Annotated in this window: 99 protein-coding genes, 1 tRNA gene, 1 other RNA gene and 1 pseudogene (2 of these 102 running past the window's edge); 56 read left to right on the top strand and 46 right to left on the bottom strand. The window is 68.7% G+C overall.

The genetic code is table 11. From position 1 onward, the window contains the following. Window positions 1–24 carry the 3' end of a response regulator gene (locus ABL312_RS15480; protein WP_349358300.1) on the top strand. Its footprint begins 426 nt before the window's first position, so only the last 24 of its 450 coding nucleotides appear in the window; its start codon lies off the left edge, out of view; the stop codon is at window positions 22–24. A gap of 140 nt (window positions 25–164) precedes the next feature. On the opposite strand, the gene ABL312_RS15475 is transcribed toward ABL312_RS15480, so the two are convergent. After that, window positions 165–707 (bottom strand): response regulator, encoded by a 543-nt coding sequence (locus ABL312_RS15475; RefSeq protein WP_349358299.1) that lies wholly within the window; start codon window positions 705–707, stop codon window positions 165–167. Window positions 708–1,023: 316 nt separating this feature from the next. Here ABL312_RS15475 and hemH point away from each other — a divergent pair, with 316 nt between their 5' ends. From hemH to ABL312_RS15460, 3 genes are all read left to right on the top strand, one after another. Next, entirely contained in the window at window positions 1,024–2,055 is a 1,032-nt protein-coding gene (hemH, locus tag ABL312_RS15470; RefSeq protein ID WP_349361428.1) for a ferrochelatase, read from the top strand. A gap of 226 nt (window positions 2,056–2,281) precedes the next feature. Next, window positions 2,282–3,277: an SPFH domain-containing protein gene (locus ABL312_RS15465; RefSeq protein ID WP_349358297.1), complete on the top strand. Its 996-nt coding sequence runs from the start codon at window positions 2,282–2,284 to the stop codon at window positions 3,275–3,277. A gap of 5 nt (window positions 3,278–3,282) precedes the next feature. Continuing rightward, a complete protein-coding gene (locus ABL312_RS15460; RefSeq protein ID WP_349361427.1) occupies window positions 3,283–3,750 on the top strand; it encodes an NfeD family protein in 468 nt (155 codons plus the stop codon). Between the two features lie 80 nt (window positions 3,751–3,830). Here the strand turns inward: ABL312_RS15460 and ABL312_RS15455 are convergent, their stop codons facing one another. The 3 genes from ABL312_RS15455 to ABL312_RS15445 all read right to left on the bottom strand — a co-directional run bounded on the left by ABL312_RS15455 (window position 3,831) and on the right by ABL312_RS15445 (window position 6,666). Beyond that, the gene (locus tag ABL312_RS15455) at window positions 3,831–4,682 is read right to left on the bottom strand and encodes a flagellar motor protein MotB (RefSeq protein WP_349358296.1); all 852 of its coding nucleotides are present in this window, start codon (window positions 4,680–4,682) and stop codon (window positions 3,831–3,833) included. 58 nt (window positions 4,683–4,740) lie between these two features. Continuing rightward, the gene (locus tag ABL312_RS15450) at window positions 4,741–5,508 is read right to left on the bottom strand and encodes a MotA/TolQ/ExbB proton channel family protein (protein ID WP_349358295.1); all 768 of its coding nucleotides are present in this window, start codon (window positions 5,506–5,508) and stop codon (window positions 4,741–4,743) included. Window positions 5,509–5,664: 156 nt separating this feature from the next. Continuing rightward, the gene (locus ABL312_RS15445) at window positions 5,665–6,666 is read right to left on the bottom strand and encodes a KpsF/GutQ family sugar-phosphate isomerase (protein ID WP_349358294.1); all 1,002 of its coding nucleotides are present in this window, start codon (window positions 6,664–6,666) and stop codon (window positions 5,665–5,667) included. A gap of 220 nt (window positions 6,667–6,886) precedes the next feature. Between ABL312_RS15445 and ABL312_RS15440 the strand changes: the two genes are divergently transcribed. The 5 genes from ABL312_RS15440 to ABL312_RS15420 all read left to right on the top strand — a co-directional run bounded on the left by ABL312_RS15440 (window position 6,887) and on the right by ABL312_RS15420 (window position 13,877). Next, the gene (locus tag ABL312_RS15440) at window positions 6,887–8,341 is read left to right on the top strand and encodes an outer membrane beta-barrel protein (protein ID WP_349358293.1); all 1,455 of its coding nucleotides are present in this window, start codon (window positions 6,887–6,889) and stop codon (window positions 8,339–8,341) included. A gap of 84 nt (window positions 8,342–8,425) precedes the next feature. Beyond that, entirely contained in the window at window positions 8,426–9,712 is a 1,287-nt protein-coding gene (locus ABL312_RS15435) for a lytic murein transglycosylase (protein WP_349358292.1), read from the top strand. Between the two features lie 62 nt (window positions 9,713–9,774). Next, a complete protein-coding gene (locus ABL312_RS15430; RefSeq protein ID WP_349358291.1) occupies window positions 9,775–10,992 on the top strand; it encodes a DUF459 domain-containing protein in 1,218 nt (405 codons plus the stop codon). 392 nt (window positions 10,993–11,384) lie between these two features. Then, a complete protein-coding gene (locus ABL312_RS15425) occupies window positions 11,385–12,746 on the top strand; it encodes a methyl-accepting chemotaxis protein (protein WP_349358290.1) in 1,362 nt (453 codons plus the stop codon). Between the two features lie 135 nt (window positions 12,747–12,881). Beyond that, a complete protein-coding gene (locus tag ABL312_RS15420) occupies window positions 12,882–13,877 on the top strand; it encodes a hypothetical protein (RefSeq protein ID WP_349358289.1) in 996 nt (331 codons plus the stop codon). Between the two features lie 114 nt (window positions 13,878–13,991). Here ABL312_RS15420 and ABL312_RS15415 read toward each other — a convergent pair whose 3' ends face one another. Both ABL312_RS15415 and gltB read right to left on the bottom strand, forming a co-directional pair. After that, window positions 13,992–15,422, bottom strand: coding sequence for a glutamate synthase subunit beta (locus tag ABL312_RS15415; RefSeq protein WP_349358288.1), 1,431 nt, complete (start codon window positions 15,420–15,422; stop codon window positions 13,992–13,994). Window positions 15,423–15,437: 15 nt separating this feature from the next. After that, complete coding sequence (gene gltB, locus ABL312_RS15410; RefSeq protein ID WP_374730137.1) at window positions 15,438–20,156, bottom strand: glutamate synthase large subunit; 4,719 nt, start codon at window positions 20,154–20,156, stop codon at window positions 15,438–15,440. A 756-nt stretch (window positions 20,157–20,912) separates the two neighbouring features. On the opposite strand from gltB, the gene ABL312_RS15405 reads away from it, so the two are divergent. Next, window positions 20,913–21,938: a beta-eliminating lyase-related protein gene (locus ABL312_RS15405; protein WP_349358287.1), complete on the top strand. Its 1,026-nt coding sequence runs from the start codon at window positions 20,913–20,915 to the stop codon at window positions 21,936–21,938. 213 nt (window positions 21,939–22,151) lie between these two features. Here ABL312_RS15405 and ABL312_RS15400 read toward each other — a convergent pair whose 3' ends face one another. Next, window positions 22,152–22,601, bottom strand: a complete 450-nt coding sequence (locus ABL312_RS15400) for an Hsp20 family protein (RefSeq protein WP_349358286.1) — start codon at window positions 22,599–22,601, stop codon at window positions 22,152–22,154. Window positions 22,602–22,949: 348 nt separating this feature from the next. On the opposite strand from ABL312_RS15400, the gene ABL312_RS15395 reads away from it, so the two are divergent. After that, the gene (locus ABL312_RS15395; RefSeq protein WP_349358285.1) at window positions 22,950–23,396 is read left to right on the top strand and encodes a hypothetical protein; all 447 of its coding nucleotides are present in this window, start codon (window positions 22,950–22,952) and stop codon (window positions 23,394–23,396) included. Between the two features lie 216 nt (window positions 23,397–23,612). Next, entirely contained in the window at window positions 23,613–24,590 is a 978-nt protein-coding gene (locus ABL312_RS15390; protein WP_349358284.1) for an alpha/beta hydrolase, read from the top strand. Window positions 24,591–24,635: 45 nt separating this feature from the next. Here ABL312_RS15390 and hisN read toward each other — a convergent pair whose 3' ends face one another. Then, window positions 24,636–25,436: a histidinol-phosphatase gene (gene hisN / locus ABL312_RS15385; RefSeq protein ID WP_349358283.1), complete on the bottom strand. Its 801-nt coding sequence runs from the start codon at window positions 25,434–25,436 to the stop codon at window positions 24,636–24,638. A 480-nt stretch (window positions 25,437–25,916) separates the two neighbouring features. Beyond that, window positions 25,917–26,807, bottom strand: a complete 891-nt coding sequence (locus ABL312_RS15380; protein WP_349358282.1) for an N-formylglutamate amidohydrolase — start codon at window positions 26,805–26,807, stop codon at window positions 25,917–25,919. Between the two features lie 310 nt (window positions 26,808–27,117). Between ABL312_RS15380 and cpdR the strand changes: the two genes are divergently transcribed. The 5 genes from cpdR (at window position 27,118) to ABL312_RS15355 (ending at window position 30,271) form a co-directional block, all read left to right on the top strand. Next, window positions 27,118–27,477 carry a cell cycle two-component system response regulator CpdR gene (gene cpdR / locus ABL312_RS15375; protein WP_349358281.1) on the top strand — a complete coding sequence of 120 codons (360 nt, stop codon included), beginning with the start codon at window positions 27,118–27,120 and terminating at the stop codon, window positions 27,475–27,477. A gap of 282 nt (window positions 27,478–27,759) precedes the next feature. Further along, a tRNA-Val gene (locus ABL312_RS15370) sits at window positions 27,760–27,834 on the top strand. Window positions 27,835–28,131: 297 nt separating this feature from the next. Next, entirely contained in the window at window positions 28,132–28,257 is a 126-nt protein-coding gene (gene ykgO, locus ABL312_RS15365) for a type B 50S ribosomal protein L36 (RefSeq protein ID WP_029059454.1), read from the top strand. A 122-nt stretch (window positions 28,258–28,379) separates the two neighbouring features. Continuing rightward, on the top strand, window positions 28,380–29,030 hold the full coding sequence (locus ABL312_RS15360; protein ID WP_349358279.1) for a tetratricopeptide repeat protein: 651 nt from the start codon (window positions 28,380–28,382) through the stop codon (window positions 29,028–29,030). A gap of 197 nt (window positions 29,031–29,227) precedes the next feature. Further along, the gene (locus ABL312_RS15355; RefSeq protein WP_349358278.1) at window positions 29,228–30,271 is read left to right on the top strand and encodes an alpha/beta hydrolase; all 1,044 of its coding nucleotides are present in this window, start codon (window positions 29,228–29,230) and stop codon (window positions 30,269–30,271) included. A gap of 17 nt (window positions 30,272–30,288) precedes the next feature. Here the strand turns inward: ABL312_RS15355 and pyk are convergent, their stop codons facing one another. From pyk to ABL312_RS15340, 3 genes are all read right to left on the bottom strand, one after another. Continuing rightward, window positions 30,289–31,725: a pyruvate kinase gene (gene pyk, locus ABL312_RS15350; protein WP_349358277.1), complete on the bottom strand. Its 1,437-nt coding sequence runs from the start codon at window positions 31,723–31,725 to the stop codon at window positions 30,289–30,291. Then, complete coding sequence (locus ABL312_RS15345; RefSeq protein WP_349358276.1) at window positions 31,722–32,153, bottom strand: DUF1036 domain-containing protein; 432 nt, start codon at window positions 32,151–32,153, stop codon at window positions 31,722–31,724. Before ABL312_RS15345 ends, pyk begins: the two co-directional genes overlap by 4 nt. A gap of 102 nt (window positions 32,154–32,255) precedes the next feature. Continuing rightward, window positions 32,256–33,593 carry a glycerate kinase gene (locus ABL312_RS15340; RefSeq protein ID WP_374730212.1) on the bottom strand — a complete coding sequence of 446 codons (1,338 nt, stop codon included), beginning with the start codon at window positions 33,591–33,593 and terminating at the stop codon, window positions 32,256–32,258. Window positions 33,594–33,814: 221 nt separating this feature from the next. Here ABL312_RS15340 and ABL312_RS15335 point away from each other — a divergent pair, with 221 nt between their 5' ends. The 4 genes from ABL312_RS15335 (at window position 33,815) to ABL312_RS15320 (ending at window position 36,083) form a co-directional block, all read left to right on the top strand. Further along, window positions 33,815–34,630, top strand: coding sequence for an N-formylglutamate amidohydrolase (locus ABL312_RS15335; RefSeq protein ID WP_349358274.1), 816 nt, complete (start codon window positions 33,815–33,817; stop codon window positions 34,628–34,630). Window positions 34,631–34,692: 62 nt separating this feature from the next. Then, the gene (locus ABL312_RS15330; RefSeq protein WP_349358273.1) at window positions 34,693–34,998 is read left to right on the top strand and encodes a DUF1244 domain-containing protein; all 306 of its coding nucleotides are present in this window, start codon (window positions 34,693–34,695) and stop codon (window positions 34,996–34,998) included. A gap of 55 nt (window positions 34,999–35,053) precedes the next feature. Continuing rightward, window positions 35,054–35,668 (top strand): glutathione S-transferase family protein, encoded by a 615-nt coding sequence (locus ABL312_RS15325; protein ID WP_349358272.1) that lies wholly within the window; start codon window positions 35,054–35,056, stop codon window positions 35,666–35,668. Between the two features lie 151 nt (window positions 35,669–35,819). Beyond that, complete coding sequence (locus tag ABL312_RS15320) at window positions 35,820–36,083, top strand: DUF2312 domain-containing protein (protein ID WP_349358271.1); 264 nt, start codon at window positions 35,820–35,822, stop codon at window positions 36,081–36,083. A gap of 76 nt (window positions 36,084–36,159) precedes the next feature. On the opposite strand, the gene ABL312_RS15315 is transcribed toward ABL312_RS15320, so the two are convergent. The 8 genes from ABL312_RS15315 to ABL312_RS15280 all read right to left on the bottom strand — a co-directional run bounded on the left by ABL312_RS15315 (window position 36,160) and on the right by ABL312_RS15280 (window position 44,610). After that, a complete protein-coding gene (locus ABL312_RS15315; protein ID WP_349358270.1) occupies window positions 36,160–36,426 on the bottom strand; it encodes a calcium-binding protein in 267 nt (88 codons plus the stop codon). A 158-nt stretch (window positions 36,427–36,584) separates the two neighbouring features. Further along, window positions 36,585–37,982 (bottom strand): NAD(P)(+) transhydrogenase (Re/Si-specific) subunit beta, encoded by a 1,398-nt coding sequence (locus ABL312_RS15310; protein WP_349358269.1) that lies wholly within the window; start codon window positions 37,980–37,982, stop codon window positions 36,585–36,587. Between the two features lie 13 nt (window positions 37,983–37,995). Then, window positions 37,996–38,472 (bottom strand): proton-translocating transhydrogenase family protein, encoded by a 477-nt coding sequence (locus ABL312_RS15305; protein ID WP_349358268.1) that lies wholly within the window; start codon window positions 38,470–38,472, stop codon window positions 37,996–37,998. Window positions 38,473–38,482: 10 nt separating this feature from the next. Further along, a complete protein-coding gene (locus ABL312_RS15300; protein WP_349358267.1) occupies window positions 38,483–39,622 on the bottom strand; it encodes a Re/Si-specific NAD(P)(+) transhydrogenase subunit alpha in 1,140 nt (379 codons plus the stop codon). A gap of 91 nt (window positions 39,623–39,713) precedes the next feature. After that, the gene (locus ABL312_RS15295) at window positions 39,714–39,998 is read right to left on the bottom strand and encodes an aa3-type cytochrome c oxidase subunit IV (protein ID WP_349358266.1); all 285 of its coding nucleotides are present in this window, start codon (window positions 39,996–39,998) and stop codon (window positions 39,714–39,716) included. Between the two features lie 188 nt (window positions 39,999–40,186). After that, a complete protein-coding gene (locus ABL312_RS15290) occupies window positions 40,187–41,572 on the bottom strand; it encodes an AarF/ABC1/UbiB kinase family protein (protein ID WP_349358265.1) in 1,386 nt (461 codons plus the stop codon). A gap of 189 nt (window positions 41,573–41,761) precedes the next feature. After that, the gene (locus tag ABL312_RS15285; protein ID WP_349358264.1) at window positions 41,762–42,733 is read right to left on the bottom strand and encodes a DUF3445 domain-containing protein; all 972 of its coding nucleotides are present in this window, start codon (window positions 42,731–42,733) and stop codon (window positions 41,762–41,764) included. Between the two features lie 11 nt (window positions 42,734–42,744). After that, entirely contained in the window at window positions 42,745–44,610 is a 1,866-nt protein-coding gene (locus ABL312_RS15280; RefSeq protein WP_349358263.1) for a M3 family oligoendopeptidase, read from the bottom strand. A 223-nt stretch (window positions 44,611–44,833) separates the two neighbouring features. On the opposite strand from ABL312_RS15280, the gene ABL312_RS15275 reads away from it, so the two are divergent. The 3 genes from ABL312_RS15275 to ABL312_RS15265 all read left to right on the top strand — a co-directional run bounded on the left by ABL312_RS15275 (window position 44,834) and on the right by ABL312_RS15265 (window position 50,640). Continuing rightward, window positions 44,834–46,468 carry a sigma-54 dependent transcriptional regulator gene (locus ABL312_RS15275; protein ID WP_349358262.1) on the top strand — a complete coding sequence of 545 codons (1,635 nt, stop codon included), beginning with the start codon at window positions 44,834–44,836 and terminating at the stop codon, window positions 46,466–46,468. A gap of 126 nt (window positions 46,469–46,594) precedes the next feature. Continuing rightward, window positions 46,595–48,676: a L,D-transpeptidase family protein gene (locus ABL312_RS15270; protein ID WP_349358261.1), complete on the top strand. Its 2,082-nt coding sequence runs from the start codon at window positions 46,595–46,597 to the stop codon at window positions 48,674–48,676. Between the two features lie 32 nt (window positions 48,677–48,708). After that, complete coding sequence (locus ABL312_RS15265; protein WP_349358260.1) at window positions 48,709–50,640, top strand: DUF882 domain-containing protein; 1,932 nt, start codon at window positions 48,709–48,711, stop codon at window positions 50,638–50,640. Window positions 50,641–51,104: 464 nt separating this feature from the next. Here ABL312_RS15265 and ABL312_RS15260 read toward each other — a convergent pair whose 3' ends face one another. Next, a complete protein-coding gene (locus ABL312_RS15260) occupies window positions 51,105–51,992 on the bottom strand; it encodes a tetratricopeptide repeat protein (protein ID WP_349358259.1) in 888 nt (295 codons plus the stop codon). Between the two features lie 417 nt (window positions 51,993–52,409). Beyond that, complete coding sequence (rpsU, locus tag ABL312_RS15255) at window positions 52,410–52,637, bottom strand: 30S ribosomal protein S21 (protein WP_349358258.1); 228 nt, start codon at window positions 52,635–52,637, stop codon at window positions 52,410–52,412. 410 nt (window positions 52,638–53,047) lie between these two features. Between rpsU and ABL312_RS15250 the strand changes: the two genes are divergently transcribed. Beyond that, on the top strand, window positions 53,048–54,439 hold the full coding sequence (locus tag ABL312_RS15250) for an MATE family efflux transporter (protein ID WP_349358257.1): 1,392 nt from the start codon (window positions 53,048–53,050) through the stop codon (window positions 54,437–54,439). A 52-nt stretch (window positions 54,440–54,491) separates the two neighbouring features. Here ABL312_RS15250 and ABL312_RS15245 read toward each other — a convergent pair whose 3' ends face one another. The 3 genes from ABL312_RS15245 to ABL312_RS15235 all read right to left on the bottom strand — a co-directional run bounded on the left by ABL312_RS15245 (window position 54,492) and on the right by ABL312_RS15235 (window position 56,609). Beyond that, on the bottom strand, window positions 54,492–55,595 hold the full coding sequence (locus ABL312_RS15245; protein WP_349358256.1) for a 5-(carboxyamino)imidazole ribonucleotide synthase: 1,104 nt from the start codon (window positions 55,593–55,595) through the stop codon (window positions 54,492–54,494). Between the two features lie 114 nt (window positions 55,596–55,709). Further along, window positions 55,710–56,207, bottom strand: coding sequence for a 5-(carboxyamino)imidazole ribonucleotide mutase (gene purE, locus ABL312_RS15240; RefSeq protein ID WP_349358255.1), 498 nt, complete (start codon window positions 56,205–56,207; stop codon window positions 55,710–55,712). A 180-nt stretch (window positions 56,208–56,387) separates the two neighbouring features. Next, complete coding sequence (locus ABL312_RS15235) at window positions 56,388–56,609, bottom strand: DUF465 domain-containing protein (protein WP_349358254.1); 222 nt, start codon at window positions 56,607–56,609, stop codon at window positions 56,388–56,390. A gap of 278 nt (window positions 56,610–56,887) precedes the next feature. On the opposite strand from ABL312_RS15235, the gene ABL312_RS15230 reads away from it, so the two are divergent. Further along, a complete protein-coding gene (locus tag ABL312_RS15230) occupies window positions 56,888–57,067 on the top strand; it encodes a DUF465 domain-containing protein (RefSeq protein WP_349358253.1) in 180 nt (59 codons plus the stop codon). A 189-nt stretch (window positions 57,068–57,256) separates the two neighbouring features. On the opposite strand, the gene ABL312_RS15225 is transcribed toward ABL312_RS15230, so the two are convergent. Next, window positions 57,257–58,894, bottom strand: a complete 1,638-nt coding sequence (locus tag ABL312_RS15225; protein WP_349358252.1) for an acyl-CoA synthetase — start codon at window positions 58,892–58,894, stop codon at window positions 57,257–57,259. Between the two features lie 111 nt (window positions 58,895–59,005). Beyond that, window positions 59,006–59,770, bottom strand: a complete 765-nt coding sequence (locus ABL312_RS15220; protein WP_349358251.1) for a sulfite exporter TauE/SafE family protein — start codon at window positions 59,768–59,770, stop codon at window positions 59,006–59,008. 366 nt (window positions 59,771–60,136) lie between these two features. On the opposite strand from ABL312_RS15220, the gene ABL312_RS15215 reads away from it, so the two are divergent. After that, window positions 60,137–62,050, top strand: coding sequence for a propionyl-CoA synthetase (locus ABL312_RS15215; protein WP_349358250.1), 1,914 nt, complete (start codon window positions 60,137–60,139; stop codon window positions 62,048–62,050). Between the two features lie 90 nt (window positions 62,051–62,140). Here the strand turns inward: ABL312_RS15215 and ABL312_RS15210 are convergent, their stop codons facing one another. Next, a complete protein-coding gene (locus ABL312_RS15210; RefSeq protein ID WP_349361425.1) occupies window positions 62,141–63,151 on the bottom strand; it encodes a cytochrome d ubiquinol oxidase subunit II in 1,011 nt (336 codons plus the stop codon). Window positions 63,152–63,158: 7 nt separating this feature from the next. Beyond that, window positions 63,159–64,556, bottom strand: coding sequence for a cytochrome ubiquinol oxidase subunit I (locus tag ABL312_RS15205; protein WP_349358249.1), 1,398 nt, complete (start codon window positions 64,554–64,556; stop codon window positions 63,159–63,161). 386 nt (window positions 64,557–64,942) lie between these two features. Between ABL312_RS15205 and ABL312_RS15200 the strand changes: the two genes are divergently transcribed. Together ABL312_RS15200 and ABL312_RS15195 are read left to right on the top strand one after the other, a co-directional pair. Beyond that, complete coding sequence (locus tag ABL312_RS15200) at window positions 64,943–65,734, top strand: 3-oxoacyl-ACP reductase family protein (protein ID WP_349358248.1); 792 nt, start codon at window positions 64,943–64,945, stop codon at window positions 65,732–65,734. A gap of 64 nt (window positions 65,735–65,798) precedes the next feature. Continuing rightward, a complete protein-coding gene (locus tag ABL312_RS15195) occupies window positions 65,799–66,221 on the top strand; it encodes a GNAT family N-acetyltransferase (RefSeq protein WP_349358247.1) in 423 nt (140 codons plus the stop codon). A gap of 52 nt (window positions 66,222–66,273) precedes the next feature. Here the strand turns inward: ABL312_RS15195 and ABL312_RS15190 are convergent, their stop codons facing one another. Beyond that, on the bottom strand, window positions 66,274–68,103 hold the full coding sequence (locus tag ABL312_RS15190; RefSeq protein ID WP_349358246.1) for an ABC transporter transmembrane domain-containing protein: 1,830 nt from the start codon (window positions 68,101–68,103) through the stop codon (window positions 66,274–66,276). A gap of 453 nt (window positions 68,104–68,556) precedes the next feature. Here ABL312_RS15190 and rpmE point away from each other — a divergent pair, with 453 nt between their 5' ends. After that, on the top strand, window positions 68,557–68,781 hold the full coding sequence (gene rpmE / locus ABL312_RS15185) for a 50S ribosomal protein L31 (protein WP_349358245.1): 225 nt from the start codon (window positions 68,557–68,559) through the stop codon (window positions 68,779–68,781). Between the two features lie 207 nt (window positions 68,782–68,988). Here the strand turns inward: rpmE and ABL312_RS15180 are convergent, their stop codons facing one another. Both ABL312_RS15180 and ABL312_RS15175 read right to left on the bottom strand, forming a co-directional pair. After that, window positions 68,989–69,528 carry a DUF1465 family protein gene (locus ABL312_RS15180; protein WP_349358244.1) on the bottom strand — a complete coding sequence of 180 codons (540 nt, stop codon included), beginning with the start codon at window positions 69,526–69,528 and terminating at the stop codon, window positions 68,989–68,991. 402 nt (window positions 69,529–69,930) lie between these two features. After that, on the bottom strand, window positions 69,931–70,116 hold the full coding sequence (locus tag ABL312_RS15175) for a DUF1192 domain-containing protein (protein WP_349358243.1): 186 nt from the start codon (window positions 70,114–70,116) through the stop codon (window positions 69,931–69,933). 180 nt (window positions 70,117–70,296) lie between these two features. Between ABL312_RS15175 and ABL312_RS15170 the strand changes: the two genes are divergently transcribed. After that, window positions 70,297–71,307 carry an NAD(P)H-quinone oxidoreductase gene (locus ABL312_RS15170; RefSeq protein ID WP_349358242.1) on the top strand — a complete coding sequence of 337 codons (1,011 nt, stop codon included), beginning with the start codon at window positions 70,297–70,299 and terminating at the stop codon, window positions 71,305–71,307. A 132-nt stretch (window positions 71,308–71,439) separates the two neighbouring features. Further along, window positions 71,440–72,150: pseudogene (locus ABL312_RS15165) on the top strand (DUF1013 domain-containing protein); the annotation flags it as partial. Window positions 72,151–72,500: 350 nt separating this feature from the next. Here ABL312_RS15165 and ABL312_RS15160 read toward each other — a convergent pair. From ABL312_RS15160 to tkt, 10 genes are all read right to left on the bottom strand, one after another. Beyond that, entirely contained in the window at window positions 72,501–73,532 is a 1,032-nt protein-coding gene (locus tag ABL312_RS15160) for a peptidoglycan -binding protein (protein WP_349358241.1), read from the bottom strand. Between the two features lie 25 nt (window positions 73,533–73,557). Then, window positions 73,558–74,565 carry a flagellar motor protein MotA gene (locus ABL312_RS15155; RefSeq protein WP_349358240.1) on the bottom strand — a complete coding sequence of 336 codons (1,008 nt, stop codon included), beginning with the start codon at window positions 74,563–74,565 and terminating at the stop codon, window positions 73,558–73,560. 92 nt (window positions 74,566–74,657) lie between these two features. Further along, the gene (locus tag ABL312_RS15150) at window positions 74,658–75,452 is read right to left on the bottom strand and encodes an inositol monophosphatase family protein (RefSeq protein ID WP_349358239.1); all 795 of its coding nucleotides are present in this window, start codon (window positions 75,450–75,452) and stop codon (window positions 74,658–74,660) included. Window positions 75,453–75,531: 79 nt separating this feature from the next. Continuing rightward, entirely contained in the window at window positions 75,532–76,095 is a 564-nt protein-coding gene (gene efp, locus ABL312_RS15145; RefSeq protein ID WP_349358238.1) for an elongation factor P, read from the bottom strand. A gap of 204 nt (window positions 76,096–76,299) precedes the next feature. Further along, window positions 76,300–77,442 (bottom strand): tetratricopeptide repeat protein, encoded by a 1,143-nt coding sequence (locus tag ABL312_RS15140; RefSeq protein ID WP_349358237.1) that lies wholly within the window; start codon window positions 77,440–77,442, stop codon window positions 76,300–76,302. Further along, on the bottom strand, window positions 77,439–78,083 hold the full coding sequence (locus ABL312_RS15135) for a thiamine phosphate synthase (RefSeq protein WP_349358236.1): 645 nt from the start codon (window positions 78,081–78,083) through the stop codon (window positions 77,439–77,441). Before ABL312_RS15135 ends, ABL312_RS15140 begins: the two co-directional genes overlap by 4 nt. Window positions 78,084–78,292: 209 nt before the next feature. Next, complete coding sequence (locus tag ABL312_RS15130; RefSeq protein ID WP_349358235.1) at window positions 78,293–79,324, bottom strand: class I fructose-bisphosphate aldolase; 1,032 nt, start codon at window positions 79,322–79,324, stop codon at window positions 78,293–78,295. Window positions 79,325–79,429: 105 nt separating this feature from the next. Beyond that, a complete protein-coding gene (pgk, locus tag ABL312_RS15125) occupies window positions 79,430–80,623 on the bottom strand; it encodes a phosphoglycerate kinase (RefSeq protein WP_349358234.1) in 1,194 nt (397 codons plus the stop codon). A 100-nt stretch (window positions 80,624–80,723) separates the two neighbouring features. After that, the gene (gene gap / locus ABL312_RS15120; RefSeq protein ID WP_349358233.1) at window positions 80,724–81,731 is read right to left on the bottom strand and encodes a type I glyceraldehyde-3-phosphate dehydrogenase; all 1,008 of its coding nucleotides are present in this window, start codon (window positions 81,729–81,731) and stop codon (window positions 80,724–80,726) included. A 90-nt stretch (window positions 81,732–81,821) separates the two neighbouring features. After that, window positions 81,822–83,816, bottom strand: coding sequence for a transketolase (gene tkt / locus ABL312_RS15115; protein WP_349358232.1), 1,995 nt, complete (start codon window positions 83,814–83,816; stop codon window positions 81,822–81,824). Between the two features lie 469 nt (window positions 83,817–84,285). Between tkt and ABL312_RS15110 the strand changes: the two genes are divergently transcribed. The 8 genes from ABL312_RS15110 (at window position 84,286) to ABL312_RS15075 (ending at window position 91,347) form a co-directional block, all read left to right on the top strand. Continuing rightward, a complete protein-coding gene (locus ABL312_RS15110; protein WP_349358231.1) occupies window positions 84,286–84,594 on the top strand; it encodes a DUF4164 domain-containing protein in 309 nt (102 codons plus the stop codon). A gap of 8 nt (window positions 84,595–84,602) precedes the next feature. After that, window positions 84,603–84,980, top strand: coding sequence for a cell division protein ZapA (locus tag ABL312_RS15105; RefSeq protein WP_349358230.1), 378 nt, complete (start codon window positions 84,603–84,605; stop codon window positions 84,978–84,980). A 97-nt stretch (window positions 84,981–85,077) separates the two neighbouring features. Then, window positions 85,078–85,233: non-coding RNA, 6S RNA (gene ssrS / locus ABL312_RS15100), on the top strand. Between the two features lie 95 nt (window positions 85,234–85,328). After that, complete coding sequence (locus tag ABL312_RS15095) at window positions 85,329–85,958, top strand: 5-formyltetrahydrofolate cyclo-ligase (protein WP_349358229.1); 630 nt, start codon at window positions 85,329–85,331, stop codon at window positions 85,956–85,958. A 2-nt stretch (window positions 85,959–85,960) separates the two neighbouring features. Next, window positions 85,961–86,785 (top strand): TIGR00282 family metallophosphoesterase, encoded by an 825-nt coding sequence (locus ABL312_RS15090; protein WP_349358228.1) that lies wholly within the window; start codon window positions 85,961–85,963, stop codon window positions 86,783–86,785. A 369-nt stretch (window positions 86,786–87,154) separates the two neighbouring features. Then, window positions 87,155–87,904: a YebC/PmpR family DNA-binding transcriptional regulator gene (locus ABL312_RS15085; protein WP_349358227.1), complete on the top strand. Its 750-nt coding sequence runs from the start codon at window positions 87,155–87,157 to the stop codon at window positions 87,902–87,904. 359 nt (window positions 87,905–88,263) lie between these two features. Then, window positions 88,264–89,613: a globin-coupled sensor protein gene (locus ABL312_RS15080; protein ID WP_349358226.1), complete on the top strand. Its 1,350-nt coding sequence runs from the start codon at window positions 88,264–88,266 to the stop codon at window positions 89,611–89,613. A 384-nt stretch (window positions 89,614–89,997) separates the two neighbouring features. Further along, on the top strand, window positions 89,998–91,347 hold the full coding sequence (locus tag ABL312_RS15075) for a globin-coupled sensor protein (RefSeq protein ID WP_349358225.1): 1,350 nt from the start codon (window positions 89,998–90,000) through the stop codon (window positions 91,345–91,347). A 98-nt stretch (window positions 91,348–91,445) separates the two neighbouring features. Here the strand turns inward: ABL312_RS15075 and ABL312_RS15070 are convergent, their stop codons facing one another. Further along, entirely contained in the window at window positions 91,446–92,219 is a 774-nt protein-coding gene (locus tag ABL312_RS15070) for a sulfite exporter TauE/SafE family protein (protein ID WP_349358224.1), read from the bottom strand. Window positions 92,220–92,383: 164 nt separating this feature from the next. Between ABL312_RS15070 and ruvC the strand changes: the two genes are divergently transcribed. The 16 genes from ruvC to serA all read left to right on the top strand — a co-directional run bounded on the left by ruvC (window position 92,384) and on the right by serA (window position 110,239). Continuing rightward, window positions 92,384–92,905, top strand: a complete 522-nt coding sequence (gene ruvC, locus ABL312_RS15065) for a crossover junction endodeoxyribonuclease RuvC (protein WP_349358223.1) — start codon at window positions 92,384–92,386, stop codon at window positions 92,903–92,905. Then, window positions 92,902–93,516, top strand: coding sequence for a Holliday junction branch migration protein RuvA (gene ruvA, locus ABL312_RS15060; protein ID WP_349358222.1), 615 nt, complete (start codon window positions 92,902–92,904; stop codon window positions 93,514–93,516). The genes ruvC and ruvA overlap by 4 nt, the downstream gene beginning before the upstream one ends. Then, the gene (gene ruvB, locus ABL312_RS15055; protein WP_349358220.1) at window positions 93,513–94,562 is read left to right on the top strand and encodes a Holliday junction branch migration DNA helicase RuvB; all 1,050 of its coding nucleotides are present in this window, start codon (window positions 93,513–93,515) and stop codon (window positions 94,560–94,562) included. The genes ruvA and ruvB overlap by 4 nt, the downstream gene beginning before the upstream one ends. Continuing rightward, the gene (gene ybgC, locus ABL312_RS15050) at window positions 94,546–95,025 is read left to right on the top strand and encodes a tol-pal system-associated acyl-CoA thioesterase (protein ID WP_349358219.1); all 480 of its coding nucleotides are present in this window, start codon (window positions 94,546–94,548) and stop codon (window positions 95,023–95,025) included. The genes ruvB and ybgC overlap by 17 nt, the downstream gene beginning before the upstream one ends. Before the next feature lie 362 nt (window positions 95,026–95,387). After that, complete coding sequence (tolQ, locus tag ABL312_RS15045) at window positions 95,388–96,050, top strand: protein TolQ (RefSeq protein WP_349361424.1); 663 nt, start codon at window positions 95,388–95,390, stop codon at window positions 96,048–96,050. A 4-nt stretch (window positions 96,051–96,054) separates the two neighbouring features. Next, a complete protein-coding gene (gene tolR, locus ABL312_RS15040; RefSeq protein WP_349358218.1) occupies window positions 96,055–96,507 on the top strand; it encodes a protein TolR in 453 nt (150 codons plus the stop codon). 22 nt (window positions 96,508–96,529) lie between these two features. Further along, the gene (locus ABL312_RS15035; RefSeq protein ID WP_349358217.1) at window positions 96,530–97,471 is read left to right on the top strand and encodes a cell envelope integrity protein TolA; all 942 of its coding nucleotides are present in this window, start codon (window positions 96,530–96,532) and stop codon (window positions 97,469–97,471) included. 143 nt (window positions 97,472–97,614) lie between these two features. Beyond that, entirely contained in the window at window positions 97,615–98,901 is a 1,287-nt protein-coding gene (gene tolB / locus ABL312_RS15030; protein WP_349361423.1) for a Tol-Pal system beta propeller repeat protein TolB, read from the top strand. Between the two features lie 150 nt (window positions 98,902–99,051). Continuing rightward, the gene (gene pal / locus ABL312_RS15025) at window positions 99,052–99,537 is read left to right on the top strand and encodes a peptidoglycan-associated lipoprotein Pal (RefSeq protein ID WP_374730136.1); all 486 of its coding nucleotides are present in this window, start codon (window positions 99,052–99,054) and stop codon (window positions 99,535–99,537) included. A gap of 374 nt (window positions 99,538–99,911) precedes the next feature. Next, complete coding sequence (ybgF, locus tag ABL312_RS15020; RefSeq protein WP_349358216.1) at window positions 99,912–100,904, top strand: tol-pal system protein YbgF; 993 nt, start codon at window positions 99,912–99,914, stop codon at window positions 100,902–100,904. Next, window positions 100,891–102,246, top strand: a complete 1,356-nt coding sequence (tilS, locus tag ABL312_RS15015; RefSeq protein ID WP_349358215.1) for a tRNA lysidine(34) synthetase TilS — start codon at window positions 100,891–100,893, stop codon at window positions 102,244–102,246. The genes ybgF and tilS overlap by 14 nt, the downstream gene beginning before the upstream one ends. A gap of 129 nt (window positions 102,247–102,375) precedes the next feature. Beyond that, complete coding sequence (ftsH, locus tag ABL312_RS15010) at window positions 102,376–104,304, top strand: ATP-dependent zinc metalloprotease FtsH (RefSeq protein ID WP_349358214.1); 1,929 nt, start codon at window positions 102,376–102,378, stop codon at window positions 104,302–104,304. Window positions 104,305–104,606: 302 nt separating this feature from the next. Then, window positions 104,607–105,953 (top strand): phosphoglucosamine mutase, encoded by a 1,347-nt coding sequence (gene glmM / locus ABL312_RS15005; RefSeq protein ID WP_349358213.1) that lies wholly within the window; start codon window positions 104,607–104,609, stop codon window positions 105,951–105,953. Window positions 105,954–106,363: 410 nt separating this feature from the next. Next, window positions 106,364–107,161: an outer membrane protein gene (locus ABL312_RS15000; RefSeq protein ID WP_349358212.1), complete on the top strand. Its 798-nt coding sequence runs from the start codon at window positions 106,364–106,366 to the stop codon at window positions 107,159–107,161. A gap of 221 nt (window positions 107,162–107,382) precedes the next feature. Then, entirely contained in the window at window positions 107,383–108,558 is a 1,176-nt protein-coding gene (locus ABL312_RS14995; protein WP_349358211.1) for a phosphoserine transaminase, read from the top strand. A gap of 94 nt (window positions 108,559–108,652) precedes the next feature. Beyond that, a complete protein-coding gene (serA, locus tag ABL312_RS14990) occupies window positions 108,653–110,239 on the top strand; it encodes a phosphoglycerate dehydrogenase (RefSeq protein WP_349358210.1) in 1,587 nt (528 codons plus the stop codon). A gap of 259 nt (window positions 110,240–110,498) precedes the next feature. Here serA and ABL312_RS14985 read toward each other — a convergent pair whose 3' ends face one another. The 3 genes from ABL312_RS14985 to ABL312_RS14975 all read right to left on the bottom strand — a co-directional run. After that, window positions 110,499–112,280, bottom strand: a complete 1,782-nt coding sequence (locus ABL312_RS14985) for a hypothetical protein (RefSeq protein WP_349358209.1) — start codon at window positions 112,278–112,280, stop codon at window positions 110,499–110,501. Window positions 112,281–112,340: 60 nt separating this feature from the next. Then, window positions 112,341–113,633: an adenylosuccinate synthase gene (locus tag ABL312_RS14980; protein ID WP_349358208.1), complete on the bottom strand. Its 1,293-nt coding sequence runs from the start codon at window positions 113,631–113,633 to the stop codon at window positions 112,341–112,343. A 218-nt stretch (window positions 113,634–113,851) separates the two neighbouring features. Continuing rightward, window positions 113,852–114,724: the 3' portion of an MFS transporter gene (locus tag ABL312_RS14975; RefSeq protein WP_349358207.1), read on the bottom strand. The gene runs 483 nt beyond the window's last position; 873 of the gene's 1,356 nt are visible here — the last part of the coding sequence; the start codon falls outside the window, past its right edge — the gene reads right to left on this strand; the stop codon is at window positions 113,852–113,854.

Below are 114,724 nucleotides of genomic sequence, written 5' to 3'. Positions count from 1 at the left end.
GCGGAGCGCTACGGGCCGAACTGACGACGCCGCCCGGCGCGCGGTCAGCTCGGGGGTCGACCTGGAGCATTTCTCGGGAATGCTGACTCACTCGAAATGCTTAATGTCCTTGTCTTCAAGAAATTTCGCGAGCGCACGAGTCTCCGGCCTTTGCTGAAATTGCTCTAGAGGTAGACGATCTCCGTGTCGTCGAACTCGCCGGGCGCGGCGCGCGGATGCGCAGCGGGCTCAGCCTCCGGCTGCGCGGGCGAGGCGGCCGGAGCACGCCGCGCTTCCAGCAGCGGCGCCGCCTTGGCGTCCACCTGTCCGAGTGCGGCATCGACATGGGATTTCAGGATGCTGACGGAGAAGGGCTTGACGATGACCGAGCTTGCGTCGAGTTCCGCCGCCTGCTGCAGCAACGCGATATCCACATGGGCGGACATGATGATCACCGGCGTGACCGCGGTGCGCGGGGTGTCGGAGGCGCGCACCCGCGCCAGCACCTCCGCGCCGCCGCCTTGCGGCATGCGCCAGTCGAGCAGGATCACGTCGACCGGATGGGTCTTGAGAGAGCGCAGGGCGGCGCGCCCGCTCGGCGCCTCGGTGATGCGCGTGTAGCCGATGGAGCGGAGCATGCCGCGCACCAGCCGCCGGGTGAAGGCGCTGTCGTCGATCAGCAGGATCGAGGTGGGCAAACGGGACGGCGGGGCAAGCGGCGGCGCCATGTTCGAACTCCTCCCGATGGACGCGCGGACGCGGCGATCTTCGACCTCGTGAGTTCTGACAGGATCGCTTCAAGGATGCGTTAACGACGCCGCTTCGCGATCCTGTTTTGCCATGCCGTCGCGCTGTGTCAGCTTGTCGCGGTGGAAACAAAACTTTTCCGCCCGTGCCTGCGTATGACAGCATGAGTGTGGACAAACGCCCGTGGCCGCCTTAAGTGCCGCGCGGGAGCAAGACAACGCGATCGGGAGCCCCATGGACAGCATGAGCGTCATCGACCAGGAACCTGCCCAGGATCAGACGGACCGCGCCAGGGAGATGCGCCGCATTCGCCTGCCGGCCGATCACCCGAAGGTGAAAGCCGGAAAGATCGGCGTGCTGCTGGTCAATCTGGGGACGCCCGACGGCACCGACTTCCGCAACATGCGCAAGTATCTCAAGCAGTTCCTGACCGACAAGCGCGTCATCGAATGGCCGAAGGCGCTGTGGTACCCGATCCTCTTCGGCATCGTGCTGAACACGCGCCCGACCAAGTCGGGCAAGGCCTATGAGGAGATCTGGAACAAGGAGCTCGACGAGTCGCCGCTGCGCACGATCACGCGCTCCCAGGCCGCGAAGCTCGCCGAGGCGATCGCTGATGACGATGGGCCGGTCGTGGTCGACTGGGCGATGCGCTACGGCAATCCGTCGATCCCCTCGCGACTGGAGTATCTGCGCGACCAGGGCTGCGAGCGGCTGCTCGTGTTTCCGCTCTACCCGCAGTATTCGGCCTCCACGACCGCGACCGTCAACGACGTGGTGTTCCAGGAACTGACCAAGCTGCGCTGGCAGCCGGCGCTCAGGACCGTGCCGCCCTATCACGACGATCCCGTCTATATCGACGCGCTGGCGACCTCCATCGAGACGAGCCTTGCCGGGCTCGACTTCGAGCCGGAACTCGTGGTCGCCTCCTATCACGGCATTCCGCAGTCCTACTTCAAGAAGGGCGATCCCTATCACTGCCATTGCCACAAGACGACGCGGCTGCTGCGCGAGCGGCTCGGCTGGCCGGAAGACAAGCTGAAGATCACCTTCCAGTCCCGCTTCGGGCCCGAGGAATGGCTGCAGCCCTACACCGACAAGACCGTGGAAAGCCTCGCCGAATCCGGCGTCAAGCGGCTGGCGATCGTCAACCCGGGCTTCGTCGCCGACTGTCTGGAAACGCTGGAGGAAATCGCCGGCGAGGCGGGCGAGATCTTCGAGGAACACGGCGGCGAACATTTCGCGCATATCCCCTGCCTGAACGACAGCGAACCGGGGATGGACGTCATCCGGACCATCGTGGAGCGGGAACTGTCGGGCTGGATCTGATCCGGTCCGAGCCTCCCGGCTCGGCTCCGCACGCCCCGGTCATGGCCGCGCGGCGGACGATGTTTGCGGTCTTTTCGGACGGACATTGAAACTCCAGCCTTGCGCCGGGCGCGCAAGCGCGTACATCTCTTGGCGCATCGCCGGGTGAGCGGCGCCGCGCGGGGCGGCGTGCCGGTCCGGCGCGACCGCGGAGCCTTTCGGGCGGCCGCGCACAGGGAGAGCGCTCATGCTGGAGGGAGTTGTCGGCTTCGACATCCTCGTCGTCGTCCTGTTCGTCCTGGCCGTTCTGGTCGTCTTCTCCGGGGTCAAGACTGTCCCGCAGGGCTTCGCCTTCACGGTCGAGCGCTTCGGCCGCTATCGCAAGACGCTGTCGCCCGGCCTCAATTTCATCGTCCCCTTCGTCGACCGCATCGGTCACCGCATCAACATGATGGAGCAGGTGCTCGACGTTCCCTCGCAGGAGGTGATCACCCGCGACAACGCCACGGTGATGGCCGACGGCGTGACCTTCTATCAGGTACTGGACGCCGCGCGCGCCGCCTATGAGGTCGCGGGTCTGGAGAACGCGATCCTCAACCTGACGATGACCAACATCCGTTCGGTCATGGGCTCGATGGATCTCGACGAACTCCTGTCCAACCGCGACGAGATCAACGCGCGCCTGCTCAGGGTCGTGGATGCCGCCGCCGCGCCCTGGGGCATCAAGATGACGCGCATCGAGATCAAGGACATCAACCCGCCGCGCGACCTCGTCGAGGCGATGGGCCGGCAGATGAAAGCGGAGCGCGACAAGCGCGCCGCCATCCTGGAGGCCGAGGGCAAGCGTCAGGCGGATATCCTGCAGGCGGAAGGCGAGAAGCAGTCGCTGATCCTGGAGGCGGAGGGGCGCCGCGAGGCCGCCTTCCGCGATGCCGAGGCGCGCGAACGCGCCGCCGAGGCCGAGGCCAATGCCACCCGCATGGTGAGCGAGGCGATCGACGCCGGTGACGTGCAGGCGATCAACTATTTCGTCGCCAACAAATATGTCGAGGCGCTGGGCCAGTTTGCCGGATCGCCGAACCAGAAGCTCCTGATCCTGCCGACCGAGACGACCGCCGTGCTGGGGTCGCTTTCCGGCATCGCGGAGATCGCCAGGGAAGCCTTCGGCGGCGAAACCCCGCAGCGCCGTCGCAAGCCGACCGTGCCGGAGACCGGCGCGCGGGAGGGCGGAGACGGCGCATGATGAGCATCGTGGAACGCATCATCCTCGAGCTCGGGCCCTGGACCTGGTGGATCGTCGGTCTTCTGCTGCTCGGGCTGGAGGTGATGGCGCCGGGAACCTTCTTCCTGTGGTTCGGCGTCTCCGCGCTGGTCGTCGGCACGCTCGCGCTCTTCGTGGACATCGCCTGGCAGGCGGAAATCGTGCTGTTCGGGGTGCTGTCGCTCGCCAGCCTGCTGGTCGGGCGCATGCTGATGCGTCAGCGCGCCGACAGCGAGGGCGATCCGTCCCTCAACCGGCGCGGCAGCCGTCTCGTCGGGCGGGTGTTCGTTCTGGACGAGCCGATCGCGCAGGGCGACGGACGCCTTCGCATCGACGACACCATCTGGCGGGTGACCGGTCCGGATTGTCCGGCCGGAACGCGGGTGCGGGTCGACGGACTGGACGGGCCGGTGCTCGTCGTCGCGCCGGATCCGAAAGCCCCCGCCGGGGGGTGATCGCATGACGCCGGTCCCCGGCGGGCCCGCCCGGTCGCACGCGTTGGCGCCGTGTCAGGCGGACGCCTCCGGGCACTGGTTCAGGGATTATGGCCGGCCGGCAGCGGCGGCGCCTCGTTCATCAGGAGGATGCCGATGCGGCGGTTGGCCGCCAGATAGGGGTCGTTGGGAAACAGCGGCTCGGTATCCGCCTTGCCGACGACGCCGTAGAACCGCTCCGGCGGGATCCCGTATTCCGACAGGATCTGGCGCGCGGCATTGGCCCGGTCGGCGGACAGTTCCCAGGCGGTGTAGCTCGGGTTGATCGCCGCGCCGCCGGATGTGGTATGGCCGGTGATCTCGATGCGGTTCGGCATGCGCGCGATCACCGGGGCCATCTTGGCCAGCAGCCGCCGGGTGATCTCATACGGGTACTTCGACCCTTCCGGGAACATCGAGCGTCCGTCCTGGTCGACGAGCGTGATGTTCAGACCCTCGTCGGTCTCTTCCAGAATGATGTTGTTGGACACTTCGGTGATGTCCGGCATCTCCTGCCAGGCTTGGCGCAGCGACGCGGCGGCGGTGGCGAACTGGCGCGGCTTTTCGATGTCGGCCTCGCGCGTGTCGTGCGTGTTGGCCTCCGGGCCCTGCTTGCGCCGCTTTTCGTGCCGTTCCTCGGAGAAGTCGGAATCCAGTTCCTCCGGCACCTGGGTGATGTCCTTCATGTAGTCGCGGATCGGGATGCCCTCGATCTCGATCACCCCGGTGCGGCGCGACTGTTCCTTCACGCCGAAGGCCTCGCGCATCGAGCCGGCCACGACCTGAAGCTTCTGCTTGTCCTGGATCGAGAAGGAGATGATCAGCACGAAGAAGCAGACGAGCAGCGACATCAGGTCCGCGAAGGTGACCAGCCACTCCGGGGCGCCGCCGCCAGCTTGCTTCTTCTTGGCCATGACGTTGGTGTCCTTTCGCCCTCTTCGTCCGGCGCGTGCCTGTCCGCCGCGTGCCCCGTCAGGCCGCTTCGGCGAGCTCCGCGCGCTGCTTTTCGGGCAGGTAGGCGACCAGCATGTCGCGGATCAGGGCCGGGCTCTTGTTCTCGCGGATCTGCATCACACCGTCGATGACGAGGGTCTGATTGACCTCCTCGACGTCGAACTTGGAATCGAGCTTGTCGACCAGCGGCAGGCAGACCACGTTGGAAATCAGCGCGCCATAGAGCGTCGTCAGCAGCGCGATGGCCATCGACGGGCCGATGGTGGAGGGATCGTCCATGGTGGCAAGCATCTGCACCAGACCGACCAGCGTGCCGATCATGCCGAAAGCCGGCGCGGAATCGCCGAGCGCCTTGAACACGCGCTTTCCTTCCGAAAGCCGCTCCAGGTAGAGATCGCGCTCGCGCTCCATCGTGTCCTTGATGAAACTGGCCTCGTAGCCGTCGGCGATATATTGCACGCCCTTGGCCAGGTTCGGGTCGCTGACCTCGACATTCTCCAGACCGAGCGGGCCGGACTTGCGCACCGTGTCCGCGAGGCTGGTGACTTCCTCGATCAGGTCGCGCGGGCTCACCTTCTTGTGGGTGAAGGCGACCTTGCTGCCGACCACGAAGGCGCTGCCGATGCCGGCCAGCGGAAAGCGCACGAGCGTTGCCGCGAAACCGCCGCCCAGCACGATCAGCATCGACGGGACGTCGATGAACTGCGTGATGTTGCCGCCGAGGAGGATGGCGATCACGACAACGGTGAAGGCGGCAATGATGCCGATGATAGAACTGAGATCCATGGTCCTGTCATGCTCCGGAGCTGGTCCTGACGACCGGGAACGGAGGCGATGATAGGGCGTGCCGGGCTAATCAATCCCTAAGCGCGGCGCGAACCCGGGGTCGGGCCCGGGTTAAAATTCGTTAAGGTAAACAGGGCGTTAACTATCCTGCACGTTTCACGCGACGCCGTGGCGCAGCAGATCGTGCAGGTGGATGATGCCGACCGGCCGGTCGTCCTCGACCACGAAGACCGAGGTGATCGACGAGCGGTTGATGAACTCCATCGCCGCCGCCAGCAGCAGGTCGCCCTGGATGCGGCGGGGATCGCGGGTCATCACCTGCTCCGCGGTCTTGTCGAGGAAATCGCTCGACAGATGACGGCGCAGGTCGCCGTCGGTGATGATGCCGATCAGCCGTCCGCCCTCGTCGACGATGCCGAGAACGCCGAAGCCCTTCTGGGTGATCAGCACGATGGCGTCGCGCATCAGCGTGCCCGCGGTCGCGAGCGGCAGTTTCTCGCCGGTGTGCATGATGTCGCGGGCGCGCAGCAGGCTCGCGCCGAGGCGCCCGCCGGGGTGGAACGTCCTGAAGTCCTGGGCGGTGAACCCGCGGGCTTCCAGCAGGGTGATCGCCAGCGCGTCGCCAAGCGCCATCTGCAGCAGCGTGGAGGTCGTGGGCGCAAGCCCGTGCGGGCAGGCTTCCTGGGCGCGCGGCAGGGCGAGCACGATGTCGGCCGCCGTCCCGAGCGCGCTGTCCGCGCGCGAGGTGAGGGCGACGAGGGGAACCTTGAAACGCCGCGTGTAGGCGATGGTGGCCGCCAGTTCCTGCGTTTCGCCGGACCAGGAGAGCGCAAGCACCACGTCCCGGTCGGTGATCATGCCGAGATCGCCGTGGTTCGCTTCGGTGGCGTGCACGAAGGAGGCCGGCGTGCCGGTGGAGGCGAGCGTCGCGGCGATCTTGGCGCCGACATGACCGCTCTTGCCCACGCCCGTGACGATCACCCGGCCGCTCGCCGCGGCGATCGTCTCGACCGCGCGCGCGAAAGGCTCCGACAGGCCGTTGGCCAGGGCATCGCGCAGGCTGCGCAGCCCGGCCACGCCGGTGTCGATCGTGCGCAGCGCCGACAGGCGTGGCGAAGACACCGCGGACCGGTCCGTCTCTGACGAAGGCGCACTCATTCTGCAATGCTCCGAGCGTGGAAATTCTGAAATCAAGCCGTCCTTTTAGACCCATTCCGACCGTGCGGCAACCCGGCCGAGCCTTGCGCTCCGGCGCTCCGACGGGTGCGGCCGGCGCGCAAAGGCGGTCGGCGGCGTCAACGCTCCATTAACCTTAACAAATCATGATCGCTTCGATTGCGGAGGCCCGTGCGCCGCCGCCCCTGACCGGTTGTCGTTCATGTCACGCTTGGCCGTCTTTCTTCTCGCTTCCGTGCTGGCTGTGCCTGTGGTTCAGGCGCAGGACGTCGACCTGCGCGGCGGGTTCGAGGCCGGCGGCGTGCGCGCGCCGCTCGATCCGCAGGACGCGGAGGACGCCGAGACCGCCGAGGGCCTGCGCGGCGCGGACACCGCCCGCGTTCCGGTCGGCGATGCCGGCGAGCGGATCGAGCCGCTGGCCGAGGTCGGTCGCGTCCGTCCGCTTCAGCCCTTTTCCGAACGCCTCCGGGCCGTGCAGCGGCGCGCGCCGAACGGCGGCGGCGGGACGCTCGATCTGGAGGTCTACGACGGCGAGACGCGCCGCGACGCGCCACAGGGCCTGCGCGCAGGCTCGTTCCTGCTCTACCCCGAACTCATCACGACGCTCGGCTGGAGCGACAATGTTGCGGGCTCGGCGGGCGGATCTTCGGGCTCGCTCTATCGCATCGCGCCGGCGCTCAGGCTGCAGTCCGACTGGTCGCGCCACAGTTTCGGCTTCAACTTCCGGGGCAGCTACACCGGCTATCCCGACAGCGATCTGGACGCTGATCCGACGATGAACGCCGATGCCCGGCTGCAATTCGATCTCAGCGAGCGGACCGAACTGGAAACGACCGCGCGCTACGCGCTGACGCTGGAGGATCGCGGGTCGGCGGAAGCGGTCAACGAGGGGCGGGACATTCACGAACTCGGCGGGTCTCTGGGCTTGCGCCGGTCGCTCGGCCTGGTCAGCGCGGAACTGCGCGGGCGGGTGGATTCCACGGTCTACTCGGGCGGCGATAACACGGGCACGAGCCGGGAGCGCGACAATGCGCTCTATACCGCGACGCTGCGTCTCGACGCCCAGACGGGGGCGAGCCTCCAGCCCTTCGCGGAAGGCAGCCTGTTCAAGCGCCACTACTTCGAGCAGTGCCGCGACCTGACGCTGTGCGCCGACCGCAACTCCAGCGGCTACGAGCTGCGCGCCGGCGTGGCCTTCGACAACGGCGGCAAGATCAGCGGCGACATCGGCCTGGGGTGGCGCAGCGAAACGCTCGACGACCGGCGTCTTGCGAAGCTCGAGGGTCTGACCGTCGACGGGTCGCTGGTGTGGTCGCCGACGCGGCTGACCACCGTCACCGGCACCCTGTCGACCGCGCTGGCGCCGTCGACACTCAACGGAACGCCCGGCTCGGTCATCTATTCCGGCGATCTGCGGCTGGCGCACGGGTTTTCCGATGCGCTCGCCGGCGAGCTCGGGATCGGGTACTCGCGCCGCGACTACACCGGCATCGTGCTGACCGAGGACGAGGCCAACGCCACCGCCGGGCTGACATGGGCGGTCACCCGCAATGTCGCCTTGACGGGGCGCTATACGTTCCGCCGGTTCCTGTCGTCGTCGCAGGGCGCGGGCTACAGCGAAAACCAGATCGAGGCCGGATTGCGGTTCCGGCATTGAACGCCATTTACGTTACGGGCGCCGGGGGGCGCGGGTCATGGATCGCAGGCGATCCGCTGACGAGGGAAAGCACCGGGAGTTGGGATGATTGTTTCGCGTTTTTCCAGCCTTAGCATGCAGCCCGCGCGGGCCGCGCGGGCGCGGTGGCGACCGGGTGCCGGCTTGCGCAAGCGCGTGGCCGCCTGGGGCGGGATCCTGGCGCTGGGCGCCACATTGACCGCCGCGCCGGGGGCGCCGGCCAGCGCCGATGCCGCCTTCGACCGCTGGGTCGACAATTTCTGGCCGGTGGCGCGCGATGCCGGCGTCGGCCGCGATACCTACCGCCGCGCCTTCGCCGGGGTGACCCCGGATCCCGACACGATCCGGCTGATGGACAGGCAGTCGGAATTCGTCAAGCCGATCTGGGAGTATCTCGACACAGCCGTGTCCGACACCCGCGTCGAGAAGGGGCGCGAGATGCTCGCGACCTATGCCCGCGAACTGGCCGAGATCGAACGGCGCTACGGCGTCGACCGCGAGGCGGTGGTGGCCATCTGGGGCATGGAGACCAACTACGGCTCCTTCATGGGCAAGCACTATGTGGTGCGCGCCCTCGCCACGCTCGCCTACGCGGCGCCTCGGCGGAAGGACTTCTGGAACCGCGAACTCGTGACGGCGCTCAAGATCCTGGATGCCGGACACGTGCAGCCCGACAGCATGGAAGGCTCCTGGGCCGGGGCCATGGGCCACACCCAGTTCATGCCTTCCAGCTGGAAGCAGTATTCCTCCGACTACGACGGCGACGGGCGTCACGACATCTGGACCAACATTCCCGACGCGCTCGCCTCGACCGCCAATTACCTGAAGCGGCACGGCTGGCGCACGGGCAAGACCTGGGGCTACGAGGTCCGGCTGCCGCGCGGCTTCGACTACGGCAATGTCGACGAGGAAATGACGCTGGCCGACTGGCGGCGGCTCGGCGTGACGCGCACCAACGATCGCGAGTTTCCGCGTCCCTCCGACGATGCGGTTCTGGTGCTGCCGGCCGGGGCCTCGGGGCCCGCGTTCCTGATGCTGCGCAATTTCTATGTGATCAAGCGCTACAACAACGCCACGGCCTATGCGCTCGCGGTCGGGCATCTGGCCGACCGGATCATCGGCGGCGGTCCCTTCGCGCAGCCCTGGCAGCGGGACGCGCTGCCGCTGAACCGGGCGCAGACGAAGGACCTGCAGGCGCTCCTGAACCGGCGCGGCTTCTCGGTCGGATCGGTCGACGGACGGGTCGGACCGGCGACCCGGCGGGGCATTCGCGCCTATCAGCGCGCGGCCGGCCTGATCCCCGACGGCTACGCCTCCGTCGCGCTGTTGCAGCACATCCGTTCGGGGCGCTGAGCGTGCGACGCGCCACCGTTGGGCCCTTGGACGCAAGGCGCGGAATTCGCTAAGGTCGGGGCATGATCACCATCGCCCCTTCCAGCGCTGACGATGCAACCGGTCCGGCGGGCACCCGTGGCCGGATCGCAGCGCTTGCATGCCGCTGGATGCGCTCGGGCGCGCGCTGTCTCGCCGCGCTCGGCCTCGGCCTCGCGGTCGGGCTGGCCGCGGTACCGGGCGATGTGGCGGCGCAAAGCCGCGGCCCGATCGTGCAGCCGGGCGACACGCCGAGCGGCGGCGGATTTCACCCGCTGTCGCCGCTCTTTCGCCTGTTCGGCGTCGAGCGCGACGATCGCCGCAGCCGCATGCGCGAGCAGCAGCCGCGCGAGCAGGTCCAGCCGCGCCGCGAGCCGGTGAAACCCGTGATCGTCGAGGTGCCCAAGGACGCGGATGCCCGCATTGTCCTGGTCGTCGGCGACGGGCTGGCCGACGAGCTGGCGGAAGGGCTCGAGGCGGCCTATGCGGAGGTGCCCTCCGTTCGGGTCGACCGGCTGCTGTTTCGCGACGAGGGCCTTGCCACCGAGTTTGGGCCGGAGATCGGCGACCGGATGCGCGCCGCCGTTCAGGGGCGGCGTGTTGGCGTCGTGGTGATGCTTCTTGGCAAGAACGACATTCGCGAGCTGGCCGTGCGGTCGCTGGGGCTGGCGGGCGAGCCGGCCGAATTCGGCACCGAGGCCTGGACGGCGGGCTACGCCGGCCGGGTCGACCGGGTGCTGTCGGCGGCCCGCGCGCAGCGCACGCCCGTGATCTGGGTCGGCCTGCCGCCGCCCAAGGGCCAGACCCGGCGCGCCAACTTCAATCTGGTGACGAGCCTGATCAAGGCGCGTGTCGAGGCGGCGAATGCCATCTATGTCGATGTGTGGGACGTCTTCCTGAGCGAGGAGGGCGGCTACACGTCCTTCGGCCCGGATGTGGAGGGGCGTCGCCGCCGCCTGCGCAGCGGAGACGGCATCGGTTTCACCTGGCCCGGCAAGCGAAAGCTCGCCTTCTTCGCCGACCGGGCGATCGCCCGCGTGCTCGGCTCCTCCGGAGCCTATGCCTTCGAAGGTGTCGAGGACGATCCCAATTTCGTCGTTCTCACCGGTCGGACGGGCTCGCCGGAAACGGAACTGGCCGGCGCGGAGGATGCCCGCAACGCGCCGGTGGTCGACACGCCTCAGTATCGCCTGATCGTGCAAGGCGCGGTGCTGCCGCCGACCGAGGGGCGGGTGGACGATTTCCGCCGGCCCGGCTCCTGAGCGCGTGGTTCGCGCGCGCGACTGGGCGCGCATCTCTCGATGTCCGACAAGCTGGTCTCGATCTTCGACAAGCTGGCGCCCGCCTCAGACCACACGCGGACAAGACGACATCCGGACAAGAGACCGTGCAGCGACCGGCTCCGGCCCCGGTTTCGAGCCCCGGCCGGGTGCCGGTTACCTGAGAGCCACAGACGAACGAAGCTCGGGCCCGATTCGGCCATGAAACGCGTCCTGGCGTTGCTTCGCCGTCGCTTGGCGTCGGGCTTCCTGGCGGGGGTGACCCTGCGGCCGGCGATCCGTCGTCGCGATTTTCGAACGCGGGCGCGTGTGGTTTTCTCTTTCTTCATCAATTGCGAGAAACCTGTCGGTGTATCGAATTCGGGAACATTCGCATGCACGCCACAGATCAGCGCCGCCGCACCCTGTCGGTTCTCGGCCGGTTTCTCCTCATGGTCGCGACGGCGGCCGTCATCATGCTCGCCGGCACCGGCTATGCCTTCTACACGTTTCGTGTCTCGCTGACCGCGGCGCTGGGCGATCCGGCGACGGCCGCCGATCTCGTGGGCGCGAAGGCCGCGTCGAAGCTCGATGCGCTGATCCTCGGGCAGATGGTCGAGATCGCGATCGTGTGCATGCCCGTCGGCATTGCCTTTCTGGCTCTGGCGTTCTGGCTGGCGCTCGGAATCCGTCGACCGCTGAAGGCCCTGCAGGGCGGCCTCGAGGCGCTGTCGGACGGGGATTTCGACGTGGAGATCGCCGGCGCCGAACGGGGCGACGAGATCGGGTCGATCGCGCGCTCCGTGGTCGCGTTCCGCACGCGGCTGGCGGAAAAGGCGCGGGAAGAGGCGCGTCAGGCGCTGGAGCGCGAAAGCAGCCTCGCGGCGGAGCGGGCGGAAACCCTGAAGCAGGTGGCCGGCGACTTCGAAAGCTCCGTGGTGGGCGTCGTGCAGCGGCTGACCACCGCGGCCGAACGGGTCGGCGGCCTGTCGCAGGAACTCGACGGCGCGGTCGACGAGGCCGCCCGGGCGGTGGAGACGGCGACGGAGTCCTCGGAGCAGGCGAGCACGTCGGTGTCGACGGCGGCCCAGGCGGCGGAAGACATGAGCGCCTCGATCCTCGCCATCGGACGGGAGATGGAGCAGGCCGCGCAAATGGCGCAGGCGGCCGTGGACGAATCGCGCGCGACCGACACCATCGTCGGCCGGCTGGCGGAGAGCGGGCGCGAGATCGGGGAGGTCGTCGACCTGATCAAGCAGATCGCCGACCAGACCAACCTTCTGGCGCTGAATGCCACCATCGAGGCGGCGCGGGCCGGCGAGATGGGGCGCGGCTTCGCCGTCGTCGCCAATGAGGTCAAGACGCTGGCCGGGCAGACGACGCGGGCGACGGAGGATATCTCGCGGCAGGTGGAGGCGGTGCAGCAGGTGTCGGATCAGGCCGTCGGCGCGATCCGCTCCATCGCCACGACGGTGGAGCGCATCCACACGATCTCCAATACGATCCTGAGCGCGGTTCAGGAGCAGATGGCGGCGACCGGCGAGATCACCCAGAGCGTCGGCTTCGCCACGCAGAACACCGAGAGCGTGGCCGCCAGCATGGGCGATCTGACCGCCGCCAGCGGCAGCACCCGCGCGGCCACCGACCAGATCCGCGCCGCGACCGGTGAACTGGCCGAACTGTCGGGCGCGCTGCACCGGCAGGTCGGCGGCTTCCTGGAGAACATCAGAAGCAGCGACGGCCGCGCGGCCGCGTGAGGCGGCGCGGCTGTCCCGGTCCTGCGCAACGCCTGTCCCGGCAGGTGTTGCGCCTGCGAGGGTTGGAGGATAGTGCGGGCCGGTCCCGGTGGTTGCTGGATTGCGACCGCCCCCGTCACGCAAAGGCTTTCGCACGTGCGCCCCTTCTTCCTGATTATCCTCTTTCTCCTTTCAGGCGGCGCTGTCGGTGCGACGAACGTCCCGGGCATGGTTGCCCTGTCGGTCGCAGGCTCCTCGGACGCGCGCGGGCTGTCGTTGACGGTGTGGTATCCGGCGCGCGGCGGAGCAGTGCAAAACCTGGCCGGCAACGCCGTCTTTCTCGGCCCTCAGGCCGTGCCCGGGGGCGCGGTCGCGGCGGGGCCGTTTCCTCTCGTTCTGCTTTCGCATGGCGGCGTCCGCTCACGTCCGGATTCGGGCGCCTGGCTCGCGGCCGGGCTCGCCCGTTCGGGGCATGTCGTGGTGGAGGTCAACGCGCCGAGGGTGAAAAGCCCGCGCGCGGGTGCGGAGGAGATCTGGCGCCGGCCCGAGCATCTCGCGCGCGCCCTTGCCGCTGTTCTCGGCGATCCCGAGTGGGCGCCGCGCATCGACCGGACCCGGATCTCGGCTGTCGGTTTCGCGCTTGGCGGCACGGCCGCTCTTGCCGTTGGCGGCTGGCGTTTTGACGCTGACGCTGTCCGGCGGTCGTGCGCGGACGGGGCCGGCCCCGACTGTGGCTGGTTGGCAGCCGGCGGCATCTTGCTGGAGTCGCTCGACCGCGCGCCGCTGGAGCGGTCGTACCGCCTGCCTGAAATATCCGCCGTGGTTGCGATCGCGCCGGAATATGCGGAGGCCGTCTTGGACGCGGGTGAGGACAATCCGGTCCCGTCCCTTGTGATCGCGCTCGGGGCGACCGGGGAGGGCGAGGCGCACTTTGCGCAGCCGGTCGGCGATGATGACACCGCCCGTCTTGTCACGCTTGCCGAAGCCGGGCCGCTCGACGCCTTCCCCTTGTGCACGCCGGCAGGCGCGAAGATCCTTTCCGAGGACGGCGGCGACCCGGCGTTGTGCGGGACGTCCGCACAGACGCGCGGTGACAGTCACAACGCCATGATCGAGCGGATCGGGGCTTTTCTAGCACAGGTGGAAAAGTGATCCGTCCGCACTGAGCCTGTCCTGTCGCCCGGGCTGCACCTGGCGTCGCAAGCACCAATAGACAAGGTCGCGCAGCCCGGTGGGCGCGCGGCCTTGTCGTGTCGTGCCAGCGTATCAGCGCGGAAGGTTGGTGCTGCCGGTCAGATGCAGGTCGATGGCGCGCGCCGCCTGACGGCCCTCGCGGATCGCCCAGACGACGAGCGACTGGCCGCGGCGCACGTCGCCGGCGGTGAAGATGCCGTCGATCGAGGTCTTGTAGTCCTCGGTGTTGGCGACCACGTTGCCGCGCGCGTCGCGGGCGAGGTCGTCGCCGAGTTCGGCCAGATAGGTGCCTTCCATCGGGCCGGAAAAGCCGATGGCGATCAGCACCAGTTCCGCGCGCAGCACGAATTCCGTGCCCTCGATGGGCTGGCGCTTTTCATCGACCCGGGCGCATTTCACGCCGGTGACATGTCCGTCCTCGCCGATGATCTCGAGCGTGGCGACCTGAAACTCGCGCTCCGCGCCCTCGGCCTGGGAGGAAGAGGTGCGCATCTTCGTCGCCCAATAGGGCCACACGGCAAGCTTGTCTTCCTTCTCCGGCGGACGCGGGCGGATGTCGAGCTGGGTGACCGACAGGGCGCCCTGGCGGAAGGAGGTGCCGATGCAGTCCGACGCGGTGTCGCCGCCGCCGATCACCACGACATGCTTGCCGCCCGCCCAATAGGGCGGCTCGTGCGACACGTCCTCGCCGCCGACGCGCCGGTTCTGCTGAACGAGGAACGGCATGGCGTACATGCAGCCCTGCAGGTCCATGCCCGGCAGGCCCGGATCGCGCGGCGTTTCGGCGCCGCAGGTCAGAAGCAGCGCGTCGTGGCGGTGCTTGAGCTCGTCCACCGTGGTGTCGACGCCGACGTTCACATTGTAATGGAAGACGACGCCCTCGGCCTCCATCTGTTCCACGCGGCGGTCGATGTAGTGCTTTTCCATCTTGAAGTCCGGAATGCCGTAGCGCATCAGGCCGCCGGCCCGGGGCTCGCGCTCATAGACATGCACCGTGTGTCCGGCGCGTGCGAGCTGCTGCGCGGCGGCCATGCCGGCGGGGCCGGAGCCGACGACGGCCACGGTCTTGCCGGTCTTCACGGCCGCCGGCTCGGGGCGGATCCAGCCTTCCTCGTAGGCCCGGTCGGCGATCGCCTGTTCCACCGACTTGATGGCGACCGGCACGTCCTCGAGATTGAGCGTGCAGGCCTCCTCGCACGGCGCGGGGCAGATGCGCCCGGTGAACTCCGGGAAGTTGTTGGTGGAGTGCAGGTTGCGCGCCGCTTCTTCCCAGTCGCCGTTGTAGACGAGGTCGTTCCAGTCCGGAATCTGGTTGTTGACCGGACAGCCGACGGGACCGTGGCAATAGGGTATGCCGCAGTCCATGCAGCGCGCGGCCTGCCGCTGGACTTCCTTGTCCTCCAGCGGCAGCGTGAACTCCTTGAAGTGGCGGATGCGGTCGGAGGCCGGCTGATACTTCTGGTCCTGCCGGTCGATCTCCAGGAACCCGGTGACTTTACCCATATCTGTCCGTCTCCCTTACTCGGCCGCGACCAGGCCGAGCCGCTTTTCTTCCATTTCCTTGAGCGCCCGGCGGTACTCGACCGGCATCACCTTGACGAACTTCGGACGGAAATCGTCCCACTCGTCGAGGATCTGCTGTGCCCAGGCCGAGCCGGTATGCGCGATGTGATTGGCGATGAGCTGGCGCAGCCGCTCGTCGTCGTGGCGGGTCATGTCGTCGGTGAGATCGACGCGCCCCTTGTGCTCGATGTCGCCGCCGTGGTGATGCAGCTTCTCCAGCAGGTCGTCTTCTTCCGGCACCGGCTCGATGTCCACCATGGCCAGGTTGCAGCGCGAGCGGAAGGAGCCGTCCTCGTCCAGCACATAGGCCACGCCACCCGACATGCCGGCCGCGAAGTTGCGCCCGGTCCAGCCGAGAACCACGACGACACCGCCGGTCATGTATTCGCAGCCGTGGTCGCCGACGCCCTCGACGACGGCGATGGCGCCGGAGTTGCGCACCGCGAAGCGCTCGCCGGCGATGCCGCGGATGTAGGCCTCGCCCTCGGTGGCGCCGTAGAGCACCGTGTTGCCGGCGATGATCGACTCATCCGGATTGGCGGCGCTCTTCGGGTTCGGCCGGATGACGAGCCGGCCGCCGGCCAGACCCTTGCCGACATAGTCGTTGGCGTCGCCCTCGAGCGTCATGGCAATGCCGCGGGCGAGGAAGGCACCGAAAGCCTGGCCGGCCGTGCCGGTGAGGCGGATGTCGATGGTGCCGTCCTTGAGCCCCTTGTGCCCGTAGCGGCGGGCGACCTCGCCCGACAGCATCGCGCCCGTCGAGCGGTCGACGTTGGCGATGGTCTCGGTGATCGTGACCGGCTCCTTGGTGTCGAGCGCGGGCGCGGCCGCCGCGATCAGGCGCCGGTCGAGGATGTCGTCGATCGGGTGCTTCTGCCGCTCGGTCCAGCGGCGGGCCTCCGGCGCGGCGTCGGGCATGTGGAACAGGCGCGACACGTCGAGCCCGCGCGCCTTCCAGTGCTCGACCATCCTGTCCTGGTCGAGCAGGTCGGTGCGCCCGACAAGCTCCTCGAAGCGGGCGATGCCCATTTCCGCCATCAGCGCGCGCACTTCCTCGGCGACGAAGAAGAAGTAGTTGACCACGTGCTCCGGCGTGCCCTTGAAGCGCTTGCGCAGCACCGGATCCTGGGTGGCGATGCCGACCGGACAGGTGTTGAGGTGGCACTTGCGCATCATGATGCAGCCGGCGGCGATCAGCGGCGCGGTGGAGAAGCCGAACTCGTCGGCGCCGAGCAGCGCGCCGATCAACACGTCGCGGCCGGTCTTCAGTCCGCCGTCGACCTGCAGCGCGACGCGCGAGCGCAGGCCGTTGAGCACCAGCGTCTGCTGGGTTTCGGCGAGACCCATCTCCCAGGGGCTGCCGGCATGCTTGATCGAGGTGAGCGGAGAGGCGCCCGTGCCGCCGTCGTAGCCGGAGATGGTGATGTGATCGGCGCGCGCCTTGGCGACGCCGGCCGCGACCGTGCCGACCCCCACTTCCGACACCAGCTTCACCGAAATATCGGCCGCCGGATTGACGTTCTTCAGATCGTAGATCAGCTGCGCCAGATCCTCGATCGAGTAGATGTCGTGGTGCGGCGGCGGCGAGATCAGGCCGACGCCCGGCGTGGAGTGGCGCACCTTGGCGATCACCGCGTCGACCTTGTGGCCGGGCAGCTGGCCGCCCTCGCCGGGCTTGGCGCCCTGGGCGACCTTGATCTGGATCATGTCGGAGTTGACCAGATACTCGGTGGTCACGCCGAAGCGGCCCGAGGCGACCTGCTTGATCGCCGAGCGCATCGGGTTGGTCGCCCCGTCGGGCAGCGGCAGATAGCGCTCGGGCTCCTCGCCGCCCTCGCCGGTGTTCGACTTGCCGCCGATCCGGTTCATCGCGACCGCGAGCGTGGAATGCGCCTCGCGCGAGATCGAGCCGAAGGACATCGCGCCGGTGGAGAAGCGCTTGACGATCTCCGCCGCCGGCTCGACCGCGTCCAGCGGGATCGCCCTGGTGCCGATCTCCTCCGCCGACTTGATGCGGAACATGCCGCGGATCGTGTAGCGGCCGTTCTCCTCGTTCGTCTCGCGGGCGAACTCGCGGTACTTCTCCGGCACGTTGCCGCGCACCGCGTGCTGCAGCGAGGCGACGTTGTTCGGGGTCCACATGTGGCGCTCGCCACGCGTGCGGTAGGCGTATTCGCCGCCGACCTCGAGCGCGCTGCGCAGCACCGGCACGTCGTCGAAGGCGAGGCGGTGGCGCCGCGCGGTCTCCTCGGCGACCTCGACGAGGCCGATGCCCTCGATCGTCGTGGCGGTGCCGAAGAAGAACTCGTCGACGAAATCCCTCGACAACCCGACGGCATCGAAGATCTGCGCGCCGCAATAGGACTGATAGGTCGAGATGCCCATCTTGGACATCACCTTCAGGATGCCCTTGTCGATCGACTTGATGTAGCGCTCGACCACCTCGGTCTCGTCCACTTCCTCGGGGAAGTCGAGATCGGCGTGCAGCGCCAGAAGCGTCTCGAAGGCGAGATAGGGGTTGATCGCCTCCGCGCCGTAGCCGGCGAGCACGCAGAAGTGATGCACCTCGCGCGCCTCGCCCGTCTCGACCACGAGGCCGACGGAGGTGCGCAGACCCTTGCGGATCAGGTGGTGGTGCACGGCGGCCGTCGCCAGCAGGGCCGGGATCGGAATGCGGCCGCGGCTCATCAGACGGTCGGACAGGATGATGATGTTGTAGCCGTTGGACACCGCGCGCTCGGCGGAGGCGCACAGGTTGGTCAGCGCCGCGCGCATGCCCTCCGCGCCGTGGGCCGCGTCATAGGTGATGTCCAGCGTCTTGGCCGAGAACTGGTTGTCGGACGTGTCGCCGATGGTGCGGATCTTTTCCAGGTCGTCGTTGGTGAGGATCGGCTGACGCACCTCCAGCCGCTTCACGCTCGACAGGCCCTTCAGGTCGAAGAGGTTCGGGCGCGGGCCGATGAAGGACACCAGGCTCATCACCAGTTCCTCGCGGATCGGGTCGATCGGCGGGTTGGTGACCTGGGCGAAGTTCTGCTTGAAATAGGTGTAGAGCAGCTTCGGCTTGTCGGAGAGCACGGAAATCGGCGTGTCCGTGCCCATCGAGCCGATGGCTTCCTGGCCGACGGTGGCCATCGGCTGCATCAAGAGCTTGATGTCCTCCTGGCTGTAGCCGAAGGCCTGCTGACGGTCGAGCAGGCTCTCGGCCGCCACCGGCGCGCGCCCGCGCACCGCCGGCATGTCCTCCAGCACGATCTGGGTGCGGTGCAGCCAGTCCTTGTAGGGGTTGGCGGTCGACAGGGTGCGCTTGATCTCGTCGTCGGAGATGATGCGCCCTTCCTCAAGGTCGATCAGCAGCATCTTGCCCGGCTGCAGGCGCCACTTGCGCACGATTTTTTCTTCCGGCACCGGCAGCACGCCGACCTCGGACGACAGGATCACGACGTCCTCGTCGGTCACGACGTAGCGTGCCGGACGCAGGCCGTTGCGGTCGAGCGTCGCGCCGATCTGGCGTCCGTCGGTGAAGGCGACCGCCGCCGGTCCGTCCCACGGCTCCATCAAGGCCGCGTGATACTCGTAGAAGGCCTTGAGGTTGTCGTCCATCAAGGTGTTGCCGGCCCAGGCCTCGGGGATCAGCATCATCGCCGCATGGGCGAGGGAATAGCCGCCGGAGACCAGGAACTCGAGCGCATTGTCGAAGCAGGCGGTGTCCGACTGGCCCTCGTAGGAAATCGGCCACAGCTTGGAGATGTCGTCGCCGAACAGCGGCGAGGACACGCTCGCCTGGCGCGCCGCCATCCAGTTGACGTTGCCGCGCAGCGTGTTGATCTCGCCGTTGTGCGCCACCATGCGATAGGGGTGCGCGAGGTCCCAGGAGGGGAAGGTGTTGGTCGAGAAGCGCTGGTGCACCAGGGCGAGCGCCGATTCGAAGCGCGGGTCCTTCAGGTCGGCGTAATAGGCGCCGAGCTGATAGGCGAGGAACATGCCCTTGTAGACGAGCGTGCGGCTCGACAGCGAGACGATGTAGAAGCCGTGTTCGACGGCGTCGGTCTCCGCGCGCACGGTGTTGGAGATCACCTTGCGCAGCACGAAGAGACGGCGCTCGAAATCGTTCGGCGTCTCGCAGTTGCGGCTGGCGATGAAGACCTGGCGCGACACCGGCTCGGTGGCGGCGATGTCCGGCGCCTTGGAGAGCGAGGAATTGTCGACCGGCACGTCGCGCCAGCCGAGGCACGCCTGCCCTTCGGCGGCGATCACCCGCTCCACGATCTCCTCGCAGGTGCGGCGCAGGTCGGGGTCGCGCGGCAGGAAGATGAAGCCGACGCCGTAATGGCCCTTTTCCGGCAGGTCGATGCCCAGGCTCTTCGCTTCCTCCACGAAGAAGGCGTGCGGGATCTGGACCAGCATGCCGGCGCCGTCGCCCATCAGCGGATCGGCGCCGACGGCGCCGCGATGGGTCAGGTTCTCCAGCACCTGCAGACCGTCGGCGACGATCTTGTGCGAGGCCTGGCCCTTGAGGTGGGCGACGAAGCCCACGCCGCAGGCGTCATGTTCCCTGGCCGGATGATACAGGCCCGCGCGTTCGGCGGCTGTGCGGCGCGCGCGCACGGTGTCGGCCGGTGTCCCGGCGGCGACGATCCCGTTCGCAGCAGTGGTCGCGTCGGTCTTCATCATCTCAGCCCTCTTTCTCACTCCGGCGTCGGGTCCGTCCTTCCCCGTTCGGGTCGCGTCTTTTCTCGAAAGACGCGGCTCGTTCGGCGAACAGGCACAAGCCCTGACGCTGACCAGTTGAAGCGGTCCTGCCATCGGCCCGCCCGGATCGGCGGGATGTCCTCCCGCGGGCGGCCCGCCTCTTTAAACCCCCAAAGCGGCGCGCTCGGCAAGCCTTCCGAAGGGGAACCCTCCGCGCCGGCGCTCGCCGTCGATACGCCGCGTGCCCCGGCCCGGATCGGCGACATGCGCCAGCGAGCAGGGGGCGTCGCGACTGCGCGCCCGGTGCGCCCCTCGCCCCCGCGGTGCCCCCGCGGTGCGCGGGAGGCCCAGGTCTTGCCCCGCTGTGCGCGGGCTCCGCAGTGCGCGGGAACCTAGGGCGCCTGCCACGTGAAACCAACCTGCCCGAAGAGCGCTCGATCGCGCCGGGCGGGCCGGCGTCCGGCGCTCGCAAACCAGATGGGACAGTATTCCTGTCCTATCTAGCGGCGCGCACCATGCCAGATTTCCCTCGGGTGAGCAAGACGCTTCCGCGCGGCGGATAATCTAGTTCTTTCGTCCGGCGCGGGCAATTTGTCACAATCGACTCGCGGGTGGCGGATTGCCGTAATTTTCTGTCGGGGCGTGCTTGTGGGCGGTGGCGAGGGGCGCGCCATGGAGGCAGGCGTGCGGTCCGCGAAAGGGCTTGCCACCGGGCGCGCGGCGCGCCTAGATCGCGTCATGATGTTCGCAAGCGACAACTGGAGCGGCGCGTCGGACGCGGTCATGGACGCGCTCGCCCGCCACAACGCCGGCTTCGCGCCGGCCTATGGCGCCGACCCGGTGACGGAGCGGGTGTCCGCCCGCTTCGCCGATCTCTTCGACACCGACGTCACCGTGCTCTACACGGCGACCGGAACCGCGGCCAATGCGCTCGCCATGGCGGCCTGCGCGCGGCCCGGCGGACTGATCTTCGCCAGCGACGTGGCGCATCTGCATTGCGATGAATGGGGCGCGGCGGAATTCTACACCCATGGCATGAAGATCGTGCCGGTCGCGGCAGAGGGCGGGCGGATGCGGCCCGAGGATCTGTCGGCCGCGCTCGCCCGCACCCCCGATGGCGGGCGCTTCGGAACGCCGACGGCGCTGAGCCTGACCCAGGCCACGGAATGCGGCACGCTCTACACGGTGGACGAGGTGCGCGCGCTCACCGACGTGGCGCGGGCCCGCGGGCTCGTCTGCCACATGGACGGCGCGCGTTTCGCCAATGCGCTGGCGACGCTCGATGTCGCGCCGGCCGACATCACCTGGAAGGCGGGCATCGACGTGCTGTCCTTCGGCGGCACCAAGAACGGCTGCTGGTGCGCGGAGGCGCTCGTCGTCTTCAGCGACGGGGCCTTGCGCGATCTCGCCACCCATCGCGCGCGGGCCGGGCATGTGTTTTCCAAGTCGCGCTTCGTCTCCGCCCAGTTCGAGGGCTATCTCGACGACGACCACTGGCTCGATCTGGCGCGCCATGCCAATGCAGCCGCGCAGCGTCTGGCGCAGGGGCTGACCGAGGCCGGGGTCCGGATCGCCTGGCCGGTGCAGGCGAACGAGGTCTTTCCGGTGTTGTCGCGCGGGCGCATCGACGCGCTCAAGGCCCACGGCGTGCTGTTTCACGAATGGTCGACGCAGGGCTGCGGGCCGGACGAGGCGATCGTGCGCCTGGTGACCAGTTTCCGCACGACCGGGGACGAGGTCGACGCATTTCTCGCCGCACTCTGACATTGACAGGGCGCTTGTGACGACCGGGGCGCAAACGCACGACGCCCCGCATCGCACGGGGACGCGACGCGGGGCGTTTCGGTCTATCGAGCGTGGTCGGACGTCGGACGCCGCTTGCGGGCGAGGTCAAGGCCCGGCGAGGTCCGTCGCGGCGCTCGGGTCATTTTTCCTGACGGGCCGTCGGGCGTGCCGACGGCCCCGATCCGGCCAGGGTCAGTTGACCGTGCTTTCGATCTGCGGCGTGCCGTCGGTTTTCGCCTTGATCTCGATCCGGCGCGGCTTCATCGCCTCGGGGATTTCCCGCGCGAGGTCGATGTGCAGGAGCCCGTTCTCCAGGCTTGCCCCCTTGACCTCGACGTAGTCGGCGAGCTGGAAGCGGCGCTCGAAGGCGCGCGCGGCGATGCCGCGATGCAGGATCTCGCCGGTTTCCCGGTCTTCCGGCCGGTCGCCCTTCACCGTCAGGACGTTTTCCTTGGCTTCGAGCGACAGGTCGTCCTCGCGGAAGCCGGCGACGGCCATGGTGATCCGATAGGTGGTCTCGCCGGTCCGCTCGATGTTGTAGGGCGGATAGCTCGGCGCGTCCTGCGCGGCGTCGAGCATCGAGAAGAGCCGGTCGAAACCGACGGTGGAGCGATAAAGCGGGCTGAAGTCCATGTGACGCATCTGTCTGTCCTCATGTTTGAGCAACATCGTTGGGAGCACCATCGTTGTGGGTGCCAACGCGATGTGTGTTTCCCTACCGCTTCCGCCGGGCGTCCGCCGAAGATGGCCGGAGCGCGCGTGGCCGGAACGGCCTGTCGGGAAACACGCCTGCAGGCCCGTTTTGGCGCCTGCGAGGCTAGAGGTGGGCGCTGTCGGAGGCGGATTCAAGAGGGTGGAGAATGCGGAAATCCGCCATTGCGGAGCGCATGAACGGTTTCTGAACGAGGCCTTCCGGTGGCGTTCAGGGCGCGGCGGTCAAGGTGGCGTCATCGAAGGGGCGCCACGGCGCCGAAGCGAAGGAGACCCGAGATGACAACCCGCAAGCTGATCCTGTCCGCCGCCCTTGCCCTCCTGATGTCCGCGCCGGTCGCGGTTGCGGCCCCCGGGGGCGCGGCCCCGGCCGCCGCCAAGCCGGCGGTCGCCGGCACGCTCGTCCAGGACGGTCAGGTCCATCTGGCCGGCAAGCGCTGGCGCGGCCATCGCGGCCAGCGTCTCGGTCCGCGCCGCATCGTGCGCAAGCTGCATCGTCGCGGTTTCACCAATATCCAGCGCATCCGTCCGCGCGGCGATGTCTACATCGTGCGGGCGAACGGTCGGCGCGGAGCGCCGCTGCGCCTGGTGGTCGACGCCTACTCCGGCCAGATCGTGGGCCGCACCGTGGTGCGCGGGCCCTGGCAGCGCCCGCACCGGGGCGGCCAGTGGGGGCACCACTGGGGCGGCAACGGCGTCGGCTTCGGCGTCTGGGGCCGCTGGTGAGGCGCTTCGGTTGTGTGAGAGCCGGGCCGTCGCGGTTGAGCGTCCGGTCCGGCTCCTGTATGAAAAAGATGCGCGTTTGAAGGAGGATGTCGGAGCCCGGCGTCTTCCATGGAGGGTCACGCCCGTGACCGCACCACAGCGTCGCGACACTGCGCCTGGAGCATGGGGCCAGGATCGGCAAGCCCAGGATCGGCAAGCGGAGTAGACCGGCCCGCCATGGATCTCTTCGACCATCCCGACAATCCGGTGCCGGAGGGCGGCGTGTCCGCCATGGTCGAGACCGTCGACCGGGTGCGGCTGCGCACCGCGCGCTGGATGCCGACGCAAGGGCCCCTGCGCGGCACGGTGACCCTGCTCCAGGGACGGGCCGAGTTCATCGAGAAATACTTCGAGACCATCGTGGATCTGCGTGCCCGCGGTTTCGCCGTCGTCGCCTTCGACTGGCGGGGGCAGGGCGGATCGGACCGCCTGCTGCGCAATCGCCGGCGCGGCCATGTCGACGACTTCGCCGATTTCGTCGTCGATCTGGAAACCGTGCTGCAACGCATCAGCCTCGCCAAGCTGCCGGGTCCGCATACCGCGCTGGCACATTCCACCGGCTGTCTGGTGCTGCTTCTGGCCGCGCGCCGGCTGCGTACGCAGATCGACCGCGCGGTGCTCGCCGCGCCGCTGCTCGGCCTCGGCGAAGTGGGCCTGCCGCAGCGCTTCGTCTGCCCGCTCGCGGCCACGCTGTCGGCCATCGGCTTCGGCGCGGCCTTCGTGCCGGGGCAGGCCGGCAAGGTCCACATGCCCTTCGAGAACAACCCGCTGACCTCCGATCCGCTGCGCTTCCAGCGAAGCGAAACGGTGATGGCCGCCTGCGACCGGCTCGAGATCGGCGCGCCCACCGTCGACTGGCTGGCCGCCGCCTGCCGCGCCATGCGCCAGGTGTTCGATCCGCGCTTCGGCGCGACGATGCCGCTGCCGGTTCAGATCGTGGCGGCGGGGCAGGACCGGATCGTGTCGACGCGCGCGGCGGAGGCCTTCGCGCGGCAGACGCGGTCGGCCCGCTATCTCGAGATTCCGGGCGCGCGGCACGAGCTGATGATGGAGGACGACCTCTATCGCGATCAGTTCCTGGCGGCCTTCGATGCCTTCGTCGACGACTCCGCGCTCGACGATGGCGCGCGCACGCGCGGACGCGCGGTCGGCTAGGCCGCGCGACGCAGGGCCCGAAGTGCAGGGCCGGGATGCCGCGCCTCAGGTGCCGATGCGGGCGAGACGGGTCAGCATCGCGTCATGCAGGCGCGGGTCGCCGCTGGCGATGATATCCCCGCCGTCGTCCGGCGCGCCGCCGGTCCAGGTGGTGACCACGCCGCCGGCGCCTTCCACGATCGGCACCAGCGCGACGATGTCATAGGCCTGCAGGCCCGGCTCGATCACCAGATCGACGTGACCGGCCGCCAGCATGCAATAGCCGTAGCAATCCGTCCCGAAGCGCGCGGTGCGCACCGTCGCCTCGATCTCCTCGTAGACCGGGCATTGCGCGCCGGTGAAAAGGCGGGGATGGGTGGTGCAGAAAATCGCGTCCTCGAGCCGGTCGCAGGCGCGCGTGCGCAGGGCCGTCTCCCGGCCGTCGTACGTCCGCCAGGCGCGGGCCCCGTCGCCGTAGAAGCGCTCGCGCACGAAGGGCTGATCCATGACGCCGAGCACGGGCCGCCCGTTGCGCCGCAGCCCGATCAGCGTGCCCCAGGTCGGCAGGCCGCAGATGAAGGCGCGCGTGCCGTCGATGGGGTCGAGCACCCAGACATGCTCGGCGTCCAGCCGCGCCGGCCCGTGTTCCTCGCCGAGAATACCGTGGTCGGGCGCTTCCGCCTCGATGAGCGCGCGCATCGCCGCCTCGCCGGCGCGATCGCCGACAGTGACCGGATCGAACCCGTCGGCCAGCTTGTTGTCGACATCCAGATCCGCGCGAAAATGCGGCAGGATCGCCGCGCCGGCGGTATCGGCGAGACGGTCGGCGAAGGACAGGAGCGCGGCGGTATCGGTGTTGTCGGACATGCGTGAAATCCCATGAGGCGCGAAACGGACGTCGGGCGGGCGGTCGGGCGGACGGGAGGCGGACCAGAGGCTCGGACCTCCTTCTAGGCGGCAAGGGGGGAGGGCGTCGAGGCGAATGTGCCGGCCAGACGGCGCCCTCGGGCGATTTACCGAGCGGAACGAGCGACTTCAAGCCGTTGTTTTCCAGAGCGATATCGCCGAATGGGTGAAAAATCGACGCGTCGGAAGATCGGTTGTTATTGACTTTTGTGCGGTGCAATGCGATCTTTTGCATCGCGGCATGATCTTTCGTGTCGCACCGCCCTCCTTGGGCGTTTCCTCCCTAGACTCGGGCCGCCTCGCAAGAGTGCGGCCCTTTTTTCTGCGCTCCTGGTTTCTGCGCTTCTGGCGCTGCCGCCGGTCCCGGACCGACCTGCCGCCCGGGGCGATCCGGTGCGCGGGTTCGGGCCCGCGCCGGGGGGCGTCGTATCGGGCCTGTCCTTACTCGGCCGCGAGGGCGTCCGGGTAGAGCTCGGCGTCGGGGAGGGAGACGAGGGTTTCGGCGAAGCGGCGCAGATCCTCGCGCAGGGCGTCGAAGCCCGCATGACGTTCGGTGCGCGTTTCGTCCATGTAGAGCCCGCGGTTGATCTCCAGCTGGAGCGCGTGCAGGCCCTTGATCGGGCGGCCGTAATGCTCGGTGATGAAGCCGCCGGCATAGGGCTTGTTGCGGCTGACGCGATAGCCCATGCCGCGCAGCACCTCGGCGGCCGCATCGACCAGGGGGCCGGCGCAACTGGTGCCGTAGCGATCTCCGAGAATGAAATCCGGGCGCGGGCCGCCGTCGCTGCTGCGCACGGCCGAGGGCATGGAGTGACAGTCGACCAGCACCGCATAGCCGAAGCTGACGTGGGTTTCGGCCAGCAGCCGGCGCAGGGTCTGGTGATAGGGCTTGTAGATCGTTTCGATGCGGTCCAGTGCCTCGCGCACGCTCAGCCGGCCGCGATAGATCTCCTGGGCCTCGCCGACGACGCGGGCGATGGTGCCGAGACCGCCGGCGACCCGGATCGACCGGCTGTTGGCATAGGAGGGCAAGCGATCCTCGAACATCTTCGGGTCGAGTTCATAGGGCTCGCGGTTGACGTCGAGATAGGCGCGCGGGAAGCAGGCGCGCAGCAGCGGCGATCCCGTCGGCACGACGTGGGAGAACAATTCGTCGACAAAGGCGTCCTCGGAGCGGCGGATCGCGCCGCGATCGAGGCGGGAGGCGGCGAGGAACGTCTCGGGATAGTGCCGGCCGGAGTGCGGCGAATTGAACACGAAAGGCACGCGCTGCTCGGCCGGGCGCAGGACCTCGAACGCCTGCGTCTCCTCGAACCCGCTGACCACGTGCATGATGCGCACCCTCCGCCGAGATGCCGTTTGTTGTGTTTCACGCAGGCCACTCTGCCCCCGAATCGCGGTTAATGTCCACAATCGCCGTGGGAAAGACGAACGCGGGTCCTGGCACGGCGCGGTTTCACTGGATGTTTACGCCGGCCCGGCCTTATAAACAGCGAGGCAATGTGCCAAAACGGGACCGGCGCAGCGCCCTGAGCGGGCGCCCCGATCGGGTGCCCAGATCGGGTGTTGAGGGCGGGGACGCCCGGATCAGGCAGACCAGCCGCACGGCAAGATCGGGTGGCGAGCGGGACGGACGAGACGAATGACACGGATTCTACTTGCGGAAGACGACAACGACATGCGCCGCTTCCTGGCTAAGGCCCTGCAGAACGCGGGCTATGACGTCGTCTCCTTCGACAATGGCAAGAGCGCCTATGAACGCCTGCGCGAAGAGCCGTTTTCCCTGCTGCTGACCGATATCGTCATGCCGGAGATGGACGGCATCGAACTGGCGCGCCGCGCGACCCAGCTCGACCCGGATCTCAAGGTGATGTTCATCACCGGCTTCGCGGCGGTGGCGCTCAATCCGGATTCGCAGGCGCCGAAGGATGCCAAGGTGCTGTCCAAGCCCTTCCACCTGAAGGATCTCGTCAGCGAAGTGGAGCGGATGCTGGCCGCCTGATCCAGGCGCTTGGAAGCGAGATCGCGGGCAGCCGAGGCGCGGGCATCAAGCGACAGGCCCGTCTCGGTTTTCCACTGTCGGGCTCGCGCGGTGGCGGCGGGCGACAAAGTTTCAGAAGAGGGCTTGCGCCGGCCTGCGAGCTTCGGTATATCGCTTGCCACCGTCGCCGGCCACCCGGAACGGAACCGGACTTCCACCGCGATCCATGGTTGCGCGCAACCGAAGCATGAGATCGCGTCAGATCCGACAGGCAATACCGGCCACATCGGATCGTCAGGGTTCGGGCGTGTAGCTCAGCGGGAGAGCACTACGTTGACATCGTAGGGGTCACAGGTTCAATCCCTGTCACGCCCACCATTCCTTCCGTGCGCGGCCGATCAGAGCGCGCCGGAAGGAACGGCCCAAAGGCGCCTCGGCGCCGCCACGAAAATCGCAGCGGCCCAGTTGCCGCGACACTGACGCCCGCGATGCCCGGCATCGCAAAGACGATGCCCGCGGTGCCTTGCATCGCAAAGAAACGCCCGCGACGCCTGGCATCGCAAAGATGACGCCCGCGACGCCTGGCGTCGCAAAGAAACGCCCGCGATGCCTGGCATCGCAGAAAAACGAAAGGACGCCGCCGACAGCGTGGGTCCGTCGACGGAGACGAAGACGATGAAGATCAAGAATTCGCTGAAGGCGCTGATGGGCCGTCACCGCGACAACCGCATGGTGCGTCGCAAGGGCCGCGTCTACATCATCAACAAGAAGGCGCCGCGCTTCAAGGCGCGCCAGGGCTAAGCCGCGCAGCGCACCACGGCCTTCGGGTCGGCGGCGCGGCACCCGCGAACGCCTGCTTTTTCCGCCAGACCATTGACGACCGCGACCGGCGAGCCATACTCACCGGTATGCGGTCGTTTTTCGTGTTTGTCCTTCTGTGTCTCTCCGCTCCCGCCCTCGCCCAGGGCGGGCCGCCCGGCGTCATGCCGCCGGACGAGGGGCCGCCGGCGCTCGACGATCTTGGCGAGAGCGTGCTTCCCGAAGCCGATGGCCAAGAGGGCGCCCGCCCGGCGATCGCGCCCGAGGACGACGCGGCCAGCGAACTCGATGCCCTGTTCGAACGGCTGCGCACAGCCGAGGATCCGGCCGAGGCCAAGCCCGTGGTCGCCGACATCCAGCGCCGCTGGATGCGCTCGGGCAGCGCCACCGTCGATCTGCTGATGACGCGGGCCGGGACGGCGATGCAGGCGCGGGACCTGGGGCTTGCGCTCGACCTTCTCGACATGGTCACCCGTCTTGCGCCGGACTATCCCGAAGGCTGGAACCGCCGCGCCACGGTCCTCTACCTGAAAGAGGACTTCGGGCGCGCGCTGGTCGACATCGAGCGGGTGCTGGCGCTGGAGCCCCGACACTGGGGGGCGATGTCCGGGCTCGCGATCATCCTGCGCCGGGTCGGGCGCGACGAGGACGCCATCGCGACGTTCCATCAGATCCTGAAAATCCATCCAATGAGCGAGCACGCGCGTAAATCTCTCGAGACGCTTGCCGCCGAGTCGGCCGGCTCGCCCACGTGATAGCCGGACGCGCGTCCGTCGGTCCCGATGCTTGCCTCTGACGTTTGTGTCTGACGCTTGCCCCTGACGTTTGCAGGCGGGGCCGGGTCGCGTCATGCGACCGCAGTGACCGCAGTCCCCGCGTTGCAAGAGCGGCCGGCCGTGCGTCGGCGGCCCGCTGCATCACCCCACCGGAGAGGTTCGCCATTTCCCGCCCCATGACTGTCGTTCTCCTGTTCCTGGCCTTCACGGGCGTCGTTGTCGCCGCGCTGGCGGCCTACTCCCAGGTGCTGCGCGCGCGGGCCGAGGCGCAATTTCCGCCGGTCGGCGAAATGCGCGCGGTCGACGGCGTGCGTCTGCATTACGTCGATCACATCCCGCCGGGCTGGCAGGCCGGCGATCCGGTTCTCGTCTTCGTGCACGGTGCGAGCGGCAATCTGCGCGATCCGCGCATGGCGTTCTTCGATGCCCTGTCGCAGCGCCACCGGCTGATCTTCGTCGACCGGCCGGGACACGGCTATTCCGAACGCGGCGGTGGAGAGGCGCACAGTCCCGCGCGACAGGCGGATCTGATCCTCGGTCTCCTGCGGGCGCTCGACCTGCGCGACGCGGTTGCCGTGGGGCATTCCTGGGGCGGATCGGTGGTCGCGCAGATGGGGCTGAAGGCGCCGGACCTGGTGCGCGGGCTGGTGTTCGTGGCGCCGGCGACCCATCCCTGGCCAGGCGGGGTGAACTGGTACTACGACCTGGCGGCGCTTCCGGTGATCGGACCGCTGTTCACGCATACGCTGGCGCCGCCGGTGGCCGCTCTGGTCGCGCCGGCGGCGATCTCCAACGTGTTCCTGCCCGAGGCCGCGCCGGAGAATTACGACACGCGGATCGCGTTGCCCCTGCTGTTCCGGCCCGACAGCTTTCTCGCCAATGCGCGCGACGTGGCCCGTCTGAAGCCCGAAGTGGCGAAGGCCGCGCCGCGCTACGGCGAGATCCGCCAGCCGGCGGCGGTCATCACCGGCGACAAGGATACGGTGGTCTATCCCGACATCCACTCCGCCGGTCTCGTCCGGGACCTGCCCAATGCCTGGCGCGTGGATCTCGAGGGCGCGGGACACATGCCCCATCACACGCGCACCGGGCGGGTGGTTCGGGAGATCGAGGCGGTGATCGCGGCGACGCGGTCGCGTCGTCCGGGGCCGGAGGCGGTCGGAAGCACGACATCCGACGATGCGCCCGCAACCGGGACGCAGGGCGCGCGCGGCGGTTGACGCCGCGCGGGGGCGTTTCAGATACCGCCGCGCCCGTCGCTGCCGACGAAGGCGATCCGCAGCATGTTGGTCGCCCCCGGAGTGCCGAAGGGAACGCCCGCCGTGGTGATGATCCGCTGGCCCGGCCGCGCGAATTCCTCCTCGAAGGAAATCCGGCAGGCCCGGTTGACCATGTCGTTCTCGTCGCGGGCGTCGTCGCTGACCACGCAGTGAAGACCCCAGGCGAGCGCGAGGCGGCGTGCGGTGGCGATCACCGGCGAGATCACGATCACGGGCACGGCGGGGCGTTCGCGCGCCGCGCGCAGGCCGGTCGCGCCCGATGTGGTGTAGCAGACCACGGCGGCGAGGTTCAGCGTCTCGGCGATCTGGCGGGCGGCGGCGGCGATGGCGTCGGCGCCGGTGGGCTCCGGCTCCTGGCGCTGCGCCTGGATGATCGCCCGGTGGTTCGCGTCGCGTTCGACCTCGCCGGCGATGCGGTTCATGGTTTCCACCGCCTCGACCGGAAAGTCGCCGGCCGCCGATTCGGCGGAGAGCATGACCGCGTCCGCGCCCTCGAACACCGCGGTTGCGACGTCGGAGACCTCCGCGCGGGTCGGCACGGGGGAATGGATCATCGATTCCAGCATCTGGGTCGCGACGACGACCGGCTTGCCCGCCCGCCGGCAGGCGCGCACGATCTGCTTCTGCAGGCCCGGCACGCGCTCCAGCGGCATTTCGACGCCGAGATCGCCGCGCGCGATCATCAGCGCATCCGACAGGTCGATGATCTCGCCGAGCCGTTCGATGGCCTGCGGTTTTTCGATCTTGGCCAGGATGCCGGCGCGGCCCCGGGTGATCTTGCGCACCTCGGCGAGATCGTCCGGGCGCTGGATGAAGGACAGGGCGATCCAGTCGACGTTGGCGGCCAGAGCCGCGTCGAGGTCCTTGCGGTCCTTGGGCGTCAGGGCGCCGACCGGGATCTCGCTGTCGGGAACGCTGACGCCCTTGCGGTTCGACAGCCGTCCGCCGACCTCGACCCGCGTTTCGGCGTGGGTCGCGTCGCAGGCGACGACGCGCAGGCGGATCTTGCCGTCGTCGAGCAGCAGCCGGTGGCCGGGCTCCAGCGCTTCCAGGATCTCGCGATGCGGCAGGTGCACGCGCCGGGCGTTGCCCGGCGTCTCGTCGCTGTCGAGGGTGAAGGTTGCCCCGTTCTCCAGTTCGACCGCGCCGTCCTCGAAGGTGCCGACCCGCAGCTTCGGTCCTTGCAGATCGGCGAGGATGCCGATCGGGCGCCCGACCTTCAGCTCAAGGTCCCGGATCGCCGACACGAGCGTGTTCAGACGCGCATGGTCCGCATGGCTCATGTTGATGCGGAAGACGTCGGCGCCGGCGTTGAAGAGCTTTTCGATGGTGGAGGGGTCGGAAGAGGAGGGTCCCAAGGTTGCCAGTATCTTGACCCGCCTGTCTCGCTTCATCGTCCACCTGTTCCTGTTTGCACCGGTTCCGTGAGCTGGACCGTCCAGCTGCTCTGTTCGCCCGTGTCGATCTCGAAGAAGCCGGTGCGCTCGAAGCCGCGTGCGACGCAGTCCTCGATGCCCCGGATCGTGAATTCCTTTTCGCGGGTGCACATGAAGGCGCGACCGCCCCATTCCCCGAACTGGTCGTAGTCGACCGCATAAATGTAATAGTAGCGCGACACCAGATCGCCGGTGACCAGCGTCTCGCAGGAACTCGCGGGCAGGTTCCACCAGCCCTCGGTCACCCATTCGTCGCTGTCGCGATAGCCGATGGCAACGCCGACCTGACTTTCGGTCTTGTTGCACAAGCGGAGTTCGGCCTGCGCCGGCGAGGCGGAAAGAATGGAAAAGCCCACCGAGGGCACAATCGCCAGGGCGAGAAGCACCCCGGCACGTCGTAGCGATGCAGTCGCCAAAGTGCGCCCCTGCCTTGCGGCTTTCATCTTCATGCGATCACTCGTGCCACGCCCCTGCGCCGCACCTTATGGCTACACGTCTTCCGGCTTGTCAATGATGACAGCCCTGAAGTCGTTGACGTTGGTGTAGGTCGGGCCGGTTCGAAGCAGATCCCCGACGCCTTCGAAAAACCCCGTACTGTCGTTTCTCGCTAAAAATACGGCGGCATCATGACCCTGCGCCCGGCCCCGGCTAAGGGTCGTCGCGTCGACAAGCGCGCCGGCCGGATCGTCGGCGGCCCCCGTGCCGCCATCTGTTCCGTCGGTGTCGCCGGCAAGCCCCGCGATGCCCCGCTCTCCGTCGAGCGCAAGCGCGAGGGCCAGGGCGTATTCCTGGTTGGGGCCGCCGCGCCCGTCGCCGGTGAGGGTCACGGTCAGTTCTCCGCCCGAGAGAAGCACCGCGCGCCGGCCGGCGCGGGCCAGCGCGACGGCCTGCGCCGCGTGGTCGGCGGCCACCTCCCGGGCCTCGCCTTCCAGGCTGTCGCCGAGCAGGATCGGTTCGTAGCCGCGCTCCCGCGCGATCTCCGCCGCCGCCTCGAGCGAGGCCTGGGGGCGGGCGACGAGCCGGTAGGTGCAAGTCTCGAAGGCCGGATCGCCCGGCTTGGGCGTCTCGTTCGCCGGATCGTCGAGTGCCCGGCGCACGCTTTCCGGCGCCTGCGGAACGTGGCGCGCGAGGATCGCGCGGGCGTCGGCCAGCGTGGTCGGATCGGCAACCGTCGGCCCGGAGGCGATGGCGGCGGGATCGTCGTGCGGCACGTCGGAAATCGCCAGTGTCGTCATCGGAACCCGTCGGCCGTCTTCGGCGCGGCCGCGCGCGGCCGCGAGCCGGCCACCCTTGATGCGCGACAGGTGGCGGCGCAGCGTGTTGATCTCGTCGATCGTCGCGCCGGACTTCAGCAGCGCGCGGGTGACCGCCTGCTTGTCGGCCAGCGTCACGCCGTCGACCGGCGCGACCCAATTGGCCGAGGCGCCGCCCGACAGCAGCACAACGATGCGGTCCTGCGGCCGGGCCGAGGCCGCGAGCTCGAGAAGGCGCTGCGTGGCCGCGACCCCGGCCGCATCGGGCACCGGGTGTCCCGCTTCCACGACCTCCAGATGGCGCAGGGGCCGGGCGTAGCCGTGCCGGGTGATGCACAGCCCGGCAAGGCGCTCTGCCGGCAGGCCGATTCCGTCCAGATAAGCGGCTTCCGCGACCTGCATCATCGCGCCCCCGGCCTTGCCGCCGGCCAGCAGGAGAATGCGTCCCCCGGCGTCCGGTTCGGGAAGATGCGGGGGCAGGCAGATCTCGGGGCGCGCGGCGTCGACGGCGGCATCGAACATCCGGCGCAAATCGTCTCGGAGCGTCGGGGTGGCGGGAGGGGAGGCGGTGATCATCGAGAAAGGGAGTGCCCGGGCGGGGGTGACTGTGGGAACGCGGATCTGCGCGTCATGCTCGCAAGGCGAGAGCCTACGGGATCGCGGTCGTCATGTCTTGCCGCGCCGCAACAAATCGCGCCACCCCGGACGGACGCGGGTCGCGTGGCCCGCGCCGGGCCTGGAACGGGCGTCGAGCCCCTTGCGCTCCGGGGGCGCTCTGCCCCATATCCACGGCCATGATCACGTCGTCTTCCCTCCCGCCCGCGCTCTCGCCCGACGATACGCCGGTCGAGCGCATTTCCGGCGACCCGGCCTGCGGGTTGCTGATCCTGTGCGATCATGCGAGCAATGCGCTGCCTTCGGCCTATGGCACGCTCGGTCTGCCGCCGGGCGAACTCGACCGGCATATCGGTTACGACATCGGCGTGCGCGCGCTGACCCATGCGCTCGCCCGTGCCTTCGGCGCGCCGGCGGTGCTCAGCACCTATTCGCGGCTGCTGATCGACCCCAACCGGGGCGAGGACGATCCGACGCTGATCATGCGCCTGTCCGACGGCGCGGTGGTGCCGGGAAATGCCCGTCACGACGCGCGCGAGCGGGCCCATCGCCTGGCCACCTATCACGCGCCCTATCATGGTGCGATCGCGACGGCGATCGACGCAGCACTCGCCGCCGGGCGCCCGCCCGCGATCCTGTCGATCCACAGCTATACGCCGGTGTGGAAGGGCGTGCCGCGCCCCTGGCACGCCGGCATCCTGTGGGACCAGGACCCGCGTTTCGCCGTTCCTCTGCGCGAGGCGCTGGCCGCCGATCCGGGTCTGGTTGTCGGCGACAACGAGCCCTACGACGGGGCCTTGCGCAACGACTGCATGTACCGGCACGGTACGGCGCGGGGGCTCGCCCATGCGTTACTGGAGGTGCGTCAGGACCTGATCGGCGACGCGGCCGGCGTCGACGCCTGGGCCGCGCGGCTGACGCCGGTGATCCGGCAGGTGCTCGACGCGACGCCGGACCTGCATGCGATCCGTCATTTTGGATCGCGCACCGATTGACGGCCGGAGGGCCTGCCCGCCCGGCCGGCCACAGTTACACGACATCAGCAAGGAGCCAGACCATGAGCAACATCGACGATGCCACCCGGACCGAACTGGAGGCCGCCGCCTTTCGCCGCCTCGTGTCGCATCTGCGCAACCGCACGGACGTGCAGAACATCGACATGATGAATCTCGCCGGTTTCTGCCGCAATTGCCTGTCGAACTGGTACATGGACGCGGCCCGGGAGAAGGGCGTCGACCTCGACAAGGACGGCGCGCGCGAGATCGTCTACGGCATGCCCTACGCGGAGTGGAAGGCGACCTATCAGACCGAGGCGAGCGCCGAACAGCAGGCCGCCTTTGAAAAGGCCAGGCCGCACGACTGACCGGTCCGCGCGCCGGCGCCGGGAAACCTCTGGTCCAGGAAGAAGGAGCAGTTGAGTGGCCGATCTCGTTCTCTATGGTCATCCGGATTCCGGTCATGCCTGCAAGGTCGCGCTGGCGCTCTCTTTGGCGCGGCTCGCCCACACGCGCGTTTGGGTCGACATCTGGGCCGATCCCGCCACGCGCCCGGCGGCGTTTCTGGCGGCGAGCCCGCTTCGCGAGGTGCCGCTGCTCACCATCGACGGCGTTCCCCACACGCAATCCGGTGCCATTCTGCTCGAGATCGCGACCCGGTTCCGATGCCTGGGCGGCGAGGATCGCGCCGCGTTGCGCCGGGCGCGCGAATTGCTGATGTGGGAGGCGAACCGGATCGGCATGTGCCTTCCGCAACTGAAGGAAGCCCGGCGTGTGAAGGGGGAGGGGTTTGCGCCCGGTGTGGTCGACTGGTTGCGCAATCGCTATGCCACCGACGCGGAGAATTTCGGTGTACTGCTTGGGGATAAGCCTTTTTTTCACGGCGATGAACCGGGCATCGGGGACTGTGCGATCTGGGGCTATACCCAGTGGCTTGCCGAGGCCGGCGTTGCGCCCACCGACCAAATGCTTGGGTGGCTTGAGAGAATGCGGGCGCTCGACGCGATGAAGGCGCCCGACGCCTTCTTTCCCGGCTGATCCGACAGGTGTCTATCGACTTCTGCGTCGCTGTTCCGTTTTCGTTCTTGCGTCTTGAAAACGGAGCGGATTTGGCGCAAGACACAAGCCCTGTGCGCGTCCGCGCGGCGCTCCACATCCAGATTCTTCAGTGCATCAAGGAGATTTCGAAATGTCCGATCCAGGCGGCGTTGCCGGCGATCAGTTGCGCGCTTTCGTGGAGCGCATCGAGCGTCTCGAGGAAGAAAAGAAGGTCATCGCCGACGATATCAAGGACGTCTATGCCGAAGCCAAGGGCAACGGTTTCGACATCAAGATCCTGCGCAAGGTGATCTCGCTTCGCAAGAAGCAGCCGCATGAGCGCGAGGAGGAGGACGCGATCCTCGACCTCTACATGCACGCCCTCGGCATGACGGGCCCGGCGAACGACGCCTGAGGTTTCCGGCGATTGCTGGTTGACTGAGAAACCCGGCATGCGGTCCCGCGTGTCGGGTTTTTTCGTCCCGCCCGGGCTATCTGTTGCAGCCGATGTCCCTGAGGATCGCCTCGACCTGGCGGCGTGTCGAGCAGACGTTCTCGCAAGGGATGCCGTCACCGTCACCGTCCGCGCGGCCGTAGCCGGAACACCACAGGATCACCGCCGATCGGCAGTCGGGCATCTGCCTGCAGGTCAACCCGCGGCGCGCCTGCACCGCCATCGCCTGCGAATCGGCGAGCGGCGTGACCGGAGCGCCAGGTCCAAGCGCGCCCAACAGACATATCGTTGTCAGCACCGTCATTGTCGTCTCCCGCCCCATGGAACCTTGGTTCCGGCGGCGGTGCCACCAATCCGGTGCAACCGGGAATTGACGAGAGCACGAAGGCAAAACGAAAACGGCGCGCCCCGGGGCGCGCCGTTTGTGTTCGTGGCTGTATGACCTTGAAGGAGCGAGGCCGATCAGATCGACTTCACGATCTCCTCGGTCATCTTCTTGGCGTCGCCGAAGAGCATCATCGTCTTGTCCAGGAAGAACAGCTCGTTCTGGATGCCGGCATAGCCGGAGCCCATGCCGCGCTTGACGAAGAGCACCGTGCCGGCCTTGTCGACGTCGAGGATCGGCATGCCGTAGATCGGCGATTGCGGATCGTCGCGCGCCGCCGGGTTGGTCACGTCGTTGGCGCCGATGACATAGACCACGTCGGCCTGCGAGAACTCGGAGTTTATGTCCTCCAGCTCGAAGACCTCGTCATAGGGCACCTGCGCCTCGGCGAGCAGCACGTTCATGTGGCCCGGCATGCGCCCGGCGACCGGGTGGATGGCGTATTTGACCTCGACGCCCTCCTCCTTGAGCACGTCGGCCATCTCGCGCAGGGCATGCTGCGCCTGGGCGACCGCCATGCCGTAGCCCGGCACGATGATGACCTTGCCGGCGTTCTTCATGATGAAGGCCGCGTCCTCGGCCGAGCCCTGCTTGACCGGGCGTTCCTCGCCGTCGCCGCCGGCGGCCGTGACGGAGTCGCCGCCGAAGCCGCCCAGGATCACCGAGATGAACGAGCGGTTCATGCCCTTGCACATGATGTAGGACAGGATCGCGCCCGACGAGCCGACCAGCGCGCCGACGACGATCAGCGCCATGTTGCCGAGCGTGAAGCCGATGCCGGCCGCCGCCCACCCCGAGTAGGAGTTGAGCATCGACACGACGACGGGCATGTCGGCCCCACCGATGGGGATGATGATCAGGCCGCCGAAGATCAGCGACAGGATCACGATCATCCAGAACACCGTGTGGCTTTCGCTCTGCACGAAGACGAAGATCAGCAGCACGATGAGCGCCGCCAGACCGCCGTTGATGTAGTGGCGCATCGGCAGCATGATCGGCGCGCCGGACATGCGGCCGTCGAGCTTGGCGAAGGCGATGACCGAGCCGGTGAAGGTGATCGCGCCGATGGCGACGCCGATCGACATTTCGATCAGGCTGACGGCCTTGATCGCGCCGACCGTGCCGATGCCGAAGGCGCCCGGCGAATAGAGCGCGCCGGCCGCGACCATCACCGCGGCCATGCCGACGAGCGAGTGGAAGGCAGCGACGAGCTGCGGCATGGCGGTCATCGGCACGCGCTTGGCGATCACCGCGCCGACGCCGCCGCCGAGCGCGAGGCCGGCGATGATCATCAGCAGGCCGCCGGCGCCGGGGGCGGCGGTCAGCAGCGTGGTGCCGATGGCAATCGCCATGCCGACCATGCCGTAGGTGTTGCCCTGGCGCGAGGTTTCCGGGCTCGACAGCCCGCGCAGCGCCAGGATGAAGAGAACGGCCGAAATGACGTAAAGGACGGCCGTGACGTTGGCGGATAGCATGTGTCCGGCCTCCTTATTTCTGTTTCTTCTTGTACATGGCGAGCATCCGTTGGGTGACCAGGAAGCCACCGAAGATGTTCACCGATGCCATGATCAGCGCGAGGAAGCCGAAACCGCGGGCATAGCCCGCGCCCTCGGCCGCCAGGTCCACGCCGACGGCGAGCAGGGCGCCCACCACGATCACCGAGGAGATCGCGTTGGTCACCGACATCAGCGGGGTGTGCAGGGCCGGGGTCACCGACCACACCACGTAGTAGCCGACGAAGATCGCCAGCACGAAGATGGTGAACTGGAAGACGAACGGATCGATCGCCCCGCCGGTGGCGGCGGAGGCGGCGGCGGCGAGCGTGTCGCCCATGCCGCCGGCGAGCTGATCGGCATAGCCTTGCGCCGCGTCGGCCGCCGCCTGGGCGGCGTCGGCCGCCTCGCGGGCGGTTTCCGCGGCCGCCTGCGCGCGCTCGAGCGTTTCGGATGCGCTGAGTTCGGACATTGGGGCCCCCTTATTCGGTTTCCGGCGCGAAGGCCGGGTGCACCACCTGGCCGTCGCGGGTCAGGACGGTGGCCTTCACCAGCTCGTCGTCCCAGTTGACCTTGAGCGCCTTGGCCTCCTTGTCGACCATGGTCTCCAGGAAGGCCGCGAGGTTCTTGGCGTAGAGCAGCGACGCGGAGGCCGCGATGCGCCCGGAGACGTTGAGGTGACCGATGATCTTCACCTCGCCCGCCTTGGCGATCTTGCCGGGCTTGGCCCCCTCCACGTTGCCGCCGCGCTCGACCGCGAGATCGACGATCACCGAGCCCGGCTTCATCGAGGCGACCATGTCCTTGTTGATGAGCCTGGGCGCGGGGCGGCCGGGGATCAGCGCCGTTGTGATGACGATGTCCTGCTTGGCGATGTGGGACGCGACCAGTTCGGCCTGCTTCTTCTTGTACTCGTCCGACATTTCCTTGGCGTAGCCGCCGGCGGTTTCCGCCTGCTTGAACTCCTCGTCCTCCACCGCGATGAACTTGGCGCCGAGCGATTCGACCTGTTCCTTGGCGGCCGGACGCACGTCGGTGGCGGTGACGACCGCGCCGAGACGGCGCGCGGTGGCGATCGCCTGTAGGCCGGCGACGCCGGCGCCCATGACGAAGACGCGCGCGGCCGGAACCGTGCCGGCCGCCGTCATCATCATCGGCATGGCCCGGTCGTATTCCCCGGCCGCGTCGATCACCGCCTGATAGCCGGCGAGGTTCGCCTGGGAGGACAGGACGTCCATGACCTGGGCGCGGGTGATGCGCGGCATGAACTCCATCGCGAAGGCGGAGATGCCGGCCGCGCCCATGGCCTTGACCGCGTCCTCGTGGCCGTAAGGGTCCATGGATCCGATGACCAGCGCGCCCTTCTTGATCAGCTTGAGCTCATCGTCGTTGGGACGGCGCACCTTGAGCACGACATCGGCGTCGGCCATGGCGGTCTTGGCGTCGGCGGCGATCGTCGCGCCGGCGGCTTCGTAATCGGCGTCGAGCAGGCGCGAGAGCTGACCCGCCCCCTTTTCGACGGCGACGTCGAAACCGAGCGCCACGAATTTCTTGACGGTGTCGGGCGTGGCGGCGACACGCGATTCTCCTGCCTCGCTCTCGCGGGGCACTGCGAGTTTCATGAACTGTCTCCTCCCGGTCGGAATTCGCTGCGTCTTGCGCGGTTACATGCGCTGTCTCGGGGACGGGTGAAATCCGTCGCGATCGTCCGGATCAAGTGGCCGTCAGAATGGCGACGAGGCCGGCCAGCACGGTCACGCCGGTGGACGGGATCCAGCCGCGCTCGCCCATGAACAGGCCGATGCCGCCGACGAGGATGGTCAGGAACAGCAGCACCGCGCCGAAGAAACCGCCCGCTCCGCCGCCGAAGGCGAACAGGATAAGGCACAGCATCACGTTGATGGCGGCGACGATGCCGATCTTGGAAACATTGATGAAGCCGGCATAGGTGCGCTCGTGCTCGGCATAATCCATGCTCGGAAGTGACTGGTCAGACATGGCTCCCCCTCTACGGTGGCTCGGATACTCAGTTTCGCGTACTTATATCAGCTAAGCCCGTCTCGGCAACGCGCAGTTTCGCAGCGTTCGCGCCGACGGGAGGTGCGATTTGTCATGCCCGGCGATGACGCGCGGGCCGCGCGGCGCGCCCGCGGGCGAAGCGGCCCGTACCGCCCCCCGCGCCAGCCTCAGGCCGCCAGCCCCGCGGCACCCAGCACGTCCGACTGGCGGCGCGCGACCGTGCTCGTCTCGAAATTCTCGATCTGCTCGTTGAACAGGCGGTAGAAGTTCAACTCGGCGCGCAGATGCAGAAAGACGCCGCCAAGGCCGATCGCGGCGCGGTCCATGAACACGAATTCGCGCGGCACGGTGACCGGGCCCTTTTCCTTCAGCGCCTGATGCACGCGGAAGGCCTCGCGGCGCCCGTATTCGGCCGGTTTGACGCCGTCGGCGATGGAGCGCACCCGGTCGCTCAGGAGCGGGTCGTAGATGAAGCGCGCCCAGATGTTGAGGATCTCGATCAGCTCCTTCGTCAGCCCCTTGAAGCCCCAGCGCTCATAGGCCGAAACGATCAGCGCGTCGTCGTCGGAAAGCAGCCCGCGGTAGAGATCGACAACGCCTGCGACGAATTCCGGCGGGAAGACGCGGATGCAGCCGTAGTCGAGCAGATTGATCCCCGCCGGTGTCCCGCCGCGCGCGTCGCCGTCTTCCTCGAAGACCGTGTAATTGCCCAGATGCGGATCGCCGTGGATCATCCCGTAGTGGCTGAAAGGGTGCCACCAGGCGCGGAACATCACCTCCGCCAGCCGGTTGCGGTCCTCCAGCGGGTGCTCCTTGTAGCTCAGCAGCGGCGCGCCTTGCAGCCAGCCCATCGTCAAGAGCCGCCCGGTCGACAGGTCGTCGTGGACATGCGGCACGCGGATGCGCGGCTCGTCGGCGAAGATCGTGCGATAGGCGCAGGTGTGGCGCGCCTCCCGGGCGTAGTCGAGTTCCTCGCGCACGCGCTCGCCGATCTCCACCGCGATCTCCCGGGTGTCGATGGCCGGGCGCATCCGCCGATGCACGGAAAACAGCCAGGCGAGCTGTTTCAGATCCGCTTCCACGGCCGAGGCCATGTCCGGGTACTGCAGCTTGCAGGCGAGCGGCGCGCCCTCCAGCGAGGTGGCCCGATGCACCTGGCCGAGCGAGGCGGCGGCCGCGGGCGTCTTGTCGAAGTCCTGGAAGCGGGACTGCCAGTCGCGGCCGAGCTCCGCCGACATGCGCCGCTTGACGAAGGCCCAGCCCATGGGCGGCGCATCCGACTGCAATTGCGCCAGTTCGGCGGCATATTCCGGCGGGATGGCGTCGGGAATGGTGGACAGCAGCTGCGCCACCTTCATCAACGGTCCCTTGAGGCCGCCAAGGGCGGCGGCGAGCTCCGCCGCCTGCTTCTCGTTGTCGACCTCGAAGCCGAAGACGCGCGCGCCGGCGAGCTTGGCGGCGATGCCGCTCATGTTGGCGCCGACGCGGGCATAGCGCCCGAAGCGGGCGGAGGCCCGGTTCTTCTCGCGGTCGCGTGGCGGGGATGTCGACATGGCGGCGGGTCCTGTCTGAGGCGTGCGTCAAGGGCGTGGGGCGAACGGCGTGGGGTGTGCGGCAGGCGGGTCGCGCCCGCTCCGGTCGCCCCGTTTACGTCGGGACGACTATAGCGGATCGCCGCGCCGGGAGCAGGGGCGGCAGGGGTGACGCAGGGTCGCGGCGGTGCGTTCCGGGGCGCGGCGGGGTCATCCGGCCAGCGCGCCCAGAAGGGCCGCGACCCGGTCCCGCGCGCCGGTCAGCCCCTTGTAGGCGAGCTGATCGGCGTCGAGCGCGAGCAGCTGATCGCGCAGACCGGCGGCGAGCCGCGCGCCGTCGGGATGCGCCGCGAAGGCGGCGACCGGGTCGTGGTGGACCTTGATGGTGAAGAGGATATCGCCGCTCGCGGGCAGTCGGCGCAGGGTCTGGCGCTCCACCCGCACATGCAGGCCGCCGGTCGGATCGTTCGCCGTCTCCAGCGCGTCGGCGTTCACCCGGTGCGGGTCGGTGGCGGAGGCGTCGAGCGTCTTGGGGTGCGGGTGGTGCAGCTCGGCGTCGGAATAGAGCGACCAGTTGAGCCGCCAGGACGGGCGCTCGACGGCGAGATTGTCGAAGATGCGCGCGACCATCGGGCCCATGCGTCCGTCGTTGAAGCCGGGCACGGCGGTATGGATGTCGTGCATCGACCGGCCGAATTTCTCGGCGAGCGACCAGGACGAGGGAAAGCACAGCACCGCCGCCGCGATCCGGTAGCCGTCCGCGCCCTTTCGCATCAGGACGAGATCTTCCTGCACGAGGCGCGCGGCCAAGAGCAGCGGTGCATCCGCGATATCGCCGGCAGGGTAGCTGCGCCCCGTCGCGGTCAGCCGGATCGTGTCGCCATCGCGCACATAGAGATCGGGAAAGCGGTCCGGCAGATAGGCGAGGAGCATGTCCAGCACCTCGCGCTGGGCGTCTTGCGTGCCCTCTTCGGCGAGAAAGACCGGCACGTCGGTGCCGCCGGCGAGCAGCCGGTCCTTCTCGGCCATGTGCCGGGCGAAATGTGCGTCCGGTTCGATCCACTCCGCCGGATCGAGCGGGGCGAGACCGACCGTGAAGGGCCGCGCCGATCCGTCGTAGGGAGTGTGACGGAAGGGCGGGCCCTCGGCAGCGATGTCGATCCGGTCGCGCGTTTCGCTCATGCCCCGTCCCGTCAGCCGTCCATACGGTCGATCTCGTCGATGAAGCCGGAGATGACCGACAGGCCCTTGTGCCAGAAGGCGGGGTCCGTCGCGTCGAGCCCGAAGGGCGCCAGCAGCTCCGAATGGTGCTTGGTGCCGCCGGCCGCCAGCATGGCGAAATACTTGTCCTGGAAGCCCTCTTCCGCGTCCTCATAGACCGCGTAGAGCGAGTTCACCAGGCAATCGCCGAAGGCATAGGCATAGACGTAGAAGGGCGAATGGATGAAATGCGGAATGTAGGTCCAGAAGGTCTCGTAGCCCGGGCCGAAGCGCACCGCCGGGCCGAGGCTCTCGCCCTGCACCGACATCCACAGCTCGCACAGCTGGTCGGCGGTCAGTTCGCCCTCGCGCCGCGCGGCATGCACCTTGCGCTCGAAGGTGTAGAAGGCGATCTGGCGCACCACCGTGTTGAGCATGTCCTCGACCTTGCCGGCCAGCAGGATCTTGCGTTTCTCCGCCGTTTCGGCCTCCGCCAACAGCGTCTTGAAGGTCAGCATCTCGCCGAAGACGCTCGCGGTCTCGGCCAGCGTCAGCGGGGTCGGGGCCATCAGCGCGCCGTTCGGCGCGGCCAGCACCTGATGCACGCCGTGGCCGAGCTCATGCGCGAGCGTCATCACGTCGCGGGTGCGGCCCTGGTAGTTCACCAGCACGTAAGGGTGGGCGCTCGGCACCGTGGGATGGGCGAAGGCGCCCGGCGCCTTGCCCGGGCGGGCCGGGGCGTCGATCCAGTTCTTCGAAAAGAAGTCGCCGGCGATCTCGGCCATCTTCGGCGAGAAGCGACCATAGGCGCCGAGCACCAGATCGCGGGCCTCCGTCCAGGGGATCTTGCGCGTGTCGGCCAAGGGCAGCGGCGCGTTGCGGTCCCAGTAGTCGAGCGTATCGGAACCGAACCAGCGCGCCTTCATGCCATAGTAGCGGTGCGACAGCTTGGGATAGGCATCGCGCACGGCGGCGACCAGCGCGTCGACCACCTCGCGTTCCACCCGGTTGGCGAGGTGGCGGCTGTCGGCGATGTCCTCAAAGCCGCGCCAGCGGTCGGAGATCTCCTTGTCCTTGGCCAGCGTGTTGGTGATCAGCGTGAAGGTGGAGAGGTTCTCCTTGAAGGTCGCCCCCAGCGCTTCGGCCGCCTGCCTGCGGGTCGCGCCGTCCGCGTCCTGCAGCAAGGTCAGCGTCGGTTCGAGCGGCAGCCGCTCGCCCTTCACGTCGAAGCGAAGGCCGGCCATCGTCTCGTCGAACAGCCGGTTCCAGGCGGCGGCGCCGCTCACCGACTTTTCGTGAAAGAGCTGCTCGATGCGGTCCTCGAGCTGATAGGGGCGCGCCTTGCGGATGTCGTCGAGCCACGGGCGGTAGTGGCCGAGCGCCGGATCGTCGGCGGCGGCGTCGAGCACCGCGTCGTCGATGCGGTTCAGCTCCAGCGTGAAGAAGAGCAGATGCGTGCTGGCCGTCGTCAGCTTCTCGTTGATGTCGCCGTAGAACTTCTGCCGGACGGGGTCGGTGGTGTCCTCGGTGTAGAACAGGCCGGCGAAGGAGCCGATCCGTCCCATCAGGTCGTCGAGCGCCTCCATCTCGCGGATCGCTGCGGCCAGCTCCGCGCCGGAGCGTTTCGCCATTTCCTCCAGCTTGCCCTTGTAGCGCGTCTCGAAGGCCTCGGCCTCGCGGGCCGCGCGCGCCAGATCCTCGGCAAGCGCCGGCGCGTCATGGGCGGGATAGAGATCGGCGAGGTTCCATTCCGGCAGGGGGCCCAGATCGGTGTCCGGGGCCGCGCCCGCGGAGGCCGGGGCATGGGCCGGTCCGCGCGCGGCGATGTGGTGGGCGAGAGGGAGGCTTTGATACGTCATTCGGGCTCCGGCAATCGTGTGGACAATGTCCGTGGCGCAGGGAACGCGGCGCGCAAGGTCGGCGCGTGTGTCGTCGTGCTTCTATCTTGGACAGTGTGGCCCGTCCCGCAAGGGCCCTCGTGTCCGCCAGGCGGGCATCGGGACATGGACGGTTTGTTAACTGCCGCAAGGCTAGCGTGACCCGAATTGAAACAGGTCGAACGCCAAGAGGTCCCGACCCGGCATGATTCCCCCCAGCGGACGCATTCTCATCGCCGACGACGATCCGGTCCAGCGCCGGCTTCTGGAGGCGGCGGTCACCCGTTTCGGCTATCGCGCACGCACGGTCGAGAACGGCGCGGAGGCGGTGGCGCTGCTCTGCGGCCCCGACGGTGCGGAGATCGACCTGCTGATCCTCGATCTGGTCATGCCCGAACTCGACGGCATGGGCGTGATCGCCCGCCTGCGCGAAAAGAAATCCACGATCCCGATCATCGTCCAGACGGCGCATGCGGGCATCGATGCGGCGGTCAACGCGATCCGCGCCGGGGCACAGGACTTCGTGGTCAAGCCGGTGGCGCCCGAGCGCCTGGAAGTGGCGATCCGCACCTTCATGAAGATGTCGGCGCTGGAAGGCGAGATCTCGCGCATCCACAAGCAGACCAGCGGGACCTTCTCCTTCGACGACATCGTCACCCGCTCGGAGGCGATGGAGCGGGTGATCCGCATCGGCCGGCGGGCGGCCAATTCGCAGATCCCGATCCTCATCGAGGGCGAATCGGGGGTGGGCAAGGAACTGATCGCCCGCGCCATCCAGGGCACCAGCGAACGCCGGGCCAGGTCCTTCGTCACCGTCAATTGCGGCGCGATCCCCGAGCACCTGGTGGAATCGATCCTGTTCGGTCACGAGAAGGGCGCCTTCACCGGCGCCGTCGACAAGCACGTCGGCAAGTTTCAGGAAGCCCATGGCGGCACGCTGTTCCTCGACGAGGTGGGCGAGCTGTCGCCCGACATCCAGGTGAAGCTGCTGCGCGCCCTGCAGGAGGGGGAGATCGACCCGATCGGCGCCAAGCGCCCGGTGAAGACCGATTTCCGCCTGATCTCGGCGACCAACCGGCGGCTGATCGATCTGGTCAAGGACGGGCGCTTCCGCGAGGATCTCTACTACCGCCTCAACGTCTTCCCGATCTGGCTGCCCCCCTTGCGCGACCGGCGCGAGGACATTCCCGACCTCGTGCGCCATTTCCTGGCGCGTTTCGCGGCGGAGGAGGGGCGGCCGCACATTACCTCCGTCGCGCCGGACGCCATCGCGCTTCTGACGCGCTACGACTGGCCGGGCAACATCCGGCAGCTGGAAAACGCGGTGTTCCGCGCGGTGGTGCTGTGCGAGGGCGATCACCTGAGCGTCGACGATTTTCCGCAGGTTGTCGCCAGTCTCGGCGGCGCGGAGGCACGAGCGGGCTCGCGCGGTCCGCACAGCGCTCCTTCGCCCGGGATCCCGGGCCCGGCCGTCCCGGCACAGCCGCAAGCGGAGAGCGCGACGGTGCGGGAGCGCGACGAGGCCCCCGACGAGAGCCCTGACGAGAGCCCCGACGAGGCGTCTCTGTTCGACGACGCGGCGCGCGGGACGGATGCGTCCGCGCAGGATGACGACGCGGGCGATCCCGCGCCTTTCGGATTTCTGCGCTGTCTCGACGATCGCGGTCACATCCGTTCGCTGGAGGCGGTGGAGGCGGACATGATTCGTGCGGCCATCGAGCACTACGGCGGGCGCATGACGGAGGTGGCGCGCCGTCTGTCGATCGGCCGCTCCACGCTCTACCGCAAGCTGAAAGACTATGACCTCGATGCAACAGACGACCGCGAGGCGGCCGAATAGCGGGTCTTTCACCGGCGCGTGACTTGCAAAGCCGGCGCGCTCGGGTCTTGTTAACCATGAGCAGCTTAGCTTTCGACGGCGGCTCCGCGACGGGTGCGGGGCCCCGAACAACAGGATTCGTCGGTCATGCGCCTCTTCTCCGCTCCGTTCCGCCCGCATCGCGCCGGCCGCCGCTGCGCGCTGCTGTGCGCCGCCGCCCTGCTGGCCGCGACGAACGTGATGCCGGCGGCCCTCGCCGCGACGCAGGCCGACGCGGCGGAGACGGCGGCCGCCACGGCGCCGGCCGCGCCGCTGGAAAACACGGAGCTGCGCGCGCTCCTCACGCAAAGGACGGGCCGGGACGATCCGGATGCGGCACGCGGCACCCTCACGCCCGAACGTGTCGAGGCGCTTGCAAGTTTTTATGAAACGCGGGCCTTCGACCCGGTCTGGGTGCGTGACGGCGCGCCGACACTTGCCGCCTACCGCCTGATCGGGCGGCTCGAGCAGGCCGCGCGCGACGGTCTGAAGCCGCGGGACTATGCGCTGCCGGAGGATCTCGCGGGCATGGTCGGCCGGTTCGATGCGCGCAAGGCGGCGCGCTTCGAGCGAGCCCTTTCGGCGGCGCTGGTCGCCTATGCCGACCATGCGCAGGCCGGCCGCATCGCGCCGTCGAGCCTGTCGAAATACATCACCGCCAAGCCGGAGCGTCCCGACCCGGCGCAGGTTCTGGCGCGGCTTGCCGTGAGCGCGGACCCGGTCGCAGCGCTGGACGGTTTCAATCCGCCGCATGCCGGGTTTCAGGCGCTGAGGGCCAAGCTTGCGGAGCTGACCCGCCCCGGCGCGCAGGCGGACAAGCCGCCGGTGGTGCCGGGCGGCAAGATCCTGAAGGAGGGGGTGCGCGACGCGCGCGTCGCCATCCTGCGCGATCGGCTCGGCCTGACGCCGGACACGCCGGATCCGGTGAACGCGACGGACCCGGCGGATGGCTCGCCCCGGATCGCGGCTGCGGACGCCGATGCGGTCCACGCCGGCGAAACAGAGACCTCCGCCGCCGAAACACCGGCTGACGACGCGACGGCGGCAGAAGAGGCCGCCGAGGCAACTGCGGTCGAGGCGGCTGCGGACCCGGCTGCTGCCGACACGGCGGCCGGTCCTCAGGCGGACACGGTCGATCCGGAGTTGTTCGATGCCGCGCTCAAGGAGGCGGTGCTTGCCTTCCAGACGGAAAACGGGCTGCATGCCGACGGCATCGTCGGGCCGCGCACCCTGCTGGCGCTCAATGCGGTTGCCGATGACGGGATGGCGGTGTCGGACATCGTCGCCAACATGGAGCGCTGGCGCTGGCTGCCGCGCGACCTGGGCGCCTTCCACGTCAAGGTGAACATTCCCGAGTTCAAGGTGCGCATCCTGCGCGACGGGGAGGTGGTGCACGAAACGCGCGTGGTGGTGGGCAAGCCGTCCAACCAGACGCCGGTGTTCTCCGACGAGATCGACCATCTGATCGTCAATCCCTACTGGAACGTGCCCTATTCGATCGCCTCGCAGGAGCTGCTTCCCTCGATCCAGGCCAATCCAACCGGATATATGGCGCGGCGCAACTACGAGGTGCTGGCCGGCGGGCGCGTCGTCAGTCCGGCGTCGGTCGACTGGCAGTCGGTGAACCTGCGCTCGGTGCGCATCCGCCAGCGGCCCGGCGCCGGCAACGCGCTCGGCAAGATCAAGTTCATGTTCCCCAACCGCCACTCGGTCTATCTGCACGACACGCCGTCGAAGAGCCTGTTCGGCCGCTCGAGCCGTGCCTTTTCGCACGGCTGCGTGCGTGTGCAGGATCCGTTCGACTTCGCCGACGCGCTGCTGCAGCTCGACCCGCAGTGGGACAAGGCGGCGCTCCAGCGGCTGTTCGGTCCCAACGAGCGGCGGGTGAACCTGGAGCGTCCGGTGCCGGTGCATCTGACGTATTTCACCGCCCATGTGGATGCGGCCGGCAAGCTGCAGCGCCGGCCCGACATCTACGGGCACAACGCGCGGCTGACCAAGGCGCTGGAGATCGAGGGCTGGCAGGAGTGGCAGCGCTTTGCCGTGGCCGCGCCCGTCCAGCGCACGCGCAGCCCCGCGCGCCCGGCGGCAACGGCGGCGGCCGACACGCGCGAGGTGCTGAACGTGCGCGAGCAGCGGGCGCGAACCTTCCGCCTGCGGCAGCGCGGTTCCAACGATCTCTATCGCTGACGTTTCTGCCTTGCGTCGAATGTGGTCATGCCGTGTCCGCAAGGGCCGCGCCGGGCCGATCGATAAATTTTTTCAAAAGTGATGCGCATTTGCCACGATTTGCGCTCATTTCCGAATACGGTAAAGGCTTCTTAACTTCGGCCGCTTACACAAGCCCATTTGGGGGGCGGGTGTTCGGCGACCCCGCCGGCAAACTAGCGAGACTGAAATTGCCCGAGGCACCGATCTCCCGGCTGCAACGCCACGTCCGAGCGCTTGCACTGACCGTGCTTGCCGCCGTCGTTCTTGCCGTTGCCGCCGCGGCTCCGGCCCGTGCGGAAACGCGGACGCTGAAGCTCTACAACACGCACACGCACGAGCGCGTCGAGATCACGTTCAAGAAGAACGGCCGCTATCTCTCCTCGGGTCTGCGCGAGTTGAACCGCTTCCTGCGCGACTGGCGTCGCAACGAGATCACCAAGATGGACCCCGCCCTGTTCGACCTCGTCTGGGAGGTGTACCAGAAGGCGGGCACGAACAAGCCGATCCACGTCGTGTCGGGCTATCGCTCGCCGGCCACAAACAACATGCTGCGCCGCCGCTCGAGCGGGGTCGCCAAGTCGAGCATGCACACGCGCGGCCGCGCGATGGATTTCTACATTCCGGGTGTGAATGCCTCCGAGCTGCGTGCGCTGGGCCTGCGCAAGGAGGTCGGCGGCGTCGGCTACTATCCCAGTTCCCGCACGCCCTTCGTCCATCTCGACACCGGCCGCGTGCGCCACTGGCCGCGCATGACCCGTCGGCAGCTCGCCAAGGTTTTCCCGCGCGGCGACACGATCCATGTGCCGTCCGACGGCAAGAAGATGCCGCGGTACGCCGAGGCGCTCGCCCGGCAGAAGAGCGGCGGGTCGCGGCCCGCCACCACGCAGGTGGCAAGCGCGCCCTCCGCGTCGTCGCTGCCGCGCCGCAACTCAACCGACCTCGGCGATACCGGTCGGCGCATCGCCACGCCGCCCACGGCCGCTTCCGCCGGTACCTCCGATGGGCCGGGCCTGATCGCGCGGATCTTCACCGGAGGCGACGACGATGCGGCTGCGTCCGCGCCCACCCCGCCGGCACCGGTGCGCTCCGAGCCGGCCCGCGCCACCGCCACCGCGCAGACACCGCCGCCCGTCCCGCCGGCGGCGCCGGAGCCCGTCGCCGAGGAGCCCGCATCCGAGCCTGAGCAGGATCCGATCGTCGTCGCCCGCGTGGTTCCGCCGTCCAAGCCGGCCGGCTTTGCGGCCATCGTCGCGCGTGCGACGGATGGCGCCGTCGCGCCCGGCACGCTTGACGATCAGGCGCGGCGTCTGGCCGAAGGCCAGCCGGCCGTGCCGGTGCCGCCGGCGCCGGTCGGCGAGGCGCCCGTGGTTGTCGCCGCAGCGCCGCCTGCGCAAAAACCCCAGGAATTGCAGGCCAAACTCGCGCTCGCGGCCGCCGACGCCGTTCCGCGCGCCGCGCCGAATGACGGTGTATCGGCCATCGCCGCCGCCACCGGGGCAGGCCAGCCGCTGCGCAAGCCGCAGGAGCTGACGGCGGCGACGCTTGCCTATGCGCCGGCTGTCACCGCCTCCGTCGCCGGACCGGCGGACACGGTCGCGGTGCCCAAGCGCCGGGCCGCCGCGCCGGCCTCCGCACCGTCGTCTTCGGCGTCGGGGGCCTCCGTGGCGGGACGCTTGCCGCCGGCGGTCCTCGACGATCCGCTGGCCCGCTTCGCGGCCCTGCCGGATCGCTCCAACCCGGACCTGATTTCGGGACGCGTGACGACCCGGACGCGGCGCTTCGCCACACTTTCGCACCCCAATCAGCGTCAGCTCGAGTTCCTGCTGACCCCGCGCGGGCGCGTCTTCGCCAACCGCTTCGCGGATGACATGGCCGGCGCGCCGCGCGCCGACCGCTTCGAGGGCGCGGCCGTGGTGCTCCTGCCGGTGGTCGCCCTGCGCTGAGGCGGCCTCTGTCCCGTGGCACTTGCAGATGACGGGCGAAAGCCTGCGCGGTTCTCGGCGAACCCGCAACGGACCCTGAAACGCAGCCGCTGACCGGAGCCACGGGAGGGACCTCGTGCCGCCTTGTGCCGGTATCGGTCCGGTCCTCCCGCGCGGCCGACTGTCGTCTGTCGCGGCGGGATCCTGTGCGGCAAGGCGGCACCGGGCGTTTGCTCCGCTTGCGCACGCCCCGGCGGGCCTCGGTGGGCCGGGGCGCCGCGGGAACACGCTGCGCGGCGAGGCGAGACCGATCCCAGGCGGACGGCATGGGCCGACGCCGGCGCGAAACGCCGGGGAGCGCCCGCGGCCGGGCTGTGATTTCGGGACGGTTCGCGGGGAACGGCGTGAGGGACAGGGCGTGCCTGTTCAGCTGGAAGCCGTTCGATGGCGCGTGCGTGTCGTCGGATCGAGACGTGTTGCGCGCTTCAGCTCGGCGTCGTCATCGCCAGGCCGCCGTCGCCCCGGTCAAGCCGGCCGATCCCGTCGCGGGCGATGGCATTGGAGGCGTCGAGGCCGAGCGCGCGGTTGTAGGCGCGTCGGGCGTCGGACGTCTCGCCGAGGACCTCGAGCGCCAGGCCGCGATTGGCCCAGGCGACGGACGAGCGCTTGTCGCGCGTGATCGCGTCGGTGAAGTCGGACAGGGCAGCCTTCGGATCGTTGAGCGCGAGATAGGACAGGCCACGCGAGATGTAGGGCGCGGGGGCGTTGGGATCGAGGCCGATCGCGGTGGCGAAATCCTCGACCGCCGCCTCGTGCCGGCGCTGCTCCTGATGGATGAGGCCACGGCTGAAGAAGGCGCGCGCGTTGCTCGAATCGACCGCGATCGCACGGTCGAAATCCGCGAGCGCGGCGTCGTAGCGGCCGGTTTCCATATAGGCGTTGCCGCGCCCGACGAGGGCGGCGTCGTAGTCCGGCTGCAGACGGATGGCGTTGGTGTAGTCGGAGATCGCCGCCGTCAGATTGCCCTTGCGGCGCTGCACCAGCGCGCGGTTGGCATAGGCCTGATGGGAATCCGGAGCGAGTCGCAGAGCGGTATTGAAGTCCTCGATGGCCGCATCGAGGCGTCCGGCCTGTCCGTAGGCGACGCCGCGCGTGTTGTAGGCGCTCGCGTCGCGCGGATTGTTCTCGATCACCCTATTGAGCGAATCGATGTTGGCGGCGGTGCCGGGAGAGCGATCGACCGAAACTCCGGACACGCCGGCGGTCTGACAGGCACCGAGCATCAGGGACGAACTCAGCAGCAGGCCACTCAGCAAGCCGGCGGCCCGCCCCCGGTTGCGCCGGTCCTGACTGCGACGATCCGCATGGTGCATGGCCGTTTCCCGTCTGTTCGCGGTTCCCTCCGCCGACAGGCGGATGCCTGATGTCGCGGAACGCGTCCCCCGAACGCCGTCGACCGGACCCGTTCACGGCGGTCGCAGGGCGGTTGCGACTCACCTCCGGAAGATCTCACCCGCACTTTGCGGCAAAATCGGGTCGTTGCGCGTGCTCCCGGAGGACCCGGCCGGCGAGTTTCTGCCGGCATGTCCGCGCCGAGGTGTCCCGGGCGGACGGGTCGACAGCGACGCGGCTCCGTGGATGCGGCCCTCTGCGGGCAGTGCCCCGGCGGACGGCGCGCGGCCGGTGTTCGCGCCAATGGCCGTAGCCGACATGCGAAACCGGGAGGGCATCGGAGCCGGACCGGCACGTGTCGCGAAAGCCTAAGGTCCGGCGATGGCCGGACCGTAAGGTCAGCGACGTGCGGACTTGCCCGGCAGCAGGCCTTCGCGCTGGGCGCGCTTGCGGGCCAGCTTGCGCGCGCGGCGCACGGCTTCGGCCTTTTCGCGGGCCTTCTTCTCCGACGGCTTTTCGTAGTGACCGCGGAGCTTCATCTCGCGAAAGATGCCTTCGCGCTGCATTTTCTTCTTCAGCGCCTTGAGCGCCTGATCGACATTGTTGTCGCGGACCAAAACCTGCACGCGTTCTTTCCCATCGTTCTTGCGCCAAGGGGGTTTGCGCCCCTGTGCGCCGGATCCAAACCGGTATGACGTCGCTAGTCTGACTCGGGAGCGACAACGGATTTCGGCGGACCGTCCCGACAAGGGCGATCCACGAACGAACCCGAGAGCGAGCCTTGCACAAGACGCCTGGCCGCCGCTTTCACGTCGCTGATCAGGGCGTGGTGTTACCAGAGGTGCTGCGCCTTGTCCACTGATAGAATTACGGTGTGGCGCGCGAAAACCGGCGCGATCCGCAGCTCTTGCGCGCAAATTGCGGATCCGGTCTCTGGACAGGCGCATGGGGCGCGGCTACCAGTGACGGGCACCGGGTCGCGCGGATTGTTCCCCTCTCGCGTTCCTTGATTGTCCGGTGCAATCCGGAGCCCGACATGACCACGACGTCCGCCCGACCGCACGCGGATCAGACGCCCGCCGCCCCATGGCGCGCGGAGGTGGCGCAGAGCCTGCGCCTCGGCGTGCCCATCGCCGGCGCGCAGGTCGCGCAGATCGCCATCAACACCACCGACGTGTTGATGATCGGCTGGCTCGGTGCGGTGGAACTGGCGGCGGCCGTTCTGGCGTTCAACTTCTATATTCTGGTGTGGCTGTTCGGCGTGGGCGTGCTGCAGGCGGTGATCCCGCTCGCGGCGCGGGCGCGGGGCGAGCGGCGGCCGCGCGATCTGCGCCGGGCGGTGCGCATGGGCTTCTGGTTCGTGGCGCTTTACATGATCCCGACCTGGGGGCTGTTGTGGTTCACCGAGGCGATCCTGCTGGCGCTTGGCCAGGAGGCGGAGGTGGCGCGCCTTGCCGGCGGCTATGCGCGGGTGCTGATGTTCGCCGCGCTGCCCTCGCTGCTGATCATGGCCCTGCGCAACTTCATCACCGTGCTGGAAAAGGCGCAGGTCGTGCTGTGGGCGACCGTCGCCGGCGTGGTGCTCAATGTCATCGTCAACTATCTGCTGATCTTCGGCAATTTCGGCTTTCCGCGGCTCGAGCTGATCGGCGCCGGCGTTGCCTCGGTGGTGACCTCGACCTTCACGCTGCTGCTGCTGGTGATCTATGTGCTGCGGCAGCGTCAGCTGCGCCGCTATGCGGTCTTCGGGCGCATCTGGCGCAGCGACTGGCCGAAGTTCTTCGAGATCCTGCGGCTCGGCTGGCCGATCGCGGTGACGCTCCTGACCGAGGTGGCGCTGTTTTCCGGCTCGGCGGTGATGATGGGCTGGGTCGGCACCGTGCCGCTTGCCGCGCACGGGATTGCGACCCAGCTTGCCTCGATCACCTTCATGGTGCCGCTCGGGCTGGGGCAGGCGGGCATGATCCGCGTCGGACTGGCGGCGGGCCGGGGTGACCGGGCCGGCGTCGGGCGCGCCGGCTGGACGGCGATCGCTGTCTCGCTCGCCTTCATGGGCGCTTGCGCCATCGTTTTCTGGGTGTCGCCGGAGCCGCTGGTGCGCCTGTTCCTCGATCTCGACAATCCGCAGGCGGACGAGGTGCTGGCAATCGGCGTGACCTTCCTGTTCGTCGCGGCGCTGTTTCAGATCTTCGACGGGGCGCAGGTCGTGGGCGGCAGTCTGCTGCGCGGGCTCGCCGACACCAAGGTGCCGATGATCATCTGCGTGTTCGGCTACTGGGTCGTGGGGGCAGGCGGGGCCTACCTGTTGGCCTTCCCGCTCGGGCTCGGCGGTATCGGCATCTGGTGGGGACTGGCGATCGGGCTTGCCTTCGTCGCGGTGATCGCCATCTGGCGCTTCGCGTTGCGCGAGCGAATCGGGCTGATCTGATCTTGCCATTGGCCGGGTTGGCTACGGCGCAGGCAGTTCGGGCGCGCGAGGATCACGCGCGCAAGGGGCGGATCCGGTTGACGTGGCCCATCTTGCGGCCCGGGCGCGTCTCGGCCTTGCCGTAGAGATGCAACGCGGCGTCGGGGTCGGCGAGGATCTCGGCCCAACGCCCGGCCTCCGCACCGATCAGGTTTTCCATGACCACGTCGCAATGGCGCTCCGCGCTGCCGAGCGGCCAGCCGGCGACGGCGCGCATGTGCTGCTCGAATTGCGACACAAGGCAGGCGTCCTGGGTCCAGTGGCCGGAATTGTGCACCCGAGGCGCGATCTCGTTGACCAGCAGCCGGGTCTCCCCGCCTTCCGGCAACACGAACATTTCGACCCCGATCACCCCGACATAGTCGAGCCGGTCGGCGATGCGTTCGGCGAGCATACGGGCCTCAGCCGCCGTATCCGCGTCGAGGGTCGCCGGCACGGTGGAGGTCTTGAGGATGTGGTCGCGGTGGACATTCTCGGCCACGTCATAGGCGCGCAAGGTTCCGTCGACGCCGCGTGCGGCGATCACCGACACCTCGCGTTCGAAGGGCACGAAGGCTTCCAGGATCGCCGGCACGCCGCCCAGACGCGTGAAGGCCCCCTCCGCGTCGGCGACGGAGCGCAGCATCGTCTGCCCCTTGCCGTCGTAGCCCATGCGGCGCGTCTTCAGGACGCCCGCTCCGCCGAGATCGGCGAGCGCCGGCGCCAGGTCCGCCTCGGCGTCGATGCGCCGGAAGTCGGCGATCGGCACACCGGCCTCGCGCAGGAAGGTCTTTTCGTCGAGCCGATCCTGCGCGACGGCGAGCGCGCCCGGCCCGGGATGCACCGCGACCCGTTCGGCCAGATGGGCGGCGGTCGGACCGGGCACGTTCTCGAATTCGTAGGTAACCACATCGACGGCGGCCGCGAAGGCGTCGAGCGCGGCCGTGTCGTCGTAGGCCGCGACGGTGCGCGCGGCCGCGACCTCGAAGGCGGGGCTTGCCGGATCGGGGCAGAAGACATGCGTCTTGAGACCGAGCGGGGCGGCGGCGAGCGCCAGCATGCGGCCGAGCTGGCCGCCGCCGAGAATGCCGATCGTCTCGCCCGGAACGAGCGGGGTGAAGTCGCGGGAGCGGGTCATGCGGGTCTCGTGGCGGGTCTCGTGGCGGGTCTCGTGGCGGTCGTCTGGGGGCTGCTCGGGGGCTGCGGCGCCGGTCGCCTGCGCCGCGAAAGGTCTTGGCCGGGTCGCGGGCGGTCAGGCCTCGTCGACGGGGCGCTCGGCGACCGCCGCGCTCTGGCGCGCGCGCCAGGCGTCGAGCCGGTCGGCAAGGGCGGGATCGTTCAGCGCCAGAACGGCCGCCGCCATCAGCGCGGCGTTGACCGCCCCGGCCCGCCCGATGGCCAGCGTGCCGACGGGGATGCCGGCCGGCATCTGCACGATCGACAGCAGGCTGTCCTCGCCCTTGAGGGTGCGCGACTCGATCGGCACGCCGAAGACCGGCAGCGGCGTCATGGAGGCGGTCATGCCGGGCAGATGCGCCGCGCCGCCGGCGCCGGCGATCACCACCTTGACGCCCGCATCGCGCGCGCCCCTGGCGAAATCGTAGAGCCGCTCGGGCGTGCGATGCGCGGAGACGATGCGCGCCTCATGCGCGATCTCCAGCGCCGCCAGCGTGTCGGCAGCGTGTTTCATGGTGGGCCAGTCGGACTGACTGCCCATGATGATCGCCACAAGCGGCGTGTCGGTGGTCATGCGCCTCAGGGGTCCTTGCGCCTGGGAACGAGGGAAGCGGCCACCACGGGGTGGGCCGCCGGAAGGGGATGCACTATAGGCGGCCTGCCCGCCGGCGCAACCGCGGCGGCCGCTGTCCGGCGCGGATAGCGCACCATACTACCGGGTGATCCCGTCGGGCCATGGCGTCGGGCACAGGCGTCAGGCGATGATATCGGGAAGCAGCTTGTCCTCCAGCGTCGCGATCCGGTCCTTGAGCGCGAGCTTCTTCTTCTTGAGGCGCTGGATCTGCAAGGCGTCCGCGCGGCCGGACTCGCTCATGGCATCGATTGCGCTATCGAGATCGCGGTGCTCCTGGCGCAGCCGCGCCAGTTCCATGCGAACGGCTTTCTCGTCGTCGCCGCCGTTCAGTCCGGAATCCATTCCCTGCTCCTTATGCCGCGCCCGGGACGTACGGCCCCCGGTCCATCGCTGCCCGGCGAGGATACCGCGCGGGGCGGCGAAACGGTAGGGGGCAAGAGGCGACCGCCCGGGATCTCGTGCAGAGCGTGCAGGGCGCGCCCGGACACACCGTCGCATGGGGGTGTTTTCGCGGAAATCCGCCGGTTTCGGGCGGTCGATTCCGGTCGGAATCGTTCGACAGGCGGGGGGCTGTGTGTCACACTCCTGTTGTCGAAAGCGCATAGGCAAGGAGGTTATCCATGTCCCTTCAGTCGCATCTCGTCGAGTTGCAGAAACGCCACTCGGACCTGGAGCGCAAGCTGGAAGACGCCCGGCGTCACCCCAGCGCGGACTCGCTTGAAATCGCCTCCCTCAAGCGTCAGAAACTTCAGCTCAAGGACGAGATCGAACGGCTGAGAACGTCCGAAACCGTACACTGAGATCCGATTCTGCGGGATCCGGTATACGGAGCCCGGCGCGGATCGACACGGCCGTCAGCGACATGCGCGGCCCTGCCATGATCCGCACTGCTTGAGACGACAGTTCGACACGACAGTCGGAACCCGACACATGAAAGCCGCGGCCCCTGCCGCGGCTTTCGTCGTTTCATGCCCGCGCGCCTTGCGCGCTCACATCTCCCGGGCGCGCTCGCGCAGGACGAACTTCTGGATCTTCCCCGTGGAGGTCTTGGGCAGGTCGGTGAAGACCACATGGCGCGGGGCCTTGAAGTGGGCGAGGCGCTCGCGGCAGAAGGCGATCAGATCGTCCGCGCTCACCGCGGTGCCTGCCCGCGTCTCGACGAAGGCGCAGGGCGTTTCGCCCCACTTGTCGTCCGGCTTGGCGACGACGGCGGCGGCGATCACGTCCGGGTGCTTGAACAGCACATCCTCCACCTCGATGGAGGAGATGTTCTCGCCGCCGGAGATGATTATGTCCTTGGAGCGGTCCTTGAGCTGGATGTAGCCGTCGGGGTGCAGCACGCCGAGATCGCCGGAATGGAACCAGCCGCCGGCGAAGGCCTTGGCCGTCGCGTCCGGGTTCTTCAGATAGCCCTTCATCACCACGTTGCCGCGGAACATGACCTCGCCGAGCGTCTCCCCGTCGGCCGGCACCGGCGTCATGGTCTCGGGGTCCATCACGGTGAGCCCGTCGAGCGCCACATAGCGCACGCCCTGACGCGCCTTGAGGGCGGCCTGGTCGGCACCGGCCAGCCCGTCCCAGTCCGCCTTCCATTCGTTGACGACGGCGGGGCCATAGACCTCCGTCAGCCCGTAGAGATGGGTGACGTTGAAGCCCGCGTCCTTCATCGCGGCGAGCACCGCCTCGGGCGGCGGCGCGGCGGCGGTGAAGAACTCGACCGCGCGGCCCGCGAGGTCGCGCTTGTCGGCGTCGGGCGTGTTGAGGATCGTCGACATGACCACCGGCGCGCCGCACAGATGGGTGACGCCCTCGTCGGCGAGCGCGTCCCAGATCGGCTTCTGGCGCACCCAGCGCAGGCAGACATGGGTGCCCGCGACCACCGACAGCGACCAGGGAAAGCACCAGCCGTTGCAGTGGAACATCGGCAGCGTCCACAGATAGACGGGATGCTTGCCCATGGAGGCGGTGAGAATGTTGGCCTGCGCCAGCAGATAGGCGCCGCGATGGTGGTAGACCACGCCCTTGGGGTTTCCGGTGGTGCCCGAGGTGTAATTCAGCGAGATCGCGTCCCACTCGTCCTCCGGCAGGGCCCAGGCGAACTCCGGATCGCCCTCGGCCAGGAGGGCCTCGTAGTCGAGCGTGCCGAGCCGCGCGCCGTCCTGGGCAAACTCGGGATCGTCATAGTCGACGACGAGCGGATCGACGCTGGCCAGCGCCAGCGCTTCCTTCATGACGGAGGCATATTCGCGGTCGGTGATCACCACCTTGCTTTCGGCGTGGTCGAGCTGGAAGGCGATGATCGCCGCGTCGAGCCGTGTGTTGAGCGAATGCAGCACGGCGCCGGCCATGGGCACGCCGTAGTGGGCCTCGAGCATCGGCGGGGTGTTGGAGAGCATCACCGTCACCGTGTCGTTCTTGCCGATGCCGCGCTGGCGCAGCGCGGAGGCGAGTCGCCGGCTGCGGGCGTAGAAGTCCGCGTAGGAGGTGCGCTGGCGGCCGTGCACGATCGCCGTGTGTTCGGGAAAGACGCTCGCCGCCCGCGCCAGGAAGCTCAACGGCGACAGGGGCGTGTAGTTGGCCTGCGTCTTGTCCAGATCGCGCATGTAGGGGCTGCCGGTCTCGGCCATGAGGTCCTCCAGTGTCAACGGGTGCGCCGCGCGGCGGCGCACCATCAAAGCGGCAAAGCCGCAGGCGATCAATGCCCGGATCGCCCGGCGGCGCGGCGAACCGCGACCCGCTCACGCCAGGATGCCGGCGACCCCGTCCCACAGGAGTTTCAGCCCGATCAGCCCGACGGCGGCATAGGTGATCTTGTAGAAGACGGAGGCGTCGACGTGTTTCACCAGCCACACGCCGGCGAAGGTGGCGAGCGGGGCGAGCGGCAGCAGCACGGCGGAAGTGGCGAGGTTGCGCGTGTCGAACTGGCCGAGCGCGGTGTAGGGCACGAGTTTCACCGCGTTGACGGTGGTGAAAAAGACGACGGCCGTGCCGGCGAAACGTACCGGATCGAGCCGGAGCGGCAGCATGTAGAACTGGAACGGCGGCCCGCCGGCATGGCTGACGAAACTGGTGAAGCCGGATATCGCGCCCCAGAAGCGCCCGGCCCAGGGTCGGTGCGGGCGCGGCGCGCCGTGGAAGGCGCCGCCGAGGGCGGCGTTCGCCGCGAAGAGGATCGCGACCAGACCGACCAGCAGCCGCACATGGGCGTCCGACACCTGCGCGGCGGTGAGATAGCCGATCCCGATCCCCACCAGCGCGCCGGGCAGAAGGATCGCGAGGCTCTTCGTGTCGAAGCTCTTGCGATAGGCGGCAAGCCCGGCCATGTCCATCGCGATCAGGATCGGCAACATGATGGCGGCCGCCTGAACCGGGGGGATCACCAGCGCCATCAGCGGCACGCCGAGCAGCCCCAGAGGCCCCGCGAAACCGCCCTTGGCAAGGCCGACCACGAGCACGGCCGGAACGGCGAAGGCATAGAAGACCGGATCGGCGATCGGAAGCACGGCAGGGCTTTCTCTTGGCAAGAGGCGCGGGCGGTTGGCAAAGAGGTGTTGGCACGGCGGCGCGGGCGGGTGCGGCGGCACGATGCGCCGCATGGCTTTCTGTTTAGGGCCGTCGCGCGGCCGCGTCGAGCCCGCCTGCGGAGCGCGCGCCCGGGACGGCCTGCGCAGCCGCGGTTTCCCGCGAAGCCTCCCGACGATCTGCCTACGCAACTCCCCCATCCGCCGAATGTCTTACGCCGCCGATCTTGCCTTTCGCGCGTCGCTGGCGGCAGATACGCTGACCAAAAGCGACAGCGATCCGGGACGGTGCGCGAAAGGCCCGCAGGCTTCCCCGCGCCGCTCCGGCCGTCAGGGAGGAGCGTATCGATGGCAAGCCGCTACCATGAGGTCTACGAGGGCTGGAAACGCGATCCGGAAGGGTTCTGGGCCAGCGCGGCGGCCGAGATCGACTGGATCAAGCCCTGGGACACGGTGTTCGACGCTAGCCTTGGCGGCTACGGTCAATGGTTCGCCGGGGCGGAATGCAACACCTGTTACAATTGCCTCGACCGGCATGTGGAGCGCGGCCGCCCGGGTCAGCCGGCGATCATCTACGACAGCCCGATCACCGGCAAGAAGGCGACCTTCACCTATGAGGAGACGCTGGAGCGGGTGAACGCCATCGCCGCGGTGCTCGCCGACCAGGGCGTCGCGAAGGGCGACCGGGTGATCATCTACATGCCGATGATCCCGGAAGCGGTGATGGCGATGCTCGCCTGCGCCCGGCTCGGCGCGATCCATTCCGTCGTCTTCGGCGGTTTCGCCGCGCGCGAACTCGCCACCCGCATCGACGACGCCAGGCCCAAGGCCATCGTCGCCGCCTCCTGCGGCATCGAGCCGGGCCGGGTCGTGGCCTACAAGCCGCTGCTCGACGAAGCGATCGAGATCGCCACGCACAAGCCGGACAGCTGTTTCGTGCTGCAGCGCGAACAGGCGGACGCCACCCTGCGGCCGGGCCGCGATCACGATCTGGGCGCCCTGATGGACGCGGCGCTCGCGGCCGGGCGGACCGTGCCCTGCGTGCCCGTCAAGGCGACCGATCCCCTCTATATCCTCTATACCTCCGGCACGACGGGGCAGCCCAAGGGCGTGGTGCGCGACAACGGCGGCCACATGGTCGCGCTCAAGTGGTCGATGTCCAATCTCTACGGCATCCAGCCGGGCGAGGTGTTCTGGGCGGCCTCCGACGTCGGCTGGGTCGTCGGCCATTCCTACATTGTCTATGCGCCGCTGCTGCAAGGGGCGACGACGATCGTCTTCGAGGGCAAGCCGGTCGGCACGCCGGACGCCGGCGTCTTCTGGCGGGTGATCTCCGAGCACGGCGTGGCGAGCCTCTTCACCGCGCCGACCGCGTTTCGCGCGATCAAGAAGGAAGACCCGGACGGCAAGCTGATCGACGACTACGACCTCGCCAGCTTCCGCTCGCTGTTCCTGGCCGGCGAGCGCGCCGACCCGGACACGCTGCAATGGGCGGAGGACATGCTCGGCGTGCCGGTGATCGATCACTGGTGGCAGACGGAAACCGGCTGGGCCATCGTCGGCAATCCGCTGGGCTTGGGCGCCCTGCCGATCAAACACGGGTCGCCGACCGTGCCGATGCCGGGCTACGACGTGCAGGTGCTGGACGACGCCGGCCATCCCGTGCCGGCCGGCACGCTCGGCAATGTGGTGGTCAAGCTGCCGCTGCCGCCGGGCTGCCTGCCGACCCTGTGGAACGCGCCCGAGCGTTTTCACGCGAGCTATCTCGCGGAGTTCCCCGGCTACTACAAGACGGCGGACGCCGGCGTCATGGACGACGAGGGCTACCTCTTCATCATGGCGCGCACCGACGACATCATCAATGTGGCCGGCCACCGTCTGTCGACCGGCGCCATGGAAGAAGTGCTGGCGAGCCATCCGAATGTCGCCGAATGCGCGGTGATCGGGATCGTCGACACGCTGAAGGGCCAGGCGCCACTCGGCTTCGTCGTGCTGAAGGCCGGCGTCGACCGTCCGCACGCGGAGATCGAGGCGGAACTCGTCAAGCTGGTGCGCGAGAAGATCGGCCCCGTCGCCGCCTTCAAGCTGGCGATCACCGTCGACCGGCTGCCCAAGACGCGCTCGGGCAAGATCCTGCGCGCCACCATGCGCCAGATCGCCGATGGCGACGAGGTGAAGATGCCCGCGACCATCGACGACCCGGCGATCCTCGAGGAGATCGAGGAGGCGCTGAAGGCGCACGGTCTCGTCAAGTCGGGCTGACCGCGCCCTCTGTCGGGTGGTGTCGGGCCGCGGGCCAAACAGGCGCGCGGTCCGGGCGTTTCGGGTCGACTGTGCCGGCGAGGGCCGGCGTCAGTCGTAGCTGAGCGCGGTCGCCTTGCCACGAAACACGTAGTAGCTGAGCGCGCTGTAGCCGACGATCACCGGCAGCACGAAGAGTGTGCCGATGAGGATGATCATCAGGCTTTCCGGGGCGCTCGCCGCCGCGTAGATCGTCAGCGCATCGGGCACCACGTAGGGGTAGAAGGAATAGGCGAGCCCGGTGAAGGCCAGCACGAACAGACACGTCGTCGCCACGAAGGGCACCCAGTCGAAGGCGTGGTCGGCGCGCGGCTGGGCGCGCAGGGAAAGCCACAGCACCGCGAGACAGGCGAGCGAGCCGAGCGGCAGCGGGGCCAGCAGCAGGATCTCGGGCACCGACAGCCACTTGTCCAGAATGCGCGGGCTGACGGCCGGCGTCGCCAGCGAGACCGCCAGCAACCCGCCGGCCGCGCCCCAGATCCCGACGCGGGCCCAGCCGACCGCCTTGCGCTGCAGATCGTCCTGCGCCTTGAGGATCAGCCAGCAGGCACCGATCAGGCCGTAGGCAAGCGCCAGCGCCAGCGCCGTCAGCCCGGCGAAGGCGAGGCTTGCGGCGGTCCATTCCAGCCCCATGATGTAGAGCCCCAGCATGAAGCCCTGGCTGAGCGCGGTCGCCAGCGAGCCGAGATGAAAGGCCATGTTCCAGTGCGGTTTCCACCGCGCCGGCGCCTTGGCGCGAAACTCGAAGGCGACGCCGCGCAGCATCAGCCCGACGAGCATGAGCGCCACCGGCAGATAGAGCGCCGAGAGGATCTCGCCGTGGGCGGCGGGAAAGGCGACGAGCAGCAGGCCGATGGCGAGCACCAGCCAAGTCTCGTTCGCATCCCAGAAGGGGCCGATGGAGGCAACCATGCGGTCCTTTTCCGCATCGCTTGCGAAGGGAAACAGCAGGCCGACGCCCAGGTCGAACCCGTCGAGCACGACGTAGATCAGCACCGACAGGCCCATCAGGCCGGCGAAGGCCACCGGCAGCCAGATTTCGGGATCTCCGAACAGCGTCATCATGGCGTCACTCCGCGGGCATGAGGGCGGGGCCGGCGGCGCGTTCCGACCGGTCGGCGGGCGGGGTCGCGCCGCCGGCCGCCTTGTGGGCGAGATGCACCAGCGCGGCGATATAGGCGAGCAACAGCACGGCGTAGACCGTCAGATAGATTGCCAGCGTGGTGGCCACCATGCCGGAGCCGACGTCGCCGACGGCCGCTTGCGTGGTCAGCACGCCATCCACCAGCCAGGGCTGTCGGCCGATTTCGGTCGTGTACCAGCCGGCAAGCGTTGCCACCCAGCCGGAGAAGGTCATGGCGACCAGCCCCCACAGCAGCGGGCGCGGCAGGGCCTCGATCCGCCAGCGCGCGCCGTCGTGGCGGCGTGCCATCAGCGCCAGCGCGCCCCAGCTTGCAAGCAGCATGGCGAAGCCGACGCCGACCATGATGCGGAAGGCGAAGAAGACGGGCGCGACCGGCGGGTGCAGCGCCGTACCGTCCTCGGCGACGAAATCGTTCAATCCCGGCACGACGCCGTCGGGGTCGTGCTTGAGGATGAGCGACGCGCCATAGGGGATCTTCAGCTCGAAGCGGTTTTCGCGTGCCTCCTCGTCGGGCAGGGCGAACAGCAGAAGCGGAACCTGACCACGGGTCTCCCAGTTGCCCTCCATCGCCGCGACCTTCTGCGGTTGATGCTCCAGCGTGTTGAGCCCGTGCATGTCGCCGGCCAGGATCTGCGCGGGAATGAGGGCGGCGGCGAGCACCAGCGCGAAGCGCAGGCTCGCGCGCACCTCCGCGCCCCGGTCGCCGACCAGCCAGCGATAGGCCGACAGGCCGGCGATCAGGAACGCCACCGTCAGCCCCGAGGCCAGCAACATGTGAACCAGCCGATAGGGCATGGAGGGGTTGAAGACGATGGCCATCCAGTCGGTGGCATGGGCGGCGCCGTCGCGCATCTCGAAGCCGGCCGGCGTGTGCATCCAGCTGCTCAGCACCAGGATCCAGAAGGCCGACATCAAGGTGCCGAAGGCGACGAGAAAGGTCGCCAGCGTGTGCAGCCAGTTGGGCACCCGGCTCATGCCGAACAGCATGATCCCGAGAAACGCCGCTTCCAGGAAGAAGGCGGTGAGCACTTCATAGGCGAGCAGCGGCCCGGCGATGTTGCCGACCGTTTCCATGAAGCCGGGCCAGTTGGTCCCGAACTGGAAGGACATGACGATGCCCGACACCACGCCGAGACCGAACGACAGGGCGAAGACCTTCACCCAGAACCGATAGGCCTGTCGCCAGTGCTCGTGTCCCGTCGCATTGTAACGCAGCTTGAAGAACAGCAACGCCCAGGCAAGCGCGATGTTGATCGTCGGGAACAGGATGTGGAACGAGATATTCGCTCCGAATTGTATCCGGGACAGCATCAGGGCGTCCATCGCAGGCTCCATACTACAGAACACATCCGGATCGGGACCGGCTCGCCCCGTGAAGTAGGACGCCGATGCGGTGAGGGGATGCGGCGAACGGCAGCACCTTGTGGGGTCCCCGCGATGGCGCGTCTGTCCACAGGCGGAATCGGCGCGCAAGGCGGTTCTGCGACAGGGTGACACAGCGTCCGCGCGGCGTTCACGGGTGGCGCCATCGTGCGCCCGGGGCCGGCCCGGCGGCGCGCCTGCCGGGGCCATCGACAGGCCGGGGAAGCCGGCCTATGGTCTCGGCCGGGGTGCTCCCGCCCGGCGTGATGGCGCGTGGGGCGTGCATCGTCCCCTCCGCCTCGAGGCGAGGCGTACTTCCGAGATCTCACGACCAAAGCGAGGATCCCGTGTCCCTGGAAAACAAGGTAGCCATCGTCACCGGCGCGGCCGGCGGTATCGGTCTGGCCATCGCCCGCCGCTTCGTCGCGGACGGGGCGAAGGTCGTCATCGCCGACATGGACGAGACGCGCGGCGAAGCCGTGGAGGCCGAGCTCAAGGCGCTCGGCGAGGTGCTGTTCGTGCATTGCAACGTCGCCGAGAAGCTGGACGTGCGCAATCTCGTCGCCGCGACGCTGGACGCCTTCGGCGACATCGACATTCTCGTCAATAACGCCGGCATCGTCGTCGGCGCCGATTTCCTGGACCTTGAGGAAGCGGATTTCGACCGCGTGCTCGGCGTCAACCTGAAAGGCACCTTCCTGTGCAGCCAGGCGGTGGCGCGTCACATGGTGGAGAAGGTGAAGGGCGGCGGCGCGCCCGGCTGTATCATCAACATGTCCTCGGTGAACGCGGTCTTCGCGATCCCCAACCAGGTGCCTTACTCGGTCTCCAAGGGCGGCGTGAACCAGCTCACCAAGGTGATGGCGCTGGCGCTCGCGCCCCATGGCATTCGCGTCAATGGCATCGGCCCGGGCTCGATCATGACCGACATGCTGGCGGCGGTGAATGCGGACCCGGCGGCCAAGTCGCGTATCCTGTCGCGCACGCCGATGGGGCGGATCGGCGAGGCATCGGAGATCGCGGGCGTCGCGGCCTTCCTCGCCTCGCAGGACGCGAGCTACATCACCGGCCAGACGATCTATGCCGACGGCGGCCGGCTGCCGCTGAACTACACCGTTCCGGTGCCGGACGAGGACTGAGACGGACGCGGCCGCCGGCGATGGCCCGCGGCCGCGAGGCCGTGGCGCGCGCGGGCGCTTTGCGATGATCGAAATTCGGAGCCTGCGCGAACCCGTGGCCCCGGCGCAACAGCGCATCGGCGCGTTGCTGGAGGCGCATGCCGTCGCGCAGGGTCATGCCTTCAGCATGCGGGAGCTTGCGCTGGAAGCCTGGGACGGGGAGACCTATCTCGGCGGACTTACCGGCAAATTCATTGCCGACTGGGCGTATGTCGAACTGCTTGCCGTTTCGGACGCGGCGCGCGGGCGCGGGATCGGGCGGCGGTTGCTCGAGGCGCTGGAAAGCGAGGCGCGCGCCAGCGGGCTCATCGGCATCTGGCTTGATACCTTCGCCTTTCAGGCTCCGGACTTCTATCGCAAGCTCGGCTTCGCGGAATTCGGCCGCATCGCCGATCATCCGGCCGGCCAGGCGCGGATCTTCTTTCAAAAGCGCATCGACACGGCGTGACCCTCGCATCGCCTGAGGCGCCGTCTGCCTGCCCGGCCCCTGGCTTCGCGTGTCATTCCGCCGCCGAGCGGTCTCCCGTGGCGGCGGCGAAGGCCTGGGCGCCGGTCTCGAACTGCAGCTTGGCGAGCTTCGCGTAGAGCCCGCCCCGGGCGACGAGATCCTCGTGCCGGCCGGTCTCGACGATGCGTCCGCCCTCCATCACGACGATGCGGTCGCATTTGAGAACGGTCGCGAGCCGGTGGGCGATGACGAGCGTGGTGCGCCCCTCCATCAGCCGCTCCAGCGCCGCCTGGACAAGCGTTTCGCTCTCCGCGTCGAGCGCGCTGGTCGCCTCGTCGAGGAGCAGGATCGGGGCGTCCTTGAGGATCGCCCGGGCAATCGCGACACGCTGGCGCTGGCCGCCGGACAGCGTGACGCCGCGTTCGCCCACGGGCGTGTCGTAGCCCTCGGCCATCGCCTTGACGAATTCATCGGCCGAGGCCGCGACGGCGGCCGCCTCGATGTCGGCGCGCGAGGCCTCCGGCCGACCGAAGGCGATGTTCTCCGCGATGCTGGCGCCGAAAACGGTCGTGTCCTGCGGCACCAGCGCGATGTGACGGCGAATGTCGGTCGGATCGCAGTCCTTCAGATCGATGCCGTCGATGCGGATCGCGCCGGCGTCCGGATCGTAAAAGCGCATCAGGAGATGAAACAGCGTGGACTTGCCCGCGCCCGACGGGCCCACCACCGCGACCGTCTCGCCCGGTGCGATCTCGAGGTCGATGTCGTCGAGCACCGGCTGGCCGTTTCCCTGCGCATAAGCAAAGGTGACCCGGTCGAAGTGGACGGCCCCCTCCATGCGCTCGGGCAGGGCGACGGGGTCCTTCGGCGGGGCGATCTGCGGTTTGATCCTCAGCAGTTCGGACAGGCGTTCGGCGGCGCCGGCGGCCAGCGACACGTCGCCCCAGACCTGGCTCAGCTCGCCGAGCGCGCCGGCGGCGAAGATCGAATAGAGCAGGAACTGCCCCAGCTCGCCGGCGGTGATCCGCCCCTCGAAGACGTCGCTGGCGCCGACCCACAGCACGGTGACGACGCTGGAGGCGATGATGAAGATGGCGAAGGCGGTGAGCACGGAGCGCGCCAGGATGGCGGTGCGCGCGGCGCGATAGGCCTCGTCGACGGAGCCCGCGAAGCGCCTGCCGGCGAAGGTCTCGTTGGTGAAGGCCTGCAGCGTGCGGATCGCGCCGATCGCCTCGGAGGCATAGGCGGAGGCGTCGGCGAGCGTGTCCTGGGCGTGGCGCGAGCGCCGGCGCACGGCGCGGCCGAAGGCGATCAGCGGCAGCACGATGACCGGAATGGCGCCGAGCACGAAGAGCGACAGGCGCGGGCTCGTCACCACCATCATGCTGGAGGCGCCGAGGAACATCACCATGTTGCGCAGCGCGATCGAGGCGCTGAGACCCACCGCGGACTTGACCTGGGTGGCGTCGGCGGTCAGTCGCGACACCATCTCGCCCGACTTGGCGCTGTCGTAATAGGCGGGTGACAGATACATCAGGTGGGAGAAGACGTCGGCGCGCACGTCGGCGACGATGCGCTCGCCCAGCGAGGTCACGAGGAAGTAGCGCAGCGCCGAGAAGGTCGCGAGCGCGGCGGCGACCATGATCAGCACGGTGAAATAGTTGTTGACCAGAGACGGGTCGTCGGCGCCGAAGCCGTAGTCGATCATGCGCCGGATGGCGACCGGAAGCACCAGCGTCGTCGCCGAGGCGCCGAGCAGCGCCAGCGCGGCGAGAGCCGCGTGCAGCTTGTAGCGGGCCACATAGGGCAGAAGGGCCGCCAGCGGGCGAAGATCGCGCTTGCCGTCACCGGCGGGCGCGGACGAGGAACCGTACCTGGACACGCTGTGTTTCTTCTCTCCGTTGCCACGTGGCTGTCGTTATGTCGCCGTCACGCGGGTGAGCTTGCTCGGTGAGCCCGATCTGCGGGCCAGACGCGACTGGGGGGACCATAACCAGTTCCGCGCGTCAAGGCCAACGGTGCCGCACCCCGCCCGCGCTGCGGCCTGCAAGGGGATCTGCCGGGGCGGGCGTCTCGCCTGCGCCTGCGCGCCCGTGTCTTTGGATGCGCGCCCTTGTCTTCGCATGCGCGATCGGGTATACGCTCGCGACCAAGGTTTCGGGCCGGGCGCGTGCGTCTCCGACCCAGGCACGCCTTGCACCCTCCGACCGCGACAGGATCCGCGCCGTTTCACGGCGTCCTTCCCTCGTTGCGACAGGGGGGTGCGGCGATCACCGTTTCATCCCACGCCGGACCTCCCCGAAGGCCGGTGTTATCGCAGGCACGGGGACAGACGATGAAAAAAGACATTCATCCCGACTACCACACCGTCAAGGTCGTCATGACCGACGGCAGCGAGTTCTTCACCAAGTCCACCTATGGCTCGGAAGGCGACTCGCTGCAGCTCGATATCGATCCGCGCACGCATCCGGCCTGGACCGGCGGCGACCGTCAGCTGATGGACCGCGGCGGCCGCGTGTCGCGCTTCAAGAACAAATACGCCGGTTTCCTCGGCAACTGATCGCGCTGGCCGTCGCGCAACGCGCGCCGCGCCGGTTGCAAAGACCCGTTTCAGCGGGCGTCAAACGCGAAAACCCCGGCCTGTCGGCCGGGGTTTTTGTTTGTGGAGCTTTGCTTTGTGGGTGGAGCGTTGCCGGGATCGTCTGTCGTGGCTCCGATGGCCCGGACGCCCGCGCCCCTCGGGCGGGGCGCGCGGCGGAGCGGGGGATCAGGACGGCGTGCGGGACTGGCCGAAGGCCGCCGTGAGCACGTTGAGCTGCTGGGCGACCGGATTGTCGACGACCTCGGCGCGCGCGGTGCGGTCTTCGTGCAGCATGCGGTCGAGATGCTGGATGCGGCCCTGCAGGCGCACCGAGCGGTCGATCAGGTCGCGCAGGCTGTCGGGAAGCTCGTCCCAGCCGGGACCGCTCTGGCTGCTCGACAGATTGTCGAGGCGGACCTTGTTCTTCTCGCTTCCGGCCTGCTCGGGCGTCATCTCGCCCTCGTTGACCGCACGCTGCAGCAGCAGCCAGGAGGCCATCTGCATCAGCCGCGTGGTGAGCCGCATGGATTCGGTCGCATAGGCGAGCGAGGCGGCGCGCGGCAGCGACTTCGATTCCCGGCGGCCTTCGCCGTCGAGATAGGCGGCGGTCTCCTCGACCAGGGCCATGCCATCCCGGAACAGGGCGGAGAACATCTCCGAGTTGGCCAACCGGTCGGCGAATGCGATCGGTCCGTCGCCAAGGCTCCGATTCTGCCGGTCCGTCATCTGCCTGTGCCTCCTTTGAACGCCTGGGTCGCGTCGTCCGGGCACCGGCCTGCCGCCTGCTGCGGCGTGCGGTGTCCCGAAACGGGTCTGACGCTGTTGTGTCGGGGCTGTCCACGCAATCCGCGTGCCAACCGCCGGAGCGCGTCTTTGCGATCCGTCTCCGGGATACACCGAAGTGGCGGGCAAAAAAAGAGCCGCGGAGACCGCGGCTCGAAGTCATTAACAGGGAGGCGTCAAACAGAGTGGACAGGAGCCACTCGAAATCCAGATGACTGGATATACACAGTTATGAATCAGAAAGCTTAATAAGTGGTAAACGATTAAAATTTGAATGACCTGTTTTGGGTCACCTTGCGTCGCCGCTCCCGAATTCGCAAGTCGTTACATGGTCTTATCAGGTGTCTATTTGCGGAACAGCGCGTCCGCCGCCGCGCGCACGCCGCCGCGCGCCTCGCGCTCCGCCTCGACGCGCGCGATTTCGGCCCTCAGCCGGGCGACTCGTTCGTCCAGTTCGCTCTCCGAAAGCCGTGCGAGATCCTCGCCCAGCACCACCGGTGTCGCGGATCGCAGGATATCCTTGTCGTCCATGGTCGCTTCTCCCGTGCCCGGTGCCTCGCCCGCAGTCAGGTCCCCGGTCAAGGATGTCCGTGCAGCCGCCCGCCGTCAATCGAGCCGTCGCCGGCGAGGCGCGGGCGCGCGATTGTCACGGCGGGCGGGAATGCGTACACGAAGGGAGAGACGTCAACCCGAGACGAGGTGGAGACAGGCATGAGCGAGCATCCCCGCATGATGACGGCGATCGGCATTGCGAGCCCGGGCGGGCCGGACGTGCTGGCGCCGGAAGAGCGTCCCGTTCCCGCGGCGGGCGAGGGCGAGGTGCTCATTCGGGTGGCGGCGGCCGGGGTCAACCGGCCGGACGTGCTGCAGCGGCGTGGACATTATCCGCCGCCCCCGGGCGCGCCCGACATTCCGGGCCTCGAGGTGTCCGGCACGGTCGTCGCGCTGGGACCGCATGTCGATGGCGTTGCCGTCGGCGACGCGGTCTGCGCGCTGGTGCCGGGCGGCGGCTATGCGGAGTATGTCGTCGCCCATGCGGGCAGCGTGCTGCCGGTGCCGGAGGGCCTCTCGATGGAAGAGGCGGCGGCCTTGCCGGAGACCTTCTTCACCGTGTGGACCAATGTCTTCGACCGGGTCGGTCTGACGGCCGGCGAGCGGTTTCTGGTGCATGGGGGCACGTCGGGCATCGGCACGACGGCGATCCAGCTGGCCAAGGCCTTCGGCGCGGAGGTGTTCACCACCGTGGGCTCGGCTGAGAAGGCGGAGGCCGCGCGCAGGCTCGGCGCCGATCACGTGATCAATTACAATGAGGCGGATTTCGTTTCCGAGATTCTGGCGATCACCGACAAGGCGGGCGTGCATGTGATCCTCGACATGGTCGGCGGCGACTATGTGGAGCGCAACTGGAAGGTCGCGGCGGTCGAGGGGCGCATCTGCCAGATCGCGACGCTCAACGGCGTCAGCGAAAACGTCAATTTCTCCCGGCTGATGGTCAAGCGACTCATTCACACCGGCTCGACGCTGCGACCGCGCGACAACGCCTTCAAGGCGGCGATCGCGGCCCGGCTCAAGGAGAAGGTCTGGCCGCTGATCGCCGCCGGCACCGTGCGTCCGGTGATGGATTCCACCTATCCGCTGGCCAGGGCGGCGGAGGCGCACGCCCGGATGGAGAGCTCCGGTCATATCGGAAAGATCGTGCTCGTAACCGGTGCCGCAGCGTGATCATTGTTTGATTTCGGGACGCATTCGGCGTATATACGGCGCCATTCCCGTCATCGTGACACGCTTTCGGCTTTGCCGGATCCGGGGCTTTCCGCCCAGGGTACCGGGACAGCCCACAGGAGGACTTTACCCATGGCGACCCCTCCCTTGATGCCCAAGGCGACGGCTGTCTGGCTCGTGGACAACACGTCGCTCAGCTTCGAGCAAATCGCGGACTTCTGCAAACTGCATCCGCTTGAGGTCAAGGCGATCGCCGATGGCGAGGCGGCGCAGGGCATCAAGGGCCTCGACCCGGTGATGACCGGCCAGTTGAGCCGCGAGGAGATCGACAAGGCGCAGGCCAACCCCGATCACCGGCTCAACCTGCAGAAGCCGAAGACGCGCGTGCCCGAGAGCAAGCGCAAGGGCCCGCGCTACACGCCGGTGTCGCGCCGTCAGGACCGCCCGAACGCCATCCTCTGGCTGGTGCGCAACCATCCGGAACTGAAGGATGCGCAGATCATGCGGCTCGTCGGCACGACCAAGCCGACGATCCAGGCCATTCGCGAGCGGACCCACTGGAACTCGCCGAATCTGACGCCGTCCGATCCGGTCACGCTCGGCCTGTGCAGCCAGATCGAGCTCGACATGGAAGTCGAGAAGGCCGCCAAGAACCTGCCGCCGAGGCCCGAGACGGACGTGGAAGAGACCCTGCTGCCGGCCGACGAGACCACCTCGGAAGAGGCGATGGCGGCCGCCTTCGCCCGGCCCGCGCCGTCGCGGCCGGCGGAAGAGGAGTTCGACGCCGACGCCGTCTTCGCCAAGCTCAACTCGCTCAAGGGCGAGCCCGTTGCCGAGGACGAAGCCGAGGACGACGGCGCGGATGCGGCGAGCGCTGACGATGCGGCCGACGAAGGCATGGCAGACGACGACGATGGCGCGCAGAGCGACACGGACATGGCCGAGAGCGAGGACGAGACCGGGGACGACACACGGTCCTGATCCGCGCCGGTTCGCCCGTTCGGTCTTGCGCACGGACGACGGCGGGCTCGCGCCCCGGAATCGCCAAAGCCGGAAGACAAGGCCGCTTCGGATCCTCCGGAGCCGCCTTTTTCACGCCAGCTGGCCGGTTCATGCCGGCCGTTCATGCCGGCTGTCCGGTCGTCGCGCGGGCGGGGGCGTGCGTGCTGCGGGAAAGGCGAGGGAGGCCTTGCTCAGCGGCCGGTGAGCTTCAGCTCGATGCGGCGGTTGCGGGCCAGCGCTTCCGGATCGTCGCCCTCGTCGAGCGGCTGGAACTCGCCGAAGCCGGCGGCGACGAGCCGTTCGGGATCGACGCCCTGGTCAATGAGGAAGCGCACGACGGAAATGGCACGCGCCGCCGACAGCTCCCAGTTGTTGCGGAAGCGCCCGGTGCCCGACAGGGGGCGGGCGTCCGTGTGGCCGTCGACGCGCAGCACCCAGTCGATTTCCTCCGGGATCTGCGCCGAGAGCTCGTTGATCGCATCGGCGAGCTTGACCAGTTCCTCCCGGCCTTCGGGATTGATCGTGTCGGTGCCGGAGGGGAAGAGCACCTCCGACTGGAACACGAAGCGGTCGCCGACCACGCGGATGTCGGAACGCTGCGACAGGATCTCGCGCAGCCGGCCGAAGAAGTCGGAGCGGTAGCGCGACAGTTCCTGCACGCGCTGGGCCAGCGCCACATTGAGGCGCCGGCCGAGGTCGGCGATCTTGGCCTGACTTTCCCGGTCGCGCGTCTCGGAGGCGTCCAGCGCGTTTTCCAGCGCCGCGATCTGGCGGCGCAGGGCGGAGATCTGCTGGTTGAGCAGTTCCACCTGCGACAGCGCGCGCTGCGACAGGCGCCGTTCCTCGTCGAGTTCGCTTTCCAGCGTGGCGAGCGCGCCGCCCGCCTCGCCGGCTTCCGAGGAGGCGGCGTCGAGCAGCCCGGAAAGCCGGTCGCGGTCGGCCTCCGCGTCGCTCAGATTGGCGCTCAGCGTGGCGATCGTGTCTTCCAGGTCGCGGTTGCTCGCCCGCTCCAGCGCCAGCAGCTCGGTCAGCTCGCTGATCTGGGAATTGAGCCGGTTCAGCACCGTGTCGCGGCCCGAAAGCTGCTGGCCGAGGAAGAATTGCGCGAGCACGAAGATCGACAGCAGGAAGATGATGACCAGCAGCAGCGAGGCCATCGCGTCGACGAAGCCCGGCCAGTAGTCGGTGCGCGCGTCGCGTCGTCTCAGCCGCGTGCCAGCCATGGTGTGCCTTTCGCCGCGCTTGCGGTCATTTGCCCTCGTCCCTGAGGCGCCCGAAGGCGCCGGACATGGCGGTCAGCAATTCCTCGATGCGCTTTTGCTGCAGGGATTGCTCGTCCGCCCATTCGCGCATCATCTGCTGTTCGCTGCGCACGTGCTGCACGAGGCCCTGGATGCCTTCCGCCAGATTGGCCATGGCGACCGCGGCATTGCGGCCCGCCCCGCCGCCGCCGCCCTCGGCGACGGTCTTGCGCAGGTTCTCGATGGCGAAGCGCAATTCGTCGAGCCCGCCGCCGACCGGCGCGCCGCTTTCGTCGGTCTCGATCTCGGTCTGGGTCGACAGCCAGTCTTCCAGCTCGTTGTAGAAGCGGTTCTGCGCCTGACCCGCCTGCAGGTCGAGGAAGCCCAGAATGAGCGAGCCGGTCAGGCCGAAGAGCGAGGAGGAAAACGCCGTGCCCATGCCCGACAGCGGCGCTTCGAGCCCCGCTTTCAGATCCTCGAAGATGACATTGGCATCGCCCGAGCCAACGTCGAGGCTCTGGATCGTGACATTGACCGAGCCGACGGTCTGCAGCAGGCCCCAGAAGGTGCCGAGCAGCCCGAGGAAGACCAGCAGGCCGGTGAGATAGCGGGCCATCTCGCGCGCCTCGTCGAGGCGCATGCCGATGGAATCGAGGATCGAGCGGGTGGTGGCCGGCGACAGCATCGTCTCGCCCACGCGGTTGCCGAGAAGCGTCGCCATCGGCGCCAGCAGCACCGGCGGGCGGCGCACCTCCAGCCCCGGATCGCCGAGGCGGAAGCCGTTGACCCAGTTGACCTCCGGCACGAGACGGATGACCTGGCGGATGGCCAGCAGGATGCCGATCAGCCCGGTGGCGAGGATCAGGCCGTTGAGGCCCGGATTGCTCATGAAGGCGGTGGCGATCTGGCGGTAGAGGATGAGGGCGATGAAGCCCACCACGGCCAGGAAGATCGCCATGCGGATCAGATAGACCCAGGGACTGGACAGGCTGTACGGATCATAGGCACGCGCCATGAGGGCTTGTCTTCTCCCTGTTGAGGACGCGCCCTTGATAGCGTGATTGGCCCTTGTGTGAAAAGCCGTAATTCTCGCGCGCTTGCGGGCGGTCAGTCGCGCGCCTTGGCGAGCAGCTTGCGCAGCTGATCCTGCACCGCCTCGTTGCCGGCGACGATCGAGCCGCTCTCGAACATCTTGTCGCGCCCTTGCGGGTCGGTGACGAAGCCGCCGGCCTCGCGCACCATCAGGATGCCGGCGGCCATGTCCCAGGGCTTCAGGCCGTGTTCCCAGAAGCCGTCGAAGCGCCCGGCCGCCGTCCAGGCGAGGTCGAGCGCGGCCGCGCCGCAGCGGCGCAGACCGGCGACCTCGCCCATGACGTGGCGGATTTCCTTCAGCGAGCGGCCATGATCGCCGACGCCGAGGAAGGGAATGCCCGTGCCGATGACGCAGTCGGGCAGCGACTTGCGCCCGGCGACCCGAAGGCGGCGGTCGTTGAGGAAGGCGCCGCGTCCGCGCTCGGCGGTGTAGAGCTCGTCCATCGCCGGATTGTAGATCACGCCGGCGACGATCACCCCGTCGCGCTCCAGCGCGATGGAAATGTTGAAGATCGGAATGCCATGCAGGAAGTTCGTGGTGCCGTCGAGCGGATCGACGATCCAGCGGTGCTGCGGGTCGTCGCCGAGCGTCTCGCCGGATTCCTCCATCAGGAAGCCGTAGCCCGGGCGCGCCTTCTGCAGTTCCGCGCGCACGATCTTCTCTGCGTTGAGGTCGGCGGCGGAGACGAAGTCGCTCGGCCCCTTGCGCGACACCTGGAGGTTTTCCACCTCGCCGAAATCGCGGGCAAGGCTGCGGCCTGCCTTGAGCGCGGCCTGGACCATGACGTTGAGAATGGCGGAGCGGGACATCGCGGAACCTGATGGCGGGAACGAAAGGAAGCGCCGCAGCGATCCGGCGCTGCGGCGGGCAGAGGCGGGGTCGGGAGCGTCAGTCCGCGCGGCGGACGTATTCCACCAGACCGGTGTCGACGACGATCTTCTCGCCGGCCGTGACGAAAGGCGGCACCATCACGCGCACGCCGTTTTCCATCATCGCCGGCTTGTAGGACGAGGACTGGGTCTGGCCCTTGACGACGGCGTCGGCCTCGGTGACCTCCAGCGTCACATACTGCGGCAGGGTGATCCCGATCGGGCGCTCCTCATGGAGTTCCAGCGTGACCATCATGCCGTCTTGCAGGAAGGCGGCACGCTCGCCGACGAAATCCGCCTGAAGCTCGATCTGCTCGTAGGTCTCGGTGTCCATGAACACCAGCATGTCTTCCTGCGGATAGAGATACTGGAAGTCTTTCTGCTCCAGACGGACGCGCTCGACCTTGTCGGCGGAGCGGAAGCGTTCGTTCAGCTTGCGGCCGTCGAGGAGGTTCTTCATCTCCACCTGGGCGAAGGCACCGCCCTTGCCCGGCTTGACGTGTTCGACCTTGACGACCGCCCAAAGCGTGTCCTGGTGCTGCAGCACGTTGCCCGGTTTGATTTCGTTGCCATTGATCTTCATGAGGTCTGTCTCGCGGTTGGCTGTCGGCGCCGTCGGCGAAGGGGCCGTTCGGGCGCTGGCAAAATGCTGGGGACGCACGCCCCGTCCCGTCGGCCGACGGCCGGCTTTCGCCGTCGGGGCCGGAGCGGAATGCGGCACGGTGTTCGCTGCGCGGTTTGTCCACCACACTTCCGGGCGCCGATCAAGCAAAAAGGCGGGCGCGCGTCACGGCGTGGGGCGGTCGGGGTCGTCCGCAGGGGCCAGCGGCGAGATGGCGTAGTCCTGGGCAAAGGTCTGCGCCCGCTTGCGCGCCGCCTCGTCGAGATTGGCGATGATCCCGTCGAGCTGCAGGTCGGAGATGCCGGCGGCGCGTGCCGCCAGATGCCAGCCGGCGGCCTTTTCGGCATCCGCCTCGCGGCCGCGCCCGAAGGCGTAGACGCGCGCGAGCCGGTTCATGGCGACCGGGTTGCCCGAGGTCGCGGCGCGTTCGAACCAGTCGGCGGCATCCGCCTCGTCGGCCGCCACGCCGCGCCCGTTGAAGCGCAGGATGGCATAGCGCACCTGCGCCCCGATATGACCCTGGCGGGCGGCGCGGCCCATCCAGAAGGCGGCGCGGCGCTCGTCGCGGATATGCGCCGGACCGTCGAGATAGAACTGGGCGAGCTCGAAGCGGGCGTCCATGTCGCCGAGCTCGGCGGCCTGTTCCAGCAAGTCGCGCGCCCGGTTGGGGTCAAAGGGGCGGCCCTCGCCGGTGCGATAGAGCCCGGCGAGATTGAACAGCGCCTCGGGAATGCCGGCCTCGGAGGCGCGTTCGAACATGTCGCCGGCCCGCGCCTTGTCCTGTTCGACGCCGATGCCGCTCAGGAGCAGCAGCCCGTAGCGAAGGGCGGCGCGCGGATCGCCGTTGCCGGCCGCGATGGAGTACCAGCTCGCCGCGCGCTCCGCGTCCAGCGGCACACCGCGCCCGGTTTCGTAGAGCACGCCGACCAGCGTCTGGGCAGCGGTGTCGCCTTCCTCCGCGCGCGGTGTCGCGAGCGCCAGCGCGGTCAGATACCAGCCGCGCTGAAAGGCGCCATAGGCATAGTCGATGGTTTCGCCCTCGACCTCGAGCGGCAGCGGCGGGCGCTCGTTGAGCGGCGTCGGCAGGGAGCCGTCGGCGGTCGGGGTCGCGGGGGCGCCCGCGCCCATATCCGGAATGTCGGGAACCGCGATCTCCGGGGCGGCCGCGTCCGTCTCGCTCGCCGCCTCCGTCCGGTCCGCCTCGTCCGCGGTCTGCGCGGCGGCTGTCGGAAGCGCCGCAAGCGCGCCCGCAAGGGCGAGGGCGATCAGGCGTGCGGTCGATCCGGGGCGGGCGGGCCGGCGCGTCATGCGTCCTCCGTGTCCGCCAGATCGAAGCGGGCGAGGATCTCGTTGGCGGCCGCGACCGCCGCCTGCGGGCCTTGCGGGTGCGCCCAGACGGCCTCGCGCACGGCGACGAAATCGGCGCCGGTCGCGGCACAGGTCTCGATCCCGGCGAAGTCGGCGCCGGACAGAGCCACGCAGGGCGTTTCGAAGACCTCCGTCCACCAGCCCGCGAGCTTCAGCGTCTTGTCATGGGGCTCGGGGTCGGCGCTGCGCTCCAGCAGCCCGAAGAACACGTAGTCGACGCCGAGTTCCGCCACCGTCATCGCGTCGTGGCGGCCGCGCAGGTCGCCGACGCCGACGATGCCGTCGGGGCGAAAGGTCTTGAGCGCGCGTTCCAGATCCTCGGTGCCGCTGTCGACATGCACGCCGTCGGCGCGCGCGCGGCCCGCGACGCGGGTGTCGTTGTGCAGCAGCACGGCGGCGCCGGCGGCCTGGCCGAGCGGCACCAGCCGTTCGGCGAGCGCCTGATAGGCGGCCTCGCCCCGGCCGTCGTCGGCGATGAGCAGACAGGCGACGTCGCCGCCGGAAAGGGCAGCCTCGACATCGCGCACGAGCCGGTCGGCCTCGGGCTCGGGCGGCGTGATCAGATAAAGACGCGGATGCACGGCGAAAGCGGTCCCGGGTTCGGCGGTGGTGAATGCAAGGATCGCCGGCCGGAACTGGCCCGGCCGGCGATCCTCAGGGATGCGGGGCGATCACGGCAAAAGAGGGGCGATGCGCCCCTCTCGCGTGGTCTCGGGTGCGTGCCCGCGCGGGTCCCCTTGACGGGATCCCGGCGCGGGCCGGGGCTTGCGTGCCCTCGGGCGGTTTCCGCTCAGGCGGTTTCCAGATCCTTCGACCATGCGCCCTTGGCGGCGAGGCCGTTCATCTTCGCCCGGTGCAGGAAGGCGGCCTGCGCGGCCGGGACATTGTCCGTGGCGCCGCCCCAGGCCTTCAGCGCGGCCTGCTGCAGGGCGCGGCCGTAGGAGAAGGTCAGCTTCCACGGATGATCGCCGGCGGCGTTCATCAGGTGCAGGTGCTCGGTGGCGAGTTCGTCCGACTGGCCGCCCGACAGGAAGGCGATGCCCGGCACGGCGGCCGGCACGGTCGACTTCAGGCAGCGCAGGGTCAGCTCGGCGACTTCCTCCGGCGCGGCCTGGATGTCGGCGTTCTTGCCCGGCACGACCATGTTCGGCTTGAGGATCATGCCCTCCAGCAGCACGTCCATCTGGAACAGCTCGGAGAAGACGGTGTTCAGCGTCCACTCGGTCACTTCGTAGCAGGTCTCGATGTCGTGGCTGGAGGCCGGGCCGTCCATCAGGACTTCCGGCTCGACGATCGGCACGATGCCGGCTTCCTGGCACAGCGCGGCGTAGCGGGCGAGCGCATGGGCGTTGGCCTGGATGCAGGTGGAGGAGGGCAGGCCGTCGTCCTCGTTGATGTCGATGACCGCGCGCCACTTGGCGAAGCGCGCGCCGAGCGCATAATACTCGGCGAGGCGCTCGCGCAGGCCGTCGAGGCCCTCGGTCACGGTCTCGCCCGGGAAGCCGGCGAGCGCCTTGGCGCCCTTGTCGACCTTGATGCCCGGCACCGCGCCGGCGGCCTTGATCAGATCGACGAGCGGCGTTCCGTCGGCGGCGTTCTGGCGCAGCGTCTCGTCGAACAGGATGACGCCGGAGATGTAGTCGGTCATCGCCTCGTCGCTGCGGAACAGCATCTCGCGATAGTCGCGGCGATTGTCCTCGGTGTTGTCCACGCCGATCTGGTCGAAGCGCTTCTTGATGGTGCCGGTGCTTTCGTCGGCCGCCAGAATGCCCTGTCCGGTGGCCACCATGGCCGCCGCAATGTCCTCGAGACGCTCGCTCATGGCTCGTCCTTTTCCTTCTCGTCGCAAGTGCCGCCCGTGTCGGCGGCTTTCATACCAGACCCGGCGCGCTTTTGAAGATGCCGCGCGCGGGGATCGCCGAAAGTGTTAGCGCGCAAGGGCCGCGACGCCGGGAAGCGTCTTGCCCTCAAGCCATTCCAGGAACGCCCCGCCCGCCGTCGAGACATAGGAGAAGTCGTCGGCGACACCGGCGTGATTGAGGGCGGCGACCGTGTCGCCGCCGCCGGCCACCGTCACCAGCGGACCGTTCTTGGTGCGCGCCGCCGCATAGCGGGCGGCCGTCACCGTGGCGGCGTCGAAGGGCTCGATCTCGAAGGCGCCGAGCGGGCCGTTCCACACCAGCGTGGCGGCCGCGTCGATCCTGGCCTTGACGGCGGCGACCGTCTGCGGTCCGACGTCGAGGATCATGGCGGTGTCGGGGATCGCGTCGACGGCGACCGTCTCGCTCGCCGCGCCCGCCTTGAACTCGCGCGCCACGACCGCGTCGAGCGGCAGCACGATCTCGCAGCCGGCGTCTTGCGCCGCCGCGCGGATGGCCCGCGCGGTGTCGGCGAGGTCATGCTCGCACAGCGACTTGCCGACGTGCCGGCCCTCGGCGGCGAGGAAGGTGTTGGCCATGCCGCCGCCGATCACCAGGATGTCGACCTTCTTCACCAGGTTGGAGAGCAGGTCGATCTTGGAGGAGACCTTGGCGCCGCCGACCACCGCCATCACCGGGCGTTGCGGCGTCGTCAGCGCCTTTTCCAGCGCCTCGAGTTCCGCCTGCATGGTGCGTCCGGCGCAGGCCGGAAGACGGCGCGCCAAGCCCTCGGTCGAGGCATGCGCGCGATGGGCGGCGGAGAAGGCGTCGTTGACGTAGATGTCGCCGTTTGCGGCGAGCGCATCGGCGAAGGCGTCGTCGTTCGCTTCCTCGCCGGCATGAAAGCGGGTGTTTTCCAGAAGCAGCATGTCGCCGTCGCCGAGCGCGTCGACGGCGGTCTTCGCCACCTCGCCAATGCAATCGGCGGCGAAGGCGACCGGCTTGCCGAGCCGCTCGGTCAGCGCGGCGGCGACCGGCGCCAGGCTCATCTCGAGCACCGGCTTGCCTTTCGGCCGGCCGAAATGGGCGAGCAGCACGCCGCGTCCGCCCTTGTCGGCGATCTCGCGCAAGGTGGGCAGGATGCGGTCGATGCGCGTCGTGTCGGTCACGCGGTTGCCGTCCATCGGCACGTTGAGATCGACGCGCAGGAGCACGCGCCTGCCCGCGAGCGTGGGGAAATCGTCGAGAGTCTTGAAGGACATGTCAGGCAAATTCCGATGCTGAATCACGATCCCGCGCGCCGCCGGCGCGCGCGGATGCGGGATGGCAAAGGGGCGACGCTTTCACGCCGCCCCGAGGCCGTCAGATCTTGGCGGCGAGCGCCACCGCGGTGTCGGACATGCGGTTGGAGAAGCCCCACTCGTTGTCGTACCAGGTGAGAATGCGCACCAGCGTGCCGTCCATCACCTTGGTCTGGTCCATGTGGAACACGGACGAGTGGCTGTCGTGGTTGAAGTCGCAGGACACCAGCTTGTCGTCGGTGAAGCCCAGAACGCCCTTGAGCCTGCCGTTGGCGGCCGCGCGGATCGCCTCGTTGACTTCCTCGACGCTGGTCGCGCGCTTGGCCACGAACTTGAGGTCGACGACCGAGACGTTCGGGGTCGGCACGCGGATCGCGACGCCGTCGAGCTTGCCGTTGAGCTCCGGCAGCACGAGGCCGACCGCCTTGGCCGCGCCGGTCGACGTCGGGATCATCGACAGCGCCGCGGCGCGGGCGCGGTAGAGATCCTTGTGCATCGTGTCGAGCGTCGGCTGGTCGCCGGTGTAGGAGTGGATCGTGGTCATGAAGCCGGTCTCGATGCCGATGGCTTCGTTGAGCACGGAGGCGACCGGCGCCAGGCAGTTGGTGGTGCAGGACGCGTTGGAGACGACCAGATCCTCGCCCGTCAGCGCGTCGTGGTTCACGCCGTAGACGATGGTCTTGTCGGCGCCAGAGGCCGGCGCGGAGACGAGCACGCGCTTGGAACCGTTCTCCAGATGGGCGGCGGCCTTGTCGCGGTCGGCGAAGATGCCGGTGCATTCCATCGCGACGTCGACGCCGAGCTCGCCCCAGGGCAGCTCCTTGGGATCGCGGATCGCTGTGACCTTGATCGGGCCGCGACCGACGTCGATCGTGTCGCCGTCGACGGTCACCGTGGCCGGGAAGCGGCCATGCACGGAATCGTAACGCAGCAGATGCGCGTTGGTCTCGACCGGACCGAGATCGTTGATGGCCACGACCTCGATGTCGGTGCGCCCCGACTCGATGATGGCGCGCAGCACGTTGCGCCCGATGCGGCCGAATCCGTTGATGGCAACCTTAACCGTCATGCTTCGTCTCCCGTGTGGCGGCCCTGTGGCGGCGGGCCGCGGATCAAGCGATGGCCCCGCCGCGGGATGCGACGGGGATCAGGCGATGCGTCAGCTCTCGAGGCGCGCGCTCACGGCGGCGACGATGGCGTCCGCCGTGATGCCGAAATGCTCGTAGAGCGCCTTGTAGGGGGCGCTGGCGCCGAAGCCGGACATGCCGATGAAGATGCCGTCGCGGCCGATGATGCGGTCCCAGCCCTGACGCACGCCGGCCTCGACGGCGACCTTCACGCCGTCCGCGCCGATGATGGCGTCCTGATAGTCCTGTGACTGGCGCTCGAAGCGCTCCAGGCACGGCACGGAGACGACGCGCGTCGGCACGCCCTTCTCCTGCAGCGCCTCGCGCGCGGCGAGCGCGATCTCGACCTCCGAGCCGGAGGCGAAGAGCGTGGCCGCCGCCGCGCCGTCGGTGTCGGCCTCGGCGATCACATAGGCACCGCGCGCGCACAGATTGTCCTCCTCGAAGGAGGTGCGCACCGGGGTGAGGTTCTGCCGGGTCAGCGCCAGCACGCTCGGTGCTGTCTCGCTTTCCAGCGCCAGCTGCCAGCACTCCAGCGTCTCGGTCACGTCGGCCGGACGGTAGAAGTCGAGGTTGGGGATGGCGCGCAGCGCGGCATAGTGCTCGACCGGCTGGTGGGTGGGACCGTCCTCGCCCAGGCCGATGCTGTCGTGCGTCATCACGTGGATGACGCGCTGGCCCATCAGCGCGGCGAGGCGCATGGCCGGGCGGGCATAGTCGGAGAAGACCAGGAACGTGCCGGAATAGGGGATGACGCCGCCGTGCAGCGCCATGCCGTTCATCGCGGCGGCCATGCCGTGCTCGCGGATGCCCCAGTGCACGTAGCGCCCGGTGAAGTCGTCCGGCGTGATGGCGGCCGTTTCGCTCGTGCGGGTGTTGTTGGAGCCGGTGAGATCGGCGGAGCCGCCGATGGTTTCCGGCACGGCTTTGGTGATCGTGCCCAGCACGTATTCCGAGGCCTTGCGGGTCGCCATGGTCGGCTTGTCGGCGGCGATCTGCTTTTTCAGCGCCGACATCGCGTCGGCGAAGCCCGACGGCAGGTCGCCGCGCAGGCGGCGTTCGAACTCGCCGCGCGTGTCGGCATCGACGGCCGCGAGACGGGCTTCCCAGTCCTTGCGGGCCTGCCCGCAGCGCAAGCCCGCGATCCGCCAGGCGTCGAGCACGTCGCTCGGCACCTCGAAGGGCTCATGCGCCCAGCCGAGCGCCTTGCGCGTCGCGGCGAGTTCCTCGGCACCGAGCGGGGCGCCATGCACCTTCTCGGAGCCGGCCTTGTTGGGCGCGCCGAAGCCGATGGTGGTCTTGGCCGCGATCAGCGTCGGGCGGTCGCTTTCGCGCGCCGCCTTGAGTGCCGAGGCGATCGCCGCCGGATCGTGTCCGTCGATGGCGACCGTTTCCCAGCCGCTCGCCTCGAAGCGCTCGAGCTGGTTGGTGGAATCGGTGAGCGAGACCTTGCCGTCGATGGAGATGCCGTTGTCGTCCCAGATCACGATCAGGCGCGACAGCTTGAGATGGCCGGCGAGCGAGATCGCCTCCTGGCTGATGCCCTCCATCAGGCAGCCGTCGCCGGCCAGCACATAGGTGTGGTGGTCGGTGAGTTCCGCGCCGAAGGTCTCGCGCAGGTGGCGCTCGGCCATCGCCATGCCGACCGCATTGGCCAGACCCTGACCGAGCGGGCCGGTCGTCGTCTCGATGCCGGCGCCGTGGCCATATTCGGGGTGCCCGGCCGTCAGCGCGCCGAGCTGGCGGAAGTTCTTGAGCTGGTCGAGGGTGAAGTCCTCGGAGCCGAGCAGGTACTGCACCGCGTAGAGCAGCATCGAGCCGTGGCCGGCCGACAGCACGAAGCGGTCGCGGTCGGGCCAGTGCGGCGTCTTGACGTCGTGGCGCATCACCTGGGTGAAGAGCACCGTGGCGATGTCGGCCGCGCCCATCGGCAGGCCGGGATGGCCGGACTTCGCCGTCTCGACCGCGTCGGCGGCGAGGAAGCGGATGGCGTTGGCCATCTGGTTGTGCTTGTCGAGGTCGATCATCGGTCGGGTTCCGTCCTGTCCCAGTCGGAGGCCGCTGGCGCGGGCTTAATCGGGCATCGCGGCGTCCGGGCCGGTCGCCGTCGGGTGAGGGCGCGCCGCTTGGGAGACGGGCGCGCGGTCGTGTCAATGGTCGCCCGGCTCATGCCCCGGGCGAGGCGGCCCGACAAATATCAGGAACCTTCCGGGAGTCAACAAAGGCCGGCCTGCCGTTCGATCCGCCCGGCGGCGGGCGTCGCGCGGTGGCGAAACGGGGAGGGTGTCGCCCGTCTCGCCACACGTCTGGCCACACGTCTGGCCACACGTCTGGCCACACGTCTGGCCACCCGTCTGGCCGGCCCGCGCGCGGCCCGTCTCGCCAGCCCGCGCGCGGGATGATATAGCGGTCCGCTGGACGGGCGGCGCGCCGACGCGCGCGCCGGGAAACGGGCCGGAAAACGGGCCGGATAACGAGAAGGACGGAACGAGCGGCATGAACGGGCCGGACGACAGCAGGGCGGCGACGGGCGAGACGGCGATTTCGGCCGCGCTCGCGCGCCTCACGCGGGCCGTCGACCGGCTGGAGGCGGCCGTGGACCGGCGGCACGACGCCGACCGTTCGGTCTCGGGGCTGGAGGCGCAATTGCAGCGGTTGGGCGACGACCGGTCCGAGCTCGCGGCAATGCTCGACACCGCGGAGGCGCGCGCGGCCCGGCTGGAGGATGCCAACCGCGAGGTGTCGCGGCGGCTCGTCTCGGCGATGGAATCGATCCGCTCCGTCCTGGAAGAACACGGCGGGTGAGAGACGACATGGCGCAGATCATCGTCACCATCAACGGGCGCAGCTTCCGCATGGCCTGCGACGACGGCGAGGAGGAGCGGCTGACCGCGCTGGCGCGCCGCTTCGACGGGGCCATCGACACGCTGCGCGGCAGCTTCGGCGAGATCGGCGACCTGCGTCTCACGGTGATGGCCGGCATCATGGTGACGGACGAACTGGTGGAATGCGAGCGCCGGCTGAAGGCGCTCGAGGCGGAGGTGGCGGACCTGCGCGAGGCGCGCGCCGCCGCGCTGGAGCGCAACCGGCGCACCGAGACCGAGATCGCCACCGGCATCGCCGGCGCGGCGGAAAAGATCGAGGCGCTGACCGAGCGTCTGATGCATCCGGCGGGCGAGCGCGACGCCTGATCGACGTGCGAAAACCGCCCGCGCGGGGTCTGCCCGTCAAGCCGCTGTTGACGCCGCTCTTGTGTTTCCCCGCGCGCAAGCCCTATATGCGCAATTGGCGTGGCTGCGCGGTTCGTCAGGAGACATTTCCCCGGGGCCTTACGCATCCCATGGGAGCTGTTCCTGCCCTTGCCCGTGGGCTTGGGCACACGGCGCCCACCTACTTAGTAGGTCTCCCGGGATTGCGACCTCCAACGGCCGAGGCGGCCACGTCAAATCTTCCCGCGCCGCCTGTCCTGCGGGCGGCCGGTGGCCGTTGTGCCGCGACCGCACGCTTTTTCAGGCCCGTTTTTTAAGGAAAGGCGACGCGTGACGCCTCCTTCGACCATTCCCCCGAGCGATGCGCGCCCGCTTGCCGAGGTGAAGGCCGCCGTGCGCGCCGAGGCGCTGGGGCGCCGGGCGCAGCTCACGCCGGCGACGCGGATCGAGGGCGGGCTGGCGCTCGTCGATCATCTCGATGATCTTGGCCTTGCGCCCGGGTGCACTGTCGCCGGCTTCTGGCCGATCCGTGACGAGATCGATCCGCGTCCGCTCATGGACGGGCTGCGCGCGCGCGGCCACGCGCTGGCGCTGCCGGCGATGGTGGCCGACGATCTCGTCTTCCGCCGGCTCACCCGCGAGACGCGTCTCGTCAAGGCCGGCTTCGGCACCGTCGAGCCGCCGGCCGAGGCCGAGGCGCTGGTGCCGGACGCGTTGCTGGTGCCGCTTGCCGCCTTCGATGCGCGCGGCGGGCGGCTCGGCTACGGGCGGGGCTTTTACGACCGGGCGATCGCCGCGATCACGCGGGTGTGCGGTGCCGCGCCGCGCACGGTGGGCCTTGCCTTTTCCGTGCAGCAGGTCGCGCATGTCCCGGAGGAGGCGCACGACCGGCGCCTCGACGCCATCCTGACCGAAACCGGCTTCGTCGCGCTGACGGGGCGGACCACCCCCAAGGAGTGAGCATGCGGCTTCTGTTTCTCGGAGACCTCGTCGGCCGCAGCGGCCGCGAGGCGGTGATCGACCAGCTGCCCGCCCTCGTCGAGGATCACGCGCTCGACTTCGTGATCGTCAACGGCGAGAACGCGGCCGGCGGCTTCGGCATCACCGAGGAGATCCTGCAGAACGTGCTCGATGCCGGCGCCGACGTCGTCACCACCGGCAACCACGTGTGGGACCAGCGCGACACGCTGGTCTACATCGAACGCCAGGACCGCCTGCTGCGGCCGATCAACTTCCCCCCCGGCGCGCCGGGGCGCGGCGCCAACATCTTCACCGCCCGAAACGGCGCGCGCGTGCTCGTCGCCAATGCCATGGGCCGGGTGTTCATGGACAGTCTCGACGATCCCTTCACCGCCATCGACACGCTGCTGGAGACGACGCCGCTCGGGCGGGTGGTCGACGCCATCGTCATCGACATGCACGCCGAGGCGACCAGCGAGAAGCAGGCGATGGCGCATTTCGCCGACGGTCGCGCCACGCTGGTCGTCGGCACGCACACCCATGTGCCCACCGCCGACCACCAGATCCTGCCGGGCGGGACCGCCTATATGAGCGACGCGGGCATGTGCGGCGACTATGATTCGGTGCTCGGCATGGAGAAGGACGAGCCGATCTCGCGCTTCCTGCGCAAGATCCCGTCGGGCCGCTTTTCCCCGGCCAACGGCGAGGCCAGCATCAGCGGGGTCGCGGTGGAGATCGACGACGCCACCGGGCTCGCCCGCGAGATCGCCCCCTTGCGCATCGGCGGCCGGCTCAGCCCGGCGTTTCCGCCGGCCTGGCGCAGGTAAGGTCCGTCAGGCCTTCGGTCGGGTCCGCGTCGATGCGGCGTTCTGGATTTTTTTCCCCGCGCGGCCTATAACGCGGCGATCCGATCCCGGCGGGGAGCGGCCGGGCGCCGGGGTGGCCGGGGCAATCGCTCCATTGGCACGCCGCAAGCCCGTGTCAGACACTGTGTGCCGGACACTGTGTGCCGGACACCGTGTGCCAGACACTGTGTGTCAGACACCGTGCAAGGCACCGCTCCCGTCCGAGATCCCGCCCGGTTCAGGACGGCTGCGGTCCGCAGGGCCGAAAGGTCCGCGCCGGCGGCGACAGACCCACGCGACGAACCGGGTCCACGCGACGAAGCAGGACCACGCGACGAACCAGGACAGGACATGGCCGGACATTCGCAATTCAAGAACATCATGCACCGCAAGGGGCGTCAGGACGCCGCCCGGTCCAAGATGTTCTCCAAGCTCTCCAAGGAAATCACGGTCGCCGCGAAGATGGGCGGCCCGGATATCGCCTCCAATCCGCGCCTGCGTCTGGCGGTCCAGAACGCCAAGGCGCAGTCGATGCCCAAGGACAACATCCAGCGGGCGATCAACAAGTCGCAGGCCGGCGACGCCGACAATTACGAGGAAATCCGCTACGAGGGCTACGGCCCGGCCGGTGTCGCGGTGATCGTCGAGGCGCTCACCGACAACAAGAACCGCTCGGCGTCCAACGTGCGCTCCTACTTCTCCAAGTGCGGCGGATCGATGGGCGAGACGGGCTCGGTCGCCTTCATGTTCGACCGGGTCGGCGAGATCGTCTATCCCGCGTCCGCCGGCAGCGCCGACGCCATGCTCGAGGCGGCCATCGAGGCCGGCGCCGACGACGTGCAGTCCGACGAGACGAGCCATGTCGTCACCTGCGCCTTCGAGGATCTGGGCGACGTCTCCAAGGCGCTCGAGGAAAGCCTCGGCGAGGCCGAGACGGTCAAGACGATCTGGAAGCCGCAGACGCTGACCCCGGTCGACGCGGAGAAGGCGCAGACCATCTTCAAGCTGATCGCCATGCTCGAGGACGACGACGACGTGCAAAACGTCTACGCCAACTTCGACATCGACGAGGAAACGATGGCAAGCCTGACGGCCGCCTGATCCCGTTTCGGCGGTCTCTTTCAAGCTCTCGCGGCCGGCGTTTCGCCGGCCGTTTTGCGTTGCGGCGGGGGAACGCCCCCGCGTCTTCGCCTTTGGTCGCAACGCGCCGAAGTATTCCTCTGCGGAATATGAAACCTTTTGGCGAGAAAAGATTCGCATATCGCAAATCCGGCTGTGCGATATTTGCTCCAGAACCGGCTTTTAATGCGGTTTTTTCTTCCTTTTGTCCGATAAGTATATCTCCTGATCAAGTATTGCTTCTCTTTCATCTTTTCATTTAACGCATTTGAAAGCCGCCGGCGCGACCGTCTGGCGATCGGGAAGATGAACGAGACGCCGACACGGCTGCGGGGATTGCAATGACAGATATCGATGCGCTTGCCACACGGCGCGCCTTCTACGAACTGGACGATGCGGCGCTGGCGCTCCTGCGCGAGGCAAAGCCGTTTCTCCTGCGGGTGATGCCGGGCATCCTCGACGCGTTCTATCGCCATGTCGGGCGGTTCGAGGAAACCACCGTCTTCTTCGGAAGCGCGGACCACATGGCCCATGCCAAGCAGATGCAGCTCCAGCATTGGGACACGATTTCCGACGGCCGCTTCGACGCGGCATATTTTGCGTCGGTGACCCGGATCGGCGAGGCGCACAACGCGCTCGGGCTGGAGCCGATGTGGTACATCGGCGGCTACAGCTACCTGGTCGCCCGATTGATGGCCGCGATCCGCGCCGAGTACGCGGGCGGCGTTTTCTCGCGCGGGTCCGGGGTCCGGATCGATGCGCTGCAAAAGGCGGTTCAGGCCGCCGCCATGCTCGACCTCGATCTGGCGACCTCCGTCTACATCGACGCCGGCCGCCGCGACCGGCTGGAGACGCGGACCCGGATCGCCGCCGGGTTCGAGGAGACCGTGGCGACCATCGTGGGCACCTGCGTCGAGGCGGCCGCGGCGCTCGACGACACCGCCGTCGAACTTGGAAGCGTCTCGCGCGAGACGGTCGGGCGCTCCGAGACCACGCATGCGGCCTCCGTCGACGCCTCGCAGAACGTTCAGGCCGTTGCCTCGGCGGCGGAGGAACTGAGCGCCAGCATTCAGGAAATCGCCCGGCAGGTCAGCGAGGCCTCCAGGATCTCCGGGCTCGCCGTGGCGAACGCCGGCACGTCGACCGAGAAGATCGGGTCGCTGACCAGCGCCTCGCAGAGGATCGGGGACATCGTGAAGCTGATTTCCGACATCGCGGAGCAGACCAACCTGCTGGCGCTCAACGCAACAATAGAGGCGGCGCGCGCCGGCGAGGCCGGCAGGGGGTTTGCGGTCGTCGCGGCCGAGGTGAAGGGGCTTGCCGAGCAGACGGCGAAGGCGACGGCCGAGATCGCCGCGCAGATCGGCGAGATCCAGACGGCGACGTCGGAGTCGGCCGAGGCGATCGGACTGGTCGCGTCGACGATCCAGAACATGAACGACATCTCCACGGCGATTGCGGCGGCGGTGGAGGAACAGGGGGCCGCGACGGGCGAGATCTCGCGCAACATCTCCCGTGCCTCGGAAGGCACCGGGCAGGTCGCCACGGCGTCGCTCGACATCACGCGGGCGGCCGAACGCAGCGGCGCGGCGGCCACGACCGTCGGCGACCGGTCCGCCCTGCTCAAGAGCCATATCGCAGACCTCGACACGCGGGTCCGCGAGTTCGTCGAGACCGTGCGGGCCGCCTGAGCGGCGGCGCCGTGCCTGTCGTTCCCTTGCCGGCGCCTCGGTGCGGCGCCGGCGGCGATCCGCGGGAGAGTGTCGCCGCGCTTCGCAAGACTTTCCAATGGGGGACGGCCTTCCGGCGGGAGAAATCTTTTATCTCCCGTGTATACTTACGCCTTCTCCATATAAGAAGTATTCATTTGGTTGTCCGGGTTGGTAAAGCGGAGGTAAATTCAATCTCATGCAATCATATACGCCGTGTACATTATTTTGTCTCACTTTTTATCGATTTTCACTGATTTATAGTGGAATCTAACCTGCGCTGTTAACCTTCTCGCAACCCACGCCATCGATCCTCCTGCCGTCGGGGAATTCACGTATTATTCGCGGTCTGACCGAGGGATACCGATGGGTAAGAGCAATAAGATTGCGGAGCGCTGTGCGTTTTACGGTGTCGAGGGGGATACGCTTTCGTGTCTGCGAAAGGCGAAACCCCTTCTGATGCGGGTCATGCCCGCCATTCTGGACGACTTCTACCGGCACATCGCCCGCTTTCCGGAGACGAAGGCGTTCTTCACGTCGCCCGGGCACATGACCCATGCCCGGGACATGCAGCTCAGGCATTGGGACATTATTTCGGACGGTCGCTTCGACGAGGCCTATGTCGCCTCCGTCACCAAGGTCGGCGAGGCGCACAACAGGCTCGGCCTCGAGCCGCGCTGGTACATCGGCGGCTACAACTATCTGGTCGCCGGCCTGATGTCCGCGATCCGGGCCGAGTGCGACGGCGGGCTGTTGCGGCGCGGGCGCGGCGGGCGCATGGACGCGATGCAGCGGGCCGTGCTGGCGGCGGCGATGCTGGACATGGATCTGGCGATTTCGGTCTATATCGAGGCGGGCCGGCGTGATCGCCGCGAGACGCTGGAGCGGCTGGCCGGCGAGTTCGAGCAGGCGGTGAGCACCATCGTCGGCACCTGCGTGGAGGCCGCCCATGCGCTCGATGTCGCGTCCGGCGACCTGACGACGGTCGCGGGCGAGACCACCGGTCAGGCGCGGCAGGTGCAGAGTGTTTCGCTCGACGCCTCGCAGAACGTTCAGGCCGTCGCCTCGGCGGCGGAGGAACTGAGCGCCAGCATTCAGGAAATCGCCCGGCAGGTGAGCGAAGCCACCAGGATCTCCGATCTTGCGGTGGAAAACGCCGGCAGGTCGACCGAGAAGATCGGCTCGCTGACCAGCGCCTCGCAGAAGATCGGCGACATCGTGAGGCTGATCTCGGATATCGCCGAGCAGACCAATCTGCTGGCGCTCAATGCCACCATCGAGGCGGCGCGCGCCGGCGAGGCCGGCCGGGGCTTTGCCGTCGTCGCGGCCGAGGTGAAGGAACTGGCGACCCAGACGGCGAAGGCGACGGCGGAGATCGCCGCCCAGATCGGCGAGATCCAGACGGCGACGTCGGAGTCGGCGGAGGCGATCGACTCCGTGTCCACGACCATCCGGAGCATGAACGACATTTCCACGGCGATCGCGGCGGCGGTGGAGGAACAGGGGGCCGCGACGGGCGAGATCTCGCGCAACATCGCCCTGGCGTCGGAGGGCACCGGGCGGGTGACCGACGTGGCTGACGGCATCACCGGCGCCACCGAGCGCAGCAAGGCGGCGGCGGAAACCGTGCGCACCCAGTCGAGCGCGCTGAAGGGCCACATCGGCGACCTCAGCGCCCGCATGCGCGATCTCGTCGAGACCGTGCGCGCCGCCTGAGCCGGCGACTTGCGGGCACATGTTCCGCGAACACCGGGCCGGCGGGATCCGTCGCCGCCCGGTGCGTCTTTGTCGCCTCTTCTGTCCGGCGCCCGCGATCAGGACCCGCGCAGCAGCGGATCGAGCAGCGGCAGGCTGGAGAGCGCCGACAGCAGGATCACGACATAGGCGATGGGGCGGTAGACCTCCGGCCGGGACCGGCCGAAGCCGCGCGCGCCGAGGAACACGGCCGCCGCATAGATCGGGGCGAGGGCGATGACGAGCGCGACGACGCCCAGCGTATAGAAGCCGTTGTAGACGAAGGCCGTGAAGGCCGCGAGGCTGACGATGGCGAAGAAGGCGATCAGATTGGCGCGGATCACCATCGGCGGTTGCGGCCCGGCGGCCCAGAAGACGGCGACCGGCGGGGCGGAGACCTGCGACACGCCGGAGAGGAAGCCGGCCGTCGCGCCCACCGCGACGGAGACAAGCCGGCCCGGCGCCTTGCGATAGCGCCAACCGAGAATCAGCACGGTGACGGCAACCAGCACGATGGCCGACAACGCCCATCTCAGCGCCAATGTGTCGGCGCTCGCCAGGATCGCCGCGCCGACCGGCACCAGCGCCATCGCCGCCAGGCTTGCCGGCAGCACCGTCGACCAGTCGCAGCGGCGCACCGCGCCGGCCAGCAGCGGCAGCGTCACCAGCGTGTCGAGCAGCAGGAACCCGGCGGCGGCCGAGGCCGGATCGATCACCGTCGCGGCCGCCGGCATGAAGATCATCGCCGCGCCGAAGCCGGAAAAGCCGCGCACCACGCCGGCGAGCAGGATCGCGGTCGCGAGGACGGCAAGTCCCCCGGCATCGGGCAGGCGGGCGATCATGTCGGCAAGCACGGCGGGCGGCATCTCCTGAATGTAGGCCGGAGAGATGTTGTCGCATGTTTTGGCGCGCCGGTCGCCTCGCCGATTTTCCTGATGGTGTCGGGAGAGGGTGCGCAAGCGGCCGTCGGCAACTGTCGTCTGGTCACGGGGCGCGAATGGCGTTACCGATTTGTTCCATGACAGCGTCGATTCGCATCCTCGGGGTCGACCCCGGCCTGCGCCGCACCGGATGGGGCCTCATCACGGTGACAGGCAACCGCATGAGCTTCGTCGCGAGCGGCACGGTGACCTCCGACAACCGGCGCGATCTGGCCGAGCGCCTGCGCCAGCTGCACGACGGGTTGCAGGCGGTGCTCGTGGACTACGCTCCCGACGAGGCGGCGGTCGAGCACACCTTCGTGAACAAGGACGCGGGCGCGACGCTGAAGCTCGGTCAGGCGCGCGGGGTGGCGCTGCTCGTGCCGGCGCTCAACGCGGTGCCGGTCGCCGAATACGCGCCGAACCTCGTCAAGAAGACCGTGGTCGGGACCGGGCACGCGGAAAAGGATCAGATCCGGATGATGATCAAGGTGCTGATGCCAAAGGCCACTTTCAATTCCGACGACGCGGCCGACGCGCTGGCGATTGCCGTGTGTCACGCCCAGCATCGCAGGTCGGCGGAGGTCGCGGCCCGCATCGCGGAGAAACTCGCTCCATGATCGGCAAGCTCAAGGGCCGCGTGGAGGAGATCGGCGAGGACAGCGTCATCCTCGACGTCGGCGGCGTCGGTTATCTCGTCTATTGCCCCTCGCGGGTGCTGCAGGGGCTTCCCGGGCGCGGCGAGGCGGCGGAGCTGCACATCGAGACGATGGTGCGCGAGGACATGATCCGGCTCTACGGCTTCACATCGCGGGCCGAGAAGACCTGGTTCCAGCTGCTGATGACCGTGCAGGGCGTGGGCGCCAAGGTGGCGCTCGCGGCGCTTGGGGTGCTGTCGGCGAGCGAGATCGCCAATGCCATCGCGCTGGGCGACGCGGCGACGATCACCCGCGCGCCGGGCATCGGCAAGCGGGTCGCCGAGCGCATCGTGTCGGAACTCAAGAGCAAGGCGCCGTCCTATGCCAGCGTCGACGCGGGCACGCTCGCGGTCGCGGAGACGGCCGCCGCCGCAGCACCCTCCGCCGTGGGCGACGCGGTCTCCGCGCTGGTCAATCTCGGCTACGCCCAGCCGCAGGCGAGCGCGGCCGTGGCGGCGGCCGTCAAGTCGGCCGGTGAGGGGGCGGACACCGCCACGCTCATCCGTCTCGGGCTGAAGGAGTTGTCGGCATGAGCGATCCCGAGGGCCGGATCGTCTCGCCCGAGACGCGCGGCGACGAGATCGACACCACCATGCGCCCGCAGGCGCTCGACGAGTTCGTCGGCCAGGCGCAGGCGCGGGCCAATCTCAAGGTCTTCATCGGCGCGGCCAAGGCGCGCGGCGAGGCGCTCGATCACGTGCTCTTCGTCGGCCCGCCGGGCCTTGGCAAGACCACGCTGGCGCAGATCATGGCGCGCGAGCTCGGCGTGAATTTCCGCGCAACCTCCGGTCCCGTCATCGCCAAGGCCGGCGATCTCGCGGCACTTCTGACCAATCTCGAGGAACGCGACGTGCTGTTCATCGACGAGATCCACCGGCTCAATCCGGCGGTGGAGGAAGTGCTCTATCCGGCGATGGAGGATTTTCAGCTCGATCTCATCATCGGCGAGGGGCCTGCGGCGCGCTCGGTCAAGATCGATCTGGCGAAATTCACGCTGGTCGCCGCCACCACGCGGCTCGGGCTGCTGACGACGCCCTTGCGCGACCGCTTCGGCATTCCGGTGCGGCTGCAGTTCTACACCGACGCGGAGCTGGAACTGATCGTGCGCCGGGGGGCGAAGATCCTCGGCATCGGCATGGCGGACGACGGCGCGCGCGAGATCGCGCGGCGCGCGCGCGGCACGCCGCGCATCGCCGGCCGCCTGCTGCGCCGGGTGCGGGATTTCGCCGTCGTGGCCGGTCAGGACCGGGTGGACGCGAAGATCGCCGACACCGCGCTTACCCAGCTCGAGGTGGACAGCGCCGGGCTCGACCAGCTCGACCGGCGCTATCTCAACCAGATCGCGCTCAAGTTCGGCGGCGGGCCGGTCGGCATCGAGACGATTGCCGCCGCCCTGTCGGAGCCGCGCGACGCGATCGAGGAGATCGTCGAGCCCTATCTGATCCAGCAGGGCTACATCCAGCGCACGCCGCGCGGGCGCATCCTCACGCCGCAGGCGTTCCGGCATCTGGGCCTTGCCGCGCCGAACGGCCCCGGCGGGGCGCAACCGGGACTGTTCTCCGATGACGGCGAGGGATGAGGGCGCGCGCGGCTGGCCGGATCTCGCCGGGCGGCTGACCGGCGAGGGCCATGTGCTGGCCGTGCGCGTCTACTATGAGGACACGGATTTCACCGGCGTCGTCTATCACGCGGCCTATCTGAAGTTCATCGAGCGCGGACGCTCAGACTTCCTGCGCCTGTGCGGCATTCATCACGCGCGCCTTGCGGACGGGGCGCACGGGGAGGCGCTGGCCTTCGCCGTGCGCCACATGGAGATCGACTTCCACGCCCCGGCGCGCATCGACGACCTGCTCGAGGTGACGACGCGGCTGGACACCGCGCGCGGCGCCCGGCTCGTGCTCGTCCAGGAGGTGCGGCGGGGCGACGACGTGCTGTTTTCGGCGCGGGTGACCGTTGCGGTGATTTCCGCGCAAGGGCGGCCGCGCCGGCTGCCGGCGGATCTCGCCGCGCGGCTCGCGCCCGGCGGGCGCGAGGGCGCCTGACGCGCCCGAGCTAGGCCCGGCGGCTTCTTTTCCTCTCGAGCCGGGCCCGGCGGCTCCTTCTCCTCTCGAGCCGGGCCCGTCGGCTCTCTTGCCCGAGCCGGGCCCGTCGGCTCCTGACGTCTTAACGCGGCAGTAACCTTAACCCGCGCCTAATGCGGCGCGGGAGTGCGCGCGCCGTCAGTCCCAGTTTCGCCAGAATTGATCGCCATTGAGGCACACGACTTCCACACACGCGCGATCGCTCCGGGCGGAGGGCAGCCGGCAGGGTGCCTGCCGCCGTCGACGATTTCGGGCAAGAGGTCCAGGCATAGGTGACACCCGTGGATATTGCACAAACGACGTTGGCCGCGCCGCACGCGGACATGTCCTTCTTCGCGCTGTTCCTGCAGGCGCATCTTGTCGTCAAGGTCGTGATGATCGGCCTGGTGCTCGCTTCGGTCTGGTGCTGGGCGATCATCGTCGACAAGTGGCTGCTCTACGCGCGCACGCGCCGGCAGATGAGCCGGTTCGAGACCGTGTTCTGGTCGGGCCAGTCGCTGGAAGAACTCTACCGCACCCTGTCGGGGCGGGCGAACAACTCCATGGCGGCGCTCTTCGTCGCGGCGATGCGCGAGTGGAAACGCAGCCATGAGGGCGCGCGCCCCGCGGTCGCCAGTCTGCGCCAGCGCATCGACCGGGTGATGGACGTCACCATCGCGCGGGAGGCGGAGCGGCTGGAGGCGCGGCTGATGGTGCTCGCCACGGTGGGCTCGGCGGCACCCTTCATCGGCCTGTTCGGCACGGTGTGGGGCATCATGACGAGTTTCCAGGCGATTGCCGCGTCGAAGAACACCAATCTCGCGGTCGTCGCGCCCGGCATCGCCGAGGCGCTGCTGGCGACCGCGCTCGGCCTTGCCGCCGCCATTCCCGCCGTGATCGCCTACAACAAGCTGTCGGCGGACGCGGGCAAGCTGGCCGCGCGCATGGAAGGCTTCGCCGACGAGTTCTCCGCGATCCTGTCGCGCCAGATCGACGAGAGGAGCTGAGCCCATGGCCATGCAGATGGGCACGGCCGGCGACGACGCGGGCACGGGCCGCCGCCGGCGGCGCCGGCGCCACCAGCCGATGAGCGAGATCAACGTCACGCCCTTCGTGGACGTGATGCTGGTGCTCTTGATCATCTTCATGGTGGCCGCGCCGCTCTTGACCGTCGGCGTGCCGCTGGAACTGCCCGAAACCCAGGCGAAGCCGATGGAAGGCACCAACGAGCCGATCACCATCTCGATCGACGCCGAGGGACGGATCTTCATGCAGGAAACCGAGGTCTCGGCCGAGGAACTGATCCCCACGCTCTCCGCGATCGCGGAGAACGGCTACGAGGAACGCATCTTCGTGCGCGGCGACCGCAGCGCCGACTACGGCACGATCATGCGCGTGATGGGGCGGATCAATGCCGCCGGCTACACGCGCCTCGGTCTCGTCACGCTCGAAGAGCAAGAATAGGCGCGGGAGCGGCCGTCACCTCATGCGCATCGGGCTCATCGCATCGACCGCCGGCCATCTGGCCGTGCTGCTTTGGGGAGTGGTCTCCTTCCCCGATGCGCGTCCGTTCGACGTGCCGCCGGTCGACAGCCTGCCGGTGGAACTCGTGCCCGTCTCCGACATAACCAAGCTGCGCATCGGGGAAAAGGACGCCGAGGTGCGCGAGATCGAGGCGACCCGCCCGGTCGAAACGCCGGAACCGGAGACCCCCACCGAAACCCCGCCGGCCGAGACACCCGCGGACCGGCCGACGCCGGCCGAACCCGCTCCGACGCCGGCACCGACAGCCGCACCGGCTCCCGCGCCGGCCCCCGAACCCGAGCCGGAGCCGGCCCCGCCGGCGCCCGAGCCCGAGCCGGTGGAAGCCGAACCCGCGCCGGAGCCCGAACCCGCGCCGGAACCGGAGCCGGAGGTGGCCGAGGCGCCGCCGCCGCTGCCCGCCTCCGCGCGGCCGCGCACCAAGCCGACGCCGCCGCCCGAGCGCGAACGTCCGCGCGACGACTTCAATCCGAACGAGATCGCGGCGCTGCTCAACAAGGTGCAACCCGCCGGCGGCGGCGCGTCGTCGGCCTCCGACCAGCCCGCTTCGCTCGGCAGCCGCGAAGGCCTGAGCGGGGTGACCATGACGCAGTCGGAGCTCGACGCGCTGCGCGGCCAGATCTCGCGCTGCTGGAACCCGCCCGCCGGCGCCGCCGGGGCGCGCGATCTCGTGGTGCGGATCAAGGTCACGCTGACCCCGTCCGGGGCGGTCGACCGTCGTCCGGAGATCATGAACTCGAGTTCAAATCCCTCCTTCAACATCGCGGCCGAAAGCGCCCGGCGCGCCGTTCTGCGCTGCGCGCCCTATTCCCTTCCGGCCGCCAAATACGACGCGTGGAAAGAGGTCATCATCAACTTCGACCCGCGCGAACTCCTGGGGGGATGAGCAGAATGACGGCCGCATCGAACAGGAAGCCTGCAATGATGGAACCGCGAATGATGACGTCAGCGACGACACACACCGCATGGGCCACATCGGCCGGCTCGGGCGCGAGGCTCGCGCGCGTCCTGGCCTTCGCCCTCGCCGCGATGGCCGCCATCGCGATCCTGCTCGTCGCGCCGCCCGCGCGCGCGCAGGTCGAGATCGACATCACCCAGGGCAACATCGAACCGCTGCCCATCGCGATCCCCGTGTTCGAGGGCGTGGGCGGCGAGGCGGAGATGGCGGCCAACATCACCGAGGTGATCACGGCCAACCTGAGCCGCTCCGGCCTGTTCCGCCCGCTCGATCCCGAAAGCTTCATCGAGAAGGACGTCAGCACCAACCGGGCGCCGCAATTCGCCTCCTGGCGCCCGATCGGCGCGCAGGCGCTGGTGATCGGCGCGATCTCGCGCCAGGGCGACGGCCGCATCCGCGCCGAGTTTCGCCTGTGGGACGTCTTCGCCGGCCAGCAGATGCTGGGCCAGCAGTTCTTCACCACCGCCGAGAACTGGCGGCGCATGGCGCATATCATTTCCGATGCGATCTACGAGCGGCTGACCGGCGAGAAGGGCTATTTCGACACGCGCATCGTCTTCATCGACGAGACCGGCCCGAAGGACAAGCGCGTGAAGCGTCTGGCGATCATGGATCAGGACGGCGCCAATGTGCGCTATCTCACCAACGGCAACGAGCTTGTGCTCACGCCGCGCTTCTCGCCCTCGCGCCAGGAAATCACCTACATGGCCTATGTGGGCACCGATCCGAGGGTCTATCTGCTCAACATCGAAACGGGCCAGCGCGAGGTGGTCGGCAACTTCCCCGGCATGACCTTCGCGCCGCGCTTCTCGCCGGACGGCCAGCGGGTCGCGATGAGCCTTCAGCAGGGCGGCAACGCCAACATCTTCGTGATGGACCTGCGTTCGCGGCGCACCACCCGGCTGACCAACACGCCGGCGATCGACACCAGCCCGTCCTATGCGCCGGACGGCGGGCGGATCGTGTTCGAATCCGACCGGGGCGGCACGCAGCAGCTCTACGTGATGGACGCCAACGGCGGCAACGCGCAGCGCATCAGCTTCGGGCCCGGACGCTACTCGACGCCGGTCTGGTCGCCGCGCGGCGATCTCATCGCCTTCACCAAGATGCACCAGGGCCGCTTCATGATCGGCGTCATGCGGCCCGACGGATCGGGCGAGCGCATCCTGACCGAGGGCTATCACAACGAGGCCCCGGCCTGGGCGCCCAACGGCCGGGTGCTGGTGTTCTTCCGCGAAACGCCGGGCGCCAACGGCGGACCGCAATTGTGGACGGTGGATCTCACCGGCTACAACGAACGCCGCCTGCCGGTCCCGGCCTTCGCCTCGGACCCGGCGTGGTCGCCCTTGTTGGACTAGGCCGGGCGGGCTAGGCTTGGCGCCGGTCTTTCGTCGCGTGTCACGCGGACGGTAACCCTGTCTTAACCACGTTGCTGAACCGCGTTTTAACCGGTTTCGGTCTAGAACCGTTTACCCTGTCGGGGCCTGGGGATTCAGGAGTAGGAATTCATGATGCAATTCGGGATGCGGGGACGCGGCGTGCGTTTCGCCGCCGTCGTGGCGAGCGCGCTGGTGCTCGCGGCCTGTGCGCAAACCAAGCCGGACGGCCTGACCGGCAATGTCCAGCCGGGGACCGGCCAGGACTTCGTGGTCAATGTGGGCGACCGGGTGTTCTTCTCGAACGACCAGTCGACCCTGTCGTCGCAGGCGATGGCGACGCTCGACAAGCAGGCGCGCTGGCTGCAGAGCTACAGCCGCTACACGGTCACCATCGAGGGCCATGCGGACGAGCGCGGCACGCGCCAGTACAACATCGCGCTGGGCGCCCGGCGCGCCAACGCGGTGCGCGACTATCTGGCCTCCAAGGGGATCGCCGCCAGCCGGCTGAAGACGATCTCCTACGGCAAGGAACGTCCGGTCGCGGTGTGCAACAACGAGTCCTGCTGGTCGCAGAACCGCCGCGCCGTCACCGTGCTGGACAACGCCGGAAGCTGATCCGGCGCTCCCGCGATCTTTGGCCTCGATCTCCGGGGCCGCAGAGCGGGCACATCGTGGCGGATCGTCAACGCCGAAACACCCAACGGTCTTCCCGGCCGGGCGCGCAACGCCCGGCCGTCTTGCGTTGTCGACCCGGTTCGCGTGCCCGTCGCGCAGGGCATCGGCGCGCGGGGACGTCCGGTCAAAATTTGGCCGAACTCCCGGCGCCCTGTGCTAAACGACATCTTGTGCGAAACCCTCGCCTCGGGCGCCCCGCGCGGCGCACCCCGAGTGTTCGGAGCACGTGCTCGATTCAAGAGTTCGGGGCAAGAGCTTGGGGCAAGAGTTGGGGGTAAATGATCGGGGCGGACAATGTTGGGGCGGAGGATCGAATGACAGCTTTGAAATGGTCGCGCGGCGCGGCTCGTCCCGGGCGCCTGGCCGGGATTGCTCTGGCGGCGGCGCTTGTCGGCATGCTCGCCACGACGCCGGCGGCGGCGCAGCTCTTCGGCGGGCGCGACGACAGCCAGGCGAACGTGCGGATCAACCAGGTCGAGGAGCAGATGCGCGTCCTCACCGGGCAGATCGAGGAACTCAACTTCCAGATCCGGCAGTTGCAGGACCAGATCCGGCGCATGCAGGAAGACAATGAATACCGCTTCCAGCAGCTCGAGGGCGGCACCGGAAACCGTTCCGACGCGGGCGGCGGCGGCATGCGCGATCTGGCGGGCACGCTCGACGATACGACCGGCTACGGGCCGGCCGGCGGCGGCACGCTCGGCCAGCTTCCCGCCGATACGGGGTCGGGCGATGCGGACTATGGCAGCGAGGGCGGCTATGTCGCGGGCGGCGGCGCCGGACCGCTCGATCTCTCGGCGCTGGCGCGCGGGACCGGCGGGGGCTTCGCGCCCTCCGGGCCCGACACCGCGCCGCCGGGCGTGTCGAGCGGCGCCCCGCAGGACGACGGCTTCGCCACCGCCAGCGTCGATGCAGGCGGCGGCGACCCGCGCGCGGCCTATGATGCGGCCTACTCCCGGATCCTGTCGGGCGACTATGCGGGCGCGGAGGCCGGCTTTCGCCGATTTCTCGCGGATCATCCCAATGATGCGCTGGCCGCCAACGCGCAGTTCTGGCTGGGCGAAAGCCACTACGCGCGCGGCGATTACCGCGCGGCGGCCGACGCCTTCCTGAAGAGCTACACCGATTATCCCGACAGCGCGAAGGTTACCGACAGCCTGTTGAAGCTCGGCCTGTCGCTGCGCGGCATCGGCCAGACCGACGCGGCCTGCGCGACCTTCTCCGAACTGCTGACCAAATATCCCGGCGCCCCCACGGCCGTCCGCGCCGAGGCCGAGGCGCAGAAGCAGCGCAGTGGCTGCGCCTGATCCGCATTGTCCGACCGAGGCCGCGCCCGTTTCCTCCGACGAGGCGGATCGGCTCTTCGCGCCACTGCGCGGCTTGCACCGGGTCGGGATCGCCGTCTCCGGCGGCGTGGATTCGCTGGCCCTGATGGTGCTGCTCGCCGAATGGCGGACACACCGCCCCGACGCGCCGGATCTCATCGTTTTTACCGTCGATCATGGATTTCGTGCCGAAAGCGACGCGGAAACGCGTCATGTGGCGCAGCTTGCCGCGCGGCTCGGTCTGACCTGCCGGCGCCTGCGCCGCTTAGGCCCGACGCCGGCCGCCAATCTGCAGGCCGCCGCGCGCGCCGCGCGCCAGGCGCTCCTGTGCGACGCCCTGCGCGCCGAGGGCGGCGCGGCGCTGGTGCTGGCGCATCATCTGGACGATCAGGCCGAGACCTTTCTGTTGCGGCTGGCGCGCGGCAGCGGCGTGCAGGGCCTCGGCGCCATGCGCGAGGCCGACCGCTGGGGCGACACGCCGGTGCTGCGGCCCTTGCTCGGGGTTCCCAAGGCGCGCCTGCTCGCCACCTTGCGGGCGCGCGGGATCGGCTGGTGCGAGGATCCCTCGAACGCGGATCGCGCCCATGCGCGGGTGCGCATCCGCGCGCTGATGCCGGCGCTTGCCGAGGAAGGCCTGACCGCGCGCCGCCTGTCGGAGACGGCCGGGCGGCTCGCGCGGGCCGGTCAGGCGCTCGACGACCGCGTCGCGCGGCTGTTGCGCGATCACGCGAGGATGCACCCGGCCGGGCCGGTGCGTGTGTCCGTCGCGGCGCTGGCCGAGGTGCCGGAAGAGATCCTGCTGCGCACGCTCGCCTGCCTGCTGCAGCGGGTGGGCGGGGCCGCGTATCCGCCGCGCATGGAGCGGCTGGAGCGGCTGGTCGAAACGCTCTCCGGCGGCACGCGCGTGCAGGCGACGCTCGCCGGCGCGGTGGTGCGGCGGGCCGACGGGGTCCTTACCCTGTGGCGCGAGGCGGGCCGCGCGGGGATCGCCGCGCTCACCGTCACAGGGCCGGGCGTGTGGATCTGGGACGGGCGGTTCGTGCTGCGCGCGGACGCACCGGTGGCGCTCGATCTGCGCGCCCGGGGCGATCCGCAGGCCAGCGCGCCGGCGGTGCCGGAGGCCGCGCGTGCGCAAGGGTGGCCCGGCGAGGCCTTTGCGACCGCGCCCTGCCTGCAAAGCGGGCGCGGGGGCGATGCGTCCTATTGTCCCGGCCTTGGCGGGGACGGCCCGCCCAACGGGGTCGCGCTGACCCTGCTGGAGCGGTTTCAGCCTGTTGTTGCACCTCCCAATTCGCTCGCGCGGCGGGGAAATAACGAGATTTAAGGAAAATGGGAGCAGATTCGTGCGAATATCGCCGGCAACCTTGGCAGTCCGCCCCGCGGGACCTATCTTGCAAGGCATGTCTCTTATCCCCAGCGCAGACCGCCGCCTGCCCGCGGTGAAGGAAACGCAATGAACGCCAACTTTCGCAATTTCGCTCTGTGGGTGATCATCGGCCTCCTGCTGATCGCCCTGTTCCAGCTGTTCCAGAATCCGGGACAGCGGACGGTGACCAACGAGATCGCCTTCTCCCAGTTCCTCGATCAGACGGAACAGGGGCAGGTGCGCGAGGTCACCATTCAGGGACAGCAGGTCACCGGACAATATTCCAGCGGCGAGGCGTTCCAGACCTACGCGCCGGAATCGGCCGGCAACTACCTGGAGACCCTGCGCACCCAGGGCGTGCGCATCGTCGCGAAGCCGCCGGCGGAGAATTTCTCGCTGCTCGGCGCGCTGATCTCCTGGTTCCCGATGCTGATCATCCTGGGCATCTGGATCTTCGTGATGCGCCAGATGCAGGGCTCCGGCGGCAAGGCCATGGGCTTCGGCAAGTCGAAGGCCAAGCTTTTGACCGAGGCGCATGGCCGCGTCACCTTCGACGACGTGGCGGGCATCGACGAGGCCAAGGAAGACCTGCAGGAGATCGTGGAGTTCCTCCGCGATCCGCAGAAGTTCCAGCGGCTCGGCGGCCAGATCCCGCGCGGCGTGCTTCTGGTCGGCCCTCCGGGCACCGGTAAGACGCTGACCGCCCGCGCGGTCGCCGGCGAGGCGAATGTGCCGTTCTTCACCATCTCGGGCTCCGACTTCGTCGAGATGTTCGTCGGCGTCGGCGCGAGCCGGGTGCGCGACATGTTCGAACAGGCCAAGAAGAACGCGCCCTGCATCATCTTCATCGACGAGATCGACGCGGTCGGTCGCCATCGTGGCGCGGGCCTCGGCGGCGGCAACGACGAGCGCGAACAGACGCTCAACCAGCTGCTCGTCGAGATGGACGGCTTCGAGCCCAACGAGGGCGTGATCATCATCGCCGCCACCAACCGGCCGGACGTGCTCGATCCCGCGCTGCTGCGCCCGGGCCGGTTCGACCGCCAGATCGTGGTGCCGAACCCGGATGTCACGGGCCGCGAGAAGATCCTCAAGGTGCATATGCGCAAGGTGCCGCTGGCGCCCGACGTCAACGTGCGCACGCTGGCGCGCGGCACGCCGGGCTTCTCCGGCGCCGACCTGATGAACCTCGTCAACGAGGCGGCCCTGCTCGCCGCGCGGCGCGGCAAGCGTCTGGTCACCATGGCCGAGTTCGAGGATGCCAAGGACAAGGTGATGATGGGCGCGGAACGCCGCACGCTGGTCATGACCGACGAGGAAAAGAAGCTCACCGCCTATCACGAGGCCGGGCATGCGCTCGTCGCGCTGCACATGCCGGCGTCCGATCCGATCCACAAGGCGACGATCATCCCGCGCGGGCGTGCGCTCGGCATGGTGATGCGCCTGCCGGAAAAGGACCAGGTGTCGCTCACCCGCGCCAAGTGCAAGGCGGACCTTGCGGTCGCCATGGGCGGGCGTGTCGCCGAGGAGATGATCTTCGGCTACGAGAAGGTCACCTCCGGCGCCTCCGGCGACATCCAGATGGCGACCAAGCTGGCGCGCGCCATGGCGACGCAGTTCGGCATGTCCGACAAGCTCGGGCCGCTGCTCTACGGCGAGAACCAGGAAGAGGTGTTCCTCGGCCATTCGGTCGCCAAGAACCAGCATGTGTCGGAAGACACGCAGCGGATCGTCGATTCGGAGATCAAGTCCTTCGTGAACACCGGCTACGAGACGGCCAAGCGGGTGTTGACGGAGCACGAGGACCAGCTCCACACGATCGCCAACGGCCTGCTCGAATACGAGACGCTGTCGGGCGATGAAATCCGCGACCTGCTGGACGGCAAGCCCCCGGTGCGCGAGACCGACGACGATACGCCGCCGAGCCGCGTGTCGGCGGTGCCGAAGACCGGGGCAAAGCGCAGCGGCGAGGGCGATGCGCCGGCCGGTGGCATGGAGCCCCAGCCCCAGGGCTGACGCAACGCCGCGTCGGGCGATCGACGACTTCGCGAAAAGGCCCGGCGGGGATCCGCCGGGCCTTTTCGCGTGTGTAACGAATCAAAACACTTTTTGAACACGATCGCGCGATCATGGTGATAAAGAACAGCGGACACGACGACCTTCATTTCGCCGCGGTGGGTCCGCGGCGCGGATCGCCTTCCCGGACAGCCGGCAGGGTTGATGACCGGAATGAACGGCCGGATCGACACGCTGGACCGACACGCCGGAACAATACGCCGGAATGACACGCCGCATTGGGCTGAAGTGACAGGGCTGACATGACTCGCAAGTTTTTCGGAACCGACGGCATCCGCGGCACCGCAAACCGCGCGCCGATGACCCCCGACATCGCCTTGAAGGTGGGCATGGCGGCCGGTGTGGTGTTTCGCAACGGAGCCCATCGCCACCGCGTGGTGATCGGCAAGGACACGCGCCTGTCCGGCTACATGATCGAGAATGCCCTGGTGGCCGGCTTCACCTCCGTCGGGCTGGAGGCGCTGCTGCTCGGGCCGATGCCGACGCCGGCCGTGGCCATGCTCACGCGCTCGGTGCGCGCCGATCTCGGGGTGATGATCTCCGCTTCGCACAATCCCTATCAGGACAATGGCATCAAGTTCTTCGGCCCCGACGGCTACAAGCTGTCGGACGAGGTCGAGAAGCGGATCGAACGCCTGATCGAAGGCGACATTTCCCGCATGCTGGCGCCCCCGGCGGAGCTTGGCCGCGCGCGCCGGATCGACGGCATGCGCGACCGCTACGTGGAATTCGCCAAGCGGACGCTGCCGCGCGAGATGAGCCTGTCGGGGCTGAGGATCGTGGTCGATTGCGCCAATGGCGCGGCCTACAAGGTCGCTCCGGAAGCTTTGTGGGAGCTCGGGGCCGAGGTCATCGCCATCGGCGTCGATCCGGACGGTTACAACATCAACGACGGATGCGGCTCGACCGATCCGGACGCGCTGTGCCGCAAGGTGCATGAGGTACGCGCCGACATCGGCATCGCCCTCGACGGCGACGCGGACCGGGTCATCATCGTCGACGAGAACGGCCGGGTGGTGGACGGCGATCAGCTGATGGCGGTCGTCGCCCAGTCCTGGATGGAGGACGGGCGCCTGTCGGCCTCCGGCATCGTGGCGACGGTGATGTCCAACCTCGGGCTGGAGCGCTATCTCGACGGGCTCGGCCTGTCGCTGGCGCGCACCAAGGTGGGCGACCGCTATGTGGTCGAGCACATGCGCAAGCATGGCTACAACGTCGGCGGCGAGCAGTCCGGGCACATCGTGCTGTCGGACTATGCCACCACCGGCGACGGGCTGGTGGCCGCGCTGCAGGTGCTCGCCTGCGTCGCCAAGCTGCAGCGCCCGGTCTCGGAAGTCTGCCGGCGCTTCGATCCTGTGCCCCAGATCCTCAAGAACGTGCGCTACAGCGGCGCGACGCCGCTCGACAATCCGGCGGTGCAGGCGGCGATCGAGGAAGGCCGCAAGGCGCTCGGCAACGGCGGGCGTCTGCTCATCCGCCCGTCGGGCACCGAGCCGCTGATCCGGGTGATGGGCGAGGCCGACAACGAGGATCTGCTGTCGGGCGTGGTCGACAAGATCGCCGAGGCGGTGGCGCGCGCCGCCGCCTGACCCGGCGGTTCGCGGGCGCAAATCACAGGTCCCGATGCGCCTGTTGTCCCGTTCCCCTGACCTGCCGTTTCCCTGACTTCCCGTTCCCCAGACGTTCAGGTCCCCGGGCGCGGAGCCGCCGTGCCGCGTCGGCCCGGCGCCGCAGCTTCGGCGCGCGGCCGCGCCGGGGTTCGCCGGGGCCGCAGGGGGCGCCGGACACAGGCGCCGGCCGCCGGTCGGCGCCCGGGCGTGGCGCGTTGTTGCAACGCGAGAGGTCTTCTTCGCGTATTTACCTTTTCTTAAGGTAAAAAATCACGGTTAAAGAACAGGGTTAAGCGCCTCTTAAGTATTTTGAGCAATCCTCGTCACGTGTTTCAAGCGTGCGGCCGGCAAGACCTGACTTTTCGGACGCTATCAACGAGGACCGAGACATGAGCAGCCATTTGAAGAAAATGTGCCTGGCTGGCGTCGCGATGATCGTCTCGTCAGCCGTCCATGCGGCGGACATGCCGATTCCCGTGATCGAGCATACGCCGCAGGTGCCGGTGGTGACCGGCAACTGGTATCTGCGCGGCGACATCGGCTACAAGGTGTACCAGGATCCCAGCCTGAGCTACGGCGGGACCCAGTGGGCGCACGAGAAGATGAACGACACCGGCATGATCGGCGTCGGCGTCGGCTACAAGTTCTCCGACTACCTGCGCGGCGACATCACGCTGGACTACGAGTTCCCGGCCAAGGTCAAGGGCGAGGCGCCCTGTCCGACGCCGTGCGGCGGTCTCGGCGCCGGTCTCTTCTCCGACGAGACGGCCAAGATCGACGTGCTGACGATGCTGGTGAACGGCTATGTCGACATCGGCACCTGGCGCGGCTTCACGCCCTATGTCGGCGCCGGCATCGGCGTGTCGCACGTCACGACCAGCGACATCGCCTTCCGCAATCCCGATGGCGCCACCGGCAGCTATCCGGGCGACAGCACCTGGAACTTCTCCTGGGCGCTGATGGCCGGCGGCTCCTATGCGGTGACGCCGAACTGGTCCATCGACGCGGGCTACCGCTACCTGAACATCGGCAACGCCTATTCGGCGAGCTTCAGCACCGGCGGGCCGAACCCGTCGCGCAAGATCAAGTACGAGGATCTGCAGGCGCACGAGTTCCGCATCGGCGCGCGGTACACGTTCAACTCGGGCCCGAGCTATATCTCCGAGCCGATCGTCACCAAGTACTGATCGCGCCTGCGAAAACATCCGCGAAAGGCCGGGTCGCGCGCCCGGCCTTTTTGCGTCTTCCCGTCGGTCCTCCGCCGGTCCGCCTGGCCGCGGGGACCGGCCTTCGCGGTTCTCCTTCCAGTCGGGTCGCAATGCGACCTTGCGCGCCGTGGCCGGCTCGGATAAGCCGATACGCGGGACACCCCTCCCCAACGAGGGGCACCTATCTGGAAGGATAGCCAATGACCGATGTGCATGAACCGGCCGTGCGGCCGGACAATCCCCGTTTTTCCTCCGGCCCCTGCGCCAAACGTCCCGGCTGGAGCCTGGATGCCCTCTGCGATGCGCCGCTCGGGCGCTCGCACCGCGCGAAGCCCGGCAAGGCCAAGCTGGCCGAAGCCATCGAGCTGACCCGCGCCGTGCTCGGCGTTCCCGACGACTATCGCATCGGCATCGTGCCCGCCTCCGACACCGGCGCGGTGGAGATGGCCATGTGGTCGCTGCTGGGCGCGCGCGGCGTCGACCTGCTGGCCTGGGAAAGCTTCGGCAAGGGCTGGGTCACCGACGCCGTCAAACAGCTGAAACTCAAGGACGCGCGCGTTCTGGAAGCGCCCTACGGCGAGCTTCCCGATCTTTCCACGGTCGATTTTGCCCGCGATGTCGTCTTCACCTGGAACGGCACGACCTCCGGCGTGCGCGTGCCGGACGCCGACTGGATCCCGGCGGACCGCGCGGGCCTGACCATTTGCGACGCGACGTCGGCGGCCTTCGCGCAGGCGCTCGATTTCGCCAAGCTCGATGTCGTCACCTTCTCCTGGCAGAAGGTGCTGGGCGGCGAGGCGGCGCATGGCATGCTGATCCTCAGCCCGCGTGCTGTGGAGCGGCTGGAAAGCTACACGCCGGCCTGGCCGCTGCCGAAGATCTTCCGCATGACCAAGGGCGGCAAGCTGATCGAGGGCATCTTCCGGGGCGAGACCATCAACACGCCCTCGATGCTTTGCGTCGAGGACTATCTCGACGCCTTGAAATGGGCGCGGGACCTCGGCGGGCTCGAGGCGCTGATCGCGCGCGCGGACGCCAATGCCGGCGCGATCGCCGATTGGGTCGCGCGCACCGACTGGGTGGACTTTCTCGCCGTCGATCCCGCGACGCGGTCCAATACCTCCGTGTGCCTGAAGATCGTCGATCCGCGGGTGGCGTCGCTTGAGGCCGAGGCCCAGGCGGCTTTCGCCAAGGGGCTGACCGCCGCGCTCGACGGCGCGGGCGTGGCCTTCGACATCGGCGCCTATCGCGATGCGCCGAGCGGGCTTCGCATCTGGTGCGGCGCCACGGTCGAGACGGCGGACGTCGAGGCGCTGCTGCCCTGGCTCGACTGGGCCTTCGCCCGTCAGATCGCTTCGCTCGCGGACGCGGCCTGAGCGGCCCGCGTCCCGCAACTCCGCTTCAGTTCAGGCTCGAGGCGCCCTCCCGGACAGGCATCCGGGAGCGGCCGCCGCCATCCGGAGGTTTCCCATGGCACCCAGGGTTCTCATTTCCGACAAGCTGTCCCCGGCCGCCGTCGAGATTTTCAAGTCGCGCGGCGTGGAGGTCGACTATCAGCCCGACCTCGGCAAGGACAAGGACAAGCTGCTTGCCGTCATCGGCCAGTATGACGGGCTGGCCATCCGCTCCGCCACCAAGGTGACCGACAAGCTGATCCAGGCCGCCGACCGGCTGAAGGTCGTCGGCCGGGCCGGGATCGGCGTCGACAACGTCGACATTCCCGCCGCCAGCGCGCGCGGCGTGATCGTCATGAACACGCCCTTCGGCAATTCCATCACGACGGCGGAGCACGCCATCGCCATGATGTTCGCGGTGGCCCGCCAGATCCCGAAGGCTGACGCCTCGACCCAGGCCGGCAAGTGGGAAAAGTCGAAATTCATGGGCGCGGAGATCACCTCCAAGACGCTCGGACTGATCGGCTGCGGCAACATCGGCTCGATCGTGGCGGATCGGGCCATCGGGCTGAAGATGCGCGTGATCGCCTTCGATCCGTTCCTGTCGGAAGAGCGCGCTCAGGACCTCGGCGTGGAGAAGGTGGATCTGGACGCGCTGTTCGCGCGCGCCGACATCATCACGCTGCACACGCCGCTCACCGACAAGACCCGCAACATCATCGACGCGAATGCGATCGCGGCCATGCGCGACGGGGTCATCCTGATCAATTGCGCGCGCGGCGGGCTGATCGACGAGGCGGCCCTGCGCGCCGGGCTCGACAGCGGCAAGGTGGCGGGCGCCGGCGTCGACGTCTTCGTGGAAGAGCCGGCGACGGACAACATCCTGTTCGGCGCGCCGAACCTGGTGTGCACCCCGCATCTGGGCGCCTCCACCTCCGAGGCGCAGGAAAACGTCGCGCTGCAGGTGGCCGAGCAGATGTCCGACTACCTCACCAAGGGGGCGGTGTCGAACGCGCTCAACATGCCCTCGATCACGGCGGAGGAAGCGCCGCGCCTGACGCCCTTCGTGCGGCTTGCCGAGCAGCTCGGCTCCTTCGCCGGGCAACTCACCGAGACGGGCCTGTCCGGCATTCGTCTTGAGTATGCCGGCGATGTCGCCGAGATGAACACCAAGGCGCTGACGGCCGCCGCGGTTACCGGCCTCCTGCAGCCGCTGCTGCAGACGGTGAACATGGTGTCCGCGCCGCTGCTCGCACGCGAGCGCGGGATCTCGGTGGAAGAGGTCCGCCGGCCGCAGTCGGGCGCCTATGAGACCTACATCCGCCTCACGGTGAAGACCGAACGGCAGGAGCGCTCCGTCGCCGGGACGGTGTTCGCGGACGGAAAGCCCAGGATCATCCAGGTCAAGGGCATCAACATGGAAGCCGAACTCGGCGCCCACATGCTCTATGTGACCAACGAGGACAAGCCGGGCTTCATCGGCGAACTCGGCATGGCGCTCGGCGGTGCCGGGGTCAACATCGCGACCTTCAACCTGGGCCGGACCGCGCCGGGCGAGGATGCGATCTGTCTGGTCGAGGTCGACGGGCCGGTGCCGGAGCAGGTTCTGGCCCGCATCCGCGCGATTTCGCACGTCAAGCAGGCGAAGCCGCTCGCCTTCTGAAGCGCCGGTGGGCGCCACGACGGCGTGACAGATTTCAATTTCTGAAAGCAGACGGCGGCGGGGCGACCCGCTGCCGTTTCTTTTTGCGATCGAGGGAGTTTTGCGGTCCGGGGACAAGGCAACCGCCGGTGCGCGCGACCGTCGCGCCGGAGGGGGCGCGCCCCGTGCATGACGGACCGGAGCCTTGTCCGGAGCGAAGGGCATCGGACCCGGACAAGCGCGGTCAATGTGCGGAGGACCTCGCGCGGGCCTGGAGAGCCTATTCGGCAGACCAGGCGGCGACGGCCTGTTCCACGGCGCGTGTGCCGGGCGTTCCCTTCTCGAGCGTCAGAATGGCGCGCTTGCGATTCTCGTAGAGCATCGGCAGGTCGATCCAGGCGCGGTCGCGCAGAAGCTGCAGGTTGCGCTCCCGCTCGTCGGGAATGCTCGACAGCGCCACCCAGAAGAAGCCGTCGGCCACCTTCACGGAGGCGCCGATGAGCGCGTCGCCACGGGCTTCCTCGGTCGTCTTCATGACGAGACCCGGCATTTCCGCGACGCCCTGTCCGGTGAAATCCTCCGGCAGGTCGAAGCGCACCTCCAGCAGGTGGCTGGCGGGCAGCGACTGGTCGCGATTCGGCCGCAGCGACATGTTGGCGATGATGTCGCGGTCCGGCACCTCGACCCGCATGCGCAGAACGGTCTCCGTGCGCCCGTCGACGGTTTCGGTGTCGACGTCCCAGATCGTGCGGCCGGAGGAGGCCTGTCCGGCGCTGCCGGCCTCCGGTCCTTCCTCATAGAGGAAGGCGCGCTGCCCGACGATGGCGGTGTCCGATGCGGGTGCCGGCGCGGGATCGGCCGGTTGCGCCGTTTCCGCTGTTGCGCTCGGGCTTTCGGCGGCGGGCGGCGTTGCCGGTTCGGCGGGGGGGGCCGGGGTTTCCGGCTCGACCGCGCGCACGCTCTCGCCGGCCGGGGCCGTTTCCGGAGCCGTCGCCGATGTCTCGCCGGAGGGCGCGGACGGGGTGATCCGGGTGGTCGTGACGCTGCGCGCGTCCGGCGCGACGGCGGTTTCCCCGTTCTCCAGAAGACGCGCGCTGTCCTTGCGCGATTCGTCGGCCTCCGGTTCGGGCGTTTCGGCGGTTTGTTGCGGCGCCGGCTGAGGCGTGTCGGAGCCGGCGAAGAGATCGGTCAGCGCGTCGCGCTGCGAATAGCCGACGGCGGCCAGTCCGATCACCAGCAGCAGCACGGCCGCGCCGCCGAGAAGCGCGGGCAGGCGCGAGGGGCGGGCGCTGTCGAGCGGCGGCAGCGGCCGGCCCTCGGTCCCGCCGAGCGGCCTGCGGTTGTCTCCGACCGGCGCGCGGGATTCGCCGGTCAGGCCTTCCAGGCCGGTGGAGATCTTCGGCGATCCGGTTGCGGCAGCGCTTGCCCCTTGCGTGTAGCTGCCGGAGGCCGGCGCGTCAGGGGGCGGGGTGTCGAGTGTCGGTTCCCGCTTGCGCTCATCCGGACCTTCGCCCTCCAGCGCGCGCCGCGCGCTGCGTCCGGCGCTCTCGGCCGAAGTCCCCAGTTTGCGGGCGTCGTCGATGGCCGCCTTCAGTGTGTCCGCGCCAGGACTTGCCGAGGCGCCCTGGCTCGCGGCGCGCGTCGGCTCGGGCCGTGGGGGCTCCGCGGCCGGCGACCTCGGAGGCGTGGCCTCGCCGGGCGACGATGCCGCGGGTGGGGGCGTGGCGGGCGCCGCCGGAGCGGGCGGTTGTGTCGGTTGCGGCGGTTGCGCGGGCGGCGTTGCCGCGGCGGCGGGGGCCGGTGCGGGCTTGGGCGTTTCGGACGGCTGCGGCGCGGAGGCGCCGAGCGTCGCGCGCGCGGCTTCGGCCTCGACCTTGCGGATCGCCTCTTCCAGCCGCAGTTGCTCGGCCGTGATATCGGAGGGCGAGAGCGGTGGATCGTAGGCCTTGAGTTGCGCGACGATGGCTTTTCGGGCGCGCTGATAGATCTCGCGCCGCGCCGCGCCCGTGTTCTGCGGGAGCGCAGCAACGGTTTTCTTCAAAACCGGGTAATAGTCAGCCATGTCATCAACTCGTCATCGCCGCCCTGGGGTCGCCGCGACTCGCGACCCCTCGATCAAGCCTTAATCCTGAAACGGATTCTGGACAAGGATTGTGTCGTCGCGTTCCGGCGAAGTCGACAGTAGCGCGACCGGCGCGCCGATCAACTCCTCGACGTGCCGAACGTATTTGACCGCCTGCGCGGGCAGGTCCGCCCAGCTGCGCGCGCCTTCCGTCGATTCCTTCCAGCCCGGCAGCGTCTCGTAGATCGGCGTGATGCGCGCCTGCGCGCCCTGCGAGGCCGGAAGATGGTCGATGCGCTTGCCGTCGAGCTCGTAGCCGACGCAGATCTTGATCTCGTCGAGGCCGTCGAGCACGTCGAGCTTGGTGAGCGCGATGCCGTGAATGCCGTTGATCGAGCAGCTCTGGCGCACCAGCACCGCGTCGAACCAGCCGCAGCGGCGCTCGCGCCCCGTGACCGTGCCGAACTCGTGACCGCGCGTGCCGAGGAACCGGCCGATCTCGTTCTTCTGCTCGGTCGGGAAGGGGCCCTCGCCGACGCGCGTCGTATAGGCCTTGGTGATGCCGAGCACATAGCCGACGGAGCCGGGGCCCAGGCCGCTGCCGGCGGCCGCCTGGCCGGACACGGTGTTGGAGGAGGTCACGAAGGGATAGGTGCCGTGGTCGATGTCCAGCAGCGTGCCCTGCGCGCCCTCGAAGAGGATGCGCTTGCCTTCGCGGCGCTTGGCGTCGAGCAGCGACCACACCGGCGTCATATAGGGAAGCAGTGCCTCGGCGACCTGTTCCAGCTCGCCGTAGATCGCGCCCGGATCGATCTCCGGCTCGCCGAGGCCGCGGCGCAGCGCATTGTGATGGGTGAGCAAGCGCTCGATCTTGGCCGGCAGGGTCTTCAGGTTGGCCAGATCCATGACGCGCACGGCGCGGCGGCCGACCTTGTCCTCATAGGCCGGGCCGATGCCGCGCTTGGTGGTGCCGATCTTGGTGCCGGTGGCGGCCGCGTTCTCGCGCAGCGCGTCGAGCTCGCGGTGCAGCGACAGGATCAGCGTCGCATTGTCGGCGATGGCGAGCGTGTCCGGGGAGACCGTCACGCCCTGCTCGGCCAGGCGGGCGATCTCGGCCACCAGGGCATGCGGGTCGATCACCACGCCGTTGCCGATCACCGAGAGCTTGCCGCGCACCACGCCGGACGGCAGCAGCGACAGCTTGTAGCTCACGCCGTCGATGACCAGCGTGTGGCCGGCGTTGTGGCCGCCCTGAAAGCGCACGACGACATCGGCCTGTTCCGACAGCCAGTCGACGATCTTGCCCTTTCCTTCGTCACCCCACTGCGAGCCGACAACGACGACATTTGCCATGATCAATCCATTCTCTTCCAGAGCGCCGGAGCGGCCCCCGGGGAGCCGCATGCGCGCACGAAAAACCCCGGCTTTCGAACCGGGGCACAGGTGGCGCGACTATAGCCAAGGCGGGGCCGCGTGACGAGCCCCCCCGACACGCTTTCGCCCTGCTTTCGACGCGCTTTTTCCTCCTGATGCGGATTTTGGAGCGGGCGGGCCGATGCCGGCGGTCCGGTTCAGCGGGGGCGATCCCTGCCCGCGCCGCGTCCGCTGCGCGCCAGGCGGAAGATCATCGGCGAGGTGCGCAGCAGCCACACGAACCGCTTGCGCCGGTCGGCCGGGACGGCGGAGCGCTTGGCCAGCCGCATCAGCACGAAGCCGACGAAGGCGAGATGCAGCGTCGCGGTGTAGACGAAAAAGGCGCCGGGGCCGAAGCGGTCCATCACCAGCGAGGCGAGCAGCGGCCCGGTCATCGCGCCGAGCGCGAAGAACAGCGTCAGACCGGCCGCAAGCTCCACATACTGGCCCGCGCGGGCGTGGTCGTTGGCATGCGCCGCAGACAGCGAATAGAGCGGCAGCGCGAAGCCGCCGAACAGGAACCCGCCGACGTAGATCGCCGCCGGCAGCGTCGCGCCGGACAGGAACAGGCAGGCGGTGCCCGCGCCGACGGTCGCGACGATCAGCACGAAGCGGCGGTCGGTGCGGTCCGACGCCCAGCCGAGCGGGTACTGAAAGAGCGCGCCGGCGAGCACCCACAGGCTGATCAGCAGCGCCAGGCCTTCCGCATCCAGACCCACCGCCTGGGCATAGACCGGCCCGACCGTTCGGAAGGCGCCATTTGTCAGCCCGATGGTGAGCACGCCGACGGCCGCGACCGGCGAGATGCGCCACAGCGCCAGATAGTTGATGCGCCCGGGCGACTGCTTCGGCGGATTGTTCTCGCGCGACAGCGACACGGGGATCAGGGCCGCGCAGAAGAGAAGCCCGATGACGACGAGGATTTCCATCCCGCCCGCGCCGAAGGCCGGCAACAGGAACTGGAAACCGGTGACCGCGCCGAGATCGACGATCCGGTAGACGCTGAGGATGCGGCCGCGCTCGGAGTTGGA

The sequence above is a fragment of the Stappia sp. genome, assembly GCF_040110915.1.
GTDB lineage: Bacteria > Pseudomonadota > Alphaproteobacteria > Rhizobiales > Stappiaceae > Stappia.
The sequence above is the reverse complement of the archived record's forward strand: the minus strand, read 5'-3'. Positions and strand labels throughout refer to the sequence as shown.

Bases quoted from the DNA above. Each gene is read 5' to 3' on its own strand.
- ABL312_RS15475 (WP_349358299.1), bottom strand. From the start codon at position 707: ATGGCGCCGCCGCTTGCCCCGCCGTCCCGTTTGCCCACCTCGATCCTG.
- hemH (WP_349361428.1), top strand. From the start codon at position 1,024: ATGCGCCGCATTCGCCTGCCGGCCGATCACCCGAAGGTGAAAGCCGGA.
- ABL312_RS15465 (WP_349358297.1), top strand. From the start codon at position 2,282: ATGCTGGAGGGAGTTGTCGGCTTCGACATCCTCGTCGTCGTCCTGTTC.
- ABL312_RS15455 (WP_349358296.1), bottom strand. From the start codon at position 4,682: ATGGCCAAGAAGAAGCAAGCTGGCGGCGGCGCCCCGGAGTGGCTGGTC.
- ABL312_RS15450 (WP_349358295.1), bottom strand. From the start codon at position 5,508: ATGGATCTCAGTTCTATCATCGGCATCATTGCCGCCTTCACCGTTGTC.
- ABL312_RS15445 (WP_349358294.1), bottom strand. From the start codon at position 6,666: ATGAGTGCGCCTTCGTCAGAGACGGACCGGTCCGCGGTGTCTTCGCCA.
- ABL312_RS15440 (WP_349358293.1), top strand. From the start codon at position 6,887: ATGTCACGCTTGGCCGTCTTTCTTCTCGCTTCCGTGCTGGCTGTGCCT.
- ABL312_RS15435 (WP_349358292.1), top strand. From the start codon at position 8,426: ATGATTGTTTCGCGTTTTTCCAGCCTTAGCATGCAGCCCGCGCGGGCC.
- ABL312_RS15430 (WP_349358291.1), top strand. From the start codon at position 9,775: ATGATCACCATCGCCCCTTCCAGCGCTGACGATGCAACCGGTCCGGCG.
- ABL312_RS15425 (WP_349358290.1), top strand. From the start codon at position 11,385: ATGCACGCCACAGATCAGCGCCGCCGCACCCTGTCGGTTCTCGGCCGG.
- ABL312_RS15415 (WP_349358288.1), bottom strand. From the start codon at position 15,422: ATGGGTAAAGTCACCGGGTTCCTGGAGATCGACCGGCAGGACCAGAAG.
- gltB (WP_374730137.1), bottom strand. From the start codon at position 20,156: ATGATGAAGACCGACGCGACCACTGCTGCGAACGGGATCGTCGCCGCC.
- ABL312_RS15405 (WP_349358287.1), top strand. From the start codon at position 20,913: ATGATGTTCGCAAGCGACAACTGGAGCGGCGCGTCGGACGCGGTCATG.
- ABL312_RS15400 (WP_349358286.1), bottom strand. From the start codon at position 22,601: ATGCGTCACATGGACTTCAGCCCGCTTTATCGCTCCACCGTCGGTTTC.
- ABL312_RS15395 (WP_349358285.1), top strand. From the start codon at position 22,950: ATGACAACCCGCAAGCTGATCCTGTCCGCCGCCCTTGCCCTCCTGATG.
- ABL312_RS15390 (WP_349358284.1), top strand. From the start codon at position 23,613: ATGGATCTCTTCGACCATCCCGACAATCCGGTGCCGGAGGGCGGCGTG.
- hisN (WP_349358283.1), bottom strand. From the start codon at position 25,436: ATGTCCGACAACACCGATACCGCCGCGCTCCTGTCCTTCGCCGACCGT.
- ABL312_RS15380 (WP_349358282.1), bottom strand. From the start codon at position 26,807: ATGCACGTGGTCAGCGGGTTCGAGGAGACGCAGGCGTTCGAGGTCCTG.
- cpdR (WP_349358281.1), top strand. From the start codon at position 27,118: ATGACACGGATTCTACTTGCGGAAGACGACAACGACATGCGCCGCTTC.
- ykgO (WP_029059454.1), top strand. From the start codon at position 28,132: ATGAAGATCAAGAATTCGCTGAAGGCGCTGATGGGCCGTCACCGCGAC.
- ABL312_RS15355 (WP_349358278.1), top strand. From the start codon at position 29,228: ATGACTGTCGTTCTCCTGTTCCTGGCCTTCACGGGCGTCGTTGTCGCC.
- pyk (WP_349358277.1), bottom strand. From the start codon at position 31,725: ATGAAGCGAGACAGGCGGGTCAAGATACTGGCAACCTTGGGACCCTCC.
- ABL312_RS15335 (WP_349358274.1), top strand. From the start codon at position 33,815: ATGATCACGTCGTCTTCCCTCCCGCCCGCGCTCTCGCCCGACGATACG.
- ABL312_RS15330 (WP_349358273.1), top strand. From the start codon at position 34,693: ATGAGCAACATCGACGATGCCACCCGGACCGAACTGGAGGCCGCCGCC.
- ABL312_RS15320 (WP_349358271.1), top strand. From the start codon at position 35,820: ATGTCCGATCCAGGCGGCGTTGCCGGCGATCAGTTGCGCGCTTTCGTG.
- ABL312_RS15315 (WP_349358270.1), bottom strand. From the start codon at position 36,426: ATGACGGTGCTGACAACGATATGTCTGTTGGGCGCGCTTGGACCTGGC.
- ABL312_RS15310 (WP_349358269.1), bottom strand. From the start codon at position 37,982: ATGCTATCCGCCAACGTCACGGCCGTCCTTTACGTCATTTCGGCCGTT.
- ABL312_RS15305 (WP_349358268.1), bottom strand. From the start codon at position 38,472: ATGTCCGAACTCAGCGCATCCGAAACGCTCGAGCGCGCGCAGGCGGCC.
- ABL312_RS15300 (WP_349358267.1), bottom strand. From the start codon at position 39,622: ATGAAACTCGCAGTGCCCCGCGAGAGCGAGGCAGGAGAATCGCGTGTC.
- ABL312_RS15295 (WP_349358266.1), bottom strand. From the start codon at position 39,998: ATGTCTGACCAGTCACTTCCGAGCATGGATTATGCCGAGCACGAGCGC.
- ABL312_RS15290 (WP_349358265.1), bottom strand. From the start codon at position 41,572: ATGTCGACATCCCCGCCACGCGACCGCGAGAAGAACCGGGCCTCCGCC.
- ABL312_RS15285 (WP_349358264.1), bottom strand. From the start codon at position 42,733: ATGAGCGAAACGCGCGACCGGATCGACATCGCTGCCGAGGGCCCGCCC.
- ABL312_RS15280 (WP_349358263.1), bottom strand. From the start codon at position 44,610: ATGACGTATCAAAGCCTCCCTCTCGCCCACCACATCGCCGCGCGCGGA.
- ABL312_RS15275 (WP_349358262.1), top strand. From the start codon at position 44,834: ATGATTCCCCCCAGCGGACGCATTCTCATCGCCGACGACGATCCGGTC.
- ABL312_RS15270 (WP_349358261.1), top strand. From the start codon at position 46,595: ATGCGCCTCTTCTCCGCTCCGTTCCGCCCGCATCGCGCCGGCCGCCGC.
- ABL312_RS15260 (WP_349358259.1), bottom strand. From the start codon at position 51,992: ATGCACCATGCGGATCGTCGCAGTCAGGACCGGCGCAACCGGGGGCGG.
- ABL312_RS15250 (WP_349358257.1), top strand. From the start codon at position 53,048: ATGACCACGACGTCCGCCCGACCGCACGCGGATCAGACGCCCGCCGCC.
- ABL312_RS15245 (WP_349358256.1), bottom strand. From the start codon at position 55,595: ATGACCCGCTCCCGCGACTTCACCCCGCTCGTTCCGGGCGAGACGATC.
- purE (WP_349358255.1), bottom strand. From the start codon at position 56,207: ATGACCACCGACACGCCGCTTGTGGCGATCATCATGGGCAGTCAGTCC.
- ABL312_RS15235 (WP_349358254.1), bottom strand. From the start codon at position 56,609: ATGGATTCCGGACTGAACGGCGGCGACGACGAGAAAGCCGTTCGCATG.
- ABL312_RS15230 (WP_349358253.1), top strand. From the start codon at position 56,888: ATGTCCCTTCAGTCGCATCTCGTCGAGTTGCAGAAACGCCACTCGGAC.
- ABL312_RS15225 (WP_349358252.1), bottom strand. From the start codon at position 58,894: ATGGCCGAGACCGGCAGCCCCTACATGCGCGATCTGGACAAGACGCAG.
- ABL312_RS15215 (WP_349358250.1), top strand. From the start codon at position 60,137: ATGGCAAGCCGCTACCATGAGGTCTACGAGGGCTGGAAACGCGATCCG.
- ABL312_RS15210 (WP_349361425.1), bottom strand. From the start codon at position 63,151: ATGACGCTGTTCGGAGATCCCGAAATCTGGCTGCCGGTGGCCTTCGCC.
- ABL312_RS15205 (WP_349358249.1), bottom strand. From the start codon at position 64,556: ATGGACGCCCTGATGCTGTCCCGGATACAATTCGGAGCGAATATCTCG.
- ABL312_RS15195 (WP_349358247.1), top strand. From the start codon at position 65,799: ATGATCGAAATTCGGAGCCTGCGCGAACCCGTGGCCCCGGCGCAACAG.
- rpmE (WP_349358245.1), top strand. From the start codon at position 68,557: ATGAAAAAAGACATTCATCCCGACTACCACACCGTCAAGGTCGTCATG.
- ABL312_RS15180 (WP_349358244.1), bottom strand. From the start codon at position 69,528: ATGACGGACCGGCAGAATCGGAGCCTTGGCGACGGACCGATCGCATTC.
- ABL312_RS15175 (WP_349358243.1), bottom strand. From the start codon at position 70,116: ATGGACGACAAGGATATCCTGCGATCCGCGACACCGGTGGTGCTGGGC.
- ABL312_RS15170 (WP_349358242.1), top strand. From the start codon at position 70,297: ATGAGCGAGCATCCCCGCATGATGACGGCGATCGGCATTGCGAGCCCG.
- ABL312_RS15160 (WP_349358241.1), bottom strand. From the start codon at position 73,532: ATGGCTGGCACGCGGCTGAGACGACGCGACGCGCGCACCGACTACTGG.
- ABL312_RS15155 (WP_349358240.1), bottom strand. From the start codon at position 74,565: ATGGCGCGTGCCTATGATCCGTACAGCCTGTCCAGTCCCTGGGTCTAT.
- ABL312_RS15150 (WP_349358239.1), bottom strand. From the start codon at position 75,452: ATGTCCCGCTCCGCCATTCTCAACGTCATGGTCCAGGCCGCGCTCAAG.
- efp (WP_349358238.1), bottom strand. From the start codon at position 76,095: ATGAAGATCAATGGCAACGAAATCAAACCGGGCAACGTGCTGCAGCAC.
- ABL312_RS15140 (WP_349358237.1), bottom strand. From the start codon at position 77,442: ATGACGCGCCGGCCCGCCCGCCCCGGATCGACCGCACGCCTGATCGCC.
- ABL312_RS15130 (WP_349358235.1), bottom strand. From the start codon at position 79,324: ATGAGCGAGCGTCTCGAGGACATTGCGGCGGCCATGGTGGCCACCGGA.
- pgk (WP_349358234.1), bottom strand. From the start codon at position 80,623: ATGTCCTTCAAGACTCTCGACGATTTCCCCACGCTCGCGGGCAGGCGC.
- gap (WP_349358233.1), bottom strand. From the start codon at position 81,731: ATGACGGTTAAGGTTGCCATCAACGGATTCGGCCGCATCGGGCGCAAC.
- tkt (WP_349358232.1), bottom strand. From the start codon at position 83,816: ATGATCGACCTCGACAAGCACAACCAGATGGCCAACGCCATCCGCTTC.
- ABL312_RS15110 (WP_349358231.1), top strand. From the start codon at position 84,286: ATGAACGGGCCGGACGACAGCAGGGCGGCGACGGGCGAGACGGCGATT.
- ABL312_RS15105 (WP_349358230.1), top strand. From the start codon at position 84,603: ATGGCGCAGATCATCGTCACCATCAACGGGCGCAGCTTCCGCATGGCC.
- ABL312_RS15090 (WP_349358228.1), top strand. From the start codon at position 85,961: ATGCGGCTTCTGTTTCTCGGAGACCTCGTCGGCCGCAGCGGCCGCGAG.
- ABL312_RS15085 (WP_349358227.1), top strand. From the start codon at position 87,155: ATGGCCGGACATTCGCAATTCAAGAACATCATGCACCGCAAGGGGCGT.
- ABL312_RS15080 (WP_349358226.1), top strand. From the start codon at position 88,264: ATGACAGATATCGATGCGCTTGCCACACGGCGCGCCTTCTACGAACTG.
- ABL312_RS15075 (WP_349358225.1), top strand. From the start codon at position 89,998: ATGGGTAAGAGCAATAAGATTGCGGAGCGCTGTGCGTTTTACGGTGTC.
- ruvC (WP_349358223.1), top strand. From the start codon at position 92,384: ATGACAGCGTCGATTCGCATCCTCGGGGTCGACCCCGGCCTGCGCCGC.
- ruvA (WP_349358222.1), top strand. From the start codon at position 92,902: ATGATCGGCAAGCTCAAGGGCCGCGTGGAGGAGATCGGCGAGGACAGC.
- ruvB (WP_349358220.1), top strand. From the start codon at position 93,513: ATGAGCGATCCCGAGGGCCGGATCGTCTCGCCCGAGACGCGCGGCGAC.
- ybgC (WP_349358219.1), top strand. From the start codon at position 94,546: ATGACGGCGAGGGATGAGGGCGCGCGCGGCTGGCCGGATCTCGCCGGG.
- tolQ (WP_349361424.1), top strand. From the start codon at position 95,388: ATGTCCTTCTTCGCGCTGTTCCTGCAGGCGCATCTTGTCGTCAAGGTC.
- tolR (WP_349358218.1), top strand. From the start codon at position 96,055: ATGGCCATGCAGATGGGCACGGCCGGCGACGACGCGGGCACGGGCCGC.
- ABL312_RS15035 (WP_349358217.1), top strand. From the start codon at position 96,530: ATGCGCATCGGGCTCATCGCATCGACCGCCGGCCATCTGGCCGTGCTG.
- tolB (WP_349361423.1), top strand. From the start codon at position 97,615: ATGGCCGCCATCGCGATCCTGCTCGTCGCGCCGCCCGCGCGCGCGCAG.
- pal (WP_374730136.1), top strand. From the start codon at position 99,052: ATGATGCAATTCGGGATGCGGGGACGCGGCGTGCGTTTCGCCGCCGTC.
- ybgF (WP_349358216.1), top strand. From the start codon at position 99,912: ATGACAGCTTTGAAATGGTCGCGCGGCGCGGCTCGTCCCGGGCGCCTG.
- ftsH (WP_349358214.1), top strand. From the start codon at position 102,376: ATGAACGCCAACTTTCGCAATTTCGCTCTGTGGGTGATCATCGGCCTC.
- glmM (WP_349358213.1), top strand. From the start codon at position 104,607: ATGACTCGCAAGTTTTTCGGAACCGACGGCATCCGCGGCACCGCAAAC.
- ABL312_RS15000 (WP_349358212.1), top strand. From the start codon at position 106,364: ATGAGCAGCCATTTGAAGAAAATGTGCCTGGCTGGCGTCGCGATGATC.
- ABL312_RS14995 (WP_349358211.1), top strand. From the start codon at position 107,383: ATGACCGATGTGCATGAACCGGCCGTGCGGCCGGACAATCCCCGTTTT.
- serA (WP_349358210.1), top strand. From the start codon at position 108,653: ATGGCACCCAGGGTTCTCATTTCCGACAAGCTGTCCCCGGCCGCCGTC.
- ABL312_RS14985 (WP_349358209.1), bottom strand. From the start codon at position 112,280: ATGGCTGACTATTACCCGGTTTTGAAGAAAACCGTTGCTGCGCTCCCG.
- ABL312_RS14980 (WP_349358208.1), bottom strand. From the start codon at position 113,633: ATGGCAAATGTCGTCGTTGTCGGCTCGCAGTGGGGTGACGAAGGAAAG.